This is a genomic window from Stenotrophomonas sp. MYb57 (genome assembly GCF_002966815.1).
GTDB lineage: Bacteria > Pseudomonadota > Gammaproteobacteria > Xanthomonadales > Xanthomonadaceae > Stenotrophomonas > Stenotrophomonas indicatrix.
In genome coordinates, this window is the sequence record NZ_CP023271.1 from 226,700 (window position 1) to 338,367 (window position 111,668).

The following is a 111,668-nucleotide window of genomic DNA, read 5'->3' on the forward strand; positions in this document are numbered from 1 at the left end:
CCGGCCCGGGCGTAAAACCTTCATAACGTCCGGCCGGAATGCACCCGGTGGCTGCCGACCGTTGATCGGCACGGGCATGGAGACCGGCATGATGCGCGGGAACCTCACGCCTGCCCTTGCGGTCTGACGCCCACCCACCACCCGGAGCCTGACATGGATGCTGTAGCCCGTCCGCCGTTCCCAGAGCGCGCGCTCACCTGGCTGAAGAAGGAGGCACTGCCGCTGCTGGTGATGCTGGGCCTGCTCGCTGCCGCCCGCGACACCCTCGCCAACCACTACGTCGTGCCCAGCGGTTCGATGCAGCCGACGCTGCAACCGGGTGACCGGGTGGTGGTGGACATGCGCGCCTACGGCCTGCGCCTGCCGTTCACCAGCCAGGAGCTGCTGGCTGCCGGCACGCCGCAGCGTGGTGAGGTGGCGGTGTTCGATTCGCCGGCCGATGGCACCCGCCTGATCAAGCGCGTCGCCGCCGTGGCCGGCGACCACGTGCAGCTGCGCGATGGCCACCTGAGCATCAACGGCCAGCCGCTGCAGATCGCCGACCTGGCCGACACTGAAGCTTTCGGAGAGCGCCGCGCCAGCCTCGATCTGGACAGCGGCGGTGGCCCGGACATCGCGGATCTGCAGGTGCCCGCCGGCAAGGTGCTGGTGCTGGGCGACCATCGTGGCAACAGCTTCGACGGTCGCTTCTTCGGCTTCGTCGATGCGGACAAGATCTATGGCCGCGCGGTGGCGGTGTACTACCGCCGTGGCGACGGCTTCGAGTGGCAGCGGCTGTAAGCTTATCGATATGCCAGAAGTATCAATCATGACCTATCAGGTTATGGATCGACTGGATGGACGGGCCTAGTCTGGGACCCGTCCCCTCCAATCCGGCCGCCCCCACGGCCCACCGCTCCCATGACTGGCGATACCCCGGCGGCCCTCGCCGACCGTCCCCGTACTGACCACGCTCCCGTCGACACCCGCATCCAGCAGGGAACGCCGGCCTTCCGCCGCACCGCGCTGGCGCTGTTCCTGGCTGGCTTTTCGACCTTTGGCCTGCTGTACACGGTGCAGCCACTGCTGCCCGAGTTCAGTCGCCACTTCGGTGTGTCTGCTGCCGGCAGCGCGATGTCGCTGTCGCTGACCACCGGCACCCTGGCCGTGGCCATGCTGATGGCGGGCCTGCTGTCCGATGCGGTCGGCCGGCGCCCGCTGATGATCGTTGCGTTGCTGGCCTCGGCCACGCTGTCGCTGTGCACCGCACTGGTCGACGACTGGGCCACCCTGCTGGTGCTGCGCACCTTGCTGGGGCTGGCGTTGAGCGGCGTGCCGGCGGTGGCGATGACCTACCTGGTGGAAGAGATGGACAGCCGCGCGCTGGGCCTGGCGATGGGCCTGTACATCGGCGGCAACGCCATCGGTGGCATGAGCGGGCGCCTGCTGGCCGGCATCATCGCCGACCACTGGGGCTGGCGCTGGGGCATCGGCGTGGTCTCGATCATCGCCATGGCCAGCACCGTGCTGCTGTGGCTGCAGCTGCCGCCGTCGCGTCACTTCCAGGCCAGTCGCAGTGGCCTGCGCCAGCTGCCCGCGCGCTGGCGCACGCTGTTCGCCGATCCCGGCCTGCCGTGGCTGTTCGCCACCTCGTTCGTGCTGATGGGTGTGTTCGTCACCCTCTACAACTACCTCGGTTACCACCTGTTGGCGCCGCCGTACCACCTCAGCCAGACCGTGGTCGGGTTGATCTTCAGCGTGTATCTGGTCGGCACCTTCAGTTCGGCGTGGATGGGCCAGCAGGCCACGCGCCATGGGCGCGGTCGCATCCTGGCGATCTCCTTCGGCCTGATCGCCGCCGGCATCGTGCTGCTGGCGATGCCGTGGCTGCCGGCGATGGCAGTGGGCATCGCGCTGGTGACCTTCGGTTTCTTCGGTGGCCATTCGGTGGCCAGCAGCTGGGTCGGCAGTCGTGCTGGTTCGATGCGTGCGGAAGCGTCGGCGCTGTACCTGTTTGCCTATTACCTGGGCTCGAGCGTGCTGGGCGGCGTGGGTGGTCTGGCCTATGCCGCGTGGGACTGGCTGGGCGTGTGCGCGTTCGCCGCGCTGCTGACCCTGATCGGCGGTGGCATCGTGTGGGCGCTGCAGCAGCGCGCGCCGCAGCCGGTGACCGCCTGATCCTGCCCTGGTAGATGCCGACCTTGGTCGGCGTTGTGGCCCTGGGCGAACCAAGGTTGGCCACTACCGGGCGCGATGCACCTCACGCTTCCGCAAACGCGTCGCGCAGCAGCCCGGCGAAATTGCGGATCAACGGCGTCACCCCCTCGCGGCGCCACGCCAACTGCACTTCCGAATGCGCGCCGGCATCGGCCAGCGGCACGAAGCGCGCACCTTCCACCCGGATGTGGTCGCACGACGAAGGCAGGATCGCGGCACCCAGTCCCGCAGCGGCCAGGCTGATCAGCGTTGAAGCCTCACCGGCTTCCTGCACGATGCGCGGGGTGAAACCCGCTGCCGCGCACAGCGCGATCATGTGGTCATGGATGCCCGCCCCGGCGCTGCGGCGGAATGCCACGAACGGTTCCTGCGCCAGATCACGCAACGCCAGCGTCCCGCCTTTCGACAGTCGACGCAGGGCAGGGTGGTCGGCATGCACGATCAACGCCAGCGGGTCGACGAACAGGCTGTGCGCCACCAGCTCGGCCGGCAGCGTGCGCTTGCGGATGATGCCCACATCCAGGCTGCCATCGAGCAGCGCATCGATCTGCTGCAGGGTGTTCATCTCGCTCAGCTGCAGCCGCACCTGCGGATACTGCTGGCGGTACTGCAGGATCGAACGCGGAATCTGCGGTGACAGCGGCGTGGCCCGGGTCAGGCCGATACGCAGCTCACCCTGCTCGCCACGCTGCGCGCGCTGCACTTCATCCACCGCCGATTCCACCTGCTGCACGATGCTGCGCGCACGTTCCTGCAGCAGTTCCCCTGCAGCGGTCAGCTGCACACGCCGATGGCTGCGCACGAACAGGCGCGCACCGATCAGTTCCTCCAGCTGCCGGATCTGCTGGCTGAGCGGCGGCTGCGACATCCCCAACCGCTCGGCCGCCTGGCCGAAGTGCAGGGTATCGGCAACGGCAAGGAAGTAGCGCAGGTGGCGAAGTTCGATGGACATGGATGCAGTCTATCCAGCCCGACGCCGGGAATCGTCATCCACGCATGGCGTGGACCAACCGTGTCGACCAAGGTCGACACCCACCAAGAGCAGGCCATGCCGTTCCGACAGATCGCGGAAATCTGTCAGAGGTGGGGCGGTGTGGGTGGGCAGGACCGTTGGCGCCATGGATGGCGCCATCGAGCCCCCAAGGACGGGTTTACGGCGTGTCCTGCCCACCCACACCGCCCCGCCATCCGACGGAATCCCGCTGTTGCCTTTGACGTTGCTGTTGCCTTTGACGTTGCCGTTGCCTCTGCCGTTGCCGTTGCTTCGGCAGGTGCAGGGCGCAGCCCTGCCGACAACCCCTCACCGCTCCGAATGCCCGCTCTGATCGTAATCGCGCGGGCTGAACAACTCTGGCTGGATCAGCTCGATGAACGCCCGCGCCTGCGCCGACAGCGCCTTGCCACGCCGCACGATCACCCCGTAACTGCGCTCCGGGAACCAGCGCTTCATCGACCGTGCGGCCAACCGTTCGCGGTCAGCATCGTTCAGGCACAGCGCCGGCACGATGGAAATACCCATGCCCATCGCCACGTACTGCTTGATCACCTCCCAGCCGCCCACTTCCAGCGCAACGGTGTAGGCGATGCGGTGACGCTGGAACACCTGGTCCACCAGCCGGTAGGTGATCTGCCGTTTCGGCGGCAGCACCAGCGGGTAACGGGCGATGTCGGCCAGTTCCAGCTCGCCACCGCTGGCCAGCGGATGGTCATGCGGGGCGATCAGCACCTGTTCGAAACGGTAGGCCGGCGCATAGCTGAGGTCAGCCGGTACATCGGTCATCGAGCCGATCGCCAGGTCGGCGGCATCCTCGCGCAGCAGGTCGGTGCCGTCGGCGCTGATGGCGTTGTGCAGGGTCAGGCGTACGTCGGGGTAATGCTGGCGGAAGCGTTCGACGATCTTCGGCAGCAGGTACAGGATGGTCGAGCTGTTGGCAGCGATGTTCAGTTCGCCCGCGTCCAGCCCGCGCACCTTGTCGCGGAAGCGCGCTTCCAGACCGTCCAGGCTCTCCACCAGCGGCTGCGCCATTTCATACAGCAGCTGGCCCTCGCGACTGGGCACCAAGCGCCGGCCGCTGCGCTCGAACAGAGGGACCCCCAGCTCACGCTCCAACGCCTGCAACTGCAGGCTGATGGCCGGTTGGCTGACGAAAAGTGCCTCAGCTGCCCGTGAGACTGAGCCCAGCCGCACCGTCTGGCAGAACGCGCGCAGCGGCTTCAGCCGATCGGATTTGTAGGAAAAACGAGGACTTGGCGGGCTACGTGTGGTCATGGCGTCACAAGTATTAGCACAAGTTATGTAAAGCATTGCAAAAACTGTTTTGCCAAATACAGGGCTGCGACCGCACGGTGGAGTCGTTCCCCCACGCTGGAGTTCTGCCATGTCCGCCGTCGCTTCCGCTGTTCCCTCCACCGCCGCCAAGGCCACGCCGGGCATCGCCCTGGCGACCCAGGTGGCGGGCCAGGCCACCGTGCTGCCGGCGCCGTTGCTGGCCCTGCTGGTGTCCCTGCACCGGGCAGTGGAACCCGGCCGGCAGGCGCGGCTGCAGGCCCGTCGCGAGCGCCAGGCGTTCTTCGATCAGGGCGGCCTGCCGGACTTCCGCCAGGACACCACCGCGATCCGCAGCGGTGACTGGACCGTGGCGCCGCTGCCGGCCGCGCTGCAGGACCGTCGCGTCGAGATCACCGGCCCGACCGACCCGAAGATGGTCATCAACGCGCTGAACTCCGGCGCCAAGGTGTTCATGGCCGACTTCGAGGATTCGACCTCGCCGACCTGGCGCAACCTGCTGGCCGGTCAGCAGTCGCTGGCCGCTGCGGTGCGCGGCGACCTGCAGTACACCGCACCCAATGGCAAGCATTACGCACTGCGCCCTTATGAGGAGCAGGCGGTGCTGATCGTGCGTCCGCGCGGCTGGCACCTGGACGAAAAGCATGTGCGCGTGGATGGCCAGTTCCTCGCCGGCGGCCTGTTCGATGCGGCGGTGTTTGCCTTCCACAATGCGCGCGCGCTGCAGTCCAGGGACCGTGGTCCGTACTTCTACCTGCCGAAGCTGCAGAGCATGGAAGAGGCGGCGCTTTGGGAGACCGCGCTGTCGCACATCGAAGGCATGCTCGGCCTGCCGCACGGGCAGATCAAGGTGACCGTGCTGATCGAAACGCTGCCGGCAGTGTTCGAGATGGATGAGATCCTGCACGCCCTGCGCGATCGCATCGTCGGCCTCAACTGCGGGCGCTGGGATTACATCTTCTCGTACCTGAAGACCTTCCGCCGCCACGCTGACCGCGTGCTGCCCGAGCGTGGCCAGGTGACGATGACCCAGCCGTTCCTGAAGGCGTATTCGGAACTGCTGATCCAGACCTGCCATCGCCGCGGCGCACATGCGATGGGCGGCATGGCCGCGCAGATTCCGATCAACAACGATGCCGCCGCCAACGAGCAGGCGATGGCGCGGGTGCGTGCCGACAAGCTGCGCGAAGTGAGCGCTGGCCACGATGGCACGTGGGTCGCCCATCCGGCGCTGATTCCGGTGGCGATGGCGATCTTCGACGAGCACATGCCCACGCCCAACCAGCACCACGTGCTGCGCCAGGATGTGCGCGTGGGTCGCGATGAACTGATCGCGCGGCCGCCGGGCACGATCACCCGCGCTGGCTTCGAAGGCAATGTCGAAGTCTGCGTGCGCTACCTGGCCGCATGGCTGGATGGCAACGGCTGCGTGCCGATCCACCACCTGATGGAGGACGCGGCCACTGCCGAGATCAGCCGCAGCCAGCTGTGGCAGTGGCTGCATACCCCGGGCCAGCAGCTGGACGACGGCACTGCCATCGATCTGGCGCTGCTCGATACCACCCTGGCGCAGCTGCCGGCGCGCCTCGGCGACACCTCGGCGCTGCCAGGCGGCGGCCGCATCGAAGAAGCCATCACCCTGCTGGCCGAGTTGAGCCGCAGCAACGAACTGACCGACTTCCTGACCCTGCCGGCGTACGCGCGCATCGACTGACCGCCGCATGCCGGTTTTCCCGCCGCTTCCTTCCCCGCTGCATCCGCACGAACCGAACTGGAGATAGACATGAGCACGCTGCCCACTGCCGAACAGATCCAGCACGACTGGGACACCAATCCGCGCTGGGAAGGCATCCAGCGCAACTACAGCGCCGCCGACGTGGTGCGCCTGCGTGGCACCGTCCATATCGAGCATTCGCTGGCCCGGCTGGGCGCGGAAAAGCTGTGGAAGTCACTGCATGAGCGCGACTTCGTCAACGCGCTCGGCGCGCTGACCGGCAACCAGGCCATGCAGCAGGTGAAGGCCGGGCTGAAGGCGATCTACCTGTCCGGCTGGCAGGTGGCGGCCGATGCCAACCTGGCCGGGCAGATGTACCCGGACCAGTCGTTGTACCCGGCCGATTCGGTGCCGGCGGTGGTCAAGCGCATCAACAACACGCTGCTGCGTGCTGACCAGCTGCACCATGCCGAAGGCAAGGATGACATCGACTTCCTGCAGCCGATCGTGGCCGACGCCGAAGCCGGTTTCGGCGGCGTGCTCAACGCCTTCGAGCTGATGAAGGCGATGATTGAAGCCGGTGCCGCCGGCGTGCACTTCGAAGACCAGCTGGCCTCGGTGAAGAAGTGCGGGCACATGGGTGGCAAGGTGCTGGTGCCGACCCGCGAGGCGATCGAGAAGCTCAACGCCGCGCGGCTGGCCGCCGACGTGCTGGGCGTGCCGACCCTGCTGGTGGCGCGTACCGACGCCGAGGCGGCTGATCTGCTGACCAGCGACATCGATGGCAACGACAAGCCGTTCGCCACCGGCGAGCGCACCGTGGAGGGCTTCTACAAGACCCGCAACGGCCTGGACCAGGCCATCAGCCGCGGCTTGGCCTACGCACCGTATGCCGACCTGGTGTGGTGCGAGACCGGCAAGCCGGACCTGGAATTCGCGCGGAAGTTCGCCGAGGCGATCCATGCGAAGTTCCCCGGCAAGCTGCTGGCCTACAACTGCTCGCCCAGCTTCAACTGGAAGAAGAACCTGGACGACGCCACCATTGCCAGGTTCCAGAAGGAGCTGGGCAGCTACGGCTACAAGTTCCAGTTCATCACCCTGGCCGGTTTCCATGCGCTGAACTACGGCATGTTCAATCTGGCGCACGGCTATGCGCGCCGGCAGATGAGCGCCTTCGTGGAGCTGCAGGAGGCCGAGTTCGAAGCGGCCGAGCGCGGCTTCACCGCGGTCAAGCACCAGCGCGAGGTCGGCACCGGCTACTTCGATGCGGTGACCCAGGCGATCCAGCAGGGGCAGTCCTCGACCACGGCGCTGACCGGTTCGACCGAGGAAGAGCAGTTCCATGGCGAGCGCAGCGAACGGGCTGCGTGATCCCGTCGTGCCGGCCGCTGTCCGGCAACCCTTTGTGTTACCGCAGTCCTTGATGCTGTCGGCCAGCGGTCAGCGGCCGGCGCGACCAGGGCTCGGACTGATCAGGGTGGCCAGGGAAGGGCCAGACGACGCCGGCAGATCGGGGGATCTGCCGGCGTTGTTGTATCTGCGGCTGCTGCGACAATCGGCGTCGCGGTCACCGCAAGCTATTGATATGGCTTTCTTTCTTCCTGCGCCCAACGCATGTGAATGGGCACGGTTGAGCCATGCAGGGCGGGGCACCGCGTCTTCACAAAAATGAGAAGCGGCGCACAGTTTGATTCACTGATATGCTCCGCGGCTCACCAGGGGACGCTGGCGGCGGGTGCAGGGAATGACCGGCAGGGGTGCGGCCGAGAACATCGACACGACAACCGGTATCGCCAAGGTGGCGATGGCCGAGATCGTGCATGCGCTGCTTTCCGACGAAGAGGTCGCCCTGTTTGCCCGGTTTGCCCAGCCCTGCCGGCTGCAGGCGGGCCAGTGGCTGTTCCACCGCGGCCATCGCGGCGAGTGCATGTACATCATCCTGGAAGGCCTGATCGAGCTGGATTTCGGCGAGGACCTGGTGCTCAAGACACTCGGCCGGCATGAGTTCTTCGGTGAGCTCGGCCTGTTGATGGGCGACCATCCGCGCAGCGCCAGCGCGCGGGTGATGGCCGACTGCCACGTGCTGGAGCTGGGACCGGCTGATTTCCATCGCCTGGTCGAGTCCGACCCGGGGCTGGTGGCCTACTTCCTGCGGCGCACGATCCTGCGTGTGCTGACCAACGAGCAGGCCCTGATCAGCCAACTGCGGCGGCGCAACCATGACCTGGAAGCCGCGCTGGACAACCTGTACATCACCACCCACCAGCTGACCCACACGCGTGAGCTGGTGCGCACCGACGAACTGACCGGCCTGCACAACCGCCGTGGCCTGGCCCTGTTCCTGCAGGAATGCCGCACGCAGGAAGAGGGGCCGCCGCAGGCGCTGCTGCTGATCGACTGTGACCGCTTCAAGCAGATCAACGACCGCCACGGCCACCAGGCCGGCGACCGGGTGCTGCAGAGCATGGGCAACATCCTGCGCTCGATGGCCGGCGAACATGACCTGGCCTGCCGCCTGGGCGGCGACGAGTTCTGCCTGATCCTGCGCCGGGCCAATGTCGAGATCGTGCAGCACGCGGCTGAATTCATCCTCAGCGCGGTGCACGGCCTGCTCGAGCGCAGCCATGGCACCCCGCACGTCAGCCTGGCCAGCATCGGTGCCAGCCTGCTGGCCCCTGACGCGGACTGGAGCGAGTGGTACGCTCGCGCCGATCGTGCGCTGTACCAAGCCAAGCGCGCAGGCGGCAACTGCCTGCGGTGGGCCAATGGCCCGGATGGACACTGAGCGGAGATCCTGGCGATGAATGGCGACAACGGAACGTCGGCCCCGCATAACGCCCAGCTGCGGGCGCTGCTGTTCACCGACCTGTGTGATTCGCTGCAACTGGTGGAGCGTATCGGCGATGTCGCCGCAGCCGAATTCTTCCAGCAGCATGACCGCCTGGTGCTGGGGCTGCAGCAGCACTGGAACGGCCAGCTGATCGACCGGTCCGATGGATTGTTCGTTCTTTTCGAGCGTCCCATCGATGGCATCGGTTTCGCCATTTCCTACCAGAACGCGGTCGACGCGATGGGCCACGAGCGTGGCATCGTGCTGCGTGCGCGCGCCGGCCTGCACGTGGGCGACGTGCTGTTGTGGGACAACAGTGCCGAGGCCGTTGCCCACGGCGCAAAGCCGGTGGAGGTCGAGGGTCTGGCCAAGCCGATGGCCGCGCGTTTGATGCAGCTGGCGTGGCCTGGGCAGGTGCTGCTGTCCTCAGCGGCCGAACAGATGGCGCGGCGGGCCGGCAGCGAGCTGCCCTGGACTGCGGACGAACTGCGTTGGAAGGACCATGGGCTCTGGCGGTTCAAGGGCATCGGCGAACGCCAGCAGGTGTTCGAAGTAGGCATCCGTGGCCGCGCGCCGCTGCGCCGACCGCGTTCGGGGGACAAGGCCTGGCGTGATCTGCCGCTGTGGCGTCGCCCCGCCGCGTTGTTCACCGAGGCGACACTGGCGGTGGTGCTGGCCGTGGTGATGTGGACGCTGCTGCGGCCGGCGCCGGCGATCGCGTTCGCCGAGCGCGACTGGGTGATCCTGGCGGCGGTCAGCAACAGCACGGCCTACCCGCAGCTGGATTCCAGCCTGGAACAGGCGCTCTACATCAGCCTGGGCCAGTCGCGCTTCGTCAACATCCTCAGTGAACTGAAGGTGCGTGACACCCTGCAGCTGATGCAGCGCCCGGCCAATGCACGGCTGGACCGCGCACTGGCGATCGAGGTTGCGCTGCGCGATGGCGCGCGTGCGGTGCTGATGCCCACCGTGCTTGAGCTCAACGGCAAGGTACGGGTGGGCGTGGAGGTCGTGGACCCACGCACTGGGCAGACGGTGTACACGCATTTCGCCGATGGCAATGGCCTGGATTCGATCCTGGCCTCCACCGACACCGTGGTGAAGGCGCTGCGCAGCGACCTGGGTGAGGCGCTGCACGATGTCAGCCGCGAGCAGAAACCCCTGCCCACGGTGGCTACCGCCAATCTCGATGCATTGCATGCCTACGCCAAAGGCAGCGATGCACTGGCGCAGGAGCGTTTCGATGAAGCGCTGCTGTTCTTCCAGCAGGCGACCCGCCTGGATCCCCAATTCACCTTTGCCTACATCGGGCAGATGCGGCTGCAGTACGCCATGGGCAACGTGTCGGCGGCCGGCGAACTGTACCGCCAGGCGGTGTCGGGGCGCACGCGGTTGAGTGCGCGCGACCAGCTGTATCTGGACGCCTGGGGGGCAGACTTCAGCGGCGCTCCCCCGCAGCGCAGTGCGGAAAAGTGGCGGATGCTGACCCAGCTGTATCCAGATGATCCGGCCGGCTGGATGAATCACGCCATGGCCCTGTTTGCCTATGGCGACTATGACGGCGCGCTTGCCGACATGATGCCGCTGCTGGAACGCCATCAGACACACCGTGCGCTGGTGCTGTCCTTTGTTGGCCGCACCCAGCTTGCTCGTGGCGAGGTCAAGGCCGCCGTCGCTGCGTTCAAGGAAGCAGGCGCGCTGCCGAACTGGCACGGCGACATGCTGGAGGCGGTCGCGCTGCTGCTGGATGGCGAGGCACAGAAGGCGCACGAGCGCAGTGAAGCCATCACCTCGCGCGGGCTCGGCGCGCGGATGGAGTACAGCGGCCTGCTCGCCCTGCAGGGTCGGGCCAATGATGCGGCCGCTGAGATGACCCAGGCCGTAGCGCAGTGTGGCGAAGTGCCGGAGCTGTGCGACATCCTGGCCCTGCAGTCGCTGGCGTGGACTGCACAGGCCGGCGGCAGCGGGTCCCGGCTGCAGTACGCACGGTTGCTGGACCGCACCCTGGCGGCGGTCGATGAGGGTGTCGGCGCTGCGCCGCGTCATCGCGCTTTCATTGCGCTGTCGGTGGCCTACCACCTGCAGCGCGCCGGGCTGGACGCCGAGCTGCGCTCGCGCCGACCGGCACTGCAGGCGTTGGTTGAACGCAGTACCGACCCGCGGCTGCAGGAACTGTGGTTGCTGCTTCGCGCGCGCGGCGAGCTGGATGCCGGGAATGCGGAGGCCGCTTCGGCACTGCTGAAGCCACTGGCCAACGGCACGCTGTACCAGTGGCATGTGCTGCAGCTGGATATCGATCGCGCCCTCGGCCGCGATCAGGCGGTGCAGCGCCGGGAACGCTGGTTGCGCCAGCGCACCGGCCTGGCCTTCGCCGAAGACGCCGGTGCTCTGGTCCTGCTGCCATTGAATGTGGCCGATGCGCGCCGGCTGGCCGATGCGGCCAGCGCGCAGCAGGCAGGAATACCCTGAGGGCGGATCAGTCCTGCAGCCCCTTCAGGCCGCTTTCGAACATGAAGGGCACCTTGAACGGTCCGGTCACGGCCAAGCGCTCGCTCAACAGCGTCGCCGCCCGGGCAAACTCTTCCTTGCCGCCCAGCGAGTCCAGCGGCGTGTTGCACGCACCCACGCTGTCAGCATCTGCGCCCAGCGCAATCAGTGCCTTGGCCGGGTCGGCAGCGAAGGCGCTGCGGAAGGCATCGTCGCTGGACAGCTGCTTGAGCAGGGTCTGGACCACTTCGGGGGAGAGAGGAGAACGGGACATGGTTCACTACCGGCAGGGAGGGGAAAAAAACAGTATCGGCTGCGCGCAGGGGGAATTGATGGTGAGTATCCGGCACCACGCTATGATCGCCGGCCTACCATGCTCCCGGATGCGCATCGAATGAACTTCCGTCGCTGCAGGACGATGATCGTCGAACCGCTGGAGCGGGCGCATTTCGACCTGGATGCGCTGCTTGCCGGCGGCAGTGGCGTGGGCTTCGAACGATCCCTGCAGGTGCGGGCAGCGCATCTGCCGACGCCGCGCACGGTTGATGCGGTCAGCTGCCTGTGGCTGCTCCAGTGCAGCGCGGAGCAGTGGCAGCCGCTACCGGCAGAGCCGAAGGCACGTCAACGCGTGCTGGCGCTGCTGGAGCAGGGGCTGCTGGTCAGCGACGATCCGGTGCATGCCGAGGCAGCAGCAGTCGAACAGCAGGTACGTGACAGCCAGTGGTGGCCGCTGTCGGCGTTGCACTACCAGCACTCGCGCTGGGACGGTGTGGACAGTGTCGGCGACATGGAACGCAGCCAGTTGATGACCGCGCAGGACCTGGTGCGCAGCTTCGGCCCGCCGCCCGCCGAAGCACCGGTCCGCCGGCCCGGCGCACGGTCCTTGCCACGCTGTGACGAGGACCCGATGCAGGCGCAGCTGCAGGCACGTGCAACTTGCCGCAACTTCGACGCTGCACGCGCCGTGCCGTTGCCGATGCTGGCCCGGCTGATGCAGCAGGTGCTGATGGCACAGGCGCAGGTGGAAACCGAACCCGGTGTGCGCTTCCTGAAGAAGAACATTCCGTCTGCCGGCAGTCTGCATCCAGTGGAAGCGTATGTGGTGGCGCGCAATGTGGAGGGATTGCCGTCGGGCCTCTACCACTACCATGCCACCGCACACGAACTGGGCCCCATGCCAGTGCAGCCCGGCGACCTGGACAGCTTCTGCCAGCGCCTGCTGGCCGGGCAGCATTGGTTCGCCAACGCACCGGTGCAGCTGATCCTGGCGTGCCGCTTCGAGCGCATGTTCTGGAAGTATCGCGGCCACGCCAAGGCCTACCGCGCGATCACCCTGGATGCCGGCCATGTATCGCAAGCGATCTACAGCGCGGCAACCGCGCAGGGGTTGGGCGCATTCGTCACCGCAGCGATCAACGAGGCCGAGGCCGAGCGGGCACTGGGCCTGCAGCCGATGGCCGAAGGCGTACTGGCGGTCTGTGGCTTTGGCTGGCGTGCAGCCGAGCGGGTGACGGCCGAACTTGATCCGCTTGGCCAGGTGTGGCCGGCCGCGCGTTGATCGACAACGCCCGGCCGACCCTCCATCACGCTGCTTCGAAATCCACCAGCACCGCGCCGTCGCCCACCTGGTCGCCGGCCTTGGCCCGATAGCCCTTCACCGTGCCATCGGCCGGTGCCTGCAGGGTGTGCTCCATCTTCATCGCTTCCAGCACCACCAGCGGCGTGCCGCGCTTGACCTGCGTGCCCGCCGCCACCAGCGTTGCGACGATCCTGCCGGGCATCGGTGCCAGCAGGCTGCCGGCATCGGCGTTGGCCTGCTCGGATTCGCCCACCGGGTCGTGCAGGGTGAAGCGGTGCTGGCCATCGCTGGCGAACAGGTACAGCTGATCGCCGTCGCGCTGCAGCTGCAGCCGCCAACGACGCTCGTCCATCTGCACCGACAGGGTCTGGCCATCGGCATGGCCGACCACCTGTTTCGGCGCTGCGTCACCGCACTGCACGCGCCAGCCATCGGCAGTGGTCCATACCTTCAGCGTGTGTGCCCGCTCTGCCTGCTGCAGCGGCACCAAGCGCGCGGCAGGCACGCCCAGCCGCCAGCCATCCTGTGCCTGCCACGGTGAATGCGGGTCGCGTGCATCGGCGGCAGCGGCAGGTGTGCTTGCCACCGCGGCGATCGCTGCCAGTTCCCACAGCGCCTGCTCACCGTCACCGGTGACCGCCAGTGCGGCCTGCTCGCGCTCGATCAGCGCGGTATCCAGCTTGGCGTTGGCGAACGAGTCGGTCTGCACCAGGCGCCGCAGGAAACCGGCATTGGTGGTCACGCCCACCACCTGGCAGTCGGCCAGGGCCTGGCTCATGCGCCGCAGCGCGGCGTCGCGGTCCACGTCCCAGACGATCAGCTTGGCGATCATCGGGTCGTAGTACGGGGTGATGCTGTCGCCTTCTTCCACACCAGTGTCCACCCGCACGTTGGCCGACGGGGTCGGCAGGCGCAGGCGGCGCAGGGTGCCGGTGGAGGGCAGGAAGCCGCGGTCGGCATCTTCGGCATACAGGCGTGCTTCGAGAGCGTGGCCGTGGATGGCCAGTTCGTCCTGGCGCTTGGGCAGCGGCTGGCCAGCGGCCACGCGCAGCTGCCACTCCACCAGGTCGGTGCCGGTGATGAACTCGGTGACCGGGTGTTCGACCTGCAGCCGGGTGTTCATTTCCATGAAGTAGAAATCGCCGTCCGGGCCGGCGATGAACTCCACCGTGCCGGCACCGACGTAGCCCACAGCGCGCGCGGCATCGACGGCGGCCTTGCCCATCGCGGCGCGGCGGTCGGCGCTCATGCCCGGGGCCGGCGCTTCTTCCAGCACCTTCTGGTGGCGTCGCTGCACCGAGCAGTCGCGCTCGAACAGATACACCGCCTCGCCCTGGCCACCGCCGAATACCTGGATTTCGATATGGCGCGGGCGCTCGACATACTTCTCGACCAGCACGTGGTCGTTGCCGAACGCCGAGGCCGCCTCGCGCTGGCAGCTGGCCAGCGCATCGACGAAGTCCTCGCTGCGCTCGACCTTGCGCATGCCTTTGCCGCCGCCGCCGGCGCTGGCCTTGATCAGCACCGGATAGCCGATGCCGTCGGCCTGGGCGCGCAGGAACTCCGGCGCCTGCTGGTCGCCGTGGTAGCCCGGCGTCAACGGCACGCCGGCCTTGGCCATCAGTGCCTTGGCTGCACTCTTGTCGCCCATCGCGCGGATCGCACTGGCCGGCGGACCGATGAAGGCGATGCCGGCCGCCACGCAGGCGTCGGCGAAGTCGGCGTTCTCGGACAGGAAGCCGTAGCCGGGATGGATGGCCTGCGCGCCGCTGCGGCGTGCGGCGTCGAGGATGGCATCGCTGCGCAGGTAGCTCTCGCGCGCGGCCGCCGGGCCGATGTGGATGGCTTCGTCGGCCAGCCGCACGTGGCGCGCATTGCGGTCGGCATCGGAATACACCGCCACGGTGGCGATGCCGAGGCGGCGGCAGGTGGCGATGACGCGGCAGGCGATCTCGCCGCGGTTGGCGATCAGGACTTTGCTGAACATGGCAACAGACTCGGTCATGGCACAGGTCACATGCGGAACACGCCGAAGCGCGTCTGCTGCGGGGGGGCGTTGAGGCTGGCCGACAGGGCCAAGGCCAGTACCCGGCGGGTATCGACCGGATCGATCACGCCGTCGTCCCACAGGCGCGCACTGGCGTAGTACGGGTGGCCCTGCTGCTCGAACTGGTCGCGGATCGGTGCCTTGAACGCATCCTCTTCCTCGCCCGGCCACTGCCCGCCCTTGGCTTCGATGCCATCACGCTTGACCGTGGCCAGCACGCTGGCGGCCTGTTCTCCGCCCATCACGCCGATGCGTGCGTTCGGCCACATCCACAGGAAATTGGGCGAGTACGCACGGCCGCACATGCCGTAGTTGCCGGCACCGAACGAACCACCGATCACCACGGTGAACTTGGGTACCTTGGCGCAGGCCACCGCCATCACCAGCTTGGCCCCGTCCTTGGCGATGCCACCCTGTTCGTATTTGCGGCCGACCATGAAGCCGGTGATGTTCTGCAGGAACACCAGCGGGATGTTGCGCTGGGTGCACAGCTCGATGAAGTGCGCGCCCTTCAGCGCGGACTCGGAGAACAGGATGCCGTTGTTGGCGATGATGCCGATCGGATAGCCGTGCAGATGGGCGAAGCCGGTGACCAGCGTTGCGCCATAGCGCGGCTTGAACTCGTCAAAGCGCGAGCCGTCGACCAGTCGCGCTATCACTTCGCGCACGTCGTAGGGCTTGCGCGTATCGGCCGGGATCACCCCGTACAGTTCGTGCGCCGGCAGCAGCGGTTCTTCCACCGGCTGCAGCGCCATCGCGGCTTCGGGCTTGCGCCAGTTGAGCTGGGCGATGATCGCGCGCACCCGTGCCAACGCCTGCAGGTCGTTGTCGGCCATGTGGTCGGCCACACCGGAAATGCGCGTGTGCACGTCGGCACCGCCCAGTTCTTCGGCCGTCACCACTTCACCGGTGGCCGCCTTCACCAGCGGCGGGCCGCCGAGGAAGATGGTGCCCTGCTCGCGCACGATCACCGTCTCGTCGCTCATCGCCGGCACGTAGGCACCACCGGCGGTGCAGCTGCCCATCACGCAGGCGATCTGCGGGATGCCCTGCGCGGAGAGATTGGCCTGGTTGTAGAAGATGCGGCCGAAATGGTCGCGGTCCGGGAACACCTCGTCCTGCAGCGGCAGGAAGGCGCCACCGGAATCGACCAGGTAGATGCACGGCAGGTGGTTCTGCTCGGCGATCTCCTGCGCGCGCAGGTGTTTCTTCACTGTCACCGGGTAATAGGTGCCGCCCTTGACCGTGGCATCGTTGGCCACGATCACGCACTCCACGCCGCTCACCCGGCCGATGCCTGCGACCACGCCGGCGGCGGGCACTGCATCGTCATACATGCCGTGCGCGGCCAGCGGTGCGATCTCCAGGAACGCGCTGCCCGGGTCGAGCAGCGCATCGATGCGGTCACGCACCAGCAGCTTGCCGCGTGCGGTGTGCTTGGCGCGCGCCGCCTCGCTTCCACCTAGGGCGGTGCGGGCGAGGGTGGCGTGCAGGTCGTCGACTACGGCCTGCATCGCCGCGCGGTTGCTTTCAAACGTTTCACTGCCCGGTTGCAGCTGGCTGCCTAGGATGCTCATGGGGTGCCTTACAGGGTGCGCTGGAACAGTTCGCGGCCGATCAGCATGCGGCGGATCTCCGAGGTGCCGGCGCCGATTTCATACAGCTTGGCGTCGCGCCACAAGCGGCCGGTCGGGTATTCATTGATGTAGCCGTTGCCGCCGAGGATCTGGATCGCCTGGCCGGTCAGCCACGTGGCCTTCTCGGCGGCGTACAGGATCGCGCCGGCCGCATCCTGGCGGGTGGTACGGCCCTGGTCGCAGGCGCGCGCCACGGCATACACATAGGCGCGGCAGGCTCCCAGGCCGACGTACATGTCGGCGATCTTGGCCTGGATCAGCTGGAAGCTGCCGATCGGCTCACCGAACTGGTGGCGTTCGTGCACGTACGGCATCACCACGTCCATGGCTGCAGCCATCAGGCCCAGCGGGCCGCCGGACAGCACCACGCGCTCGTAGTCCAGGCCGGACATCAGCACGCGCACGCCGCCGCCGACCGCGCCCAGCACGTTTTCTTCGGGGATCTCGCAGTCCTGGAACACCAGTTCGCAGGTGGGCGAGGAGCGCATGCCCAGCTTGTCCAGCTTCTGCGCGGTGGAGAAACCCTTCATGCCCTTCTCGACCAGGAACGCGGTGATGCCCTTGGCGCCGGCTTCGACATCGGTCTTGGCGTACACCACCAGCACGTCGGCGTCGGGGCCGTTGGTGATCCACATCTTGTTGCCGTTGAGCACGTAGCGGTCGCCGCGCTTGTCCGCGCGCAGCTTCATCGACACCACGTCCGAACCCGCACCCGGTTCGCTCATCGCCAGCGCGCCGACCTTGGCGCCGCTGCACAGGTCCGGCAGGAAGCGCTGCTTCTGCGCTTCGGTGCCGTTCTTGCGCAGCTGGTTCACGCACAGGTTCGAGTGCGCGCCGTAGGACAGGGCGATGCCGCCGGAGGCGCGGGAGATTTCTTCCATCGCCACCACGTGGGCCAGGTAGCCCATGCCGGTGCCGCCGTATTCTTCTTCCACGGTCAGGCCCAGCAGGCCCTGTTCGCCCAACTTGGGCCATAGTGCCAACGGGAACTGGTTGGTTGCATCGGCCTCGGCCGCGAGCGGCGCGATCTCGGCAGCGGCAAAATGGGCCACGCTCTGGCGCAGCAGGTCGATATCTTCGCCGAGGTCGAAGTTCAGGGATGGCACGTGCATTGCGATGGCTCCACGAGGGAAGGTGGGGAATGGACGCACCCGGAAGGGGAAGCGGGCGGCCGTTCACAGCAGCGGCCCGCGCGGGCGATTGGACCCCAGCGTAGCGGGGTTCGGGTAAGAAGTGAATACAAATTCAAAAATTGAAACCAGACTCAGAACATGGCCTACAAACGCTCAGCATTGATGGAAGAACGCCTGGCCGGGGCCCGTGAACGGATCCTGCTGGCCACCCGCGAACTGGTCGCCACCGGCGGCTGGCGCAACGCGCCGGTAACCGCCGTGGCCACCCAGGCCGGGGTCTCCACCGGCCTGATCTACCGCCACTTCCCGTCCAAGGCCGAGCTGTTCGTGGAAGTGCTCAACGCTGCCGTGGCCCATGAGGTGGCGATCATGGAGCGCATCGCCAGTGCGCCGCAGCCGGCCAGCGTGCGCCTGCGCCAGGCCATCACCGCCTTCGTGCGCCGTGCCCTGGCCGGCCCGGGCCTGGCCCATGCCTTCATCGTCGAACCGGTGGACCCGGACGTGGAAGCCGAGCGCATGCGCGGCCGCCGTGCCTTCGGTGACGTGTTCCTGCGCCTGGTGGAAGAGGGCGTGGCGGCCGGTGAACTGCCGGCACAGGACGCGCACGCTGCCGCCGCCTGCCTGGTGGGTGCCTTCACCGAAGCGATGGTGGGCCCGACCGCACCCAGCCGCGAAGCGCACCGCGACGAGGACGCACTGGTCGAGGCCATCTGCAGTTTCTGCCTGCGGGCTGTTGGCGCAGGGTGATGCCGCCGTTGCGCGTGCCGGGCGGCTTCTGCCGCGCTTCGCGATCGCCGGGCGCGGTCCGGCGCCACCCGCACGCGGCCACGGCCGCATGCTGCGCCGCACCAGCCGTGATGCCTGTTGTCGTGCGTGGCGTGCGTTCTATACTCGGCCCATCACGCAGTCGCTCAGCCGTGGTCCAACGACTATCAGCCAGGGGTAACGAAGAGTGCGGAATTACGATCTGGAGTTCCTGAAACGCTTCTCCATGGTGATCGCGCTGTTGATGGCCATCACCCTCGGTCTGATCCTGCTGGCCGCGTTCATCCACACCCGGATTCCGCCCGAGGTGTCGCCCACCGCCGCCAAACGCACTGAACAGCGCATCTCGCCCACTGGCGCGGTATACGCCGGCAGCACCGGCGCCGCCGCGCAGGCCGCGGCCAAGGCCGCAGCGTTGGCCAAGGCCGCTTCGCAGGTGGCTTACGGCGGTACCAAGGACGGCAAGGTGATCTTCGACAACCTGTGCACCGCCTGCCATACCACTGGCGTGGGCATGGCGCCGACGCTGGACCACTCGCACTGGGACAAGCGCCTGGCGCAGGGCAAGGACACCCTCTACAAGCACGCCATCGAGGGCTACACCGGCCCCGACGGCGGCATCATGCCGCCCAAGGGCGGCAACCCGGCGCTCACCGAGGAGCAGATCCACGCCACCGTGGACTGGATGCTGGGCAATCTGAAGTAGTGCCGGCCGCTGGCCGGCAGCCTCATGATCTTTGGTAGTGCCGGCCGCTGGCCGGCAGCCTCATGATCTTTGGTAGTGCCGGCCGCTGGCCGGCAGCCACGCATCGCATGAAGGTCATGAGGTTGCCGGCCAGCGGCCGGCACTACCCCAGCTTTGCCCACCAAGGCCGGAACCCCGCTGCGCAGGCGGGGTTTCGCATTTCGGGGTTAGTCTGTGCGCCTCTTCCGTGGAGTCGTCTGTCGATGCGTCGCCGTTCCCTCGCCCTTGCCCTGTCCCTGCTGATGCCGGCATCCGCTTTCGCCCAGGCCCAGCCACAGGTTGCGCCGACCTCGGCGCCTGCGCCACGCAGCCCAGCCACTGTCACCCTGGCCGCCGCGCCGGCCGACTGGCGTGCGCTGGATGGGCAGCACGTGCGCATCGCCGCGCCGCTCACCCTGGCCGGCACCGATGGCCTGGAACGCTTCGGCCAGCTCACCGTCGCCTTCGATGGCCGCCTGTGGCAGCCGACCGAAGTGGCCGCGCCCGGCAGTGCCGGGATCGAACAGGTGATGGCCGACAACCAGCGCCGCCGCCTGCTGCTGGACGATGGCAGCGATATGCGTGATCCGGCCAGCGTCGCCTACCTGCCGGGCAACCCGGTGCTGCGTACCGGCATGCAGCTGCGCAACGTGGAAGGCACCGTGCGCGTGGACGCGCAGGGCCGGCCCAGCCTGCAGGTGGACGGTGTACTGAAGCTGCCGGACCTGCAGCGCCCGGCCGTGCCGAGCGTACCCGGCCGCCTGCACATCGCTGCGTTCAACCTGGAGAATTTCTTCAATGGTGACGGCAAGGGCGGTGGGTTCCCGACCCTGCGCGGCGCGCGCACGCTGGACGAGCACAAGGCGCAGGTCGGCAAGCTGGTCGCCACCGTCAACGCGCTGGGCGCCGACATCGCCGCGCTGATGGAACTGGAGAACGACGGTTACGGCCCGCAGTCGGCCATCGCCGAACTGGTGGATGCGCTCAATGCCGGCCTCGCCGCAGACAAACAGTGGGCGTTCGTCGATGCCGGCCAAGGCCCCGGCAGCAATCCGATCCGCGTCGGCATCATCTACCGCAAGAGCGAATTCAAGCCGCTCGGCACGCCGCTGACCAAGCTCGACGGCCCCTTCGTCGAACACAGCCGTGCGCCGCTGGCACAGGCCTTCCAGGGCAAGGGCGGGCCGTTCATGGTGGTTGCCAACCACTTCAAGTCCAAGGGCTGCCGCGATGCCAGCGGCGCCGACGCCGACCGCAATGACGGGCAGGGCTGCTGGAACGCCACCCGCGTGGAATCGGCCAGGCAGCTCAACACCTGGGTGCAGGCCGAAGCCGCGCGCCTGAAGGTGAAGGACGTGGTGCTGATGGGCGATTTCAACGCCTACGCCATGGAAGATCCGATCCGCACCCTGCACGACCTCGGCTGGCAGGATGCCTTCAAGGTGGCCAAGGTCGAACAGCCCTACAGCTACGTCTACAACGGCTACACCGGCCGCCTCGATCATGCGCTGCTCAGCCCGACCATGGCCAAGCGCCTCGCCGGCGCCGCCGAGTGGCACAGCAACGCCGACGAGCAGGACGCCAGCGGCTACCAGGGCCGCAACGTGCAGGGCCCGTGGCGCAGCTCCGACCACGACCCGCTGCTGCTGGGCTTCGATCGCTGAGTGGGTGCCCGGCCGGCCCTGTGCGGACCGGCCGGCCGGCCTGCTGCTCATCGCCAGTAGTAGCGCTCGATGCGGAAGGTTGCACGGCAGCCGTTGTCGACCCAGATCGTGCCGCGGTCCACGCCCCAGTCGCGTCCCTGCAGGCAGGAGGCATGTGACTCGCGGTTGATCAGGTGCACGCTGTCCTTCTGTGAGACCTGTACATGGCAATGCGCGCGACGCTGGTCGCGGCTGCTGCAGCTCACCACTTCCGAGCTTGAATCGCCGCGATGGGTTTGTACGGGGGGCGGATAGGCGGGATAGCGCGGATAGGCCGGTTCATGTGATGGATAGCCGATCCCGCCGCTGAAATCGGGATAGCCTCCGATGCTGCTGCAACCGGTCAGGGTTGCGGCCAGCAGCATGAGAGCGCACACGTGTTTCATCACATTCTCTCCAGATGCAGGTCCGGTCGAGTCTAGGCAGCGGGATGCCCATCACGACGGAACTGCACTGTGAGCGGCGTCAACGTATCAATCGAAATGCGCAGCAGGATCGGAATCTTCTGCACCGGCTATCGGCAACGGCGCGAACTGTGCGCATCAACCCAGCGCGATCAGGGTGATCGCGACTACCGCCAGCGCCAGTCCGAGGCGGTTCCACCGGCTCATAGGCTCGCCGAAGGCGAATACGCCAACCAGCGCACCCAGCACCACCACGCCGATGTTCATGCCGGCGAACACGGTGGCCGGGCTGTCCGGCATCGACTGGTGCGCATGCACATAGAAAAGAATGTTGCCGCCGTTGAGCAGGCCCAGCAGTGCACCCGCACCCAGGTTGCGCCAGGCCAGGCGGCTGCGCCCACTGAAATGCCGCCACAACTGCAGCGCCAGCATCAGCACGAAGGCCACGCTGAAACTGGCCAGCACCGCCGCCATCGACGGTGTGCCCGACAGCGCCACCTGCTTGAGCAGCACGTCGACCACCGCGAACCCGGCCCACACACCCAGCAGCCAGCCCCAGCCGCCGGCGGAAGCGGCCACTGCAGGGCCGCGCGGACGCAGGCTGATGGCCACCATCGCCAGCAGGCCCAGGCCCAGCCCCACCAGCTTCCACGTACTGGCGCTCTGGCCAAAGAACAGGAACGCCGCCGCCAGCGACAGCAGCAGCGACAACCGCTGCGCCACATCACTGCGGACGATGCCGGCCACCGCCACCGCGCGGCCCAGCACCAGGAAGATCGAGGGCAGCACCACCGCCAGCGCCAGCAATGACAGCCACGGCGCATGCGGTCCGCGCAGTGCGTCCAGTGGCGGCTGCAGCACCACCGCCGTCATCGTCGCGGCCACCAGGTAGTTCCAGGTCACCATCTGCGCAACGTCCAGCTGGCGACGGCCAGCCAGCTTCAACAACACCGAAACCAGCACACTGCAGATCACGGCCAGGGACAGGTAGAGCATGGGGCGGGCACAGGGCAGCGGCGGGGGACGCTATCATGGTGCCATGCACACGCCCTCGTTCCCCGTCGCCCCCGGCGAAACCGCCTGCATTGCACTGGAGGGCCCGGTTGGCCCGCTGGAAGTGCTCGTCGACCTGCCCAAGGCCGATGTGCCGGTGCAGCCGATCGTGGCCATCATCTGCCATCCGCTGTCCACCGAAGGCGGCACCCTGCACAACAAGGTGGTCACCATGACCGCCACCACCCTGCGCGAGCTGGGCATTGCCACGGTGCGCTTCAACTTCCGCAGCGTCGGCGGCTCTGCCGGTGAATTCGACCATGGCGTGGGCGAGCAGGAGGACCTCAAGGCCGTCACCGCCTGGGTCCGCCAGCAGCGCCCGGACGACCGCCTGTGGCTGGCCGGTTTCAGCTTCGGCGCATTCGTTTCGCTGAAGGCTGCCGCCGAGCTGCAGCCCGAAGCGCTGATCTCGATCGCGCCGCCGGCGGGCCGTTGGGACTTCGATGGCATCGCGCCGCCGGCCCGCTGGCTGGTGATCCAGGGCGAGCAGGATGAAATCGTCGACCCGCAGGCCGTGTACCAGTGGCTGGACACCCTCGATGCCCCGCATGAACTGGTGCGCATGCCCGAAACCAGCCACTTCTTCCACCGCAAGCTGATCGACCTGCGCGGCGCGCTCACCCACGGCGTCAAGCATTGGCTGGGCACGGCGGCATGAGCGAGGCGGAACTGACCCCGACGCAGCGCTACGCGGCCGGGGTGGAACGCGGCGATTGGCAGAACGACCCGGCCCAGCATGCGGCCCTGGCCGAGCTGGACCGGATCCATCTGGCCCTGGTGGACAGCGCCGAGGACGGCTGGCTGGACCGCCTGTCCTCCTTCTGGAAGAAACCCGAGCCGGTCAAGGGCCTGTACTTCTGGGGCGGCGTCGGCCGCGGCAAGACCTTCCTGGTCGACCTGTTCTACGACGGCCTGCCGATCAAGCAGAAGTACCGCACCCACTTCCATCGGTTCATGCGCAGCGTGCATGAGCGCCTGCGCGAGCACCAGGGCCAGAGCGATCCGCTGGCGAAGATCGCCCAGGAATGGCGCAGCAACCTGCGCGTGCTGGTGCTGGACGAATTCTTCGTCACCGACATCGGCGATGCCATGCTGCTGGCGCGCCTGCTGGAGCGGATGTTCGCCGAGGGCGTGACCCTGGTCACCACCTCCAACACGGCGGTGGAAAACCTGTACCTCAACGGTCTGCAGCGCGAGAGCTTCATGCCGGCCATCGGCTTGCTGCAGCGCTACTGCGTGGAGCTGTACGCCGAAGGCACCGAGGACTACCGCATGCGCGCGCTGACCCGTTCGCCGGTGTACCGCGCGCCGCTGGCCGCCGACAGTGACACCTGGCTGGCCACGCGCTGGGGCGAGTTGAGCGGTGGCCAGCCGGCCAAGGCGGGCAACATCGAAATCGAGAGCCGCAAGATTCCGGTGCGCGCGCGCGGCAAGAGCATTGCCTGGTTCGACTTCGCCGCCCTGTGTGAAGGCCCGCGCGGGCCGTCGGACTACATCGAGATCGCGCACGAGTTCAACACCGTGCTGCTGGGGGGCATTCCGGCCTTCGATCGCCTGAACGAGGATGCCGCGCGCCGCTTCGTCAACCTGATCGACGAGCTGTACGACCGCCACGTCAACCTGGTCTGCACCGCCAGCACCTCGCCGGTCGAGCTGTACACCGGTACCCGGCTGCAGGGCGCGTTCGAGCGTACGGCCTCGCGCCTGATCGAAATGCAGAGCGCCGAGTACCTGGGTACCCCGCACCGGGCGTGACGCCTGGTGCTTCCGCAGGTCATGGGCTGCCGGCCAGCGGCCGGCACTACCTGATGCTGCCCCGTCCACCGGCTGCCCACTGTCTGCCCACCACCTATCCACAGACTTGTCCCTCGCCTGCGTGGTCCTGTCATGTGAAGCTGTCATCGTTCCGCTGGTGGGGCGCTGATTGCCACCGCGATGACGTGTTTCGGGCTTGACTGCGCAGCCCGTTCCAGCAGGTCCAAAGCGTCCAAACCGGGCGCCGATGGCACGATCCTTGCGGCGCAAGGGATTGCCGAATTTCACTACATTTGGCGTTGACGGACCCAACTACCCCCACTATCTTGTGGCTGTCGGTTGTGGGGACCCCAAGCCGCCGGGTCCATGGAATGGATCGCCGGACCCTCCGGTGATACGCCCTCCATGCCCGCAGCGGCACCGGTCAGCACTGCCAGCGGCAGCCACAGGCGCAGGGTCTCAATTCCTGCGACACCGGTCTGCCACCCTGGGCTGTCATGTCCCGGGCCGCGTCACCCGATGCTCCGAGCCACCATCCATCACGCCAAGAGGACACACGCCGTGACCACCGAGACCAGCGCCACCATCGAGAAGGAAAGCGAATTCCTGTTGACGTCGCCGCCGACGTCCAACGCGATGAGTGTGACCAAGCGCAATGGCACGACCGAGCTGGTGGATCTGAACAAGATCGTCCGCGCGGTGCAGCGTTCCTCCGAGGGCCTGCACGCCGTCGATCCGATGCGTGTGGCCACCCGCACCATTTCCGGCCTGTACAACGGCGCCACCACCCAGGAGCTGGACGAACTGTCCATCCGCACCGCGGCGCTGCTGATCGGCGAAGAACCCGAATACGGCCGCCTGGCCGCGCGCCTGCTGGCCAACTTCATCGCCAAGGAAGTGTCCAACCAGGAAATCCACGCGTTCTCGCAGTCGGTGGGTCGTGGCCACGAAGTGGGCCTGATCAACGACCGCCTGCTGAACTTCGTGCAGACCAACGCACGCAAGCTCAACGATGCCATCGACATCTCGCTGGACCTGAACTTCGATTACTTCGGCCTGCGTACCCTGTACGACCGCTACCTGCTGCGCCACCCGCACACCCGCAAGGTGATCGAGACCCCGCAGCAGTTCTTCCTGCGCATCGCCAGCGCGCTGAGCGAGGATGTGCCGGAAACCCTGGCGCTGTACAAGCGCATGGGCAACCTGGACTACCTGCCGTCCAGCCCGACCCTGTTCAACTCCGGCACCACCCACGAGCAGCTGTCCTCGTGCTTCCTGCTGGACTCGCCGCAGGATTCGCTGGAATCGATCTACTCCAAGTACGGCGACATCGCCCAGCTGTCGAAGTTCTCCGGCGGCATCGGCGTCAGCTACACCCGCGTGCGTTCGCGTGGCTCGCTCATCAAGTCGACCAACGGCCATTCCAATGGCATCGTGCCGTGGCTGAAGACCATGGATTCGTCGGTGGCAGCGGTGAACCAGGGTGGCAAGCGCAAGGGCGCGGCCTGTGTGTACCTGGAAACCTGGCACGCCGACATCGAAGACTTCCTCGAGCTGCGTGACAACACCGGCGACGAATCGCGTCGTGCGCACAACCTGAACCTGGCCAACTGGATCCCGGACCTGTTCATGAAGCGTGTCGAGTCGGACCAGGAATGGTCGCTGTTCGATCCGCGCGTGGTGCCCGAGTTCACCGACCTGTTCGGCGAAGCCTTCGAGGCCGCCTACCTGCAGGCCGAAGCGCAGGGCAAGGCCAACCGCACCATCTCCGCGCGCAAGCTGTACTCGCGGATGATGCGCACCCTGGCCGAGACCGGCAACGGCTGGATGACCTTCAAGGACAAGTGCAACCGCGCCAGCAACCAGACCCTGCGCGCCGGCAACGTGATCCACCTGTCCAACCTGTGCACCGAGATCCTGGAAGTCACCTCGGCTGAAGAAACCGCGGTGTGCAACCTGGGTTCGATCAACCTGGGCAACCACTTCGACGGCAACGGCGAGTTCGATTTCGACAAGCTGGCCGACACCGTGCGCCTGGCCGTGCGCCAGCTGGACCGCGTGATCGACCTGAACTTCTACCCGATCGAATCGGCGCGCCGCGGCAACCTGCGCTGGCGCCCGGTCGGCCTGGGCTGCATGGGCCTGCAGGACGTGTTCTTCCGCAAGCGCCTGCCGTTCGATGGCGCCGAAGCCCGCGCGCTGTCGAAGAAGATTGCCGAGACCATCTACTTCCACGCGCTGGAAACCTCGGTCGAACTGGCCCAGGAGCGCGGCAAGCACCCGTCCTTCGCCGACACCCGTGCGGCCAGCGGCGAGCTGCAGTTCGATGCCTGGAACGTGGTGCCGGACGATGCCGCGCGCTGGGATGCCCTGCGTGAACGCATCAAGGAACACGGCCTGCGCAACTCGCTGATGATCGCGATCGCCCCGACCGCCACCATCGCCTCCATCGCCGGCTGCTACGAGTGCGTGGAACCGCAGGTGTCCAATCTGTTCAAGCGCGAGACCCTGTCCGGTGATTTCCTGCAGGTGAACCGTTACCTGGTGAACGAGCTGAAGAAGCTGGGCCACTGGACCCCGGAAATGCGCGATGCAATCAAGCTGGCCGACGGTTCGATCCAGGCCATCACCCAGATTCCGGAAACGCTGCGCCACGTCTACCGCACCGCATGGGAACTGCCGATGCGTTCGCTGATCGACATGGCCGCCGACCGTGGTGCCTTCATCGACCAGTCCGCCTCGCTCAACCTGTTCATGGAAAGCCCGAGCATCGGCGCGATGTCCTCCATGTACATGTACGCCTGGAAGCAGGGCATCAAGACCACCTACTACCTGCGTTCGCGTCCGGCCACCAAGATCGCCAAGACCACTGTCAGCCACACGGCCAGCGTTGCGCCGGAAAAGGTGTTCAGCCCGGAGGAGGCCATCGCCTGCTCGCTGGAGAACCCGGAAGCCTGCGAAGCCTGCCAGTAACACCGCGCGGTGGATTAACGCGCGGTGGGTGCCGACCGTTGGTCGGCACTGCTGCCCGACTACGGAAATACCAAGGTAGCGCCGGGCCATGCCCGGCGTTTTGACCCGAGAAGACAAGGAAACACCCATGGCCGACAAGCCCAAGCAGATGCTGCTCGATCCCGGTTTTGAACTGACCCTGCGCCCGATGCGCTACCCGCAGTTCTATGACATGTACCGGAATGCGATCAAGAACACCTGGACGGTGGAAGAGATCAACTTCCAGATCGACATCAGCGACCTGCACAGCAAGATGTCGCCGGGCGAGCGCCACCTGATCCACCGCCTGGTCGCCTTCTTCGCCACCGGCGATTCGATCGTGTCCAACAATCTGGTGCTGAACCTGTACCAGCACTTGAACGCACCCGAAGCGCGCATGTACCTGTCGCGCCAGCTGTATGAAGAAGCGCTGCACGTGCAGTTCTACCTGACCCTGCTGGACAACTACCTGCCGGATCCGGACGAGCGCGTCAAAGCCTTCGCCGCGGTGGAGAACATCGACTCGATCAAGAAGAAGGCCGATTTCTGCTTCAAGTGGATCGATTCGATCCAGGACCTGAAGCGCATCGAGACCCGCGAAGAGCGTCGTCAGTTCCTGCTCAACCAGATCTGCTTCGCGGCGTGCATCGAAGGCCTGTTCTTCTTCGCCGCCTTCGCCTACGTGTACTACTTCCGTTCGCGCGGCCTGCTCAACGGCCTGGCTTCGGGCACCAACTGGGTGTTCCGCGACGAAAGCGCGCACATGGAGTTCGCCTTCGAGTGCGTGGACGTGATCCGCGAGGAAGAGCCGGACCTGTTCGACGACAAGATGAAGCAGGATGTCTATGACATGCTGGCCGAGGCCATCGAGTGCGAAGTGCAGTTCGCCGAGGACGTGCTGTCCGGTGGCGTGGCTGGCATTTCCACCCGTGATATGCGCCAGTACCTGCAGCACTGCGCCGACAACCATTTCCATCGCCTGGGCATGGAGCGCAAGTACAACGTGCGCAACCCGCTGAGCTTCATGGAACTGCAGGACGTGCAGGAACTGACCAACTTCTTCGAACGCCGCGCCTCGGCCTACCAGGTGGGCGTGAAGGGCGAAGTCGCCTTCGACATGAACTTCTGATCGATCCAATCAGGCCTGTCGCGAAAACCCCGGCCAACGCCGGGGTTTTTCGTTTTTACGGTAGCGCTGGGCCACGCCCGGCGAGCGCGCAGCGCGGAAGGTTATTCATGGTGCCGTGCGCATTCCGCCGGGCATGGCCTACCGCTACCGCCGCCCATCCACCGCCATGCGCACGGCCAGGCCGGCCAGCACCGTGCCCATGAACCACCGTTGCACCGCCTGCCAGGTGGGGCGCGCAGACAGGAAGCCGGCGATGCTTCCGGCCATTATCGCGATTACCGCGTTCACGCTCACGCTGACCAGCAGCTGGGTGGAGCCCAGCACCAGCGACTGCATCAGCACGCTGCCCTCGCTGTCCGGGTGCAGGAACTGCGGCAGCAGGGACAGGTACATCACCGCGACCTTGGGGTTCAGCACGTTGGTCAGGAAACCCATCGCGAACAGCTTGCGTGGGCCGTCCACCGGCAGGTCACGCACCGCAAACGGCGAGCGGCCGCCGGGCTTCAGCGCCTGCCACGCCAGGTACAGCAGGTACAGCGCGCCGCCGATGCGCAGCGCGTCGTAGGCGAACGGCACGGTCATCAGCAGCGCGGTGATGCCCAGCGCCGCGCACAGCATGTAGAACACGAAGCCCAGCGCCACCCCGCCCAGCGAGATCAGCCCGGCCATGCGGCCCTGGCAGATCGAGCGCGAGATCACGTAGATCATGTTCGGCCCGGGCGTCAGCACCATGGCCAGCGAGACAAGGGCGAAGGCCAGCAGGTCGGACGTGGCGGGCATGGTGGGTTCACGCAGTGGGGGGTGCCGAAGTGTAGCGCCGCCTGCACACCACCTGCCTTAAAATCCGTCTCACCCCACACCCGAACCGCCCCCATGACCCCCATCCCCGAGACCGTGCCGCCGACCGAAGTGCGCATGGCCGAAATCGTCTTTCCCAACCACACCAACCACATGGGCACCCTGTTCGGTGGCCAGGCCCTGGCATGGATGGACAAGGCCGCCTTCCTCGCCGCCGCCCGCTATTCGCGCCGCACCGTGGTGACCGCGCGCAGCGACCAGGTCGATTTCAAGCTGCCGATCCGCATCGGCCAGATGGTGGAAACGATCGGCCGCATCGTCGAGGTCGGCCGCAGCTCGATGAAGGTCGAGGTGGAGCTGATCGCCGAGGACCTGCACAGCGGCGAGCGCAAGCTGTGCACCCGTGGCCACTTCGTGATGATCGCCCTGGGCGACGATGGCCACCCGGTGACCGTGCCGCAGCTGCCCGGCGCGCCGGCGGCCTGAGCCGATGCTTGCGGGGGCGCCGGTGCGCCCCCATCTGGCTGCCATGACCCCGCCGCTCACCGACTTCATCGACCGCGCCCAGCGCTTGTTCGTGCTGACCGGCGCCGGCTGCAGCACCGCCTCGGGCATCCCCGATTACCGCGATGCCGATGGCCAGTGGAAGCGCACGCCGCCGGTGACCTACCAGGCCTTCATGGGCGAGGCCGCCACCCGCCAGCGCTACTGGGCGCGCAGCCTGCTGGGCTGGCCGCGCTTCGGCCAGGCCCGGCCCAATGGCACCCACCAGGCGCTGGCCGCACTGGAGGACAGCGGCAAGCTACAGGTGCTGCTGACCCAGAACGTGGATGGCCTGCACCAGCGCGCGGGCAGCCAGAACGTGATCGACCTGCATGGCCGCCTGGACCTGGTGCGCTGCATGGGCTGCGAACGCCGCAGCGAGCGTGAGGCGTTCCAGCAGCGGCTGCTGCAGGCCAATCCCGGCTGGGAATTGCTGCAGGCCGGTATCGCGCCGGACGGCGACGCCGATCTGGAAACCGACTTCTCCGCGTTTGCGGTGCCCGACTGCCCGCACTGCGGTGGCCTGCTGAAGCCGGACGTAGTGTTCTTCGGCGAAAACGTGCCGCGTGAACGCGTGGCTGCGGTGCATGAGCACCTGCAGCAGGCGGATGCAGTACTGGTGGTGGGTTCCTCGCTGATGGTCTATTCCGGCTTCCGCTTCGTGCAGGCCGCGGCCAAGGCGGGTCTGCCGGTGGCCGCGCTGAACCGTGGCCGCACCCGTGCCGACGACCTGCTGCAGTTCAAGGACGAGCGCGACTGCGCCGAGGCGCTGGCTGGGTTCGTCATCGGGTAGCGCCGGGCCATGCCCGGCGGAAACGGGCTGCCGCGCTGTGCGCTCGCCGGGCGTGGCCCGGCGCTACCCACAACGCGCCCCCACGAAACAGCGATCCACCCACACGGTTGATCTATCGGCCGCACAGCGGTGCAATACGCACCCCCTTTGGTACACCCCCCACTGCCGTGAGCCAGCTGTTTTCGCCGATCTCCTTCGGCCCCCTGACCCTGTCCAACCGCATCGTCGTCGCGCCGATGTGCCAGTACTCCGCCGAAGACGGCCGCGCCAGCGACTGGCATGCCATGCATCTGGGCAACCTGGCGCAGTCCGGCGCGGGCCTGCTGATCCTGGAGGCCACCGCGGTCGAAGCGCGCGGCCGCATCAGCTGGGCCGATCTGGGCCTGTGGGATGACGGCACCGAAGCGGCCCTGGCGCAGGTGCTGGCCAGCGTCCGCCGCTGGTCGCCGATGCCGCTGGGCGTGCAGCTGGGCCATGCGGGCCGCAAGGCGTCGGTGAATCGTCCCTGGGACGGCGGTGGCCAGCTGCCGGCCGATGATGCCCGGGGCTGGGCGACCGTGGCCCCCTCGCCGCTGCCGTTCCATGCCGCCGATCCGGCACCGCAGGAACTGGACGAGGCCGGTATCGCCGAAGTCGTTGCCGCTTTCGCCGCCAGTGCGGTGCGCGCCGAGCGCCTGGGCTTCGAGCTGATCGAGATCCACGCCGCGCACGGTTATCTGCTGCATCAGTTCCTGTCGCCGCTGAGCAACCGCCGCACCGATGGCTACGGCGGCTCGCTGCCGAACCGCCTGCGGATGCTGGTGGAAGTGTTCGACGCGGTGCGTGCCGCAGTGTCGGACAAGGTCGCCGTAGGCGTGCGCATCTCCGCCAGCGACTGGGTCGAGGGGGGGTGGGACATCGTGCAGAGCGAGGCGCTGGCACAGGTGCTGGACGCGCGCGGCTGCAATTTCCTGCATGTGTCCAGCGGCGGCCTGCACGAGCGCCAGAAGATCAGTGTTGGCCCGGGCTACCAGGTGCCGTTCGCGGCGGCGATCAAGGCCAAGAAGGTGCGCATGCCGGTGATCGCGGTGGGCATGATCACCGAGCCGGAGCAGGCCGAATCGATCCTGCGGCACAACCAGGCCGATGCCATCGCGCTGGCCCGCGGCATCCTGTACGACCCGCGCTGGCCGTGGCATGCCGCTGCTGCACTGGGCGACAGCGTGGTGCCGGCACCGCAGTACCTGCGCTGCGAACCGCGCGACGCACGCGGCGTGTTCAGCCCGCGCTGAGCACTACACCTGCCAGGCCGGCGGCAGGCCGGCCTGCAGGTGCTCGAACAGCGCGCGGATCTTGGCGGTGAAATCGCGGCGGTCGCTCACGCAGAAGTAGACGTCCATCGGTTCCGGCTGCCAGTCGGTGCCGCAACCGAACACGCATTGCAGGCGACCATCGCGCAGGTAGGGCTCGGCCACGAACGCCGCCAGCCGGGTGATGCCGGCACCGGCGGCGGCCAGCTCGGCCAGCGCGTCGATGTCATCGCAGACCATGCTCGGCGGCAGCGCGGCATCCACCCGCTCGCCGTCCTTCAGCAGGCCCCAGCGCAGTGGCCGGCCATCGGTGGGAAAGCGATGCAGCAGGCCGCGATGGGCGGCCAGCTGCGCCGGTTGCAGCGGCGTGCCGTGCGCCTGCAGGTACGCCGGCGAGGCGCAGAAAACGAACGGGATGCGCGCCAGTGGACGTGCCACCAGCCCGTCCTCCAGCTGCGCGCCGATGCGGATGCTGGCATCCACCGCCTCGGCACCGTGCTGCACGGCGCGATCGGTCAGGCGCAGCTCCAGCTGCAGCTGCGGGTACCGCTGCTGCAATGAGGGCAGCAGCGGTGCCAGCACGTGCCGGCCGAACGCGCTGCTGCTGGCGATGCGCAGGGGCCCGGCCGGCTCCACGTCGCCGGCGGTCACCATCGCCTGCGCGCGCGCCAGGTCGGCTTCGATATGCCGCACCTGCGCCAGGTACACCGTGCCGGCTTCGCTCAGCGCCAGCTGACGCGTGCTGCGGTTCAGCAGGCGGACGCCCAGGTGGGCTTCCAGCCGGTTGATGTTCTGGCCCACGGCGGTGGCGCTGATGCCAAGGGTGCGCGCCGCAGCGGCAATGCTGCCGGTCTCTGCGGTGCGGGTGAAGCTGCGGATGAGCTGCAACAGGTTCATGACCGACCAGCTTGCCATGCGGAAGGCCAAGTATCGCTTGGGTCTGTCCCAAGCGCCGCTTTGCCCGCGAACCCCGGCGGCCGGTGGCATAGGAATTGTTGCAATGCAGGCGTTGCGAGACCGGACGCACAATCCTGCCGCAACGCCCCGCACTACGCTGACCACGGCACGTTCGCCGCATACAGGAGTTCATCATGCAGAACTGCACGCGCGTCTCTTTGTTTGCACTGGTGCTTGCCTACTCCGCTGCCGCTGCCGCTGCCGCTGCCGCTTCCGCCCAGACGGGCGATGGTGTGCGGGAATCAGTACGTGAGCAGGTGCTCGTCGCGCAGAAGAACGCGCAGATATCCAGCGCAGCGCGCCTGGACAGCTACCTCGCCGTGATCCCCGTGGATTCGCCGCTGACGCTCCTGTCCGTGGACGGGCTGGAGCAGTTCCTGACCTCGCTGTCATTCAACGAGAACGGCCTGGTTGGCTACTCGACGGAAGCCATCGCCAACGAGCTGAGCTACAGTCAAGCCCACCGGCTGCTGTCGCTGTTCGGTGCCGAACGCACACTCCGGCTGATGCCAGGGTTGCGTGTCGAGAATGAGGTTGATCTCGATATCCACCGCTCGTATGTCCAATCCGGTGAGCTCGTGGAGGATCACATGGGATATCGATGTGTCGCCCGTGCCACGTGCAGAGAGTCCACAGAGTTCGTCTGCATGTCGGGTTGTTGAGCGCGCATGCTGCTCCTCGAATGGATGCTTGTTCTAGGAGCTGCGTCCAGTATCAGCCCTGTATCCATATGTAAGGCCGATACCTACACACAGCTGTTGAAGGCGGAGGCGACAACGCTGAATGCATCTGCACGTGACCGCATCGAGGCGCTGTCGCACATCTACGTTGCGGGTCGCAGGGCATCACGTGCGGTCGGCTGCAGAAACAAGGACCGCGTCATTGAGGACCAGTTCAAGGCTGCAGCGCTGTTCGCCAACTACGTACCGGATGCCGAACCGCTGCGCAATGCGTTGGCACAGTACGGCCTGTTGGTCGAGCGCGGCACCGCCGGCGCTGAGCATCATCGCAGGCTGATAGGACTACATGTGGCAAGGGGGGATTTTGCCCAAGCAGAACGGTTGCGTCGCCAGTGGCTCAGCAATGTCCCGGCGATTCCGCGGGTTTTTCCGGGCCGCTTCCCGCCCGGCCTGCCCGTGTACGCTGTCCAGGCTGACGGTTCCCTCGTTCGTGATTCGATACGGCTGAGCGGAGACCAGGTTGTTGCCATCGTTCATCCGCGTTGTGGCCACTCACGAAGAGCTCTGCAGAACATTGTCGCCCAACCTGCCTATCAGGGGCTCCGCGCTAAGCTGGTGTTGGTAGTGCCCAATGGCCCGCACTGGGCCGGCGATAGCATCGCCGAATGGAATGGACTTCATCCTGAGCTGCCGATGAGCGTGATGTACATGGACAAGAGGTGGGCGGCTTTTGACCGTCAGCAGACTCCGGTCTTTCACCTTGTTCGCGAGGGTCGGATCATTGAAACTGGAACCGGTTGGCGAGGTGCGGGGGAGGAAGTTTCTCCAATCATGCGCGCTCTGCGCCTTGCCTCTGACTGATGGTTGCATTTGACAGCATCGTGCACCACGGGAGTGGGCTGCCCTACACTCCGGCGATGCGCCCCGATTCCATCCTCACTCTCTCCTGTCCCGACCGTACCGGCATCGTCTACCGCGTGTCGGGCCTGTTGTTCGACCACGGCTGCAACATCCTCGACGCCCAGCAGTTCGGCGATGAGGAGAGCGGTCGCTTCTTCCTGCGCGTGCACTTCGACCGCGATGCGGGCCTGCCGCTGGACACCGTGCACGCGGCGATGGCCGCACTGGCCGCGGACTTCGGCATGGACTGGCAGCTGCATGATGGCCGCCGCCGGCCGCGCCTGCTGGTGCTCGTCAGCAAGCAGGGCCATTGCCTGAACGACCTGCTGTTCCGTGCCCACAGCGGCCAGTTGAAGGTGGACATCGCTGCGGTGGCCTCCAACCATGCCGACTTCGCAGCACTGGCAGCGTCCTACCAGGTGCCGTTCCACCACCTGCCGGTGAACGCCGACACGCGCGCGGCGCAGGAACAGCAGATCATCGATCTGGTCGAGCGCGAGCGCATCGACCTGGTGGTGCTGGCGCGCTACATGCAGATTCTCTCACCCACGCTGTGCCGTGCGCTGGCGGGCAGGGCGATCAACATCCATCACAGCTTCCTGCCCAGCTTCAAGGGCGCGCAGCCGTACCACCAGGCGCACGCGCGCGGGGTCAAGATCATCGGCGCCACCGCGCACTACGTCACCGAAGACCTGGACGAAGGCCCGATCATCGAACAGGACGTGGCCCGCGTGGACCACGCGATGACCCCGCGCGAACTGGTACGGCTGGGCAGCGATACCGAATCGCAGGTGCTGGCGCGGGCGGTACGCCGGCATGTGGAGCACCGCATCCTGCTCAACGGGCACCGCACGGTGGTGTTCAGGTAACGCGGGCAGTGCCCGGGATGGAGCCCGGCAACTGCCCACGATGCGCCCGCTGCTGCTGCTGGACTGGCCTGGGACAGGTGGAACGCACGCCATCGATATGTTCCATCAGCCCTTTGGGAATGGATGACCACATCGGATCCAATACAAAATCGACCCCTTCACGCCGGGCGAGCTTCGCGGCGGGCACGAAGTCGGCATCGCCGGCCATCAGGATGATCTGGCGGACCTGGCGCTTGAGGGCGAGTGAGGAAATGTCGATGCCGATGCGCATGTCCACGCCTTTCTGTCGCACATCCGGTTGCAGCTCATCGGCTTGAAGATCGCCGAAGGTCCGCTTGCCCTTGAGCAGGTCGTCGAAGGTTCGCGATCCGGTCGTCCACGAACTGAAGTCGGTGAGGTGGCCAAGACGCAGGGCGACCTTCCGCTTCTGCTTCAGCGCCTCGTGCAGGCTGGATCTGAACAGTGCTTCGTCGGATCGCGAGTAGTCGATGCACAGCCCCGAAATCGGGTTGTGCATCTTCTTGCGCAGCGGCGGGCAATCGTAGAAGAAGATGCGATAGAGATCGCGTTGCTCGCCACTTGCATGCTTCAGATGGGCGATGGCCCATCGGTGAGCGACCTCGGCGGCGCGTTGAGCGTTGTAGGCGTTGTGGGGCTCGATGCGGCGAAAGCGTTTGATGAAATAGCCGCCATCAATGAGAACTGCCGTCGGCATACCGTTGCCCTCCTGGCTTCGTCCAATGAAAAAGCCCTCGGTTCGGCCGTCCCGCGATCTGTTGGGGGGCGTACTTGGAGGGCTGGATGGGCTCGATTCTGCAGGGGGCGAATCAGGCGCACAAGCGGCAGAGGCGACACGCTGCCTACAGGATCGCGATCCTCGCCTTCGCCAGGGCTTCGCGCACCATGCCGTCATTGGCCTCGGTCACCGGCCGGGTCAGCTCCCACAGGAATTTCACCCGGAAACCCGACTTCACCGCGTCCTGCGCGCTCCACAGCACGCAGTAGTCGCGGGCCAGCCCGCACACGTGCACCTCGCGGATGCCGCGTTCGTGCAGCCAGCCGGCCAGCCCGGTGGCCGGGCGCGTGCCGTCCGGGCCGTGGTTCTCGCGGAAGGCACTGTAGGAATCCACCTGCTGGCGGCTGCCCTTGCGCAGGATCAGGTCGGCCACGGTCCAGTCCACGCCGGGGTGCAGGGCGGCGCCGGTGCTGCCCTGCACGCAGTGGTCCGGCCACAGGGTCTGCGGCTGTGCATGCAGCAGGATGGCTTCAAAAGGCAGATGGCCCGGGTGCTGGCTGGCGAACGAGGCATGGTTGGCCGGGTGCCAGTCCTGGGTGGCCACCACGGTGCGGTAGCGGCGCTCGGCCAGCAGCGCGTTGATCGGTGCCACCAGCGCATCGCCCTGTTCGCAGGCGAGGGCGCCACCGGGCATGAAGTCCGGCTGCAGGTCGATCACCAGCAGGGCGACATCAGCGGGCAGGGCGGTCATGGCAGGTCCAGCACAACGGAAGATGGGCGGCCAGCGTGGCCGCCCCTCGCGCGCACGTCAATCGCCGCTGGCGGTGTCGTTGTCCTGCCCGTAATACAGCAGGCCGATCCTGATGCGCTCGCGGCCGTTCTCGCGACGATGGCGGTTGGCATCGCGCAGCGAGTAGACGCAGCCACAGTACTCCTGCTGGTAGAACTGCTCGCGCTTGCTGATCTCGATCATGCGGCTGGCACCGCCGCCCTTGCGCCAGTTGTAGTCCCAGTACTGCAGGCCCTCGTAGCGCGAGGCGGCGCGCACACCACAGTCGTTGATCTGCGCCATGTTCTTCCAGCGCGAGATGCCCAGCGAGGAGCTGATGGTGTCGTAGCCGTGCTCGTGCGCGTACAGCGCGGTGCGCTCGAAGCGCATGTCGAAGCACATGGTGCAGCGGATGCCACGCTCGGGTTCGTTCTCCATGCCACGCGCACGGCTGAACCAGTTGTCGGTGTCGTAGTCGCAGTCGATGAAGGGGATGCCGTGCTGTTCGGCGAAGCGGATGTTCTCCTGCTTGCGCAGTTCGTATTCCTTCACCGGATGGATGTTGGGGTTGTAGAAGAAGATCGCGTAGTCGATCCCGGAGGCGGTGATCGCCTCCATCACTTCGCCCGAGCATGGCGCACAGCACGAGTGCAGCAACAGGCGCTGGCCGTTGTCGGGAAGGGTCAGGGTGGGGCGTTGGAGCTCGGTCATCGTCGGGTGCATCTGGGCGTGGGCAGCGGGTCTGGACGGAAACCGTGAACAGGACGCGCGCGGCCACATCGCCTGCACGCGCAGGACGACGACGGCCCCGGCAACCTCCCCGCGGAGATTCCAGGTCGAGTCAGGGGACGGTCGTGTCCCCCGGCCGGGGCCGGTATTCGGGCTGATGGACACGGGCCGGCTGGCCCACCTACTACCTGCCGCTTCCCAGGCGCGAGCCCAGTGCTGTTGGCAGGATTCGTTTCCATTCACCGCTGCGGGGCAGCTCCGGAATGGGCGCGCAAGGCGCCTTCACCGGATTCCCGTTTAAATCCCTGCCGCCATCGAAGCCACGGCAGGGATACCTTCGGCGTGCCCACGGTGGACGCGTTGGCGGCAATGGTCAAGGGCCGGTGAAAACGCAGGGCTGTGGCGCGTTTCTCAGGCTGTGAGAGTGCCTCTTGCCATACTGGGCACCGACAGACGGGAGGTGGCTCGTGGCGGCGAAGTACTGCGATCTGGTCATGAAAGGCGGCATCACCAGCGGCATCGTGTATCCCAACGCGGTGCTCGCACTGGCCCGCGAATACCGCTTCAAGAGCATCGGTGGCACCTCGGCCGGCGCGATCGCCGCTGCCGTGGCGGCCGCTGCGGCATATGGCGACCGGCGCCAGCAACGGGGCGAACAGCTGCCTGGCGACGCCGGCTATGGCGGCCTGTCGGCGGTGTCGGCGCAGCTGTCGCGGCGCGGATTCATCTACAGCCTGTTCCAGCCCGCCGCCGGCGCGCGCGCTGCGTATCGGTTGCTGGTGGTGCTGACCGGCAACGCCGGCTGGCCACGCAAGCTGCTGTGCCTGGCCATCGCGGTGTTCCAGATCGCGCCGCTGGAAGTGCTGGTGTCGTTGGCACTGCTGCTCGGCCTGGGCTGGTGGGGCGGTGGCTGGAGCGGCGTGGCGGCGACCCTGCTGCCGTCGCTGCTGTGTGCCTACGGCGCAGGCGTGGCCGCCGCTGCGCTGCGCGTGGCTCGGGTGGCGCGGCGCAACCTGCTGGGCCTGTGCAGCGGGCTTAGCCGGGATGCAGGCAAGCCGGCGCTGACCGAATGGCTGCATGAAAGCCTGCAGCAGCTGTCGGGCAAGCCGATGGATGCACCGCTGACCTTCGCCGATCTGCACGACGCGCCGCGCTATGCAGGCGAACCGGATAGCCCGCATGCGATCACCCTGCAGATGATCACCACCTGCGTATCGCACAACGAACCGCGCACGCTGCCGTTGGGCGGGGCGCAGTTCTGGTTCCTGCGCGAGGAGTTCGAGCAGCTGTTCCCGGCCAGTGTGGTGCAGTGGATGGTCGACCGCGCCGGTCCACCGCGCGAGGTTGAAGGCCGCAACTACTACCATCTGCCGCAGGGCGCGTCGCTGCCGGTACTGGTGGCCACGCGCATGAGCCTCAGCTTCCCGCTGCTGATCAGCGCGGTGCCGCTGCATGAGCCCTCGCGTCGCGAACGTCGCTGCGAGCCGACGTCGACGGCTGCAGGAGAGGCCGGACACAACGTGGCCGACAGCATGGAAGGGCTGACCAGCGCGGGCCAGGGCTGTGGTCCGGTGATCACCGCGTTCCGGGTGTGCTGGTTCTCCGACGGTGGCATCAGCAGCAACTTCCCGATCCACCTGTTCGATGCCGCACTGCCGCGCTGGCCGACCTTCGCCATCAACCTGGTCTATCCGCAACGCCCCGAGCCGGTGGTGCGCGAGAGCGACAACCGCCAGGCGCTGGAACGCGCGGTGTTCCTGCCCACCGAAAACCGGCATGGATGGCAGCGACATTACCAGTCCATCGCCACGCCGCTGGCGGCCGGTGAGCTGGGCCGCTTCCTGTTCGCGGTGGTGGCCACCATGCAGAACTGGCGCGACCTGCTGCAGGCGCGTGCGCCGGGGTATCGCGACCGCATCGTGCATGTGAGCCTGCAGGGCGACGAGGGTGGCATGAACCTGGACATGCCACAGGAGGTGCTGACCCGCATCGCCGACAAGGGCAGCCTCGCGGGTGCGCGCTTCTGTTCGTTCTCGTTCGAGAACCATTACTGGATTCGTTGGCGCAACCTGGCCTCGGCTTACCAGCGCTACACGCTGGAGATATCGCGCACCGATGATCCGGCGCAGCAGGTGCTGGCCTATCGCGCGGCCTATGCGATGGTGGCCACCGGCACGCCGCCACCGCCGTCGTACAAGCTGGGTTCGGAAGACAAGCGGCTGGCGTCGCAGCAGCTGTGGGGGCTGATGGTGGAACAGGGCCGCAGCTGGGATGACCTTGGCCCCGACCTCACCGACGGCTCGCCACGGCCGTTGCCACAGATGAAGGTGACGCCGATCTATTGATCGCGGTGCGCCGCTGCGTTCGCCGGGCATGGCCCGGCGCTACCGTTGGCTATCGCCACGCCTCGACCACTGCATCGCCGCGCAATGGCGCATACAACGGCAAGGCCAATTCCTGCTTCACCCATTCCGGGTTGAGCGCGCGCAATCCCGCCAGGTACTCGCGGGCCAATGCGGTTTCATCGTGCGATATCGCCAGCCGCGCCGCGCGTGCCCATGTCCGGTCCCAACCATGCGCCAGCGCCAGCGAGGTGGCCAGCGACGCATGTGCGCCGGCCACGTCGCCCTTTTCCCACTGCTGTTCGGCGCGGATGATCGCTTCATTCGAAAGCCGCATGTCGTACAGCTCGCGCAGGCGCGCCACGGCACGCGGGTCGGCATCCACGCGCAGGTCGGTGTCCTGCCAGTCGCCGCCAGGCGTGCGCACCAGCAATGCCGCCGACCATTGCCCGCTGCGTTGTCCACCCGCCGCTTGTCCCGCTTCCAGCGCTGCCAGCAGGCGCGCGGCAAGCGCACCGTGGGTGGTCGTAAACGCGCGTTGCATCGCCGCCAGCACGTCCGGCCCGGCCAGTCCGTTGCCTTGCACGCTTACCTTGCCCTCGCCAACGGCACCGGCCCAATCGGCCCGCTGCGCGGTCGCGCCGGTGTACTGCGCGTTGCCGCCTCGCGCACTGACCAGCCCGACCTGGCGCTCGGCGATGGTGGTGCCATCGAAGTCGCCATCCTCGTCCAGCAACTGCTTGAGCACCTGTGCCGGCGTGCGACCTTCGGCCAGCAGCGCCAGCCCCTTCGAGCCGTAGGTCGGGTTGGTTTCGAACTGGCTGGCGACCGCGCCGACCTTCGCCTGCGCCCACTGCACGCCGACACCGCCGACGGCGAGGTTGTGCGTGGCGACAGCCACCCCGCAGTCACCGGCTTCGTTGCAGGCGGCAATGGAAAAGGTCGCCCATGCCGGTGCAGCGACAGCAGCGAGCAGCAAGGCCAGGCAAGAACGCAACAGGCACATGGGGCATCTCCAGGGCAGGCAATGCAATGGGATGCAGCCTACGCGCGGAAGGTTTAGTAGATCCACGCCATGCGTGGATGAATCCCCATCGAAATCGAATATTTCGACAATTCGTCGAAGAGCATCCACGCATGGCGTGGATCTACCGTGTCGACCAAGGTCGACACCCACCAAAAGCAGGCCATGCCACCCCGCCATCCCACGGAATGCCCGCTGTTGCTTTTGCTGTTGCCTTGGATTGAAGCAGGTGCAGGGCGCAGCCCTGCCGGGCCGCCCCCTACCGCCCCGGCAACTGGGTAAACGCGCGCTGCATGCAGTCCTCGCGCGGGCACACCCGGCAGCCCGGCCCGATCGACACCGAATTGCCCGGGCTCTGCACGTCCAGCCCCAGCGAATACACCAGCCGATCGGCATGCTGCAGGTCACACCCCAGTGCCACCGCGAAGGTCTTGCGTGGCTGGCCGTGTCCCACCGGGCCGCTGCTGACCTGTCGCGCCAGCCAGAAGTGGCGCCGCCCATCGGGCATGCGCGCGGTCTGGGTGAGGATGCGTCCGGGCTGGTTGAAGGCCTCGTAGACGATCCACAACGGACACGAACCACCCACCTGCGAGAAGTGGAAATCGGTGGCCGAGTGGCGCTTGGACACATTGCCCGCGCGGTCCACGCGGATGAAGAAGAACGGCAGGCCGGGCGCACTGCGTCGCGCCAGCGTGCTCAACCGATGGCAGACCGCCTCGAATCCCACACCGAACTGATGCGCCAGCAGCTCGATGTCATAGCCGCTGGCCTCGGCCGCGCGCAGGAAGCGCATGTACGGCATCACCAGCGCACCGGCGAAATAGTTGGACAGGCCGATACGCGCCTGTGCGATGCGGGCCTCGTCGGTGAAGCCGGTGCGCGCGATCACCGCATCGATCTGCGGCAGGTAGCCGCGCAGCGCCAGCTCGACCGCCATCTGGAACGCCTGCTGGCCCGGCTCCAGATAGTCGGGCAGCCACAGCGTACGGCTGCCGGCATCGTACTGGCGCTTCTCGCGCCCGGCCTGCAGTGCAGCCACTTCCACCAGCACCCCGTGGCGGTCGGCCAGCAGCTGGCGCAGCCGTGGCGCCACGTGTCCTGGCGCCAGCCCCCATTCGGCGAACAACTGCTCGGCCAGTTCGTCCAGCTCGGGGATGTGGTTGTGCATGCGGTTGAAGAACTCGCGCACCTGGTCGCCGGCCGGCAACGTGCTGCCCGCGCCCGGCTCGCCCAACTGGAACTCCAGCGCGGCGGCATGCTCGCGCAGCGCCAGATGGCGGCGATGCAGGTCCAGCAGCGCGCGGCTGACCTGCGGCAGGTTGCCGGCCAGCGCGCGCAGTTCGGTGGCGCTGACGTCGGCCAGGCCCAGATCGCGCAGGGTCTCGCCCAGCGACTCCTGCAGCGCGGCGGGCTCATCGTCGTCGAACAGGGTGGAAACATCGCCCAACACCTCGCCCAGCTTCTTCTGCACCGCAGGCGTCAGCGGGCGCTTGTTGCGCTCGATCTGGTTCAGGTAGCTGGCCGACAGCCCCAGGGCGCGGGCAAGCTCGGCCTGGCTGTAGCCGCGCTGCTCGCGCAGGCGCAGCAGACGCAGGCCGAGCTGGCGCTGGGGGGCTGAATAATTCACAGAATTAACAGGAATCGTGGCGGGCATTGGCCAGATTAAGCGGATTCAGGCCGGAAATCGAGGCGTTGCCTGTGAATAATGCCAAGCATCTTTCGCACCCCGTGGATTGTCGTCATGACTGTTGCAGCGCCCCGTATCCGCATGCTGATCGATGGCCAGTTCGTTGAATCGGCCACCTCCCACTGGCAGGACGTGATCAACCCGGCCACCCAGGACGTGCTGGCCCAGGTGCCGTTCGCCACCACGGGTGAAGTCGATGCCGCCGTGGCTGCCGCCAAGGAAGCCTTCAAGACCTGGCGCAAGACCCCGATCGGTACCCGCGCGCGCATCTTCCTGAAGTACCAGCAGCTGATCCGCGAAAACATGAGCGAGCTGGCGCACATCCTCACCGCCGAACAGGGCAAGACCCTGCCGGATGCCGAAGGCGATGTGTTCCGCGGTCTGGAAGTGGTCGAGCACGCCGCCGCCATCGGCAACCTGCAGCTGGGCGAACTGGCCAACAACGTGGCCAACGGCGTGGACACCTACTCGATCATGCAGCCGCTGGGCGTGTGCGCAGGCATCACTCCGTTCAACTTCCCGGCGATGATTCCGCTGTGGATGTTCCCGATGGCCATTGCCACCGGCAACACCTTCATCCTCAAGCCGTCCGAGCAGGACCCGATGGTCACCATGCGCCTGGTCGAACTGGCGCTGGAAGCGGGCATTCCCAAGGGCGTGCTGAACGTGGTCCACGGTGGCGAGGAAGTGGTCAACGCCATCTGCGACCACCCGGACATCAAGGCGGTGTCGTTCGTCGGTTCCACCCGCGTCGGTACCCACGTGTACAACCGCGCATCGCTGGCCGGCAAGCGCGTGCAGTGCATGATGGGCGCCAAGAACCACGCCGTGGTGCTGCCGGACGCCAACAAGGAGCAGACCCTCAATGCGATGGTCGGCGCGGCCTTCGGTGCGGCGGGCCAGCGCTGCATGGCCGCCTCCACCCTGGTGCTGGTCGGTGAAGCGCGCGGTTGGGTGCAGGACCTGGTCGAAAAGGCCAAGACCCTGAAGGTCAGCGGTGGCACGGTCGCCGGCACCGACGTCGGCCCGGTCATTTCCTGCAGCGCCCGTGATCGCGTCGAAGGCCTGATCGCTTCGGGCGTGGAGCAGGGTGCCAAGCTGGTGCTGGATGGCCGCAAGCCGCAGGTCGATGGTTTCGAGAAGGGCAATTTCGTTGGCCCGACCATCTTTGCCGGTGTTACCACCGACATGCGCATCTACCAGGAAGAAATCTTCGGGCCGGTGCTGGTCATCCTCGAAGCGGAAACGCTGGATGAGGCCATCGCCATGGTCAACAGCAACCCGAACGGCAACGGCACCGCGCTGTTCACCCAGTCCGGCGCCGCAGCACGCCGGTTCCAGGAAGACATCGACGTCGGCCAGGTCGGCATCAACGTGCCGATCCCGGTGCCGGTACCGCTGTTCTCGTTCACCGGTTCGCGCGCCTCCAAGCTGGGCGACCTGGGTCCGTACGGCAAGCAGGTGGTGCTGTTCTACACGCAGACCAAGACCGTCACCGCGCGCTGGTTCGACGACGAGACGCTGAGCCATGGCGTCAACACCACGATCAGCCTGAAGTAACCGCAGGGAGCAGCCATGAGCCACTCGATGACGACGGAACAGGAAGAAGCGCAGCAGGCGTACCGCGAAGCGGCGCGTGACTTCGCACAGGCCGAACTGGCGCCGCACGCCGCGCGATGGGATGCGGAGGGCATCTTTCCGCGCGAGGCGATCGCCAAGGCCGGTGAACTGGGCTTCTGCGGTCTGTACATGGACCCGGAAGTGGGCGGCAGCGGCCTGAGCCGACTGGACGCCGCCGTCGTCATCGAGGAGCTCGCCAACGTCGACCCGTCGACCGCGGCCTATATCAGCATCCACAACATGGCCTCGTGGATGGTCTCCAAGTGGGGCCAGCCGGCGCTGCGCGATGCGTGGGGCAATGACCTGTCTTCTGGCAGCAAACTGGCCTCGTACTGCTTGACCGAGCCGGGCGCCGGTTCGGATGCAGCCTCGCTGAAGACCACCGCCGTGCGCGATGGCGACTTCTACGTGTTGAATGGCTCCAAGGCCTTCATTTCCGGCGCCGGTGCCACCGAGCTGCTGGTGGTGATGGCACGTACCGGCGGTGCCGGTGCAGGCGGGGTCAGCGCGATCGCGGTGCCGGCCGACCTGCCGGGCATCAGCTATGGCCGCAAGGAAGAGAAGATGGGCTGGAACAGCCAGCCCACCCGCGGCATCACCTTCGAAAACGTCCGCGTACCGGTCAGCCACCTTCTGGGAGAGGAAGGCGGCGGCTTCAAGCTGGCGATGAAGGGGCTCGATGGTGGCCGCATCAACATCGCCGCGTGCTCGCTGGGTGCTGCGCAGGGCGCGCTGGATGCCGCACGCCGCTACATGGGCGAGCGCCGCCAGTTCGGCAAGGCGTTGTCCGAATTCCAGGCGCTGCAGTTCAAGCTGGCCGACATGGCCATCGAGCTGGTTGCCGCGCGGCAGATGGTGCATACCGCTGCGCGCAAGCTCGATGCCGGTGCCAGCGATGCCAACGTGTGGTGCGCGATGGCCAAGCGTTTCGCCACCGATGCCGGCTTCACCATCTGCAACGAAGCCCTGCAGATCCACGGGGGCTACGGCTACATCCGTGAATATCCGATCGAACGCCTGCTGCGCGACAGCCGCGTGCACCAGATCCTGGAAGGCACCAACGAGATCATGCGGGTGATCGTTGCCCGTCACCTGCTAAATACCGAAGAGGAACTGCGATGAAGGATTGGCGTACCCAGGAGCACGTTGGCCTGAAGGTCGAGGCCGATGGCCACACCGCCGTGGTCACCCTGAACAACCCGCCGGCGCATACCTGGACCGTGCACAGCCTGTCGGCGCTGCGCGACCTGGTGGGCGCGCTCAATGCAGACCGCGACATCTACGCGCTGGTGATCACCGGTGATGGCGAGAAGTTCTTCTCCGCGGGGGCCGACCTCAACCAGTTCGCTTCCGGCGACAAGGCTGCCGCACGCGAAGCGGCACGCCGTTTCGGCGAAGCCTTCGAGGCGCTGTCCGCGTTCCGTGGGGTGTCGATCGCTGCGATCAACGGCTACGCCATGGGCGGCGGCCTGGAGTGCGCGCTGGCCTGCGACCTGCGCATCATCGAAGACCACGCCCAGGTTGCGCTGCCGGAGGCCACCGTCGGCCTGCTGCCGTGCGCCGGTGGCACCCAGAACCTGCCGCGCCTGGTCGGCGAGGGTTGGGCCAAGCGCATGATCCTGCTCGGCGAGCGCATCAACGCCGAAACCGCCGTGCGGATTGGTCTTGCCGAAGAAAAGGTCGGCAAGGGCGAAGCCAAGGCGCTGGCACTGGAATGGGCGAAGAAGGCCGGCAAGCAGAGCCCGACCAGCATTGCCGCCTGCAAGACGTTGGTGCAGTCCACGCGCACCGGCACCCATGCGTCGGCGCTGGTGGCCGAGCGCGAGGCCTTCGTCGATCTGTTCGACACCGCTGACCAGGTCGAGGGCGTGAGTGCCTTCCTTGAAAAGCGCGCCGCGCAGTGGAAGAACGCATGACCACCGACACCGTTGCCGAGCAAGCACCGGTGCTGTTCGAAGAGCGCGTGGCCGGCAACGGCACGCGCATCGGCATCGCCACGCTGAACGCACCGCGCACGCTCAATGGCTTCTCGCTGCCGATGGCGCACCTGCTGCTGAAGCAGTTGAATGCCTGGGCCGACGACGACGGCATCGCCATGGTGGTGCTGCAGGGCGCCGGTGAGAAGGCGTTCTGCGCCGGCGGTGACCTGCACAGCCTGTACCAGAGCATGCGTGCCTACCGCGACGCCGGCCAAAACGATATCCGCAGGAATGACTACGCCGCCGAGTTCTTCGACGTCGAGTACCGCGTCGACTACCTGATCCATACCTACGCCAAGCCGATCCTGTGCTGGGGCCACGGCATCGTGATGGGCGGCGGCATTGGCCTGATGTCCGGTGCCAGCCACCGCGTGGTCAGCGAACGCTCCAAGCTGGCCTTCCCGGAAATCACCGTGGGCCTGTTCCCTGACGTGGGTGGCAGCTGGCTGCTGCCGCGCGTGCCGGGCAACGGTGGCCTGTTCCTGGCCCTGACCGGTGCGCTGCTCAACCCGGGCGATGCGATCTATGCCGGCCTGGCCGACGTGCATGTGACCGAGGAACGCCGCAGTGCGGTGTTCGACGCGCTGCTGCAGGTCGCGTGGTCGACCGATGCCGCACGCAACCACGAGCGCCTGTCACAGCTGCTGCTGTCGTTTGCCAGCGATGCGGCTACCGGCCCGCTGCTGGCCAACGCTACGCAGGTCGATGCGCTGTGCGCAGGCGATGATCTGGCCGCCATCGTCGAACGCATCAGCACCTTGCAGACCGATGACGCGTGGCTGCAGGCCGCACAGAAGACCCTTGCCGCCGGTGCGCCGGGTTCGGCACGGTTGGCCTTCGAACTGCAGCGCCGCAGCGCCGGCCAGGATCTGGCCAGCGTGTACCGGCTGGAATACATCACCGCCCTGCATTGCGCCGCGCATGGTGATTTTGCTGAAGGCATCCGCGCGCTGCTGATCGACAAGGACCGCAATCCCTCGTGGAACCCGGCCACGCTGGCCGATGCCGACCGCGCATGGGCCGATACGTTCTTCGCTTCTCCCTGGGCCGATGCCGCGCATCCGCTGGCCGACCTGGGTACCCCTGTCGCTGAAAGGAGCCTTGCATGAGCCGCGTTGCATTCATTGGGTTGGGCAACATGGGTGGCCCGATGGCCGCCAATCTGGTCAAGAACGGCCACACCGTACGTGTGTTCGATCTGGTGCCTGCCGCGGTGCAGGCGGCGGTCGACGCGGGTGCCAGCGCAGCGGCATCGGCACGCGAGACCCTGGCCGATGCCGAGGTGGTGATCTCGATGCTGCCGGCCAGTCGCCATGTTGAAGGCGTGTACCTGGGTGATGACGGCATCCTTGCCGCGATTCCCGCCGGTGCGCTGGTCATCGACTGCAGCACGATTGCCCCGGCCAGCGCGCGCAAGGTATCCGAAGCGGCCGCCGCACGTGGCCTGCAGATGATCGACGCGCCGGTGTCCGGTGGCACTGCCGGCGCACAGGCCGGCACGCTGACCTTCATCGTCGGTGGCGAAGAGGACGCGCTTGAACGCGCCCGCCCGGTGCTGCAGGCGATGGGCAAGAACATCTTCCATGTGGGCGCCAGTGGCGCCGGCCAGGTCGCCAAGCTGTGCAACAACATGGCGCTGGGCGTGATCATGGCTGTCACCGGCGAAGCCATCGCCCTGGGCGTGGCGCACGGGCTGGACCCGAAGGTGCTGTCGCAGATGATGGCGGTCAGCACCGGCCGCAGCTGGGCCACCGAAGTGTGCAACCCGTGGCCGGGCGTGCTGGAAAACGCGCCGGCGTCGCGCGGTTACAGCGGCGGCTTCGGCAGCGATCTGATGCTGAAGGACATGGGCTTGGCGGTGGAGGCGGCGATGAGCGTCGGCGCCTCGATCCCGCTGGGCGAAGTGGCCCGCAACCTGTACTCGATGAACCACCAGGCCGGCCGCGGCAAGCTGGATTTCTCCAGCGTCGTGCAGCTCATCACGAGCGAAAAGTGACCTGGTAGTGCCGGCCGCTGGCCGGCAACCTCATGCCCCCTTGCGGGACAACGAAGGTGGGATGGGCGGATGCCCGGTTTCGACCGGCATCCGCCCATTTTTTTGCCCAGCCGCTTGGTAGTGCCGGCCGCTGGCCGGCATCACCGCATCAGGCAACGATCAGCGTCACGTCGATGTTGCCGCGGGTCGCGTTGGAGTACGGGCAGACGATGTGTGCCTTCTGCACCAGATCTTCCACCTGCTCGCGCGGCACGCCCGGCACGTTGATGGTCAGCTCGGCTTCGATGCCGAAACCGGTCGGGATCTGGCCGATGCCGACCTTGCCGGTCACGGTGGTGTCGGCCGGCAGCGCGACCTTGGCCTGGCCGGCGACGAACTTCAGTGCGCCCAGGAAGCAGGCCGAATAGCCGGCAGCAAACAGCTGTTCCGGGTTGGTGCCCGGGCCGCCAGCGCCGCCCAGCTCGCGCGGGGTCGACAGCTGGATGTCCAGCACGTTGTCGGACGAGACGGAACGGCCTTCACGGCCGCCGGTGGAGGTGGCCTGGGCGGTGTACAGAACCTTTTCGATGGACATCGGGATGCTCCTGATCAGTGGGTGGGTAGTGCGTTGGAGCTTACTTTGCCCGGATTCTGCACACCTTTGGTTGCAATAAATCCGAAAAATTTGATTGAACGTCCTGCCGGCCTAGATCGTCCATTCCCGGTCGGTGGTGAACATGATGGTCAGCCAGCGGTCCGGCGACGATTCGCCCAGCGCATCGCCGATCTCGTCACGCAGGTGATCCCACTCCAGCAGGGGCCGCGGCGGATCGTCCTCACGCACCACGAAGAACAGCTCGATCTGCTCGCCACGGCCCACCTGCGCCACGTAACTGCGGTGCTCGACGAAACCGTGCTTTGCAACAATCGCCCGCGCCACCGCATCCACATGCGCCTGCAGTTCCGGCGGCGTAACCAGCAGGATGCCGGCCAGCGCGCGCCGCACCGTGCCCAATGGCGCGATCATCACCAGCACGCAGACGAAGGCGAGGATGGCCGGATCGATGTACGGCCCGACCCACGCCAGCGAGGTGCCACGCACCAGCACGCCACCGAGGAAGGCCAGCAGATAGCAGGCCGACATGCTCGCGGCGATCACCCAGTTCTTCGCATCCAGTGCGATGAACTCCGAACCGATGCGCTGGTTCGCACGCAGCACGAACCAGGCCAGCGCGCTTTCAGCCACGATCGACAGTGCCGCGAAGATGATTGCGGGGCCAAGCGCGATCTGTCGCCCACCCGACATCAGCGCATCGACCGCATTGACCAGTGCGTACAACGCCGCACCGATCATCAGCGTGCCACTGACTCCCAGCACGATCGGTTCCAGATGCCAGAAGCCCATGGTGAAGCGCTGGTTCAAACGCGACTGCACTGCGTCGGTCTGGGTGGACAGCGCGATCAGCCGCGCGACCAGCAGCGACAGCCACGTCATCACCACGTCGATCAGGCCGTAGATGCCATCGAAGATGATCAGCGACGAATTGGCCAGCAGGCCGAATACCACTGCGGCGGCGGCCAGCAGCAGCGAGGCGGCGATGGACAGCCGCAGCACACCCTGCTCGGTTGCGGGGTCGAAGAAGTGCGGTCGGTCAGTGGTCATGCCTCGATTGTAGAGCGGAGCCATGCTCTGCTGCCTTCAGGGGGCGCCTTCGCTACCCCGGCGGCGGATGTTCCCGTAGACTGCGCCCCTTCCACGCTCCCCGACGACGCACTGCAGTGATCACGCCACCCTGAACCTTGCCGCCCCTCGGCAGCCGGCCCAACCGGCTCAGGAACCCGCGTCTTTCACTGCAGCGCCACGTGGCCCAGCCCGCGTGTGCGCGGAGTTTTCCCATGCAAACGTCTTATCCCCTGCGCCAGCAATGGCTCGGCAACCTCCGTGGTGATCTGCTGTCCGGCACCGTCGTCGCCCTGGCACTGATTCCCGAAGCCATCGCGTTCTCGTTGATCGCCGGCGTCGACCCCAAGGTCGGCCTGTATGCTGCTTTCTCCATTGCCGTCATCACCGCGATTGCAGGCGGCCGCCCCGGCATGATCTCTGCCGCCACCGGCGCGATGGCCCTGGTGATGGTCGACCTGGTCAAGGACCACGGCCTGCAGTACCTGTTTGCCGCCAGCATCCTGGCCGGCCTGCTGCAGGTGCTGGCCGGCGTGTTCAAGCTGGGCTCGCTGATGCGCTTCGTTTCGCGCTCGGTCATCACCGGCTTCGTCAACGCGTTGGCCATCCTGATCTTCCTGGCCCAGATGCCCGAGCTGATCGGCCGCGGCCCCACCGTGTATGTGCTGTGCGCCGCCGCGTTGGCGATCATCTACCTGCTGCCGCGCATCAACCGCGCAGTGCCTTCGCCGCTGGTGGCGATCGTCGTGCTCACCGCCGTGGTCATCGGCTTCGGCATCGATGTACGCAGCGTGGGCGACATGGGCCAGCTGCCCGACAGCCTGCCGTACTTCCTCATCCCCGATGTCCCCTTCACCTGGGAAACGCTTCGCATCCTGCTGCCGGTGTCAGCCACGCTGGCGGTGGTCGGCCTGCTCGAATCGATGATGACCCTGCAGATTGTCGAGGACATCACCGAGACGCCCAGTGAGCGCAACCGCGAGTGCGTCGGCCAAGGCCTGGCCAACACGGTCACCGGTTTCCTCGGTGGCATGGCCGGCTGCGCGATGATCGGCCAGTCGGTGATCAACGTGACCTCCGGTGGGCGAGGCCGCCTGTCCTGCCTGGTGGCCGGCGTGCTGCTGCTGGTGCTGGTGGTGTACGGCAGCGACCTGGTGCGGCAGATCCCGATGGCCGCACTGGTGGCGGTGATGATCATGGTCAGCATCGGCACCTTCAGCTGGCGCTCGCTGCGCGACCTGCGCACGCATCCGCGCAGCTCGTCGGCAGTGATGCTGCTGACCGTGGTGGTCACCGTGGTCACCCACGACCTGGCCAAGGGTGTACTCAGCGGCGTGCTGTTGTCTGCCCTGTTCTTCGCCCGCAAGGTGGGCCGCATGCTCGACGTGCAACGCGAAGACGTTGCGGACATGGACATGCAGGTCTACCGCGTGCGCGGCCAGGTATTCTTCGCCTGCGCCGGACAGCTGGGTGCGGCGTTCGACTACCAGCACGTGGCGCCGAAGGTACAGATCGACCTGCGGGAGGCCCACCTGTGGGACCTGACTGCCGTCGCCGCGCTGCAACGCGCGCAGGAAAAGCTGACCGCGCATGGCGCCGAAGTCAGTGTTGTCGGCCTCAACGCGGCCAGCCAGACGCTGATCGAACAGGTGGGGGGCAGGGGCAGCGCGCACTGATGGCCGCTTGCTGTTTTCGTCTGCAAGTTTTCTGATTGAGGCCTGCCTTCACCGGATGCACTGTGATTTCGTGCATTCGGCACAGATCGGAAAAAGACGAGAGATGAGCACAATACGTGTGTTTCCGGTACTTCTGTACTCCGCAGTGGGTCTTGGCTTGACGGCGCTATCGCCCAGTGCGGTTGCGACCTCGCCCCGCATCGTTATCGAACATGTTTCCCACCACCGCGCAGGAACCGCTGAGGCGGCGGCGATCGCACGGTGGCTGGACAGCATCCCGGATGCGGATCGGCGGACGATGGAGCTGGGCACGATTACGGTGCAGCAGCGCCGGCCCCCCTCCGATGCCTGGGCCTCTGCCGCAGTGGCCCCTCCCGTTCCGCTTCCGGCCTCGGGTGCTGCCGGTGAGAAGATCACCATCACCAATGAGCTTCCCGGTGGCTTCGTGGAAACCTGGACGTTCCAGTGGGTTGCGGGAGAGGGTGGGGGCGGTTGGAAGCAGACCGATTACGAAACGCACGCGCCGATCGTGCAGCCTGATCGGCCCAACGAGCTGTGACGGAGCGGTGGTGGCCGGTCGCAGCAGGCCACCACCGCTCCAAAGTTGGTCGCGTCAGGTTTCTGCGGTGCCGTCCGCGCAAGCTGAATTCAGTCAGCCATCTGAAACCGCCGCTGTCGTAGGATCTGCACCGTGATCGGGGCCGATGGACGGACCCTCCCGGCCGGCACCCGCTGGCCACAAGCAAGGGAGATGCAAGCAATGCAGGTAATGGATGCCCATGGGGGCAATGAACAGATCGCCTCCGGCCGTCGGTACTGGAAGGTGCTGGCCCTGTGCCTGGTGCTCACCGCGTGCCAGGCGCCTTCTACCCCGGCATCGGCCGAAGCGGCGGCCGCTCCGGTTCCGCTCGCCGCGGCAGCGCCGGCAGCGCCCCCCCATGCAGTGACCGGTGATTCCTCTCGGTACCCGGATGCGTCCTACACGGACGGTCGCCTGCGCCCGGCTTATGGCTGGTGCGTGGATGGCGTGGAGGATGCGGGCAAGCTGCAGGCCTGCGGCAAGGATGAACTGGCCTATCAGGAAGGGCGCCTGCAGGAGGGTGCCAGCAAGACTGTGACCGGGCTCGACGCTGCTGCGAAGCAGGCGTTCCTTGCCACCCAGGCGACCTGGCGCAGCGATACCGACCGTCATTGCTCCGCTCCGACCAATGCCGGTGTGGATGACCTGAAGGCACAGGAGTGCCGCCTGTTCCGCGTGGCCAACCGTGCCGACGCATTGATGGCGCAGAGCGGCCCGCCCGATACCTCCTACACCCAGGCAACGCTTCGCCCGGAATTCATCCGCTGTGTGCAGCAGGCCCGTGGCATGAACGACCATATCCAGGCCTGCGGCGATACCGAGCTGGCCTACCACCAGACGCAGCTGCAGGCCGAAGTGGCGCGCCTGATGAACGGCCCCGACAGTCCGGCCAAGGACCGCTGGATGGACGAACAGGCCACTTGGGCCGAGGACACCGACAAGCGCTGCAGCCCGGCTACAGAGAGCGTGGGCCAGGCGCTGGACGCGCAGTCGTGCCTCATCAACCGCTACGCCAACCGCGCGGTGGAACTGCAGGCGCGCGAGCGCCGTTGATGTCCGGCTGAAACCTGAATTCAGTCAGGCACCGGCATTCTGCGCTGGCGTAGCATCCTCACCGTGATGGGGCCGATGGACGGCTCCTCTTTGCCGACCCACCCGGCGACTCACCAGGGAGAAGCAAGCAATGCAAGCCTTGAGCGCGCCTGCGCGCATTGATCGATCCGCCTTTGAAATCCGACGCGGAATTGCGCTGGTGCTGTGCCTGTTGCTGGGCGCCTGCCAGGCCCCTTCGGCCGACAGCGCCACGGTTGCCGCTGCCGCCAGCGCAGATGAGCCCACACCGGCAGCCACATCGACACCGGCCAGCGCGACGCCTGCAACTACAGCCGCCGATGCCGACGCGGATGCCGATGACTTTCCCGCGCCGCTGCCCGATGCCTCCTACACCCAGGCCAACCTGCGTCCTGCGTACACCCGTTGCGTGGACGCCAGCGAAGCGGTGACAGCACGCCTGCAGGCATGTGGCGACGAGGAGTTGAGTTACCAGGAAAACCGCTTGGCCGAGATCGTCGCCGGTGTCGTGGCAAGTCCCGACAGCAAGGCCAAGGATGACTGGATGGATGCGCAGGCTGCCTGGTGGTCGGACACCAATCGCCATTGCCGCTGGGATCCCAAAACCGATGGCCAGGGCCAGAGGCTGGACGCGCAGTCGTGCCGCATCAACCGCGTGGCCAACCGCGTTGACCAGCTGCAGGCCGCTGCACGCAGCAAGTGACCTCAATCCACCGCATTGCCAACTGAGAGGAGTCCTTCGACATGGATGTAGTGACCGATGCAAGGAAGGCGATGGAACACTGGCATCGCGGCCAGACCTCCGCCCGTTTTGAAACCGACAACCGTGGTCCAGGCTGGATTTCCTCGGGCAAGGGTGACCATGGCGGCGTGTCCTATGGCAGCTACCAGTTCGCCAGCGCCGTTGGCGGGGTGGACGAGTACCTGAAGTCGTCCCGCTATGCGGACCAGTTCCACGGCCTGAAGCCTGCGACGGAAGCCTTCAGCGAGCGCTGGAAAGCGGTGGCCGCACGCGACGAAAAGGGCTTCGCCCAGGAACAGCACGATTTCATCCAGCACCAGTATTACGACGTGCAGATGGATCGCCTGAAGAAGGTCGGCGTGGACCTGCAAGGTCGCGGCCCTGCCGTGCAGGACGCGCTGTGGAGCACGTCGGTGCAGTATCGCAACATGACCCGTGGTGTATTCCAGAATGGCCTGAAACAAGCCTATGGTGATGATTACAAGCTGTCCGAGCTGAGTGACGAGCAGATTGTCAGGGCCGTGCAGGATTACAAGCACGCCAACGTCCAGCGCCATTTCGAGAGCTCGCCCAAGCAGTGGGATTCGCTGCGCGAGCGCACGCTCAATGAAAAGTCCGAGCTGGTTGCGCTGGCGCGCTACGACAGGATCAACCACGACCCGCAGCCGTACCAGGGCAAGACCTACGAACAGGCGTTCGGCGAGCCGGCGCATCGTCAGTCCGCCGCGCGCCCGGCGCGTGCGCCGATGGCCGACGGTGTGCTGGTGCAGGGCGAACGCGGCAATGAAGTGCTCGCGCTGCAGCAGAAGCTGGCGCAGGCCGGCTACACCGGTGTGGATGGCAAGGTGCTGAAGCCCGACGGCGATTTCGGCAGCGATACCTACCACGCGGTGCGTCAGTTCCAGAAGGCGCATGGGCTGGAAGAAGATGGCAAGGCGGGGCGTGACACGCTGTCTGCACTGAACGCCGGGGTTCGCCCACCCGCACAGACACCGGCACCGCCATCGGTATCCTCGCCAGAACGCCACGAGCCGAAGGCGCCCTCTACGGATGGTGCGCCGGTGGCGGCCGCCCCCGGTGGCGGCCGCATCACGGTGATCGAGCCCTACGGCAATGTCACCAGCAACCGCACGCTGGCCCACGGCATCAGTGGCGAAACGGCCTATCGCGAACTGAAGATCCATCATCCCAACACCAATGCCGAAGCCGTGCGCACCGGCGATGCCCGCAAGGCCGACCGCCAATCGGGCATGGTCGAAGGCGAGATGGAGAACATCCGCACACGTGAGGACAAGAATGACATTCCGCTGGTGCGCAAGGACCTGATCCTCACCGATCGCCTGGGCAGCCGCGATGTGATGATTCCGAACCCGGTGGCCGGCTACGCGCAGTTCAACAAGGACGCGACCAATTCGATCAGCCTCTACAGCCACCCGGCCGGCGATCCGCGCCGTGAGCTGGTAGGCCAGGTGCTGCACGGCGCCGCCGGCACGTCGCCCTACAAGAACGGTGACTTCGTCGAGTATGGCGCCCCGCTGATCCAGCAGTCGAACGCCGGCAGCAAACCGGTGCATGCGCATATCGAAGTGGAGCCGGCGCAGTTCCGCCGCTACCTCGGCGACATGCTCAACGACCGCATCACCCTCGGCGGCAAGGTACACGCGCAGGGGCCGGAAGCAGCGCAGGCCGCACGCGCCACGCAGCAGGCGCCGATGGCCGACGGCATGCTGGTGAAGGGCGAACGCGGCGATGAGGTCAAGGCGCTGCAGGGCAAGCTGGCCGCGTTGGGTTACACCGCCGCCGACGGCAAGGCGCTGGGCACCGATGGCATCTTCGGCAAGGACACGCTGGCAGCGGTCAAGCAGTTCCAGGCCAACAACGGCCTGGAGCAGGATGGCAAGGCCGGCCGCCAGACCCTGGCGCGCCTGGACGACCCGGCCGCAGTGAAGGCCGGCGCGCAGACCGCCGCCGCCCCGGCACGCGCCGAACCGGCAGCACCGGCAGCGCCCAGCATGCGCGATCCTTCGCATGCCGAGAATCCGCGCTTCAACCAGGCCCTGGAGAAACTACAGGAGCTGCAGCAGCAGCGCGTGCAGGCTGGCCTGTGCCCGCTGTTCGCCAATGCGCAGGAAACCGAACGCGCCGCCGGCCAGCTGGCCTACGAGAGCAAGGTCGCCGGCATGCGCCAGATCGACCATGTGGTCGCACGCCCGGATGGCAGCGGCTTGTTCGCCGTGCAGGGCAATGTCGGCGACCCGGCTGCGCAGCGCACCTTCGTCGACAGCCGACAGGCCGTGTCGCAGTCGGTCGAGGCCAGCACCCGCCAGACCGAGGAACTGGATGTCCAGTTCAACCAGCGCGTGCAGGAACAGCAGCAGGAGCAGGTGCGCAACCGCGGCCTGTAAGCCTGCTGCACTGTGGCCGAAGGCTCCGGGCCCAACGACCCGGGGCCTTCTGTCGATTCATTCTGCAGGGTCGACCCGCCGGTACACCCCGAACTGGGTCCTGCGCTGGCCCATCGGGATGATCAGGGCCAGCAGGACCGCGCCTCCGTCCACCTGCTTCACCACCAGATCGTTTTCCACCGTGCAGGACAGTTCCACGCGCGACCAGACGCAGCCGGCGCCGGCCTCGCCCGGTTTGCACGATGACCACCGGTTGATGACCAGCTGTTCTCCTTCGGCGCTGTAGCCCTTGCCGGAAGTGCTGCCTTCAGCCTCGATGCCGGTACCGTCGGCGGCATGGAAGCGGGCCACCAGCCGGCTCGCCTCCTGGCGGATCGTGACCTGGTGGATGTCCTTGTTGTAGACGCCAAAGAGCCTGGAAAGCGCGCCGATGGGCGCATTTTCCTGTCCGGCCGACAGGTAGGACGGCCGGTTGTCGAAGGTGGCGCCTTCGGTGAAGTCGCATCGTGGGCCGGGCTTGATCTCCGCGATGCGCGCGTCGCGGACGCTGCTGCAACCACTGCCCAAGGCCAGTCCCGCCAGCAGGGTGAGGCAGGCGAGGCCAGAGCCCGCCAGCGAGGATGCAGTCGGTTTCATTGTGGCTTCCCTTCCAACAGATGCGGTGCAACAGGAACTCGCGTACCGAGTATCCCCACGCAAGGGCGGCAGCGGCAACCCGGCCTGCATCCCCGGCTGCCCGCCGCCATTCATCCGCCCGGTGTAAACTATTGATCTCACTGGCAATGCCGGTCTCCACGATCAACCGCCCGATGACGTCCGCCACCGCCCGTTACGCTGATTCCCTGCGCCTGTCCGTCGCTCCCATGATGGACTGGACCGACCGCCATTGCCGGGTGTTCCACCGCCTGCTGGCGCCGGGTGCGCGGCTGTACACCGAAATGGTGCACGCCAATGCGGTCATCCATGGCGATCGCCAGCGCCTGCTCGGTTTCGATGCCAGCGAACAGCCGCTGGCACTGCAGCTCGGTGGCAGCGATCCGGCGCTGCTGGCGCAGGCCGCGCGCATCGCCGCCGACTGGGGCTACGACGAGGTCAACCTCAACTGCGGCTGCCCGTCCGACCGCGTGCAGGCCGGGCGCTTTGGTGCCTGCCTGATGCGCGAGCCGGTGCTGGTGGCCGAATGCGTGTCGGCCATGGTCGAGGCAGTGGACATCCCGGTGACGGTGAAATGCCGCTTGGGCGTGGACGAAGACGACAACTACGAGGTATTCGCCAGTTTCGTCGATCGCCAGGTCGAGGCCGGCGCCACGATGGTGGTGGTGCACGCCCGCAATGCCTGGCTGAAGGGCCTGTCGCCGAAGGAGAACCGGGAGGTTCCGCCGTTGAAGTACGACTGGGCCTACCGGCTGAAGCAGGAGCGCCCGGCACTGCCGGTGGTGCTCAACGGCGGCCTGGCCAGCATCGAGGCGGTGCAGGTGCAGGCCGCGCACGTCGATGGCGTGATGCTCGGTCGCGCGGCCTACCACGACCCCTACCTGCTGCATCAGCTGGAAGCGCTGCAGACCGGCGCGCCGCTGCGTCCGCGCGGTGAGCTGCTGCGCGCCCTGCGCCCGTACATCGACGCCCGCCTGGGCGAGGGCCTGGCCCTCAAGCACATCACCCGCCACATCCTCGGCCTGTTCCACGGCCAGCCCGGCGGCCGCGCATTCCGCCAGGTGCTGAGCGAGGGTGCCCATCGCCCCGGTGCCGACTGGGCGCTGGTCGAGCAGGCGCTGGCAGTCACCGAACGCGAAGCCGACCGCGAAGCCGACCGCGCCGCTGCGTGACGTCAGTCACATTCCTGACTTGACAAGGGCGGCCATTTCGTCCCGAATGTTCACTTAGCTGAACAACGGTCTGGAGCATCTGGAAAAGTTCAGACCGGATTCACTGCCCGAAACCAAGAATTTGCAAAAGATTTGTAAAACGCCGGGTTCCATTCCGGTGCCCGGATTTACGACTTTTGAACGAATCGCCGTGCTCGGCTAGGATCGCATCGATGTCTTCCGCTCCCTTCCACCGCTGTATTGCCCTGGCCACCTGCGTGGTCCTGGCGGCTGCCCCGCTGTCTTCGGCGCTGGCGCAGGACCCGCAGCGGGAACAGGGGCGCGCAGAAATGATGGAGCGTGGAGGCCGTGGCGCAGGCAACGAGCGCTCGCTGTCCGATGCCGTGCGCCGCGTGCAGCGCACCACCGGTGGCCACATCCTGGGCGCCGAGCGTGTGCCGTTCGATGGTCGTGACATCAACCGGGTCAAATACATGGACGACCGCGGTCGGGTCCGCTACATGGATGACCCCGCCCCGGCACGTTCACAGCCGCGCACGCCGCGGTCGGATATGTCATCACTACGCGGCGATAACCCCTGAACAGGGATAGTTGTCGCTATCAACCCGTACCCACAGGCCTCCGGGCCGCACCCAGCACACTAGGGAGAGTTCATGCGTATCCTTCTGGTCGAAGACGAAGCCCCGCTGCGTGAGACCCTGGCAGCCCGGCTCAAGCGCGAAGGTTTTGCCGTCGATGCAGCGCAGGACGGCGAAGAAGGCCTGTACATGGGCCGCGAAGTGCCGTTCGACGTCGGCATCATCGACCTTGGCCTGCCCAAGATGTCGGGCATGGAGCTGATCAAGGCCCTGCGCGACGAAGGCAAGAAGTTCCCGGTGCTGATCCTGACCGCGCGTTCGAGCTGGCAGGACAAGGTCGAGGGCCTGAAGCAGGGCGCCGACGATTACCTGGTCAAGCCGTTCCATGTGGAAGAGCTGCTGGCCCGCGTCAACGCGCTGCTGCGCCGCGCCGCCGGCTGGAGCAAGCCGACCCTGGAATGCGGTCCGGTTGCCTTGGATCTGGCAGCGCAGACCGTCAGCGTGGCCGGCAGCAATGTCGACCTCACCAGCTACGAGTACAAGGTGCTGGAGTACCTGATGATGCATGCCGGTGAACTGGTCTCCAAGGCCGACCTCACCGAGCACATCTACCAGCAGGACTTCGATCGTGACTCGAACGTGCTGGAAGTGTTCATCGGCCGCCTGCGCAAGAAGCTGGACCCGGATGGCGAACTGAAGCCGATCGAGACCGTACGCGGTCGTGGCTACCGCTTCGCGATTCCGCGTAACGAGGGCTGAGGCCTTCAACAGGCGATAAACGATGTCCGGCCGTCTGTGGTTCTTCCGACGCTGGCGGCCGCGCTCTCTGCAGGCGCGCCAGATGTTCGCCGCGTCCGTGGGTCTGGTCGCGTTCCTGGCCTTGGCCGGTTACGCGCTTGATGCCGCCTTCGCCGATACGGCGAAGGCAAACCTGCGCGAGCGCCTGAAGAACTATGCCACCGCCTATGCGGCCGGCATCGACTTCACCCGCGACCGCTCGCTGTACATCCGCGAGCAGCCGCCGGATCCGCGTTTCGACGTGCCCGGCAGCGGCCTGTACCTGCAGGTCGTCATGCCCGACGGCAAGGGCAATTCGATGTCCGCCGAAGGCCCGATGCTGCCCACCGTCGGCGGCGGCCTGCTGGCTCCGCGCCAGGAAGTGTTCGAAGGCCCGCTTCCGATGATCCAGATCGACGGCAGCCAAGGCTCGGTGTATCGCTATGGCCTGGGCCTGGTGTGGGATGCCGACGCCGACCCGGCCACCGAATTTCCGTACACCATCTACGTGATGGAAGACTCGCGCGCGCTGGGTGCGCAGCTGCGCGTGTTCCGCAGCCGGGTCTGGTTCTACCTGGGCGGCATCGGCCTGATCCTGCTGCTGCTGCAGACAGTCATCCTGCAGTGGAGCCTGCGCCCGTTGCGGCGGGTGATCACCGAACTGACCAAGGTCCAGCGCGGCGAGACCGAGCGCATGAGCGAACGCCACCCGCGCGAGCTGGAGCCGTTGACCGACAGCATCAATGCCTTCATCGAGGGCGAGCGTGAGAACCTGGAACGCCAGCGCAATACCCTGGCCGACCTGGCGCACAGCCTGAAGACGCCGATTGCGGTGCTGCGTACGCAAATGGACAGCGGCGCCGGCGATGGCGCCCTGCGCGAAGAGCTGGACGTGCAGCTGCAGCGCATGAACAACCTGGTGTCCTACCAGCTGGCACGCGCGGCCTCGTCGGGCCACAAGCTGTTCTCGGCACCGCTGCCGATCGAATCCAACGCCGAGGAAATCGTGCGCGGCCTGGAGAAGGTCTACGCGTCCAAGGGCGTGCTGTGCGAATTCGACATCGACCCGGCCGCGCGCTTCCACGGCGAACCGGGCGACCTGCAGGAGCTGCTGGGCAACCTGCTGGAGAACGCGTTCAAGTGGGCCAAGCGCCGCGTGCTGCTGACCGCGCAGCCGTTGCCGGCGCCGAATGCGCGTCGCGCCGGCCTGCTGCTGGCAGTGGATGACGATGGCCCGGGTATTGCTCCGGAGGACATCGGCAAGGTGCTGCAGCGTGGCGTGCGCGGCGATGAGCGCGTACAGGGCCACGGCATCGGCCTGTCGATCGTGCAGGACCTGATCAAGGACTACCGCGGCGAGCTGCAGGTGTCCCGTTCCAGCGAACTGGGCGGCGCCCGTTTCGAAGTGCGGCTGCCGCCGGGGCCGTAACGATCCGTTGCAACCCGATCCGCCGGGCACGGCCCGGCGCTACCGGTCTACGTACACCCTCGGGTAGCGCCGGGCCATGCCCGGCGGACGGATGAATCACCCGACCATTGCCGGCGGCTCACCATAGAACCGCCGCAGATGCGCAGCCACCTCCGGCAACGCTTCGGCCAGCAGGTCCGGCGCAGAGAAGTGGTACTCGCTGGCCACCGCGAAGAACTCTTCCGGCGCCTCGGCCGCATACGGATCGATCAGTGTTTCCACGCCGGCATCCACCTGCGCACAGAACGCGTCGTACGATTTCTGGAAGTCAGCAGCCCACTCGCGTTGCCACGCACGCGGTAACGGTGGCGTGCCGTCCATCGCACCGTCGAGCGCATCCAGCTTGTGCACCATCTCATGCACGGCCACGCAGTAACCCTCATGCGGTGCCGCCAGCTCGGCCTGCACATCGGCCCACGAAAGAATCAACGGACCGCTGTCCCACGACTCGCCGATCAGCTCGTCATCCCACTCGTGCAGTACGCCGGCGGCGTCCATATGGCTGCGATGCACGCGGAACGCATCGGGGTAGACGATCAGCTGCGACCAGCCTTCCAACCCCACCTCGCCGAACTCCAGCAGCGGCAGGCAGCACAGTGCAGCCAGCAGCACGCCATCGGCCGGCTGCAGCTGCAGGTCACCGATCGGGGAAATGGTCTTCTCATGCAGGAAGCGCGTGGTCAGCGCGCGCAGGCGTGCATGCCGTTCGTCGTCCAGGCCGCGCAACCACGCTGCGCGGTGGCAGGCATCGTTCCAGTGTGCGTCTTCGATCGGTCGCGGCGCGGGCCGCAGCCACTGCAGCAACGACTTGATCAGCGGAACATACCCGGCAGGTAGCTGTGCCACTTCGGCGCACGGATGCGCTGCAGTACATCGTCGTCACCGCCACCGCCGCTGCTGGTCGCGGCGGCCGGACGTACCGGTGCCGGCTTGGCGGCCGTCGCTGTCGGCGCGTTGGTCGGCGTGCGCTGCGAGGCTGCATCGCTGGCCGAGTAGACGCAGGCGCCACGGCTGTCATCAAGCGCTGCTGTGGCAGATGCCGCGAAGGGCATCGTCAGCAGGATCAGGCAATGGGCATAACGGCGCATTGACGACATCCACGTTAAGGGAAGGTGAGTTCCCGATTCTAGCCCGAACCCGGCGCCAGATTGGAAGCCCGCCGGAACCGGGGCCGGCGGGCGCCGCTGGCGGGTTTCCCGCATAATTCCGTCCTGACCTTGTGGAAGCTGCCGTGGACGATCGCCAATTGCTGGCCAAACTCGCTGCCGGTCGCCTGTCCGGCGACGCCCTGGCCCGTGAGCTGGGCCAGACCCGGGCCGCCATTTGGAAGCGAATTCAAGGGCTTAGGGCCGCTGGCGTCGAGGTTGAAGGGCGCGCAGGCGAGGGCTACGGGCTGACCCGGCCGGTCGACCTGCTGGACGCCGGGGCCATCCGCGCCGGCCTGCCCAAGGAGGCCGCAGCACTGCTGCACGACCTGCAGGTGGCCTGGACGGTGGACTCCACCAACGCCGAATTGCTGCGCTGCAGCGCGCCCCAGCGCGGTGTCAGCGTCCTGTTGGCCGAGCGCCAGACTGGCGGCCGTGGCCGTCGCGGGCGCACCTGGGCGTCGCCGCTGGCCGCGCATGTGTATCTGTCGGTGCTGCGCCTGTTCGAGGGTGGCCTCGGCCGCTTGGCCGGGTTGAGCCTGGTCGCCGGCGTCGCCGTGGCCGAAGCCCTGCACGACCTGGGCTACACGCAGGCGCAGCTGAAGTGGCCGAACGACGTGCTGGTCGATGGCCGCAAGCTGGTGGGCCTGCTGGCCGAGGGTGGTGGCGAATACGCCGGCCCGGCGCGTGCAGTGATCGGCATCGGCATCAACGTGCACATGCCGCCGGCCTTCGCCGAACAGATCACCCAGCCGTGGGTGGACCTGGACACACTGGCCGGCGCGTCGGTGGATCGCAACACGGTGGTGGCGGCGGTGCTGGCACGCCTGCTGCCGGCGCTGGAGGAATTCGACCGGGAAGGGCTGGCGCCGTTCCTGCCGCGTTACGCAGCGTTCGACATGCTGGCCGGGCGCGAAGTGCGCGTGCAGCTGGATGGCGAATGGCAGCACGGTACCGCGCTCGGCTTGGCTGACGATGGCGCGCTGCGCGTGCGCATCGATGGCCGCGAGCGCCTGCTGCATGCCGGCGAAGTCAGTGTGAGAAAAGCATGAGCGACTGGTTGTTCGATCTGGGCAATTCGCGCTTCAAGTTCGCGCCGTTGCAGGGTGATCGTGCCGGTGATGTGCAGGCCTGGGCGCATGGCGCCGAAGGCATGGCCGGGCAACCGCCGCACAGCCTGCCCAGTGGCGGCACCGCGTTTGTGGCCAGCGTCGCCGCGCCATCGCTGACCAGCGCGATGCTGGATCAGCTGCAGCGTCGCTTCGAGCACGTGCATGTAGTGCGCACCAGCGCCCAGTGTGCGGGTGTACGCATTGCCTACGCCAAGCCGGAAAAATTCGGTGTCGACCGCTTCCTGGCGCTGCTGGCTGCCGCCAAGGCACAGCGGCCGGTGCTGGTGGTCGGTGTCGGCACCGCGTTGACCATCGACCTGCTTGATGCCAACGGCCAGCATCACGGTGGACGCATTTCCGCCTCGCCGACCACCATGCGCGAGGCGCTGCACGCGCGCGCGGTGCAGCTGCCGGCCAGCGGCGGTGACTACAGCGAATTCGCCAACGACACCGCCGATGCGCTGGCCTCCGGCTGCGATGGTGCCGCCGTGGCGCTGGTTGAACGCAGCGCCCGCCAGGCACAGGCGCTGTTGGGCGTCATGCCGTCGCTGCTGGTGCATGGCGGTGGCGCACCCGCGCTGATGCCGCTGCTGGACGGCGCCGACTACCACCCCTCGCTGGTGCTGGATGGCCTCGCCCGCTGGGCGGTGCACCAGCCCGCAGGCTAGTATCGGCGCATGCTGACCCGTGCCCTGATCGTCGTGCTGGCGATCCTCAATCTTGGTGTTGCCACCTGGTGGCTGTTGCGCGATGAACCCGCGCGGGCGCCGTTGCCACCGCCCCCGACCGGCGTGGCCGAGCTGCGCTGGTTGCCCGGTGGCACCGATGCGGCCGTGGCCGCGCAGGCCTCGGCAGCGGCACCCACTGAAGCACTGGTGGAGCGTGAGGCGGCGCCGGCTACCGCAGTGGCCGCTGCACCCGCACCGGCAGCGGCGACACCTGCAGCACCCAGCAAGCCCGCCGAACCAGTGAAGGCGCCTGAGCCGGTGGCCGCCGTCGCCAAGCCAGCGCCGGAACCGGTGGCCGAGAAACCCGCAGGCCCTGCAGCACCGCCGCGCTGCCTGGCGCTGGGCCCGTTCGCCGACCGCGCCGCTGCCACCGCTGCGCAGAGCCGTGCGGGCAACCTGTTGAGCCAGGTGCGCCTGCGCGAGCAGCCCGCCGCCAGCGGCAGCGCCCGTTACCGCGTGCTGCTGCCCGCCGCCGCCAGCCGCGATGACGCGCAGGCCACGGTCAAGCGCATCGTCGCTGCCGGGCTGAGCGACTACTACATCATCAGCCAGGGCGACGAGACCAACGCCATTGCGCTGGGCCAGTACCGCAACCGCGAGGGCGCCGAACGGCGCATGGCCGCGGTGCAGGCCGCTGGCTTCCAGCCGCGCCTGGTGGCCAGCGGTGATGCCGGCCAATGGTGGCTGGAAGGGCAGCTGGCCACCGGCAGCGAACCGGCCCAGGCGCAGCAGCGCAGCGGTGCCGCACAGCAACGGTCGCTGGAATGCACGCGACTGCGCTAGAATTCCCAAACCACGGCGCTGCCGTCGGCGTTTCACCCCGTGCCGCTTTAGCTCAGTTGGTAGAGCAACTGTCTTGTAAACAGTAGGTCATCCGTTCGATTCGGATAAGCGGCACCATCCACTGTCTGCGATCAGTGCAAGCAATCCAGTGGCGTTCCCCACTTGATTTGCCATGGCCGCATGTGTCCATTATAGTGGACATGTGGCGAGAATTCAGACAACCACTGAGTTCAACAGTTGGCTCAACGGTCTGCGTGACAAGCAGGGCCGTCAGCGCATCGCTGTACGCATCACACGGCTGGCGCTGGGTAATCCCGGCAAGCACCGGGTGCTCGCCGGCGGTATCGCCGAACTGAAAATCGACTTCGGCCCGGGATACCGCATCTATTACACGCAGCGCGCGGGGATTACCTACATCCTGTTGTGCGGCGGCGACAAAGACAGCCAGTCACGCGACATCGAGCAGGCCCGCAAGCTCGCCAGTCTGCTTTGACCACGTGGCTGCAGCGTATACGCGACAGAAGATGAGGCAGACCGTCATGAACAACAAAGTACAGCTGCACGATTGGGACGCTGCTGAACACCTGCGCGATGAAGAAGACATCGCTTTTTTCATCGAAGCCGCGCTGGAAGAGGCTCCCGATGACTCGGCCTTCATCGCATCCGTACTGGGTATCGTGGCGAGAGCACGGAACATCTCAGATCTTGCACGCTCTACGGGAATCGCCCGCGAAACGCTCTACAAGATGCTGCGTGGAGAAGGAAACCCAACCATGGGCAACCTCAGCAAGCTGGCCAGATCGCTCGGGTTCCGTCTGAGCCTGGTACCGGTCGACAGCAACGGCAAGCCGATCAAGGCGAAGTCCAAAACCAAGCCAGGCAAGACCACTTCGAAGAAGGTGAAGAAGGTGGCGTGAGTTGGCAATGTTCGTGTGCGATCAACGCGTTCCCGGATCACCCGTCACCAGGTGTCGCCACGGAAACACATCCTTGGCGAAATGGCTGACATAGCCTCCCGTCGCGGCCTGGATGACCATGAACGACAACCGTGGGCGCATGGCCTGCAGCGTCTGCAGCTGCGCCACATCCAACGCGCTGTTGCGCAACCGGAAGGTATGCAGCGCATCGAAGGCATCGCTGGCGAACAAGCGCTCATAGGCCTCGAAAGGCGTGACCGCTTCAGCCACGCGCGCATCAGCCCAGACGAATTGCAGCTCCGTCGATTCGCAAAAATCCAGCAGGCCCAAGGCAGGCAGGTTGCGTGATCCGGCAAGGTTGTCGATGAAGCGCTGCGTATCTGAGCCACCGCCGATGCGCAGGCTGTGCAGGTGCGGCAGCGGCACCTCGAAGAACGCGGCGTCCGGTGCATTTGGCACCACCAGTTCGCTGAGGTACGGCGCCCTGGAAACGAAGCGGGCGATCTCGCCGTCTTCCTCCATGATGGTGCCCGCGCGCTGCACCTGCGACATGTTGTGGTCGGCCGGTTCTGTGGGGGAGATCGACAGCGAGCGCAGGCGTGGGAAACGCACATCGCTGTCCAGCAGCGCGGTGAACTCCCACTCGCGCGTGCCATTGGCCCCTTCGTCCGGGCCGGTGAACGACAGCGACATGATCGCATCGGCCACGCCTTGGTCGGACAGGCAGGCCAGCGTCCACGCGAATGGCTCTTCCCATGGGTTGCCGAAGAACTCCACGTGCAGGCCGCCGTACAACGGCGCCACGGTCACCCGTTCCTGTAGGGCTTCCCAGAGCGGGCTGGCTGGGTCCTCGATGTCCAGCTCATGCTCGGCGGCACTGTCCAGGGTGAAGGCATGGATGCGTTGCTGCAGCGCCAGCAGCTGCTGCTGTGCGTGGCCGAAGGGTGGAGCTGTCATGTGTGCATACCGGACGTCCGTGTGATGCGCCCGATGATAGCGCTGGCCTGATGGCGGTGGTCTGCAGCCCGTGATCGGTTGCTTGATGTTCCTCACGGTCGAGCAACTCCGGCAGCCCCCATACTGGCGCCCTCCGCTCACTCCTCACAAGGAAGCCGACCATGCGCCGCCACCGCTTGCCGTTGACCGTCGCGCTGCTCGCCAGCGCCTTCACAGCACCGGCGATGGCCGCCGTGCCGTTCTTCAATGCCAGCTGCCCCGGTGGGCTGGATGTCCATGCAGACGAGGGCGGGCCGGTCTACGTGCAGGGCCGCGAGACCACCCTCAAGCGCTTCAACGATCGCTATTTCGAAGCGCGCGATGCCAACAGCGGCACCACGCTTTCAATCAGCACCGGTGACGACGGTACGCCACAGGTCAGCTACACCGGGCGCGGCGGCGCCAACGGCATCTGCCAGGTCAGCAACAACGGCACGCCGGCGACTGCCGTGGAAGGGGGCAGGCACCACCGTGATCAGGATCGCGATGACGATGCAGCACTGCCACGCGAGGTGACCTGCGAATCCACCGACCAGCGCCAGGTGTCCTGTGACATGGACACGCGTGGCAACGTGGAGATCGTGCGCCAGCTCAGCCGTACCCGTTGCGAGCAGGGCAGCAACTGGGGCCTGTCGCGGCATTCGGTCTGGGTCAACGGTGGCTGCCGCGCGACGTTCCGCAACATGTCCAAGGCTGCAGCCAACGCGCCAGCGGGCGATACCGCGCTCGGTTCGTGCAATGCAAGCAAAGGCGCACAGGGCACGCTGGTGACCCAGGTGCCGGTTGGAACCGATTACCAGGAACTGATCATCGATTATCCCGAGGGCCGCTTCCTGTGCATGATGCGCAACGACGGCCGGGTGCAGAGCGTGACGCCGATTCGCCGCCGCGGGGGTTGAGCTCATCGTGCCTGCAGCCCTAAGGTGACCACCCTTACACCCGTCTGGCGGCACCACCATGTCCCATCTTCTGGCCAAGGCAGCCGAGAAACAGGATCTTGACCGAATCGACGCATTGCTGGATGCGGGTGCCGATATCGAGTGGCAGCACAAGGGCACCGGACGTACTCCGCTGCTTTCGGCTGTGATCGCCGGAAAGACTGACTCGGTGTTGCGGCTTTTGGACCGTGGCGCCAACATCCAGCACGCCTGCACGGCGGTGGGCTTTACCGCAATGGGATGGGCGGCCGAGCGCAACGACGCAGACATCGGACGCCTGCTGATCGCACGCGGCGCCTCGCTGGACGCGGCCTCCCCGGAACTGCATCGCACACCGCTGATGGTGGCGGCGCAGGGCGGTCATCTGCCGATGGTTGAGCTGCTGCTGGCTGGCGGTGCTGATGTCGCACGCGTGGATTTCGAAGGACATAATGCGCTGTCGCTGGCCGAAGCGCGCGGGCATGCGGCTGTGGTGCAGTGCCTGCAGGCAGCGGGCGCGCAGATGCCACCGATGTTGGAGGAGGCGCCGCCGCTTGCGTGGCCTGAACCGGCCGCAGAGGGGGAACCGGCATCAGTGGTGCGTGGCTATATGCTGGCCTGCAATGAGTGGGAAACGCGTGGTTACCGTGATGCCAAGGTCGGTGGAGTCCTGCTCGGTAGTGCAGCATTCCAACAGGAGCGCGCGGACATCCTCGCGGCCTGGTGTACCGACCGGAAGCGGGTGTATTCCACGGGCATGTCGGTGGGCAATCCGCCGGTGCACGTGCCGGAGGACCTGCTGGCCGCGGTCGGTCAGCCGACGGCCTCCAAGGCCGAAGTCCTGGTACGTGACCATGCACAGAAATCCCGCGCGCTGCGTTACGAGCGCCTGTTCGTGCTCAAGCGCGTGGCTGGGCAGTGGCGGATCGACATGCTGAAGAAGCGCCTGTTCCGCACCGAAGCGTGGTCGTCGGCGATTCTCTGAGCACGGCCCGAAGTGCCGTCAGCCGGCGGCGTTGTACAGCACTACCCACGCCAGCATCAGGGCGAACATGCCGGCGAACGTCAGGCCAAACCACAGCGCCGCCACCTTCACGTTGCCGATCAACGCTGCCAGCATCCGCTGCGGCTCGCTCTTCAGAATCGGATATTCGGCGTGTGCCTTGCGCAGACGCTGCCAACCCAACCCGAGGAATACCAGGGTCGAGAACGGCACCAGCAGGAGCGTCGCCTGCATCAGCCAGCCATTCGGCGACGCATCCATCGAGCTGCTCAACAGAATCGCAAAAGCGGCGATGGGCAGCGCCCCGATGAAAAAGCGCGGCCAAGCGGTGTTGATGAAGGGCGACATCGCAATCTTCCATGAAGGGCGGTCGGGTCCGCGCGGCATCATGCCATGCGATGGCCCTGCTGCACCGCCGCGAGTGGTGTCACATGCGTCTGGCTAGACTGTGCTTCTTTTTCGTTCGCAGGAGGCACCCATGGCCCATCATCCCGCCGTTACCCTGATCGGCGTCCCCACCGACATCGGGGCGGGCCATCGCGGCGCCCGGCTGGGGCCGGAAGCCCTGCGCGTGGCCGGCCTGCCTGAAGCACTGGAAGCGCGCGGCGTGGACGTGCGCGACCTTGGCAACCTGGACGGCCCGCGCAACCCGTGGACCGCGCCGGTGCAGGGCTATCGCCACCTGGACGAGGTGGTGGCGTGGAACCACGCGCTGATGGAAGCCAGCTACGCCGAACTGCAGGCCGGCCGCATGCCGATCATGCTGGGCGGCGACCACTGCCTGGGCATCGGTTCGATCACTGCCGTCGCGCGCTGGTGCCGCGAGCAGGGCAAGGACCTGCGCGTGCTGTGGCTGGATGCGCATTCGGATTTCAACACCAGTGAGGTGACCCCGTCGGGCAACATCCACGGCATGCCGGTGGCCTGCCTGTGCGGCCTCGGCCCGGATGCGCTGACCAGGCTGGGCGGCACTTCGCCGGCGATCCAGCCTTCACAGGTGCACCAGATCGGCATCCGTTCGGTGGACCCGGAAGAAAAGCGCCTGATCAAGACCCACAAGGTCGATGTCTACGACATGCGTTACATCGACGAGAACGGCATGAAGCGTACCGTGGAAGCGGCGCTGGCCGGCATCGACGAGAACACCCACCTGCACGTCAGCTTCGACGTCGATTTCCTCGACCCGAGTATTGCCCCGGGCGTGGGCACCACCGTCCCGGGCGGGGTGAACTACCGCGAAGCGCAGCTGGTGATGGAGATGATCGCCGACAGTGGCCGCATGGGCTCGCTGGATATCGTCGAACTCAATCCGCTGCTGGACAACCACAACAGCACCGCCGAACTGGCCGTGGACTTGGTCGAAAGCCTGTTCGGAAAATCGACCCTGATGCGCGACTGAGAGGATCCAGCCTGAACGGTTGGACGAACCGTTCACACGCGCTCCACGCCCCTGCCGCCAGATTGCACCTCACGCGGCAGTGTTGGCTTCGAGCCAGCCTGCCGCCCCGATCAATACAACCGAACCCCGTGATTGAGCGGTGTAGCGGCAAACCCAAGGAGAAGCCCATGAAGCGCGTAGTTGCCCTGATGCTGTTGTCGATGTTCTCGGTGGCCCTGCTGGCCGGTTGCAACACCGTTGCCGGTGCCGGCAAGGACGTGCAGAAGGCTGGTGAGAAGGTTGAGGATGCCGCCAAGGGCAACTGAGCCCGAGGTGGTGCGCACTACGGAAAAGGCCGGGATCTTCCCGGCCTTTTTCATGCGCGCCTGCTGCGTGTGGACGCCGCGTGTCGACAGGTAGTGAACCATTCAAGCAGGTGAGCAGCGCTTTCATGGCCGGTTGACCGTGCTTCAACGTGCACTGCGCGATGCTGCAGCCACGGTAACAACGCCGTTGCATTCCAAGGAAGCCTCAGCAATGAACAAAGACATCATTTCCGGCAAGTGGTCCCAGCTCAAGGGCAAGGCCCAGGCGAAGTGGGGCGATCTGACCAATGACGATTTCGATGTGGCCGAGGGCAATGCCGAATATCTGGCGGGCCGCCTGCAGGAGCGCTATGGCTGGGCCAAGGACCGCGCAGAAACCGAAGTGCGTGATTTCGAGAAAGCGATGCACAAGGATTACCCGGACTACAAGTAACCGGGCGTCGAACGCCCGCGTTATGCCCCCACCGACAACGCCCGCGCCGGAAGGTGCGGGCGTTGTGCTGTGTGCAGATCAACGCGCCGGCGGGTCGGGCACGTAGCGGTTGGGGAAGGCCTGGGGCTGGCGGTCCAGGCGCGAGGGCGAATCGAGCAGGATGCCGCGTGCACGCAGGTTGCGGGCGCTGTCGTAGCGCAGCTGCAGCACCTGTGCCGGGCTGCGGGTGGCGCGTTCGAAATCGGTATCGCGCACCGAAGAACTTTCGCGCGCACCATGCCCGGTGCCCAGCGCGGGTGCCTGCGACTTGGCCGAATAGCCTTCAATGCGGCTGGCGCTGGCGTCGGCCGCCGCCGAGGCTTCGGCCGACGCCGACGCCGACGCCGACGCCGACGCCGGTGCCGGCCCGGCGCGACCGCGCAGGATCGGCTGCGGACGCGGGTACCAGCGACGTGCTTCCTCGAACACCGCCACGCCGACCACGCCGACGTTGTCCGGGCGGCCGGTGCGGCTGGCATAGCTGCCGCTGGGGCTGCTGAAGACGAACTGGGCCACTTCGTCCTGGGTCTTGCGCCAACCGGTGATGTCGGCGCGCTGGCCAGGGTTGAGCACGTAACCGGTCTGCGAGGGATCGGCGTCTTCACCGGAGATGGCGTTGACTCCGTCCACCGACAGCACCACCAGCACCCGTCGCGGGCTGTCGTTGTACAGGCGCACGGCATAGCGGTGGCCGCGCTCACCGGCCACCCAGCGCTGGCCGTCGGCCGGGTAGCTGCGCAGCTCGGTACCGCGGTCGCGGTCGACCAGGGCCACGCGCACCGGGCCGTCCTGCGGCATCGGCGGGGGCAGCGGAGCCGGGCGGAAGCCGGCCAGGGGCAGGATCAGCAGCAGGGGCAGCAGGCGTTTCATCGGGCGTCTCCAGCGGGGTTGGGTGAATGAACGCGCCGGAGGCCCTGACGGGGTTGACCGTGTGCACGGTAAACTGGCCGCGTTCATAGAAGGTTTCCGCACGCAGTCATGACGACCCGAGTCCTTACCGGCATCACCCCCTCCGGCACGCCCCACCTGGGCAACTACGTTGGCGCCATCCGCCCGGCCATTGCGGCCAGCCGCGCGCCGGACATCGAGAGCTTCTTCTTCCTGGCCGATCTGCACAGCCTGATCAAGTCGCAGGACCCGCAGCGCACCCAGCGCGCGACCCTGGAGATCGCTGCCAGCTGGCTGGCCTGTGGCCTGGACCCGGAACACGTGTGGTTCTATCGCCAGAGTGACATCCGCGAGACCACCGAGCTGATGTGGTTCCTGACCGCCATCGCCAGCAAGGGCATCCTCAACCGCGCCCATGCCTACAAGGCGGCGGTGGACAAGAACCGGGAGGAAGGCCAGGACGAGGACGCAGGTGTCAGCGCCGGCCTGTTCATGTACCCGGTGCTGATGGCGGCCGACATCCTGATCTTCAAGGCCAACCAGGTACCGGTGGGCCGTGACCAGATCCAGCACATCGAGATGGCGCGCGACTTCGCCCAGCGCTTCAACCATGTGTACGGCAAGGAGTATTTCCCGCTGCCGGACGTGGTGATCGACGAGCAGGTGGCAACCCTGGCGGGCCTGGATGGCCGCAAGATGAGCAAGAGCTACCACAACACCATTCCGCTGTTCGTGCCGCGCGAGGAGCTGAAGAAGCTGGTGTTCTCGATCCTGACCGACTCGCGTGCCCCGGGCGAGCCGAAGGACACCGAAGGTTCGGCGCTGTTCCAGATGTACCAGGCGTTCGCCACCCCGGAGCAGACCGCTGCCTTCGCCAAGGCCTTCGCCGATGGCATCAGCTGGGGCGATGCCAAGCAGCAGCTGTTCGAGCGCATCGACAGCGAACTGTCGCCGCTGCGCGAGCGCTACAACGCGCTGATGGCCGAGCCGGAGAAGATCGAAGCACTGCTCAAGCGCCGTGGCCAGCAGTTGCGCGAGCAGCTGGCAGCACCGCTGCTGGAAGAACTGCGCCATGCGGTGGGCCTGCGTGATCTGTCCGATGCCGGCGACATCGCCAGTGAAGATGCCGGTGAAGCCCGCGCCGCTCCGCCGCTGTTCAAGCAGTACCGCGAGAAGGACGGCCGTTTCTACTTCAAGCTGACCGCCGGTGACGGCACGCTGCTGATCCAGAGCGAAGGCTTCGACTCGCCGCGCGATGCCGGCCAGCTGATCGCGGTGCTGAAGCAGGCCGAGCAGGGTGACCAGCTGCAGAGCGACCTGTTCAAGCTGGAAGCCGAGGTGGATGCGGTGCTGGCGGCGTTGGCCGTACTGCGCGAAGCGTAAGGGTAGTGCCGGCCGCTGGCCGGCAACTGCAATCACCCCGTACCCTGCGGAATGCCGGCCAGCGGCCGGCACTACCACGGCATTGCACCCATGGCATGATGTGCGCGCGCCTCAGGCGCGATGACATGGAGTCTGCAATGGCCTGGTTGTCGCTGCTGCTGTTCCTGCCCTGGTTCATTCTGCTGGGCAGCCTGTACTGGCTGTTTCCGCGCCAGCCGCGTACCGCGCGGCGACGCCTGTTCGATGGCACTACGCTGGCATTGGCGCTGGCCCTGAGCATCGTGGCGATGCTGTGGGGCCACCATATCGGTCTGGTACAGCCGGGCGCCGGGTCGATCTGGCCGCAGGTGCTGGCGGTGCTGTATGCCTATGGCGCGTTCCTGGCGGTGCTGGCACTGGCGCTGCTGCTGCGGCCGCGATTCGCTTTGCGCTGCAGCTGATCGATAGTGCCGGCCGCTGGCCGGCAACTGCATTCAACTGGCTAACCCGGGGTTGCCGGCCAGCGGCCGGCACCATCCGACCAAAGCCGCATCGATCACGCCATGCCGGCGCGCCTACCATGGGTGTCTGTTCCCGATCCTGCCAGGTGCGCGTCGATGACCGCCGATCCCAGCATCCACACCATCGATACCGGTTTCCAACGGCCTGACTTCGATGCCGCCTACCTGATCATCGAAAATGGTCGTGCTGCGTTCGTCGACTGCGGTACCGGCCTGTCGGTACCGGCGATGCTGCAGGCCCTGGCCGACAACGGGCTGGGCGTGGAGGCGGTGGACTGGCTGCTGCTGACCCACGTGCACCTGGATCATGCCGGTGGCGCTGGCCTGCTGATGCAGCAGTTGCCCAATGCGCGCGCGGTGCTGCACCCGCGCGGCGCGCCGCACATGATCGATCCGACCCGGTTGATCGCCGGTGCCACGGCCGTCTATGGCGCTGAGGAAATCGCCCGCAGCTATGGCCGCATCGAAGCGATTCCCGAGCAGCGCGTGGTGGTGGCTGACGACGGCCAGCGCATCGACCTGGCCGGCCGCGAGCTGGTGCTGCTGCATACCCCGGGCCACGCGCTGCACCACTACTGCGTGTGGGATGCGCGCAGCCGCAGCTGGTTCACCGGCGATACCTTCGGTATCTCCTACCGCGAGCTGGACAGCGCGCAGGGCGCTTTCATCTTCCCCACCTCATCGCCGGTGCAGTTCGATCCGGACGCGATGAAGGCGTCGATCCAGCGCATGCTCGGTTACGCACCGCAGGCGATGTACCTGACCCATTACGGTCGTGTCGAACAGGTCGAAAAGCTGGCCGAGGATCTGTTCGAACAGATTGATGCGATGGCGGCAATCGGCCGCCAGTGCGACGGTCGCCCCGATCGTCATCGCTGCCTGTTGGCCGCGTTGCAGGCGCTGTACCTGGAGCGTGCACAGCAGCATGGCTGCGCGCTGGACCAGGCTGCAGTGAGCGAAGTACTGGCGATGGATATCGAACTCAACGCGCAGGGCTTGGCCTGCTGGCTGGACCGTGTATCGCGCTGACCTGCGCACGCCCTGGCGGCGGAGATCCGCTGCGCCCCTGGTAGATCCACGCCATGCGTGGATGACACGGTCCCGGGCCGCGCCGCGATGTCACGACCACGTTACACTCTGGTGACTTTCAAGCTAGCCGTGGTGTTGCCGTGAACCCGATGCGCGTGTTGCTGCTGTCGTCCTGCCTGTTCGTCGGTGGCCTGGCCCATGCGGCCAATGACCTGCCCGGCGGCGGCATCGATCCGCAGGCGCTGTCGCGTCATGTGCGCGTGCTGGCATCGGACGAATTCGAAGGCCGTGCACCGGCCACCGAAGGCGAAGAACGCACAGTGCAGTACCTGATCGAGCAGTTCCGCAGCTACGGCCTGCAGCCGGGTGGCGTGGACGGCAGCTGGGTACAGCCGGTGCCGCTGGTGCGCGCGCAGCTGGACGGCCAGGCCAAGGCCAGTCTCGCCCTGAAGGGCGGCAAGCGCGCGCTGGCCAATGGCGTGGACGTGACCCTGCAGAGCCTGCAGCCGCGCAAGCGCGTGCAGATCAAGGAGGCGCCGTTGGTGTTCGTCGGCTACGGCATCGATGCGCCCGAGCGCCACTGGAACGACTACAAGGACGTGGACCTGCACGGCAAGATCGCCGTGATGTTGATCAACGACGCCGATTTTGAAGCCGATGCGCCGGGTGCGTTCGATGGCAAGGCGGTGACCTACTACGGCCGCTGGACCTACAAGTTCGAGGAAGCCGCGCGCCGGGGTGCCGAAGGCGTGCTGATCGTGCACGAGACCGCACCGGCCGCCTATGGCTGGGCCACGGTGAAGAGTTCGGGCACCTCGCCGCTGTTCGACATCGAGCGCGGCCAGGCCGAGGCGATGGCCCAGCACACGCCGCTGCGTGGCTGGATGCAGCGTGAGCTGGCCGAACAGATCTTTGCCGACGCCGGCCTGGATTTCGATGCAGAGAAGCGCAAGGCGATGAGTGCGGACTTCCGCCCGGTTGCGCTGGACAACGCGAAGCTGAGCGTCGATTTCGCGCTCAAGCGCGAGCAGGTGGTGACCCGCAACGTGGTGGCCAAGCTGCCCGGCGGCGAGCACGCCGATGAGGCGGTGATCTTCTCGGCGCACTGGGATGCCTTCGGCATCGGCCAGGCCGACGCCAAGGGTGATCGTATCCGCCGTGGTGCGATCGACAACGCCACCGGCGTGGCCACCGTGCTGGAACTGGGCCGGGTGTTCGCCGCCGGCCCGCAGCCGCAGCGCACCCTGTACTTCGTCGCCCTGACCGCCGAAGAGAAGGGCCTGCTGGGCGCCAGCTACTACGCCGCGCACCCGCTGGCGCCGCTGGACAAGACCGCTGCGGTGCTGAACATCGAGATGTTCAGCCCGGATGGTGCCACCCGTGACATCGCCTCGTGGGGCAAGGGCCGGGTGTCGCTGGAAGGCGACCTGGAACGCGTGGCCAAGGCCCGTGGCCGCAGCTACAGCCCGGATCCGAACCTGGAAGCCGGCTTCTTCTACCGTGCCGACCACTTCGCCTTCGCCCGCCTGGGCGTGCCAGCGATCACCATCGGCCCGGGCCTGGACAAGCTTGAGGGCGGCGTCGAGGCCGGTCGCGCGCTGCGCGAGAAGTACTTCGCCGACTGCTACCACCAGGCCTGCGATGCATGGACGCCGAGCTGGGATCCGGCGGGCCACGCGGCCGACACCCTGCTGGTCTACGACCTCGGCGCCGAACTGGCCAACAGCCGTCGCTGGCCGCAGTGGGAGAAGGAATCGGAATTCCACGGCGCCCGCGAGAAGAGCGAAGCCGCCCGCCGGTAAACGCACGGCAATGCCGGCCGCTGGCCGGCAACCTTCAAACGCACGGCAATGCCGGCCGCTTGCCGGCAACCTCCAAACGCACGGTAGTGCCGGCCGCTGGCCGGCAAGCTCATGAACCTTCCGAAAGGATGTGCAGTTGCCGGCCAGCGGCCGGCGCTACCGCATCTCCAGCCACGCGGCGGCCACCGGCATTGCACCGGTGGCCGCGATCACTACGGCGCGTTTACTTGCGCGTGCCGTCGAGCCAGTTGGGGCCCTTGTTGGTGAGGAAGAACACATAGACCACCAACGATACCGCGATCGTCGCGGTGACGTAGATGGCGAACCAGTCCACGTGGCCGGTCTTCAATGCGCCCTGGTACAGCAGCGGCGCGGTGCCGCCGAACAGCGAGTTGGCCAATGCATAGCCGAAGCCCACACCCAGTGCACGAATGTGGGTGGGGAACAGCTCTGCCTTCACCACGGCGTTGATGGAGGTGTAGCCGGTGAGGATGACAAAGCCCAGTGCCAGGGTGAGGAAGGCGAGGGTGGCATCGTGCTGGTGCGGCAGCTGGGTGATCAGGTACCAGCTGTACAGCACGCCGCCCACGCCGAAGAACACCAGCAGGCTCTTGCGGCCGATGATGTCCGACAGCCAGCCGCCGACCGGCTGCAACACCATCAGGAAGGCCAGCACACCCAGGTTGATCAGGGTGCCGGTCATCGGGTCGTTGCCGGCGAAGGCGCTCTGGATCATCTTCGGGCCGTTCACCGAGTAGGTGTAGAAGGCGATGGTGCCACCGGCGGTGATCAGGAAGCACAGCAGCAGCGGACGCCACTGGTGCACGAACAGTTCGTACATCGAGCCGGACTTCTTGTCCTTGCCCTCGCGCGCGGCTTCGATGGAGGATTCCGACAGCGACTCGTCCATGCCACGGCGCAGCCAGAACACGACCACGGCGGCGATGCCACCGATGCCGAAGGCGATGCGCCAGCCCCACTCGGAGATTTCCGGCTTGGCCCAGAACGTCAGCATCACGAACAGGGTCAGCTGGGCCAGCACATGGCCGCCCACCAGGGTGACGTAGTGGAACGAGGACAGGAAGCCGCGGCGGCCTGGAATGGCGGCCTCGGACATGTAGGTGGCGCTGGCACCGTACTCGCCACCGGTGGCGAAGCCCTGCAGCAGGCGCGCGAACAGCAGGATGATCGCCGCCCAGATGCCGATGCTGGCAGCGGTGGGGGTGATGGCGATGATGAACGAGCAGAAGGCCATCAGCGTGACCGACACGGTCAATGCAAGGCGACGGCCATGACGGTCGGCGAAGCGACCGAAGAACCATGCGCCGATCGGGCGCATCAGGAAGGTCGCGGCGAAGATCGCCCACACGTACATGGTGGAGTTCTTGTCTTCAGGCGAGAAGAACTGCGATTCGAAGTACACGGCGAACACCGAGTACACGTAGACGTCGTACCACTCCACCAGGTTGCCGGCGGAGCCCTTGAGGGTGTTGGAGATGGAACGCCGCAGGGCGGCGCCGTCGGTGCTGGGGACAGCGGATTGGGACGTAGTGCTCATCCGGGTGGGGATCCTCGATGCGGTGCGTCCATGCGGGAAATTGCGCTGCCAGGCGCGCGGTGCGCTGCCGGCCAGCCTCCTTGGTACTGCAACCCACGTCAACGCCGGGTGCCGGAAGGGGCGGGCGGGGCATGGATGGATGACAGCGTGCCACTACATGGGCTGCCGGACCATAACCAAAACGTCCTAAAATCCGTGTTCCCCCAGCTCCCTGGTGCGTCATGTCGGCTCCCCCCGTTCCGTCTGCGGCTGCCCCACGGGGCGGCCTTGTCGTGCTGGCACTGCTGCTGGTCTACGTGGTCTGGGGCTCGACCTACCTGGGCATCGCCAAGGCCCTGCATGGCGGCGCGCTGCCACTGACGATGGTCTCCGGCAGCCGGTTCATCATTGCCGGCGGCCTGATGTACCTGGCGCTGCGCCTGTTCTGGAAGATGCCCAGACCCACCCTGCGGCAGTGGCGCAACCTGGTCATCATGGGCGTGACCATGCTGGTGCTGGGCAACGGCATGGTGGTGCTGGCCGAACGCGAGGTGTCATCCGGCCTGGCCGCCACCGCGGTGGCCTCGGTGCCGTTGTGGATGGCGCTGTTCTCGGCCCTGCGCGGGCAGCATGCCAGCAAGGGCGAATGGCTGGGCATCGCCGTTGGCTTCGTCGGCGTGGTCTGGCTCAACGCCGGCAGCAGCCTGACCGCATCGCCCACCGGGCTGGTGCTGCTGCTGATCGCGCCGGTCGGCTGGGCGTTCGGCTCGGTGTGGGCACGCGGGCAGGACCTGCCGGGGCCGTTCATGACGGCGGCCGGGCAGATGATCTGCGGTGGCGTGCTGCTGGTGCTGATCGGCCTGGTCGTCGGCGAGCGCCCCACCACCCTGCCCGACAGCGGTGGCCTGCTGGCGATGGCCTACCTGTGCGTGTTCGGTTCGATCGTGGCGTTCACCGCTTACGTCTGGCTGCTGCAGAACGTGCGCCCGGCGCTGGCCGGCAGCTATGCCTACGTCAATCCGGTGATTGCTGTCCTGTTGGGGGCTGCATTGAATGGTGAACGCTTTGGATGGCGCGACTTCCTGGCCATGGCGGTGATACTTCTGGGTGTGGTGGTACTGACGATGGCAAGGACACGCAAGCGATGAGCATGGACGAGAAAGAACAGCGACGGGGCCTGTTGATCACTGCCTCCACCTTCGTGCTGTGGGGGTTGGTGCCGGTGTACTGGCATCTGCTGAACGAAGTGCCGTCGTTCCAGATCATCGCCCACCGCATCATCTGGAGCACCGTGCTGGTGGTGGCCTGGCTGCTGATCGCATCACGGCTGGGCTGGTGGAAGAAGATCGCCGCGCAACCGCGCGCGCTGCCGATCCTGGCGATATCGAGCCTGACCATCGCCTTCAACTGGGGCCTGTACATCTGGGCGATCAACGCAGGGCATGTGATCGAAACCAGCCTGGGCTACTTCATCAACCCGCTGGTGAACGTGCTGCTGGGCGTGCTGGTGCTGAAGGAGCGCCTGCGCCGCGTGCAGTGGCTGGCGGTAGCCATCGCAGCGGTGGGCGTGGCCTGGCTGACCATCGATGCGGGCACGCCGCCGTGGATCGCGCTGGGCCTGGCGTGCTCGTTCGGCCTGTACGGCCTGCTGCGCAAGCTGGTGTCGGTCGATCCGGTGGCCGGGCTGGGCGTGGAAAGCCTGTACCTGTTCCTGCCCGCGCTGGGCTTCGCGCTGTGGTCGGAAAACGGCCATGGAGGTGGCTTCTTCGGTGGCTGGGGCTGGGCCAACGACCTGATGCTGATCTTCGGCGGGGTGATCACGGCGGTGCCGCTGATCGGCTTCGCCTACGGGGTCAAGCGCATCCCGCTGTCGCTGGTCGGCATCCTGCAGTACATCGCGCCGAGCCTGCAGCTGCTGCTGGGCGTGTTCTTCTTCCACGAGGCCTTCGACACCGGCAAGGCGATTGGTTTTGCGGCGATCTGGGCCGGGTTGGTCCTGTACGTCGGTGACAACGTACGGGCGATGCGCGGCGCGAAACGATAGCGCCTCCGGGATCAGAGCCCTCCGCGATGCAAAGGGAACCGACGCCGCAAAAAAGAACGGCGCCCCGAGGGGCGCCGTTCTGCTTCCATCCACGGCCAGGAGAGAGTTGGCCGGGGCGGGAACGCGGTTGCAGGCTTAGAAGCGCTGCTGGTATTTCATGTACATGAAACGACCGATGTCGAAGCCACCGTAGTAGGTGAAGCTGCTGTTGGGCTGGCTGTACATGATCGGACCCTGGTGGTCGAACACGTTGTTCAGGCCCAACGACACGGTGCCATCCCACGGCAGGCTGTAACGCACCTGCAGGTCGTGGAAGGTGTTGGAACCCACCTTGCGGCTCGGCTGTGCATCGGTATACGGCGAAACAAAGTCGGCCATGTTGCAGTCCGGGCCACCGCCCAGGTCGTACGAGCAGGCTTCCTTCATGCCCGAGTAATAACGGGCGGTCCAGCCGATGCCGAGGTTGCCGTACTGCCAATCCAGGTTGAAGGTCGAACGTACGCGGAAGTCACCGGCCCAGCCCACGCGCTGCTCCACCGGGGTGGTGGCGGCGCTGTCGTTGCGCTGCTCCAGGTAGTCGGTGTAGGTGGTGTTCCAGTTGATGGCGAACTTGCCGTATGCGGTTTCCGGCAGGCGGTAACGCACACCGATGTCATAGCCGGCGGTTTCGCGGTAGCCGGCGTTGACCAGCGAACGATCCAGCGCCGAAACCTGGCCGCGGGTGGCCGCAGCGGTGGAACGGGTGAAGCGACCGCATGCCGAATCCACGCCCTGCACGTAGCACTGGTTGAGGATGTCGGTAGCCGACTCGCCCACGATGGCGTTGTCGATGCGGATCTTCCACCAGTCCAGGCTGACGTCCAGGCCCTGCACGAATTCCGGGCTGTAGACCAGGCCGACGGTCCAGGTCTTGGCGGTTTCCGGCTTCAGTTCCGGGTTGGAACCGGAGTTGAAATCGGAGGTGGCCTGCTGGCCCGGGCGGTTGGCAAAGTTGCCGTCCGAACCGGTCTGCTGACGGAAGTTGGCGGGCACGTTCAGCGCCTGGCAGCGTGCTGCCACGGTCGGGCTGCTGGCGGCGATGCCGAACTTCGTATCGCACGGATCGGTGAACGAATCGCGGCTGGAAACCGCGCCGCCGTAGAGATCGTCCACGGTCGGTGCACGGAAGCCGGTGCCGTAGGTGGCGCGTACCAGCAGGCTGTCGATCGGCTTCCACTTCAGGCCGAACTTGCTGTTGGTGGTCGAACCGAAGGTGTTGTAGTCGGTGTAGCGACCGGCCAGGTCCAGCGACAGCTCGCGGGCGAAGGCCATGTCGGCCAGCAGCGGCACCTGCATTTCCAGGTAGACCTCGTTGAGCGAGTAGTCGCCACGGGTCGGCTGGCCGGTGGTGCCGGCGATCTGGCCCTTCTGCACCATCAGGTCCGGGGTGTAGCTGGCTTCTTCGCTGCGGTGCTCAAAGCCCATCGCGCCCATGATGTCGCCGGCCGGCAGGGTGAACAGCGAGCCGGAGATGTTGGCGCTGGCGACCTTGGTGGTGCTGCGCATCTTGTCGACGAAGCGGGTGAACAGGTAGTCCTGCACGTCCTGGTTGCCCAGCGAGCCCGGGCCGGTGTAGCCCATCGGCGCAGCCGGATTCCACGGCACGCAGCCGGCGATCACCGCACCCGGTGTACCGCAGCGGGCCACGTCGCCGTCCATGAAGGACGGGCCGACGGCCAGGTTGACGTTCGGCTGGTACATGCTGCCGGTGCCAACGCGCTCGCCTTCATTGCGGTTGTACATGTAGCTGACGTTCCAGTCCCAGTAGCGCGAACCGGTTTCGAAACTGCCTTCCAGGCCGAGGCTGGCACGCTTGGTTTCCAGCGTGTTCTCGGTACCGCGCGGCAGCTCTTCGGTGCGGTGCGAGAACAGCACGTCCTGGCCCCACTTGTTGAAGGTGCTGTCCTTGGACAGCGCAGCGCGCGTGCCGTTGCGCGACTGCGCAGCCGAGACCGAGTACGGGTAGCCGGCCAGGTGCTTGGTCGACTCGCGCTTGCTGTACAGCGCATCGGCGACGATGCGCAGGTTGTCGGTGATCGAGAAGCCGCCGTTGGCGAACACCGAGGTGCGCTCCAGGCCGCTCAACAGGCTCATGTTGGTCTTGGCGTTGGCGCCGTCAGCCGGATCCGGCGTGTGGAAGTTGCCAGCGCTGCTCGGGTCGCCGCCCGGGCCCACGGTCAGCGGCTTGCCACCGACGGTGACCGTGCCCCACTGGGTGGTCGGGCTCAGCGCGTCGACGTCGTCGGCATGGCGCGGGCCACCCGGGTAGCGGCTGAACTCGCGCGCATCGCCGAGGATCTCGTCTTCCTTGGTGCGCTCGGCGCCGACGCTGAACCAGCCGCGGTCGAAGGTCTTGCCGAAGGTGGCGCTGTAGGAGCGCTTCTGGCCGTCGCCTTCACCGTACTGGCCGACATAGACGCTGGCTTCGCCACCGTCGAAGTTCTTGCGGGTGATGATGTTGACCACGCCGGCGATGGCGTCCGAGCCGTACAGCGCCGAGGCGCCATCGGTCAGCACTTCCACGCGTTCGACGATCGCCGACGGAATCGAGGCCAGGTCGGAGTAACCGCCGGCGCTGACGCCCATGCGGCGGCCGTCGATCAGCACCAGGCTGCGTTCCGGGCCGAGGTTGCGCAGGCTGACATACATGCCGCCGAAATCGCGCGAGGAGCTCAGCGAGGACGAACGGCTCAGGCTCGGTGCGCCGGCTGCAGTGACGTCCTGCAGGATGTCGGCGACGTTGACGTAGCCCTTCTTCTCGATGTCGGCGCGGTTGAGTGCCACCACCGGCTGCGCGGTCTCGACACTGGCCTGGCGGATGCGCGAGCCGGTGATCTCGATGCGGTCGAGGTTGGTGGGGGTATCGCCGGCTTCCTGTGCGAAAGCGGGCGTGGTGCAGCTGGCGGCCAGCGCGATGACGATCGCGTTGCGCAGCGGGGTGGTCTTCAGGGACATCCGTGAAATCTCGTGTTTCAGAAAAAACATGCGTCCGTTCTATGGACGCGTGGGGTGCTGCAAACCAACGTGGGGGCCGGATTCTAGAGTGTTTTCATTGGTAACTGTTTGTCCGCGTGCGCTGTAACGTCGCGAAAATGAATCGCAACCAACAATCCACAGGTGCACTGTGTGCAACGTCACGCGCGATGCGTTTGCGATGGGCAGAGGCACCGATAGCGGCGGTGTTTGCGCAATCTGTAATCGTTGTTGCGTGCGTACACGCATCCATCCACGCATGGCGTGGATCTACTGCAACAACGTCGGCGTCCACACCATGCGGATGGGCCAGTAGATCCACGCCATGCGTGGATGGGCCACCAGTAGATCCACGCCATGCGTGGATGACGTGCAAAGAAAAAGGGACGGAGCCTTCGCTCCGTCCCCTGCGCAACGTCCATTCAATCAATGCGTGATGCTCAGGTCTCGCGCAGCGCCGTGGTGATCGGCAGGCGTGCCGCGCGCAGTGCCGGGAACAACCCACCCACCAGGCCGATGCCCAGCGCCCACTTCAGCCCACTCCACAGCAGTTCCGGCGATACATGGAACTTGAACACCACCGCGCTGAAGTTGCTGCCGATGGTGGACACGCTGTAGCCGTTGAACAGCAGCCATGCCACCGCGCAACCAAGCAGTCCGCCGAGCAGGGCCAGCAGCATGGTTTCCAGCATCACCGCAGTCACCACCGGCAGGCCACGGAAGCCGATCGCACGCATGGTGGCGATCTCGCGTGCGCGCGTGGCCACGGCGGCATACATGGTGTTGAGCGCACCAAACACAGCGCCTACGGCCATGATGGTGCCGATCACCTTGCCGAGGATGTCGATCAGCTTGGTCAACCCACCACCCTGCTTGCTGTAGTAGACGCGGGTGGTTTCCACGTCCAGCTTCAGGCGCGGATCGGCGGCCACGGCGGCCTTGAACTGCTCGAAGCCGGCCTTGCCGTCGGTACGCACGCTGATCGACTGCCAGGCACTGCGCTGGTAGGTGGTGGCCAGCGTGTCGGCGTCGGTCCACAGTTCCGAGTCATGCGCATCGCCGGTAGCGAACACGCCCACGACCGTCCAGGTCTGGTTGCCCAGGGTGAGCGTTTTGCCAACATCCATGTCGCGGAACTGGCTCCTGGCGCCCTGGCCGACCACGATCTCGCGCAGGCCGGCGGCGAACCGGCGGCCTTCGACGATCTTGACCTTGTCATGCACGGCCCACGCCTGCGGGCCGACACCGCGGAACTGCGCATTGACGTCGGTGCCATCGGCCTTGGACACCAGGTTGACCACCTGCGAGAGTTCCGGCGACAGCAGCGGCCGCCCCTGCGCATCGCGGGTGATGCCGGGCAGGGTGGACAGCGTCGGGACCTGTTCGCGGGTGATGACCGAGTTGGTCTCGGCCTGCGAACCGCCGCGCAGCACGATCGCGGTGGTGTCATCGCCGGTGTTGTTGAGCGTGGCCTGGAAGCCTTCGCCCATCGCCAGCATCGCCACCAGCACGCCGACCACGCCGGCGATGCCGACCACGATCACCGAGGAGGCACCCCAGCGTTGCGGCAGGCTGGCGATGCCGATGCGGGTGGCGGCCAGGGCCAGCCGGCCACTGCGGGTGAGCGCCAGCCACAGCCCCAGCAGCACCGCGATGGCGGCGACGCCGATCCACGGCAGGCTGATCCATACCACCAGGCCAACGACCAGCAGCAGCACGGTCACCGCGTTCCCCAGCCACTTCTTGAGCTTGTTCATGTCGGTGTCCTCTTCAGCGGCCGGCGAGCGCGTCGACGATCTTCAGGCGCTTGGCGCGCAGTGCGGGCAGCAGCCCGACCACGATGCCGATCACCACGATCAGGACGATGCCCACCAGCCAGGTCGGCGTCGGTACGTGCGGCGGCAGCATGCCCATGCTCTTGGGGCTGATGGCCGGCAGGATCAGCGCCGCCAGGCCCATGCCGATCAGCCCACCAAGGCCGATCAGCAGCACCGATTCGACCATCACCAGGGTCAGCACCGTGCTGTCCTTGAAGCCCAGCGTCTTCAGCGTGGCCAGTTCCGGAACGCGCTCGCGCACCGCCTGGGCCATGGTGTTGCCGGTCAACAGCAGCAGGGTGAAGAACACCGCGCCCATGATCGAGGTGACGATCATGCCGATGTCGGCGAACTGTTTCACGAACGCCTGCTGGAACGCCGATTCGGTCTGGGTCTTGGTTTCGTGGTCGGAGTTGGCCGAGATCGCATCGATGGCCTGCGCCACCCTCGACGACTGCTCCGGGTTGTCCAGCGTCACCGTGTACCAGCTCACCTGGTTCTTGATGTAGTCGTTGGACTCATCGAAGTACTTCCAGTTCATCATCAACTGGCGTTCTTCATTGGCCGCCAGTGCGCGATCCTTCGAGCGGTAGATGCCCTTCAGTTCCAGCGGCCAGTCGTTGCTGCCGCCACGCGGGAAGATGGTGGCCTGCAGCGGGATGGTGTCGCCGATCTTCCAGCCGAACTGCTTGGCCAGCGTCTCGCCGACGATCGCGCCGGTACGGGTCTGCTGCCAGTCCTGCAGCTGCGCCGGGTCGATCTGCAGCTCGCGGTAGACATCGAAGTAGTTGGGCGCCACCGAGAAGTTGGGGAAGAAGTTCTTCGGGTCCTGGTAGATGCCGCCGAACCACATGCCGTAGGTGACATCGCGCACGCCGCTGACCTGGCGGATCTGCGTTTCCAGGCGGATCGGCAGCGACTGGGTGATCGACAGGCGCGAAGCCACCACCAACCGGTTGGCACCTTCCACGCTGCCACCGGACGAGAACGCCACGCGCACCGAGTCGAGCATGCCGAACAGCAGGAACGCGGCCACCACCGACAGCAGGGTCAACAGGGTGCGGGTGCGGCTGCGGAACAGCTGCGCCCAGACCAACGAGAAGTATTTCATCGCTGTGGCCTCCTTCAGTGGGCCAGCGGCGCGTCGGCCAGCTCGCCCTTGTCCAGGTGCACCGTGTGGGTGGCGTACTCGGCAGCCTTCGGGTCATGGGTGACCATGATGATGGTCTTGCCGTGTTCGCGGTTGAGCTGCTGCAGCAGGCCCAGGATCTCTTCGGCGGACTGGCGGTCAAGATCGCCGGTAGGTTCGTCGCAGATCAGGAAGGTCGGGTCGGAGACGATCGCGCGGGCGATCGCCACGCGCTGCTGCTGGCCGCCGGACAGTTCGTTGGGGCGATGGCTGCGGCGGTCGGCCAGGCCGACCAGGGTCAGCGCGATCTCGGCATTGCGCTTGCGCTGCGCCGCGCTGAGGTGGGTCAGCAGCAACGGCAGTTCCACGTTCTTCTGCGCGGTCAGCATCGGCATCAGGTTGTAGAACTGGAACACGAAGCCGACATGGTGGCTGCGCCACGTCGACAGCTGGCCGCCGCTCATCTGGTCGATGCGCTCGCCTTCGATGCTGATCTCGCCGCCGGTGGGGTTGTCCAGGCCGCCGATCAGGTTGAGCAGGGTGGTCTTGCCGGAACCGGACGGGCCCATCAGCGCGACGAAATCGCCGCTGGCGATATCCAGGTCGATGCCGTGCAGCACCTGCACCTTTTCGGGGCCACGCTGGTAGGTCTTGGTGATGTTGCGCAGTGAAACCAGGGTCGACATGGGTGGTTCTCCACGAAAGGCGGGAAACGGGGATGCGTCCCGGCCAACGGCCGGCACGCGTCGAACAGTGGTGCTTTCCAGCGGTACTGCCGGTGGCGCCATGCGGGCGCCGGGCCGTTACTGCGCTTGCTTCTGCTTGACCCTGGTGCCGTCGCGCAGGGTGTCCGGCGGGTTGACCACCACCGACTCCCCCGCGCTAACGCCCTTGAGGATCTGGCGGTCCTTGCCCATCGCCTGGCCCGCCTCGACCGTGCGTTGCTGCACACGGTTGTCATCGCCCAGTGCGAAGGCCACCGACGCGCCCTCACGCTCGACCACCGCAGTGGCCGGAACGCGCACGCCCTGTGGCTTGGCTTCGGTCTGCGGCTTGGCCTGTTCCAGGAAGCTGACCCGCACGCCCATCTCCGGCACGATGCGCGGGTCTTTCACCTTCAGTGCGACCCGTACCTTCACCGTGGCCTTGCCGCGGTCAGCGGTGGGGACGATGGCGATCACCTCGGCCGGGATCTTCCAGTCCGGGTAGGCGTTGAGCGTGGCTTCCACCGGCATCTTCGGCTGCACGCGGCCGATGAAGGCTTCGCCGACCTCGACTTCGATCTCCAGCGATTCCATGTCGACGATGGTGCCGATGCCGGTACGGGTGAAGCCACCACCGGCCGACAGCGGCGAGACGATTTCGCCGGGCTGCGCGGCCTTGGCGGTGACCACGCCGGAGAACGGCGCGCGCACGATGTTGTTGTCCACGCCAAGGTCGGCGATGGACAGCTGGTCGTTGGCAACCTTGACGTTGCGTCGTGCGGTTTCCAGCTGCGCATGCAGGCTGTCACGCTGGGCCACGGCCTGGTCGTACTGCGAACGCGAGACCAGCTGCTGGCCGACCAGCGCCTGCAGGCGGCTGGCTTCAGCGGCGGCCTGCTTCTGCTGGGCTTCCAGGCCGACCACCTGGCTGCGTGCGGCCTGCAGCTGCGAGGCGTACAGGTTGCGCTGCGCGTCGGCATCGATCGGGTCCAGGGTGGCCATGATCTGCCCCTGTTCCACCCGCATGCCTTCTTCGATCATCACCTCGCGCACCTTGCCGGTGATCTTGGCCGACACCGTGGCCATGCGCCGGGCGACCACGTAGCCGCTGGCGTCGAGCACCGAGCTGCTGGCGCTGCCCTGCTGGATGGCCACCGCCGGCGCGGTGTCCACTTCCACGGTGGGCGCGCGGCCGAACAGTGCGAATGCACCACCGGCCAGCAGCACGATGATCATGGCCACGGCGATCCACAGCCAGCGGCGGCCACCACTGCCGCCACTGGAGGCGGGCGGCGGCGACTTGCGGTCGATACGGAGTTCCTTCAACAGCTCGGCAGAAGCGTTCATTCGTTCCATCACAGGCGTTCGGGCGGGTGTGACCGGAAGGGCAGGCAGCGGCGGTTCCGGCGGTGGAGCGTGCGGCACAGCATGAAGGCAGGTGCATCGGCGATGGCAGTGACAGCTGTCATCCGATGTCATTGACGGCGGCAACTGCGAAATGTGACCACGGCGGCACAGGATGGCAACGTCCCCGCTACCGGTACCGCCCATGGATACGATCGCTCCGTCGCTGGCCCGCCTGCGGCAGGTGCAGGTGCGTTACCGCGACCATACCGCCCTGCACGGCATCGACCTGCAGGTGCGCGCTGGCCAGGTACTGGCCCTGCTGGGCCGCAACGGTGCCGGCAAGAGTACCGCGATCAGCGTGCTGTTGGGCCTGCGCCGTGCCGACGCCGGCCAGGTCGAGCTGCTGGGCGGTGATCCGCAGCAGCGCGATCAGCGGCTCGGCCTCGGCGTGATGCTGCAGAGCACCAGCCTGCCGCCGATGCTGCAGGTGGATGAACTGGTGGCGCAGGCGTGTCGGCGCCTGCGCCGGGTCGGCTGAACTGGCATGATCGGCAGCGATCGTCCCCGCCTGGAATCTTCCGTGCCACCGAGCTGGCTTGCGTCCCTGCTGCGCCCTGCCCCGGATTCGGCGGTGGCCGAACTGCTGCGGCGTGGCAAGTCGCCCTGGAGTGGTGCGATCCACCTGCTGTGGTCGGTCTGGATCTTCCTTACCCCGGTGCTCGGGAATGGCTTCACGCTGCGCTGGTTGTTGCTGACGCTGGCCAGCTATCCGTTGTTCCTGCTGTTCTATGCCAGGGTGATGCTGGCGCCACGGCACCACGCCTGGCGCTACGCGCTGGGCATGATTGCGATGGCCTTGGTGCTGCTGCCGTGGTATCCGTCGGGACTGAGCTACTTCGTGTTCGGCTGCGTGATGATCCGCATGAGCAGCCGCGGCGGCTGGTGGGTGTACCTGTTGCAGCTCACTGGCCTGAATCTCCTGTTCTGCAGCACCGCGCTCTACTTCGGTTATCCGTGGCAGGCCATGGTGTGGATGCCGGCGGTGTCGTTCATTGTCGGGCTGGTGGTCAACGTGGAGGCCTTGAGCCATCAGCGCGACGTTGCCCTGCAGCTGTCCCAGGACGAGGTGCGGCGCCTGGCGACCACCGCCGAGCGCGAGCGCATCGGCCGTGATCTGCATGACCTGCTGGGGCATACGCTGTCATTGATCACGCTGAAGCTGGAACTGGCGCGCAAGCTGTACGACCGCGATGACGCGCGTGCCCGGCAGGAAATCGGCGAGGCCGAGGACATTGCCCGCGAGGCGCTGGCGCAGGTACGCAGTGCGGTCACCGGCATCCGCGCCAGCGACCTGGCCGGCGAACTGGCCTCGGCACGCCTGCTGCTGGAATGCCAACAGGTACACCTGCAGTACATGCCGCCGCCACCGATGCCAGTGGAGGTAGAGCGTGGGCTGGCACTGGTGCTGCGCGAGGCGGCGACCAACATCGTGCGCCACGCGCAGGCGACCCGGGTGCAGGTGGATTTCATGCTTGAGGACCGACAGTTGGTGATGCAGATACGCGATGACGGCCGTGGTGGTGTGCAGGCCGAGGGCAACGGATTGTGTGGCATGCGTGAGCGCGCAGCGGCGCTGGGTGGCCAGTTGACGCTGCAGTCTCCGCGCGGGGAAGGCACGCTGCTGACCGTGCGCGTGCCCCTGGTGGCCGCGACTACGCCGCTGTCGCCGGCATCGCTGGCACAGGGAGGCGCGGCATGATCCGCATATTGCTGGCCGAGGATCAGGCGATGGTGCGTGGCGCATTGTCGGCGTTGCTGGGCCTGGAACCGGATATCGAGGTACTGGGCAGTGCTGCCGACGGCGAAGCCGCCTGGCGCATGCTGCAGCAGCTGCAGCCGGACATCCTGGTCACCGACATTGAGATGCCGGGGCTGAGCGGGCTGGAACTGGCCCAGCGCATCGCCCGCCATGAACTGCCGATCAAGGTGGTGATCGTGACCACCTTCGCCCGTGCCGGTTTCCTGCGTCGCGCATTGGAAGCGGGCGTACTGGGCTATCTGCTGAAAGATGCACCGGCCGAGAACCTGGCCGAGGCACTGCGCAAGGTGAAGCAGGGCATCCGTGCGATCGATCCGCAGCTGGCGCTGGATGCGTGGTCGCAGGCCGACCCGCTGACCGACCGCGAGCGCCGCGTACTGCGCTTGGCAGGCGAGGGCCGCACCGCCAGCGAGATCGCCGAGCAGCTGGGGCTGTCGCACGGCACGGTGCGCAATTACCTGTCCGAATGCATCGGCAAGCTGGGCGTGGCCAACCGGATCGAGGCGTACCGGCTGGCGCGGCAGAAGGGGTGGTTGTAGAGGGGGCGTCACTTTTCTTTTCGCGTGAAAAGAAAAGTAACCAAAAGAAACGCGCCGCCAGCCGCCGGCCGCGAGCCGGTGCTGTGCACCGGTGCCCTGTGCTCCTCGGTCCGTCGAGGGACGGCGCGGGAACTCGCTGCGCTCAGACACCCGCGCCTCTTCGCCCTCGCCGGACCTGTGGTGCTCGGCTCGCTCAAGGCGGAGTGGAAGGTCACGATCAACGGCAAAGGCATCCACGCATGGCGTGGATCTACTGGGTGCAGCTGCGGCTTTTGACGTTGGGTCCGCCTTGTAGCGAGCCGAGCATCGCAGGGGAATCAGGGGCGAAGAGGCGCCGATGTCTGAGCGCAGCGAGTTCGGCGCCGTCCCCTGATTCACCGAGAAGCGCAGGGTACCGGTGCGCAGCACCGGCTCGCGGCCGGCGGCGTGTTTCTTTGGTTACTTTCTTTGCACGAGCAAAGAAAGTGACACCCCTCCGCAGTCGCGAAAAAGGGCAGCCGGGAACCCCCGGCGAACCCATTCAATCCTTCCCGCGTGCCATCGCCTGGAACACGCCATCGCGGCGCACCCACAGGTGGAACAGCGCCGCACCCACGTGCATCAGCACCGTGGCGAACAACACGTAGGCCAGCAGGCTGTGCGCATTGCGCAGCGCGGCGTACAGCGCTGGCGTGTGCGGCACGATCGGCGGCAGGTGCAGGCCACCGCCCAGCACGATCGGGTAGCCGCCGGCCGACAGCATCGCCCAGCCGATCAGCGGCATCGCCAGCATCAACGCGTACAGCATCCAGTGCGAAGCCTTCGCCGCCAGCACCTGCCAGGCGGGAAGATCCGCTGGCAGCGGCGGTGGGCGGTGGCGCAGGCGGTTGTACAGGCGCAGCACCGCCAGCAGCAGGATGGCGATACCCAGCGGCCGGTGCAGGTCGATCAGCATGGGGCGCAGGTGCAGCGAGGCGACCATGGTCACGCCGATGAACAGCATGGCGATGATCATCAGCGCCATGGACCAGTGCAGCACCCGGGCGAGCAGGTTGAAGTGGCCGTTGCCGGTACTCATCGTGCTTCCCCCTTCGTTTGTGCCGCCGCACCGCTGGCGCGCTCGCGCTCGCGGCGGTTGAACGACTGCGAATACACCGCCGAGCGCGCAGCCAGGATCGGGTCGTCGCTGCCGCGCACGCCGCTGGGCACGATCAGCGGATCGAAGTTGAGCTGGCCGCAGGCGCCTTCTTCCTGCGACTGCATGCGGTCGAGGCTGAGCACGCCGGCCACCACCTGTTCGCGCGATTCAGGCCACGGCACCGAGGGATCATCGATGGCATCGCCCGGCGCGGCCAGGCTGACCACCAGGTTCCAGCGCACCGGGCCGGTGGCCAGGCGCTTCTGCAGTTCCTGGCTGAGGAAATCGACATTGGCCTGCTTGCGTGCCTCTGCATCCATCTCCACCAGCGGCGCCTGCGGTTGCCAGCGCCAGCGCACCGCGCGTTTCTGCCCCTGCGCGTTGGTGAACCAGAAACTGTTGACGCTGTTGAAGGTGGTGTTGGCCCAGCTGCTGGTCCACGGTGCGCTCTTGGCCCACTGCTGGAAGGCCTGTGCGCTGGGGTACCTGGCCAGCACGGCCGCCATCTTCTGCGGGTCGGGCTTGCCGGTGGCCGGATCCGGAATCTGCGCGCGGGTCTGCTCGTAGAACGCCTCGGCGGTGGGCACGGCGAAGAACGGGAAGCTGTTCATCGCCATCCGCCATTCCTGCCCGTCATCGCCCACCAGCTGTACGGCGATGCTGCGCACGCGCGCGCTGCCATCGGCGCCGTGCGGATCGCCGCCGCCGATCGACAGCCGGCCCAGCACCGGAACCTTCGCCTGCGAGAACACCCGTGCGCTGGACAGCGTGGGCGCCTGTGCGCTGGGTTCGAACCAGCCGCTCACGCACACCCCTTTGCTGTGCGCGCGGCGGAAGCCGGGATGTGCAGGGCCGGTGGCCTCGATGGTGTCGGTGAAGCGCTGTGCGGTCAGCCGGTCGCGGCCGATCCAACCGGCCAGCCAGGCGAAGGCGAGGGCAACGATGCCCAGGATCAGTGCGATCAGCGCGATCCAGGGCAAGGGCGAATACCGGCGCGGCGCGCCCGGCTCCTGGCCGGCGCGGGTATAGCGGAAGAGCGACATGGTCGGAGTCCTGCCTTCACGGATGTGTGGGTGGGCGACCACACCATCCTCGCAGAACCCGGCCGGGGCCGAAATTCAATTTTTCGTCAGATTTGCAGGGTGATGCAGTGCCGACCAAGGTCGGCACCCACCGGCATGGGCAGCGCCGGGCCATGCCCGGCGGCTCCATCAGCCGTAACGTGCCTTCAGCATCGTCCAGGCCGAACGCAGGGCCAGGGCTTCGCCACCGGCCGGGCGGCCCGGGCGCTCGCCATCGTTCCAGGCATACACGTCCAGATGTGCCCAGCGCTGTCCGTCTTCCAGGAAGCGTTCCAGGTACAGCGCGGCGGTGACCGAGCCGGCCATGCGCGAACCGGCGTTGGCCAGGTCGGCGATGCCGCTGCTCAGGTAACGCAGGTACGGGCGCCACAACGGCATGCGCCACACCGGGTCACGGGTGGCGTCGCCAGCCTGCAGCCACTGCTGGGCGAGCGTGTCATCGTTGCTGAACAGCGCCGGCAGGTCCGGGCCCAGCGCGATGCGTGCCGCGCCGGTCAGCGTGGCGAAGTCCAGCACCAGGTCCGGCTTCTGCTCACCGGCGAACGTCAGCGCGTCGCACAGGATCACCCGGCCTTCGGCATCGGTGTTGTCGATCTCCACGCTCAGGCCCTTGCGGGTGGCGATCACTTCGCCCGGACGGAAGGCATCCGGGCCGATCGCATTTTCCACCGCCGGTACCAGCAGGGTCAGGCGCACCGGCAGCTGCTGGGCCATCACCAGCCCGGCCAGGGCCAGCGCGTGTGCGGCGCCGCCCATGTCCTTCTTCATGTTGCGCATGCCATCGGCCGGCTTGATGTCCAGGCCGCCGGTATCGAAGCACACGCCCTTGCCGACCAGCGCCAGCGCCGGGTCGGTCTCCTTGCCCCAGCGCAGCACGATCAGCCGCGGCGCACGGTGCGAGGCACGGCCCACCGCATGGATGGCCGGGAAGTTCTGCGCCAGCAGTTCGTCGCCGGTGATGGCTTCCACCTGCGCGCCATGCGCTTCAGCCAGGGCACGCGCGGCGTCTTCCAGCTGCTGCGGGCCCATGTCTTCGGTCGGCGTGTTGACCCAGTCACGCACGCGCAGGCTGGCGGCGATCAGGTCGGCCACTTCGCCGGTCGGTGCAGCCACCAGCTGGGCCGGCGCGCGGTTGCGCTTGCGGTAGCGGTCGAAGCGGTAGCTGCCCAGGCCCCAGCCCAGCTGCAGCAGCGCCTGCTCGGCGGCCGGCAGTTCGCTGGCCAGCTGCCACACGCTGCCTTCCGGCAGGGCATGCGGTGCATGGGCGTAGCTGTAGGCGTCGGCACGATCACCGACGCCGATCACCGCGCCAGCCAGGCCATCGGCGCCGGGCAGCAGCGCAACCGAATGCGCGCCCGCAGTGAAGCCCTGCGACTTCAACCACGCCTGGGTGGCAGCAGATTGGCTGTTCTTCCACGCCTCGAACTGGCTGCGGTCCAGCACGTGCAGCGGCAGTGCGGCGGTGGTGTCGGCGGTGAAACCAGTGATCTCGCTCATGCGTCAGGTACTCCGGGATGCGTCAGCGTCGGCGGCGTCGAGGTTGGCATCGAGCCAATCGGCCAGGCCGGTGAGGGTGTCGAACTGCAGGTCAGGCTGCAGCTGCGGATGGTTCCAGGTGGCCGCTTCGCGGTTGATCCAGCAGCCGCGCAGGCCGGCAGCCATCGCGCCGGCCACGTCCATCTCGACGTGGTCGCCCACGTGCAGCACCTGCGCCGGGGCGACGCCCAGGCGGTCGCAGGCAGCGTGGAAAATGCTCGCTTCCGGCTTGGCCGCGCCATGCTCGCGGGCGCCCAGCTGGAAGCTGAAGTGATGGGCCAGGCCGATCCGTTCCAGATCGGCGTTGCCGTTGCTCAACGCGGCCACCGGCACCCGCGCGGCGATACGCGCCAGTGCGTCGAGTGCATCGGGGTAGCACTCCACCTGGTTGCGCGCGGCGTAGAACACTTCATACGCCGGCTCCAGAAGATCCAGGCTGGCGCCACTGTTTTCCAGCGCCTCCTGGATCGTCAGCCGGCGCAGCGCGCTCAGGTCGAAATGCAGGTGTGGGTTGTCGCGGAACGAGCGCTCGCGCAGTTCGCGCATGGCCGCCACCGGATACATCGCGGCGGTGGCGGGGCTGTGTTCGCGCATCCAGTCGAACAGGACCTGGTCGATGCGGGCGCCGATCGGAGCGAACGGCCACAGCGTATCGTCGAGGTCGAGGGTGATGGCAAGGACAGGGAATTTCACCCCGCCATTCTACGCCTGCCCGCGCGGGCTTTCATGCGCGCGGCGGGCAGGCGCTGCCGCCGTCAGTGGCTGCGCAGGTCGTAGGAGCAGTACAGGACGGTCTGGCCATCGACGCGATCCACGCTCAGGTCATGCCTGCCCACTTCGCGCCGGTAGCCACCGGCCACCGGCGGCGGCATCTTCGCCAAGGCGGCGACCTTGCTGATTTCCGCGCTGCCGAAGTACGCCGTGTAACTGTCCACGCCATCCTCGCCGCTGGAGCCGTCGTAGGAGGTCACATGGGTCACCGGCAGGCCAAGCACCATCAGCGGCGAGGCCAGTGTGTAGCCGTCGTCGTACTCGTCCCTGGTCTTGGCCCCGGCGGGCATCAGCACCTTGGCCATGGCATCGAACTGTTCGGGCGTGAGATGGCGCTGGCAGGTGATGGCCTCCACCAGCTGGGTGCCGGCCACTTCCGCACTGGGTGGGGCCGCGGCGAAGGCGGGGGCGGCCAGGCAGGTCAGGGCGAGGCATCGACGCGCGAAAGAGAACATGGGGAGGGTTCCATCCTGGGAAAAAGCGGGCGCATATTCTGCCAGCCTTCGCCGTCCCACCGTTCCTCTCCCCGCACGCCCGTCGATGGAGCGCGCCTCACTCCAGCAGCCGCGCCCAGCCGTGCATGCCGTCCAGCCGCGCCAGCACCAGCTTGATGCAGACCAGCAGCGGCACCGCCAGCAGCAGGCCGATCATGCCCCAGGCCCAGCCGAACACCATCAGCGCCAGGATCAGCACCAGCGGTGACAGTTTCATCTGCCGGCCAAGCACGATCGGCGTCACCAGCTGCCCTTCCAGGGTATGCAGGGCCAGGTAGGCGGCCGCAGGCAGCAGTGCCTGAAGCGGGTCGCGGAACTCCACAAAGCCCATCAGCAGCATCAACGCGACGCCGAGCAGCGGGCCGATATAGGGCGCGAAATTCAGCAGCGCCGCCACGGTTCCCCACAGCAGCGCCTCCTGCAGGCCGATGCCCAGCAGCATCAGCACCCCGGCCAACAGCAGGCCGACCACCGTGTTGATCACGCTGATGGTCAATACGTAGCGCGACACCTCATGCTCGATCGAGCGCAGGATGTCACTGGTGAAACGCTGCTGCTGCCGGTTCGGGAACAGGGCGATCGCTGCACGCTGCAGGCTCTGGCCGTAGATCATGAAGAACAGCGTCAGCAGCACGACGGCCAGCACCGAGGCGGCCAGCCGCGGCGCACGGGTGAGCATCCGGTAGGGGTCGTCCAGCTGGGTGCGGATCACCTGCACCTTGCGGTTGCCGTCGCCGCCGGCCACGCGCGCGAAATTCTCTGCGGCCTGGTTGGCCTGCTGCACCGGCTTGGTCAGGTCCTGCACCTGGCGCGCAACCTTGCGCAGCTGCTGCGGTGCTTCCTGTGCCCAGTCCATCGCCGGGCCGATCAGCTGCACAGCCAACGCACCGGTCACGCCCAAGCCGGCGCCCAGCACCAGCAGGGCGCCGAGCGCGCGCGGAATCCATAGCTTCTGCAGCAGGCGCAGGATGGGGTTGCCGACCAGAGCGAAGAACATCGCCAGCAGGACCGGCAGGATGATGTCCTGCGCCGCCCACAGGGTGAACGCCACGGCCAGGGTCGCCAGGATCACCAGCGACATCGGGCCACGTGGGCGCGAGGGCGGCGGCAGGGGTGCGGACTCGTCCGGCGCAGGCGACGACGGGGACAACAGGGACTCGCTCATCGACGCACCGACCAGAAAGAGAAGCCCATTATCGGCCCGCCGCGATCAACGCGGCGGGTAAGGTTCGTCAACGTTCGGACATCTCGGTCGCCGCTTCGGCCGGACGGGGCTCACGCAGCTCGGGCTCGGCCACCGGGCGTGCTGCCGGTCGTGCTGCGGCGGCGGGGGGCGGCCCGGCCGCTTCATCCACCTGGTCGGCGGCATCGTCTGCGGTTTCCGCCGCCTGCGCCGCCACCACCGAAGCAAACGCGGCCTGGGCGCTGGCGAACAGGCTGGACACCGAACCGACCATCTGCAGCCAACGCGCTCCGTTGACCTTGCCCGGAACCTCCAGCTTGCCGGCGATGAACCCGCCGGCCAGACCCACCACCACGATGCGCAGTGGCGACCAGCCCTGTCGCCAGACCTGGCTGAGCACGTTCCAGTGGTCCTGGGTCTCGCCGAGGCGCACGGCCATCACCTGTTCGCAACGTTTCACACGCCGCTGCAGTGCACCGAACTTCATGGCTTGCCCTCCGGGATCTGCACGCCGGCATCGGGATCATCATCGGTGGGCTCATCGAACAGGCCCAACCGGGACAACTGACGCCGGGTGGCATGCATGCCGGTGTGGTGGAAGAAGTAGGAAACGCGCCAGATCGCATAGCCGGTGACGGCCAGGCTCAGCAGCGAGGTGATCAGCAGGGCCTGCAGCCAGCTCAGGCCGAAGCTCTGCAGGAGGGCGATGAGGGTGGCGGCCAGCAACAGCCAGGCCGACGCACCGAACACGATGGCGACGCCGGCCCAGGCCAATGCGCGGCCGAACGCGCTGCGCGCCAGCGCGAAGTCCGCCGACGCCAACCGGCGCAGCGAACGCAGTGAGTGCTTGGCCGAATCGGCAGTCGCCCGGCCGGCTGCGCCGACCTGGCGGATGCTTTCGTCCAACGGCGGCGTGGCCGCCGGATCAGGACGTTGCGTGGTGTCTTCGCTCACGCCGCAGCTTACTTGTCGCTGCCGCGGGCCAGCTTGGCGATGATCCAGCCGGTAGCGAAGGCCACGCCGAACGAGGCCAGCGGACGTTCGCGGATCAGCTCAGCAGCGCTGTCGATCAGGTCCTTGCCCTTGTCCATCAGCGCGTCGACCTGTTCCTTGGCGGCGGCACCACCGAACTCGGCAGCAGCCAGGCCCGACAGCGCGCTGTCGGAAAGTTCAGCCTTGACGTTGGCCTTGCCGATGCGCAGTTCATCGGTCGCGGCGCCGGTAGCGCCCTTGATCGCACCGCCGGCAGCGCTGGCGGCCTGCTTCAGGTGGGAACCGGCTTCACCCAGGTGGTCCTTCAGGTTCTCGGTATTGGTGGGGCTCATCGAATCACTCCTGTTGCGATGGGGGAACGGGCGATCGGCGCTTGGCCGACCTGGACGTACAGCAATAGCATCACGTGGGTATAGGGGGCGTTACGACCAGGCGATCAGCGCATCACCAACTGGCCCTGCTGCTGGCCATTGTTGCGCAACACGCGCAGCACCAGGGTGGGCGGGCGCTGCTGGAAATTGGCGCGCCAGCTGGCCAGGTCGGCGAACTCGCCCACCGTGGCGTCGGTGATGATGTCGCCCTGCTGCAGGCCATTGGTCGCGGCGCGGCTGCCGCGCTTGACCTCGCTGACCAGCACGCCGCCCACGCCAGACTGACGCAGCGACTCGGGCAGGTCGACGAAGCTGGCGCCGGTCAGGCGCGGGTCCAGGCTCTCGCCGCTGACCACGCGCGCCTGTTCCTTCAGCGTTGCCTTGATCTGCAGCGGCTTGCCTTCGCGGCGAACGTCCAGGGTCAGCACGCTGCCCACCGCCGCCAGGCCTTCCACGTTGTGCAGTGCTTCGGCACTGTCCACGCGCTGGCCGTTGGCCGATACCACCACGTCGCCCGGCTTCAGTCCTGCGGCGGCACCGGCCGAACCGGCCAGCACGCGGGTCACCAGGGCGCCGCGGGTTTCGCCCAGGCCCAGGCCCTGCGCGATCTGCGCGCTCAGGTTCTGGCTTTCGATGCCCAGCGTGCCGCGCACCACCACGCCATGCTTGACCAGCTGGTCGACCACGCTGCGGGCCAGGTTCGACGGAATCGCCAGGCCCAGGCCGATGTTGCCGGCCATGCTGCCCTGCGGGTTGAAGCTGGCGGTGTTGATGCCCACCAGCTGGCCCTGCAGGTTGACCAGTGCGCCACCGGAATTGCCGGGGTTGATCGATGCATCGGTCTGGATGAAGTTCTGGTAGCCCAGCCCGCGGATGCCACTGCGGCCCACCGCCGAGACGATGCCCGAGGTGACCGTCTGGCTGAAACCGAACGGATTGCCGATCGCGACCACGAAGTCGCCCACCCGCAACTGGTCGCTGTTGCCCAGCTTGATGTCGGTCAGGTTCTGCGCCGGAATGCGGATCAGCGCGATGTCGGTGTCGCGGTCCGAGCCGAGGAACTCGGCCTTCACCGTGCGCCCATCGGCCAGTGTCACCTGCACGTCATCAGCGTTGTCGATGACGTGGTGGTTGGTCAGCACCAGGCCTTCGGTGGCATCGATGATGACGCCCGAACCGAGTGACTCGTTGATCCGCTCCTGCGGGATGTCCGGGAACAGGCGGCGGAAGAACGGGTCGTTGAAGAACGGGTTGCGTACCCGCACCACCTGCTTGGTGTTGACGCTGACCACCGCCGGCATCGCCTTTTCCAGCATCGGTGCAAGCGAAGGCACCGCCTGCCCGGCGACCGCGGCCGGCAGCGCTGCGGAGGTGGGCAGTACCGCCGGCAGCGGAGCGGCATCGGCACGGTTGTCCAGGTGCGCATTGAGGCCGGTGGCAACGAAGCCGCCGAAGGCAGCGGCGATTGCGAGCGTAAGCAGGGTGGGAAGCGGTCGCATGGGAGTCGGTTCGCAGGCTGAGGTTGGGGCCGTTGACGCATACGGTAGAACAAGCTGAATGAGTGTGTCGCGATCTGGATAAATGCCCCATGAAAATCCGACCCTCGCCGCAGGCGCCGGAAAGCTGACGCGCGCACCACAACGCTGTTCGCGACAGCCGCGAGCGAGTGCCGCAAGGCACGCCGGCAGCGCCCTGATACACCGCGACACTTGCGCAGTTCCGCGCATCCCGACCTTGCGATGACGCTCAGTGCTGCGCGGATGTGTGGCTGCTGCCAGTGCCTGCATCGGCACGCCAGCAGCAGGCAGGCTGCGCAGCACACTGCTTAAAAAAAGGGATTTCCTGACTGCGGGGCACGTCCGCCGCCGTTATCGCTTACTCCAGTTGCGTCGCACCGGATGCGATTGGCCGGCCGTGCCCGTTCCACGATAGCCATTGTCGGTATAGCATCGCCCCGTTTTGACAATCCAGGCCCCTAGGAGGGCAACATGAGCAACGGTAATGGTGTGTCGGTCGTGACCGACGCCGTCGAGAACGTGAAAGAAACCGCCACCAACGTCGGCGAGACCATCGCCCACGCCGCCGAAGACGCAGTGAAGTCGGTCAAGAAGACCGTCAAGCGCGCCCGCAAGGCTGCCACCACCCGCGTCGCCAAGGCCAAGAAGGTCGTGGCCAAGGTCGAGAAGACCGTTGCCAAGAAGGCCGAGAAGGCTGCCAAGTCGGTCGGCAAGACCGTTGCCAACGCCAAGAAGAAGCTGGAAGCGGCCAAGAAGAACGCCAAGGCCGAAGCGGCTGCCCTGAAGAAGGAAGTGGCCAAGAAGAAGGCGGCTGCCGGCAAGACCGTGACCAAGAAGGCTGCTGCTGCCAAGAAGACCACCAAGGCTGCCGGCAAGAAGGTCGCTACCGTGAAGAAGGCCGCCACCAAGAAGGTTGCGACCGCCAAGAAGGCTGTGGCCAAGAAGACCGCTGCTGCCAAGAAGGTTGTCGGCAAGAAGGTCGCTACCGCCAAGAAGGCTGTGGCCAAGAAGACCGTGGCCGCCAAGAAGGTCGTCGGCAAGAAGGTCGCTACCGCCAAGAAGGCTGCGGCCAAGAAGACCGTCGCTGCCAAGAAGGTCGTCGGCAAGAAGACTGTCGCTGCCAAGAAGGTCGTCGGCAAGAAGACCGTCGCTGCCAAGAAGGTCGTCGGCAAGAAGACCGTCGCTGCCAAGAAGGTCGTCGGCAAGAAGACCGCCACTGCCAAGAAGGTTGTCGGCAAGAAGACCGCTGCTGCCAAGAAGGTTGTCGGCAAGAAGGTCGCTGCTACCCGCAAGACGGTCGCCAAGAAGGCTGCACCGCTGAAGAAGGCCGTGGCCAAGAAGGCTCCGGCCAAGAAGGCCGTGCGCAAGGCTGCCAAGCGCAAGTAATCGCGCGTGGTTCGAAGGCCCTTCCGCTCATCGGGCGGGAGGGCCTTCTGCGTTTTCGGGGGGGCTGATCGTTGCCTGACGTGGATCTGCGGCAGCAGCCTGGGGCAAGATGAAGGTCTTCCGCAGGAGCCCTGACCATGCGCGGCATCGATTTCAGTTCCTGGCAGGGCGTGCTGTCCACCCTGGCGGGGTTGGTCCTGATCACCCTGCTCGGCGTGGGCATCCGCCTGCTGGTGATGCAGACCCTGCAGCAGCGCCGCGAACGAGAGAACCGGCAGATCAATGAGCGGCTGCGTACCTTGATGGCGGCCTACAAGACGCTGGGCGGCTCCTTCACCGGTGAGCTGGGGGTCGATCCAACCCACCTGCGCGACCTGCGCCAGCGGGCCCACGAAGAAGGCATCGCCGAGCCGGGCTCGGATCGGGCCCGGCGCATCCGCGATGCGGTCGAAGCGGCCTTGTCGGACATCCTGCTGCTGGGCACCGACGAGCAGGTACGGCTGGCCGCGCGCGCTGCCAGTGAACTGGCACAGGGGCGTGCGGTGCACACACACGAACTGGTGATCTCGCTGCGCGACTTCGTCCGCGAGGCGCTGGACCTTGCGCCGGTACCGGCCGACCTGGAGATCCCGCGCCAGAGGCCTACCCGCCCTGCGGGCAGCGCTGGCGGAAGTGGCAAGGGCCGCAACGAGGGCGAAGCCAAGGGCGGTCGCACCGGTGGAGGTGGCGGCGGTGGCGGCGGCATGGGTGCCGGAATGGGCGGGCTGGGTGTGGGTGCCGGTGCTGCGCTGGGTGCCGGCCACGCGGCGGGTGAGGATGAAGCGGGCGCCCGCTGAGGACGCCCGCCCGGGTCAGCGCTTGAGTTCGAAGATCGGCTCGAATCCGCCGTAGATCATCCGTGCACCGTCGAACGGCATGGGATTCTTCGACGGGTCCAACCGCGGGTCTTCCATCATTTTCTGCATGCCTGCATCGCGGGTGGCCTTGTCCGGCCACTCGATCCAGGAAAACACCACGGTCTCCTCCGCCGTGGCTTTCACCGCGCCGAAGAAGTCGGTGGTCTTGCCGTGCGGCACGTCATCGCCCCAGCACTCGACCACGCGCAGCGCGCCGTGTTCGAGGAACACCACGTCGCCGCTGCGCGCGTGGGCGAGGAACTTCTCCTTGTTGGCGGTCGGCACCGCCAGGACGAAACCATCGATGTAGCTCATCGCTTGCCTCCGGAATGGACCGTGCCAGGTGCACGGCCTTCATTGAGTCGACGCTTCAGGGCGCGGCAAATCGACATCGATTGCCGCGCCATTGAATCGAAGCGCGTGCGCGTACCGCGCGCGTATGCCTGAGCCTTGCTGAATCAATGCAAAAAATTCAGCAATGCGAAGACCGCTGTTTTCAGGGAGCGTTGTGGCGAATAACGGAGAATTTACATTCCCGATGCGATGGCGCCCTGGCGCTGCTGCACACCATAAGAAAGTAAAGGTGTACCCCCATGAAGAATTCGCTGATTGCTCTGGCTCTGGCCGCTGCCCTGCCGTTCACCGCTTCGGCCGCCGAGAACCTGTCCTACAACTACGCCGAGGCTGACTACGCCAAGACCGACGTTGACGGCATCAAGGCTGATGGCTGGGGCGTGAAGGGTTCCTACGGCTTCCTGCCGAACTTCCACGCTTTCGGCGAGTACAGCCGTCAGGAAGTCGACCACACCAACATCAAGGTTGACCAGTGGAAGGTCGGTGCCGGCTACAACGTCGAAATCGCTCCGTCGACCGACTTCGTTGCCCGCGTCGCCTACCAGAAGTTCGACCAGAAGCACGGCCTGGATTTCAACGGCTACAGCGCTGAAGCCGGTATCCGTACCGCGTTCGGTGCCCACGCTGAGGTCTACGGCCTGGTCGGTTACGAAGACTATTCGAAGAAGCACGGCGTCGACATCGACAGCCAGTGGTACGGCCGTCTGGGTGGTCAGGTCAAGCTGAACCAGAACTGGGGCCTGAACGGCGAGCTGAAGATGAACCGCCACGGCGACAAGGAATACACCGTCGGCCCGCGCTTCAGCTGGTAATTGCATCTACGACGCGCCCGCGCGCTGTTCGTGCTGAAACAGGCCCGGCATTGCCGGGCCTGTTGCGTTGTGGGGAATCAGAACAGAGTCTGACTGCGATGCGCGGCGTCATGTTGCATTGCAATGAATTGGATTCCGCCACCGCCAGTGGCGCCCTACGGTGGATATCCCGTGCTGCCGGATACACCGCGATGCCGCCCGTACTCCCACCGCTGCTCCCCGACCGGCCGCGCCGTCTGGCGCTGCTGGATCCGCATCCGGTGCTGCGGCTGGGGGTGGAAGTGCTGCTGCACCAGCACAGCGGCGTGCACGTGCGCGGCAGCTACGCCAACGAAGATGACCTGATGGAACTGCTGCAACGCGAACCCGGCTGCGTTGACCTGCTGGTGATCGATGCGCTGCCGCTGGGGGATCTTGGCGACGGGTTGCAGCTGCTGCGCGGATTGTCCCGGCGCTGGCCCAGCCTGCCGATACTGGTGCTGTCGGCGCACTGCAATGCCAGCACCGTGGCCACGACGATGCAGGCCGGCGCACGCGGCTTCCTGTCCAAGGCGACCACGCCGGAAATGCTGCTGCGCGCGGTGGACGTGGTGGCCCGCGGTGGGCGGTTCGTGCCCCCGGAGCTGCGCACGCAGCTGAATCGATCGCGCGCGCGGCGCATGTCGGCGCCCAGCCTGACGCCACTGAGCCGGCGTGAACGCGAAGTGCTGCGGCTGGTGCTGCAGGGGTGCAGCACCGGCGAAGTGGCCCGGCGCTTCCAGCGCTCGGCCAGCACGATCAGCACGCAGAAGAAAGCGGCCTACCAGAAGCTCGGCATCCGCAGCGATGTCGAACTGTTCCGCATCCGCCACCTGCTGGAGTGTGGCTGACGGGCGCGCTTACTCGCCCTGGTACTGCTTTTCCTCGACCAGCGCCGAACCGGCAACACGGTTGATCTCGTTCTTCACCTGCACGCGTTCGCCGTTGGTGCCGTACACGCCGCGCGCCAGCTGGATGAACGCCTCGTCGAATACCTGCGCCGCTTCCTTGTCGCGCAGCTGGTCCTGGATCTCCCACATGCGCTCGTTGATGGCCTTCAACTGCGTCTTCAGCGCGGCCAGTGCCGGCTGCGCGTCAAGCTGCTGCTGCAGCAGCGGCAGCAGGCCGTCAAGCTCGGTGCGCACGTTGGCCAGCTTGGTCGCATCGTCGATGCGCTCGGCCTTGATCTCGAGAATGGTGATCTTGTCGATCAGCTCGCCGATCGATACCGGGGTCAGGATGGCGTCCACGTGGTTGGTTCCTGGAAATAGGCCCGCATGATACCGCGCCCACCGCAGCGCGGATTTACGCTGAATTTGCGCTGGCACGGCAGCATCGCCATCGAACCGTTACGGCCCTGCCATCGACACTGCCGTCCCGGCGGACAGACCGCCTTCGACGAGGAAGTGAGTGCAGTGAAGAGCAAGGGGATGATCGTGGCCAGCGCGGCCGCACTGGCGGGGCTGCTGTGCGCCGGCAGCGTGCAGGCGCAGGTGCAGGTGCAGGTGAGTGGCACGGCGGCATTGACCAGCGACTATGTCTGGCGCGGCAGTTCACAGAGCGAGGGCGATCCGGCCGCGCAGGTGGGGGCAAAGGTGACGGCGGGTTCGGGCTGGTATGCCAGCGCATGGGGCTCGAATGTCTCGTTCACGCCGGACAGCGGGGCACGCAGCGAGTTCGATCTCGTCGCCGGCTGGTCCGGCGCGCTGTCGCCGGACTGGAGCCTGGATGCGAACCTCACCCGGTATGTCTATCCGGGCACTGGCCGCGCACTGGACTGGACCGAACTCAATGTCACCACCACCTGGAAGCAACGCGCCTGGCTGCAGGTTGCCCACTCCAACGATGCCCTGGCCGGCGGCCATCGCGGCACCTACGCACAGCTGGGCGTGCGGGTGCCGTTGAACGAGCGCGTGCGGTTGGAAGCGGCGGTGGGGCAGTACTGGCTGGCCACCGCGCAGGGGCCGGACTACCTGCATGGCCAGCTCAGTGCCATTGCCACGTTGACGCCGGCCTGGGAACTGCGCGCCACCGTGCATGACACCGACAGCGCCGCCAAGCGTCTGTTCCCGGGCAATGCCGGTGGACGCTGGGAACTGGCGCTGCAGGGCAGCTTCTAGTCGGCCGACGCGGCCTGGCGTGCGCGCCAGGCACTGGGCAGCCACACCAGCAGGGCCAGTACCGCCACCGCGGTACCGGCCACGCATACGCCGGTCCAGCCGAAACGCTGGTAGACCTGTGCCGACAGCAGCGAGCCCAGCGAACCCCCGATGAAATAGCCGGTCATGTAACCGGCATTGAGGCGGTTGCGTGCCTCCGGCTGCAGTGCGTAGATCAGGTTCTGGTTGCTGACATGCAGCAGCTGCGCGGCCAGGTCCAGCACCACCACGCCGACCAGCAGCGCCAGCAGCGAATGCGCCGACAGCCCCAGAGGCAGCCAGGACAGCAGCAACAGCACCAGCGCAATGGCCGTGGCCCGGCCGGTCTGGCCACGATCCGACATGCGCCCGGCAAGGCCGGCAGCCAGCGTACCGGCGGCACCGACCAGCCCGAACAGGCCGATGGTGGCGTCGCTGTAGGCATACGGCGGCTGCGCCAGCAGGAAGGCCAGTGGCGTCCAGAAGATCGCGAACATCGCAAAGCTGCACGCGCCGAGCAGCGTGCGCTGGCGCAGCACCGGCTCCTGCACGAACAGCGTGCCGATCGAGCGCAGCAGCGCGAAGTAGCTCAGCCCGGCGCTGTGGTGGAAACGCGGCAGGCCGCGCTGCAGGGCCAGCGCGGTCAGCACCAGCGTACCTGCAGCGATCGCATAGACCAGGCGCCAGTCGCCCAGGCTCGACAGCAGCCCGGCCACGGTGCGTGCCAGCAGGATGCCCAGCAGCAGCCCGCTCATCAGCGTGCCGACCACGCGGCCGCGATGCTCCGGTGCGGCCAGGGTGGCGGCGAACGGCACCAGCACCTGCGCCACCACCGAGAACAACCCGGTGATCGCGGTACCGGCCAGCAGCCATGGCAACGACGGCGCGCACGCGCTGATCACCAGCCCGCTGGCCGACAGCAACGTCATCACCACGATCAGCCGGCGGCGCTCGAACAGATCACCCAACGGCACCAGCAGGATCAGGCCAGCGGCGTAGCTCAACTGCGCAGCGGTCACCACCATGCCGACCTGGCCGAAAGGCACGCCGAAGGCATCGGCGATGGTATGCAGCAATGGCTGCGCGTAGTAATTGCTGGCCACCGCGACGCCGGTGGCGACCGACATCAACAGGATCTGCCAGCGCTGCAGGGGAGGAAGGGAAGGAGACACGCGATGTTCCGTGAAGCAGGGCAGCACAGTGTCTGCCTGCTGCGATCATGATGGAAATGAATCATCATCATCGCCGTCATCTGGAATTGAGATACGGGTGTGAACCTGAAGCAGCTCGAGTTCGCCGTGGCCCTGGCTGAAGAGGGCAACTTCACCCGTGCGGCCGCGCGCTGCCACGTCGTGCAGTCGGCCCTGAGCCATCAGATTGCCCATCTGGAGCAGGAGCTGGGCACGATGTTGTTCGAGCGGCTGCCGCGCCAGGTGCGCGCCACCGCGGCGGGGGAGGCGTTGCTGGTGCACGCCCGGCAGGTGCTGGCCAGCCTGCGCCGCCTGCGTGCCGACGTCGCTGCCGTCAGTGGTGACGTGCGCGGGCTGCTGGCGATCGGGCAGATCTCGTCGCTGACCGGCGTCGACGTGGTGGCCATGCTGGCTGCCTTCCAGCAGCAGCACCCGCAGGTGGAGTTCCAGTTGCGGGTGGACAAGAGCGAGACCCTGCTGCAGCAGGTGCAGTCGCGCGCACTGGACGTGGCGCTGGTGGGGCTGGCGCCGTCGGCCCATCTCGAGGGCGTCTGCCACCAGATGCTGCAGGAAGAGGCTCTGGTGGCCGTGCTGGCGCCGCAGCATCGGCTGGCCACGCGCCAGCGGTTGCCGTTGGCGGCGCTGCAGGATGAGGCCCTGGTCGATTTCCCGCGGGGGACCGGCGCGCGCCGGCAGACCGATGATGCGTTCGCCGCAGCGGGCCTGCCGCATCAGGTGCGTTTCGAGGTCAACCTGATGGAACTGGTCGAGCGCTTCGTCCGCCACGGCCTGGCGGTGGGCATCGTGCCGGTGCGGATCGCCGACGGTTTCGAAGGGGTGGTGCAGGTGCCGCTGCAACCGACCCCGACCCGGCGCGTACATCTGGTCTGGCAGCGCCTGCCAACGCCGGCCGCACGCGCCTTCGTCGACGCCGTGCTCAGCTGCGCAGGCGCAGGCTCAGGCCCTTGAGGAAGTTGCGCAGCATCTGGTCCAGGCAGCGCCGGTAGTTCTTGTGGCCGGGCTGGCGGAACAGCGCGCCGAGTTCGGATTTGGAGACGTTGAAGCCGATGCTGGTGAAGATCTCCATCATGTCGACATCGCGCAGCTGGAAGGCCACGCGCAGCTTCTTCAACACCAGGTTGTTGTCGATGCGGGTTTCCACCGCGCGCGGCGCCTGGCCCTCATCGTGACCGCGCAGGTGCAGGATCAGGCCATCGAGGAAGTGCGCCAGCGCACTGTCGCTCATCGGCTGGAAACCCGGCTCGTCTTCACGCAGCAGCCAGGCCTTGGCCTGGTCGACATCCACTTCGAACGCCGGATCGGCCATCTGGCACAGGGTCACCACGTGGTGGTCGCCGAGGTCCAGGGAATAGCGCACGCTGCGCAGTACATCATTATTGATCATGGCCCATTGTACCGGCCCTGCGGCTGTAACCGGACTGTCACCGGATTGCAGCATCGTGAGCGCTGTTCTGCAGAGACCCTCTCCAATGCGCCGGTACCTCCTTTCCGTTCTGCTGGCCGCCAGCAGCTTCGCCGCCACCGCCCAGGACCGTTTCGTGCCCGTGGAGCAGCGTCTCAGCGCGGCCCAGCTGGCCGAAGTGGGCCTGGACGCGACCCAGCTGCAGACCCTGAACCGCGTGCTGCGCGAGGCCGAGGCATCTACGCCCGTACCCGCGCGGGCGGCGGTTGCGGCCAACACCGGCGCGCCGGTGCCGGCCAACGTTCCCGCCCCGGCGGCGATGCACCTGGGCCTGGAAGAGGGGCCAGTCAGCGCCCGCGTGGTCGGCGACGTCGCGGGTTGGCAGCCGGGCTCGGTGTTCACCCTCGACAACGGTCAGCAGTGGCAGGTGATGAAGGGCCAGATGAAGCTGCGCAAGACCCTGCAGGCACCGCAGATCGAGGTGATTCCGGGCATTGCCGGGCGCTGGTTCCTGCAGGTCGACGAAGATCTGCCGAAGGCACGCGTGTTCCGCCTGCGCTGACCGCGCGCACCGCAGCGGGCCGATCAGGCAACGCAGCCGTGGGCCGACGGTGCCAGAATGGCGGTCTGGTTTCCCACGGAGTTGTCTGATGACCCGAACCGTCCTGATTACCGGCGCCACGTCCGGCTTCGGCGCCGCTGCCGTACACCGCTTCGCCCAGGCGGGCTGGAAAGTGATCGCCACCGGCCGTCGCAGCGAACGCCTGCAGCCGCTGGTCGAGCGCTACGGTAAGGAGGTGGTGCACGCGGCCGTGTTCGACGTGCGTGATCCGGTCGCGATGGAAGCGGCACTGCTGGCGCTGCCGCCGGCCTTCGGTGACATCGATCTGCTGGTCAACAATGCCGGTCTGGCCCAGGGCACCGCGCCGGCGCAGAGCGCCAGCCTGAAGGACTGGACGACGATGATCGACACCAACATCACCGCGCTGGTCACCCTGACCCATCGCCTGTTGCCGCAGCTGGTGGAGCGCAAGGGCGCCATCATCAACATTTCGTCGGTGGCCGGTGTCTATCCGTATCCGGGCGGCAACGCCTATGGCGGCACCAAGGCGTTCGTCAGCCAGTTCTCGCTGGGCCTGCGTTCGGACCTGCACGGTACCGGTGTACGCGTGACCACCATCGAACCGGGCATGGCCGAAACCGAGTTCACCGTGGTCCGCACCCATGGCGACCAGGTTGCGTCGGACAAGCTGTACACCGGCGCCAACCCGATGACCGCCGAAGACATCGCCGAGCAGATCTTCTGGGTGGCGAGCCTGCCCCCGCACCTGAACATCAATCGCCTGGAACTGATGCCGGTCAGCCAGTCGTTCGCCGGTTTCCAGGTTGCCCGCGAGAGCTGATCCGCTGTCTGCAGCGTCGAGCCCGGCGCTGCACGGGCAAAAAAAAGCCGGGCAATGCCCGGCTTTTTTCATTATGCCCGCACGCTTACTGCGCCTTGATCGCCATCGCCTGCAGGCCGGTGCCATCCAGCTTCTGCTTGGCTTCGGAAAGCTCACCGGCGGTGCCATAGGGCCCCATGCGTACGCGGTACACGGTCTTGCCGTTGATCTGCGCCGACTCCACGCGTGCGGCCAGGCCCATCATCGCCAGCTTGGCCTTGGTCGCTTCGGCATCGCCGGACGCGCCGAACGCACCGGCCTGCAGGATGTAGCGGGCGTTGTCGGCCGGTGCCGGGGCTGCTGCAGTGCTGGCGGCGGCCGGCGCGGTTTCGCTGCGTACCGCAGGAGCGGCGGCAACGGTGCTGGTGCTGGCCGGCGCGGTGGTGGCCGCTGGCGCGGCGGTCGTCGGGCGTTCACTCACCGGCGTCGGCAGCGGACGGCTGGTGGCGGTCACCGGCGCGGTGCTGGCAACGCTCGCCGTCGCCGCAGGGGCTGCGGCCGCAACCGCCGCCGGCACGGGCTTGCCTTCCAGTGCGGCCTGCGCGCGCTGCGCTTCGGCCTTGCTCCGGCGCTGTTCCTCGGCGCGCGCGCTGGCGGCCAGTTCGGCGTCGGACATCTCCACTTCCTTGCCAGGCAGCAGGGTGTAGAAGTCGTACTGGGTGGCGGCCGGCTTTTCCGGCTCAGCGGGTTTCGGCGTGGCCGGCTGTGCGGCCGGCTGGGTGCCGACATCGCCTTCGCCATCGGCCACCGGCGCCGGCTGCGCGTTCGGGTTCGGCTGCGGACCGGCGCGCAGGAAGCCATCGCCCTCGCCCTTGAACAGGTTCGGCGCCGCCAGGAACACCACGGCGGCGATCGCCACGCCGGCAACCAGCCACACCCATCCGGGCGTGCCTTGGCTGCTGTTGCGCCGAGCCTGTGTCTTGCCGCGTCGTGCTGCCATGTCTACTGCGTCTCCTGAGGCTTACATTTTTTCCGGGGCGGAAACGCCCAGGAGGTCGAGGCCGTTGGCCAGTACCTGGCGCGCCGCGCAGGCCAGGGTCAACTTGGCATTGCGATCGGTCGCGTCGTCCACCAGCACCGGCGTCCCGTGATACCACGTGTGGAAGGCGTGCGCCAATTCGCGCAGGTACTGCGCGACCAGATGCGGTTCCAGCGCCACGCCAGCCGCTTCCACCACTTCCGGATAACGCGAGATCTCGTTCATCAGGGCCAGCGATGCGTCATCGGCCAGGCGGCCGAGATTGGACAGGCCGGTGCCCTGTTCGTAGACCAGACCCTTCTCCTGCGCCTGGCGCAGCAGGCTGCAGACACGGGCATGTGCGTACTGCACGTAGAACACCGGGTTGTCGTTGCTCTGCTGACGGGCCAGGTCGATGTCGAAGGTCAGCTGTGAATCGGGCTTGCGTGCGATCAGGAACCAGCGGGTCGCGTCGCGGCCGGCTTCTTCGATGAGGTCGCGCAGGGTGAAGTAGCTGCCGGCACGCTTGGACAGCTTCACTTCCTCGCCGCCGCGCATGACGGTGACCATCTGGTGCAGCACGTATTCCGGCCAGCCCTGCGGGATGCCCACTTCCATGGCCTGCAGGCCGGCACGCACGCGCGCCAGTGAACCGTGGTGGTCCGCGCCCAGTTCGGTGATCGCGCGCTCGTAGCCGCGCTGCCACTTCGACAGGTGGTAGGCCACGTCCGGCACGAAGTAGGTGAAGGTGCCGTCGGACTTGCGCATCACGCGGTCCTTGTCGTCACCGAAGTCGGTGCTGCGCAGCCACAGCGCGCCGCCTTCCTCATAGGTATGGCCCGACGCCTGCAGCTTGGCCACTGCCTCGGCGACCTTGCCATCGGCGTACAGCGAGCTTTCCAGGAAGTAGATGTCGAAATCCACGCCGAACGCGGCCAGGTCCAGGTTCTGCTCGTTACGCAGGTAGGCCACGGCGAAGCGGCGGATCGCCTGCAGGTCGTCCGGGTCCTTGGCGCCGACCACCAGGGTGCCTTCCAGGTCGACGCTGGCGCCGGACATGTAGGCACGTGCCACGTCGGCGATGTAGTCGCCGCGGTAGCCGCCTTCCGGCCAGCCTTCCTGGTCCGGGGCAATGCCCTTCACCCGGGCCTGGGTCGACAGCGCCAGGTTCTCGATCTGCACGCCGGCATCGTTGTAGTAGAACTCGCGCTTGGCATTCCAGCCGTTGGCATCGAGCACGCGTGCCACGCAGTCGCCGATGGCCGCGGCGCGGCCGTGGCCGACATGCAGCGGACCGGTCGGGTTGGCCGACACGTACTCCACGCCTACCGTGCGGCCATTGCCGGACAGGTTGCGGCCGTAATCGGCGCCTTCCTTGATGACGGTGACGGCTTCACGCTGGTACGCGGCCGGCGCCAGGTGGAAATTGATGAAGCCGGGGCCGGCGATCTCGACCTTGCTGACGTCTTCGCTGCGCGGCAGTGCCTCGACCAGCGCCTGTGCCAGTGCGCGCGGATTGCTGCGCGCGGCCTTGGCCAGCAGCATCGCGGCGTTGGTGGCGAAGTCGCCATGGTCGCGGGTCTTCGGGCGCTCGACCACGAAGTCCGGCGGCAGGGAGTCGACGGGCAGGGTGCCATTGGCGCGCAAGGCTTCGATGCCTTGGCTGATCAGGGCGCGGAGGAGATTTTTCACGAGGCCTGCTGTGAGAATGAGCGGCGGAATCGCCCATTTT

The 111,668-nt window shown here is 66.8% G+C and carries 106 protein-coding genes, 1 tRNA gene, 1 pseudogene and 1 riboswitch; of the genes and pseudogenes, 63 read left to right on the forward strand and 45 right to left on the reverse strand.

Annotation, left to right across the window (positions count from 1 at the left end; translation table 11 throughout):
• The first annotated feature begins 153 nt into the window (after window positions 1–153).
• Complete coding sequence (gene lepB / locus CLM74_RS01000; RefSeq protein ID WP_099786261.1) at window positions 154–780, forward strand: signal peptidase I; 627 nt, start codon at window positions 154–156, stop codon at window positions 778–780.
• A 120-nt stretch (window positions 781–900) separates the two neighbouring features.
• The gene (locus CLM74_RS01005; RefSeq protein WP_105163256.1) at window positions 901–2,157 is read left to right on the forward strand and encodes an MFS transporter; all 1,257 of its coding nucleotides are present in this window, start codon (window positions 901–903) and stop codon (window positions 2,155–2,157) included.
• Window positions 2,158–2,239: 82 nt separating this feature from the next.
• On the opposite strand, the gene CLM74_RS01010 is transcribed toward CLM74_RS01005, so the two are convergent.
• Window positions 2,240–3,148 carry a LysR family transcriptional regulator gene (locus tag CLM74_RS01010; protein WP_105163257.1) on the reverse strand — a complete coding sequence of 303 codons (909 nt, stop codon included), beginning with the start codon at window positions 3,146–3,148 and terminating at the stop codon, window positions 2,240–2,242.
• A 348-nt stretch (window positions 3,149–3,496) separates the two neighbouring features.
• Window positions 3,497–4,465 (reverse strand): LysR substrate-binding domain-containing protein, encoded by a 969-nt coding sequence (locus tag CLM74_RS01015; protein WP_025875812.1) that lies wholly within the window; start codon window positions 4,463–4,465, stop codon window positions 3,497–3,499.
• Window positions 4,466–4,574: 109 nt separating this feature from the next.
• On the opposite strand from CLM74_RS01015, the gene aceB reads away from it, so the two are divergent.
• The 4 genes from aceB (at window position 4,575) to CLM74_RS01035 (ending at window position 11,496) form a co-directional block, all read left to right on the forward strand.
• Complete coding sequence (gene aceB, locus CLM74_RS01020; protein WP_032978130.1) at window positions 4,575–6,197, forward strand: malate synthase A; 1,623 nt, start codon at window positions 4,575–4,577, stop codon at window positions 6,195–6,197.
• A gap of 69 nt (window positions 6,198–6,266) precedes the next feature.
• Window positions 6,267–7,568: an isocitrate lyase gene (gene aceA / locus CLM74_RS01025; protein ID WP_025875808.1), complete on the forward strand. Its 1,302-nt coding sequence runs from the start codon at window positions 6,267–6,269 to the stop codon at window positions 7,566–7,568.
• Between the two features lie 373 nt (window positions 7,569–7,941).
• Window positions 7,942–8,982 (forward strand): GGDEF domain-containing protein, encoded by a 1,041-nt coding sequence (locus CLM74_RS01030; protein WP_025875806.1) that lies wholly within the window; start codon window positions 7,942–7,944, stop codon window positions 8,980–8,982.
• 15 nt (window positions 8,983–8,997) lie between these two features.
• Window positions 8,998–11,496 (forward strand): putative peptide modification system cyclase, encoded by a 2,499-nt coding sequence (locus tag CLM74_RS01035; protein ID WP_105163258.1) that lies wholly within the window; start codon window positions 8,998–9,000, stop codon window positions 11,494–11,496.
• A 7-nt stretch (window positions 11,497–11,503) separates the two neighbouring features.
• On the opposite strand, the gene CLM74_RS01040 is transcribed toward CLM74_RS01035, so the two are convergent.
• A complete protein-coding gene (locus CLM74_RS01040) occupies window positions 11,504–11,788 on the reverse strand; it encodes an NHLP-related RiPP peptide (RefSeq protein ID WP_080150340.1) in 285 nt (94 codons plus the stop codon).
• 120 nt (window positions 11,789–11,908) lie between these two features.
• Here CLM74_RS01040 and CLM74_RS01045 point away from each other — a divergent pair, with 120 nt between their 5' ends.
• A complete protein-coding gene (locus CLM74_RS01045; protein WP_158684089.1) occupies window positions 11,909–13,072 on the forward strand; it encodes a putative peptide maturation dehydrogenase in 1,164 nt (387 codons plus the stop codon).
• A 25-nt stretch (window positions 13,073–13,097) separates the two neighbouring features.
• On the opposite strand, the gene CLM74_RS01050 is transcribed toward CLM74_RS01045, so the two are convergent.
• Genes CLM74_RS01050 through CLM74_RS01060 form a run of 3 tightly spaced genes read right to left on the reverse strand, consistent with a single transcriptional unit; the run spans window position 13,098 to window position 17,889 of the window.
• Window positions 13,098–15,080 (reverse strand): acetyl/propionyl/methylcrotonyl-CoA carboxylase subunit alpha, encoded by a 1,983-nt coding sequence (locus tag CLM74_RS01050; RefSeq protein ID WP_105163259.1) that lies wholly within the window; start codon window positions 15,078–15,080, stop codon window positions 13,098–13,100.
• Window positions 15,081–15,106: 26 nt separating this feature from the next.
• The gene (locus CLM74_RS01055; protein WP_032978141.1) at window positions 15,107–16,717 is read right to left on the reverse strand and encodes a carboxyl transferase domain-containing protein; all 1,611 of its coding nucleotides are present in this window, start codon (window positions 16,715–16,717) and stop codon (window positions 15,107–15,109) included.
• An 8-nt stretch (window positions 16,718–16,725) separates the two neighbouring features.
• Window positions 16,726–17,889: an isovaleryl-CoA dehydrogenase gene (locus CLM74_RS01060; protein ID WP_025875795.1), complete on the reverse strand. Its 1,164-nt coding sequence runs from the start codon at window positions 17,887–17,889 to the stop codon at window positions 16,726–16,728.
• Between the two features lie 159 nt (window positions 17,890–18,048).
• On the opposite strand from CLM74_RS01060, the gene CLM74_RS01065 reads away from it, so the two are divergent.
• The 3 genes from CLM74_RS01065 (at window position 18,049) to CLM74_RS01075 (ending at window position 21,063) form a co-directional block, all read left to right on the forward strand.
• A complete protein-coding gene (locus CLM74_RS01065) occupies window positions 18,049–18,657 on the forward strand; it encodes a TetR/AcrR family transcriptional regulator (RefSeq protein ID WP_025875794.1) in 609 nt (202 codons plus the stop codon).
• A 205-nt stretch (window positions 18,658–18,862) separates the two neighbouring features.
• Entirely contained in the window at window positions 18,863–19,381 is a 519-nt protein-coding gene (locus tag CLM74_RS01070; protein ID WP_025875793.1) for a c-type cytochrome, read from the forward strand.
• Window positions 19,382–19,623: 242 nt separating this feature from the next.
• Entirely contained in the window at window positions 19,624–21,063 is a 1,440-nt protein-coding gene (locus CLM74_RS01075; protein WP_105163260.1) for an ExeM/NucH family extracellular endonuclease, read from the forward strand.
• A gap of 47 nt (window positions 21,064–21,110) precedes the next feature.
• Here CLM74_RS01075 and CLM74_RS01080 read toward each other — a convergent pair whose 3' ends face one another.
• The gene (locus CLM74_RS01080; protein ID WP_051501705.1) at window positions 21,111–21,467 is read right to left on the reverse strand and encodes a DUF3011 domain-containing protein; all 357 of its coding nucleotides are present in this window, start codon (window positions 21,465–21,467) and stop codon (window positions 21,111–21,113) included.
• 177 nt (window positions 21,468–21,644) lie between these two features.
• Window positions 21,645–22,502 (reverse strand): membrane protein, encoded by an 858-nt coding sequence (locus CLM74_RS01085; protein ID WP_032978146.1) that lies wholly within the window; start codon window positions 22,500–22,502, stop codon window positions 21,645–21,647.
• Between the two features lie 43 nt (window positions 22,503–22,545).
• Between CLM74_RS01085 and CLM74_RS01090 the strand changes: the two genes are divergently transcribed.
• The 4 genes from CLM74_RS01090 (at window position 22,546) to CLM74_RS01105 (ending at window position 28,434) form a co-directional block, all read left to right on the forward strand.
• Window positions 22,546–23,217: an alpha/beta fold hydrolase gene (locus CLM74_RS01090; RefSeq protein ID WP_025875785.1), complete on the forward strand. Its 672-nt coding sequence runs from the start codon at window positions 22,546–22,548 to the stop codon at window positions 23,215–23,217.
• A complete protein-coding gene (gene zapE, locus CLM74_RS01095) occupies window positions 23,214–24,314 on the forward strand; it encodes a cell division protein ZapE (RefSeq protein ID WP_032978151.1) in 1,101 nt (366 codons plus the stop codon). Before CLM74_RS01090 ends, zapE begins: the two co-directional genes overlap by 4 nt.
• A 561-nt stretch (window positions 24,315–24,875) precedes the next feature.
• Window positions 24,876–27,287 carry a ribonucleoside-diphosphate reductase subunit alpha gene (locus tag CLM74_RS01100; protein WP_105163261.1) on the forward strand — a complete coding sequence of 804 codons (2,412 nt, stop codon included), beginning with the start codon at window positions 24,876–24,878 and terminating at the stop codon, window positions 27,285–27,287.
• A gap of 127 nt (window positions 27,288–27,414) precedes the next feature.
• Window positions 27,415–28,434 (forward strand): ribonucleotide-diphosphate reductase subunit beta, encoded by a 1,020-nt coding sequence (locus tag CLM74_RS01105; protein ID WP_025875781.1) that lies wholly within the window; start codon window positions 27,415–27,417, stop codon window positions 28,432–28,434.
• Window positions 28,435–28,578: 144 nt separating this feature from the next.
• Here the strand turns inward: CLM74_RS01105 and CLM74_RS01110 are convergent, their stop codons facing one another.
• Entirely contained in the window at window positions 28,579–29,214 is a 636-nt protein-coding gene (locus CLM74_RS01110; RefSeq protein ID WP_032978156.1) for a LysE family translocator, read from the reverse strand.
• Window positions 29,215–29,307: 93 nt separating this feature from the next.
• Here CLM74_RS01110 and CLM74_RS01115 point away from each other — a divergent pair, with 93 nt between their 5' ends.
• The 3 genes from CLM74_RS01115 to CLM74_RS01125 all read left to right on the forward strand — a co-directional run bounded on the left by CLM74_RS01115 (window position 29,308) and on the right by CLM74_RS01125 (window position 31,839).
• Window positions 29,308–29,718: an acyl-CoA thioesterase gene (locus CLM74_RS01115; RefSeq protein WP_025875773.1), complete on the forward strand. Its 411-nt coding sequence runs from the start codon at window positions 29,308–29,310 to the stop codon at window positions 29,716–29,718.
• 43 nt (window positions 29,719–29,761) lie between these two features.
• Entirely contained in the window at window positions 29,762–30,568 is an 807-nt protein-coding gene (locus CLM74_RS01120) for an NAD-dependent protein deacetylase (RefSeq protein WP_025875771.1), read from the forward strand.
• 167 nt (window positions 30,569–30,735) lie between these two features.
• Window positions 30,736–31,839 carry an NADH:flavin oxidoreductase/NADH oxidase gene (locus CLM74_RS01125; RefSeq protein WP_105163262.1) on the forward strand — a complete coding sequence of 368 codons (1,104 nt, stop codon included), beginning with the start codon at window positions 30,736–30,738 and terminating at the stop codon, window positions 31,837–31,839.
• Window positions 31,840–31,842: 3 nt separating this feature from the next.
• Here CLM74_RS01125 and CLM74_RS01130 read toward each other — a convergent pair whose 3' ends face one another.
• Window positions 31,843–32,754: a LysR family transcriptional regulator gene (locus CLM74_RS01130; protein ID WP_025875767.1), complete on the reverse strand. Its 912-nt coding sequence runs from the start codon at window positions 32,752–32,754 to the stop codon at window positions 31,843–31,845.
• A 194-nt stretch (window positions 32,755–32,948) separates the two neighbouring features.
• Here CLM74_RS01130 and CLM74_RS01135 point away from each other — a divergent pair, with 194 nt between their 5' ends.
• Genes CLM74_RS01135 through purU form a run of 3 tightly spaced genes read left to right on the forward strand, consistent with a single transcriptional unit; the run spans window position 32,949 to window position 35,263 of the window.
• Window positions 32,949–33,476 (forward strand): hypothetical protein, encoded by a 528-nt coding sequence (locus CLM74_RS01135; protein WP_099786249.1) that lies wholly within the window; start codon window positions 32,949–32,951, stop codon window positions 33,474–33,476.
• Between the two features lie 6 nt (window positions 33,477–33,482).
• The gene (locus CLM74_RS01140) at window positions 33,483–34,355 is read left to right on the forward strand and encodes a hypothetical protein (protein WP_105163263.1); all 873 of its coding nucleotides are present in this window, start codon (window positions 33,483–33,485) and stop codon (window positions 34,353–34,355) included.
• A 56-nt stretch (window positions 34,356–34,411) separates the two neighbouring features.
• Window positions 34,412–35,263, forward strand: a complete 852-nt coding sequence (purU, locus tag CLM74_RS01145; RefSeq protein ID WP_093820901.1) for a formyltetrahydrofolate deformylase — start codon at window positions 34,412–34,414, stop codon at window positions 35,261–35,263.
• On the opposite strand, the gene CLM74_RS01150 is transcribed toward purU, so the two are convergent.
• The 3 genes from CLM74_RS01150 to CLM74_RS01160 form a co-directional block, all read right to left on the reverse strand.
• Window positions 35,256–35,978, reverse strand: coding sequence for an NYN domain-containing protein (locus CLM74_RS01150; protein ID WP_033832766.1), 723 nt, complete (start codon window positions 35,976–35,978; stop codon window positions 35,256–35,258). The genes purU and CLM74_RS01150 overlap by 8 nt on opposite strands.
• A gap of 145 nt (window positions 35,979–36,123) precedes the next feature.
• Window positions 36,124–36,750: a bifunctional nicotinamidase/pyrazinamidase gene (gene pncA / locus CLM74_RS01155; RefSeq protein WP_032978166.1), complete on the reverse strand. Its 627-nt coding sequence runs from the start codon at window positions 36,748–36,750 to the stop codon at window positions 36,124–36,126.
• Between the two features lie 57 nt (window positions 36,751–36,807).
• Window positions 36,808–37,479, reverse strand: coding sequence for an epoxyqueuosine reductase QueH (locus CLM74_RS01160; protein ID WP_025875757.1), 672 nt, complete (start codon window positions 37,477–37,479; stop codon window positions 36,808–36,810).
• A 140-nt stretch (window positions 37,480–37,619) separates the two neighbouring features.
• Window positions 37,620–37,837: riboswitch (cobalamin riboswitch) on the reverse strand.
• A gap of 154 nt (window positions 37,838–37,991) precedes the next feature.
• Here CLM74_RS01160 and CLM74_RS01165 point away from each other — a divergent pair.
• A complete protein-coding gene (locus CLM74_RS01165; protein ID WP_199776066.1) occupies window positions 37,992–39,842 on the forward strand; it encodes a patatin-like phospholipase family protein in 1,851 nt (616 codons plus the stop codon).
• A 49-nt stretch (window positions 39,843–39,891) separates the two neighbouring features.
• Here the strand turns inward: CLM74_RS01165 and CLM74_RS01170 are convergent, their stop codons facing one another.
• Both CLM74_RS01170 and CLM74_RS01175 read right to left on the reverse strand, forming a co-directional pair.
• The gene (locus CLM74_RS01170; RefSeq protein ID WP_105163265.1) at window positions 39,892–40,845 is read right to left on the reverse strand and encodes a DUF1028 domain-containing protein; all 954 of its coding nucleotides are present in this window, start codon (window positions 40,843–40,845) and stop codon (window positions 39,892–39,894) included.
• Between the two features lie 277 nt (window positions 40,846–41,122).
• Entirely contained in the window at window positions 41,123–42,490 is a 1,368-nt protein-coding gene (locus tag CLM74_RS01175) for a short-chain fatty acyl-CoA regulator family protein (protein WP_025875750.1), read from the reverse strand.
• A 114-nt stretch (window positions 42,491–42,604) separates the two neighbouring features.
• Here CLM74_RS01175 and CLM74_RS01180 point away from each other — a divergent pair, with 114 nt between their 5' ends.
• Genes CLM74_RS01180 through mmsB form a run of 5 tightly spaced genes read left to right on the forward strand, consistent with a single transcriptional unit; the run spans window position 42,605 to window position 48,145 of the window.
• Complete coding sequence (locus CLM74_RS01180; RefSeq protein WP_025875748.1) at window positions 42,605–44,110, forward strand: CoA-acylating methylmalonate-semialdehyde dehydrogenase; 1,506 nt, start codon at window positions 42,605–42,607, stop codon at window positions 44,108–44,110.
• A gap of 15 nt (window positions 44,111–44,125) precedes the next feature.
• On the forward strand, window positions 44,126–45,292 hold the full coding sequence (locus CLM74_RS01185; protein WP_025875746.1) for an acyl-CoA dehydrogenase family protein: 1,167 nt from the start codon (window positions 44,126–44,128) through the stop codon (window positions 45,290–45,292).
• Window positions 45,289–46,086, forward strand: coding sequence for an enoyl-CoA hydratase (locus tag CLM74_RS01190; protein ID WP_059064019.1), 798 nt, complete (start codon window positions 45,289–45,291; stop codon window positions 46,084–46,086). Before CLM74_RS01185 ends, CLM74_RS01190 begins: the two co-directional genes overlap by 4 nt.
• A complete protein-coding gene (locus CLM74_RS01195; protein ID WP_059064020.1) occupies window positions 46,083–47,258 on the forward strand; it encodes an enoyl-CoA hydratase/isomerase family protein in 1,176 nt (391 codons plus the stop codon). Before CLM74_RS01190 ends, CLM74_RS01195 begins: the two co-directional genes overlap by 4 nt.
• Window positions 47,255–48,145, forward strand: coding sequence for a 3-hydroxyisobutyrate dehydrogenase (mmsB, locus tag CLM74_RS01200; protein ID WP_025875740.1), 891 nt, complete (start codon window positions 47,255–47,257; stop codon window positions 48,143–48,145). The genes CLM74_RS01195 and mmsB overlap by 4 nt, the downstream gene beginning before the upstream one ends.
• A 148-nt stretch (window positions 48,146–48,293) precedes the next feature.
• Here the strand turns inward: mmsB and CLM74_RS01205 are convergent, their stop codons facing one another.
• A complete protein-coding gene (locus tag CLM74_RS01205) occupies window positions 48,294–48,719 on the reverse strand; it encodes an organic hydroperoxide resistance protein (RefSeq protein ID WP_065724136.1) in 426 nt (141 codons plus the stop codon).
• Between the two features lie 111 nt (window positions 48,720–48,830).
• Window positions 48,831–49,811, reverse strand: coding sequence for a cation transporter (locus tag CLM74_RS01210; RefSeq protein WP_105163266.1), 981 nt, complete (start codon window positions 49,809–49,811; stop codon window positions 48,831–48,833).
• 209 nt (window positions 49,812–50,020) lie between these two features.
• Here CLM74_RS01210 and CLM74_RS01215 point away from each other — a divergent pair, with 209 nt between their 5' ends.
• The 5 genes from CLM74_RS01215 (at window position 50,021) to CLM74_RS01235 (ending at window position 56,279) form a co-directional block, all read left to right on the forward strand.
• Window positions 50,021–51,481 (forward strand): SulP family inorganic anion transporter, encoded by a 1,461-nt coding sequence (locus CLM74_RS01215; RefSeq protein WP_105163267.1) that lies wholly within the window; start codon window positions 50,021–50,023, stop codon window positions 51,479–51,481.
• A gap of 7 nt (window positions 51,482–51,488) precedes the next feature.
• Window positions 51,489–52,040 carry a hypothetical protein gene (locus CLM74_RS01220; RefSeq protein WP_234003408.1) on the forward strand — a complete coding sequence of 184 codons (552 nt, stop codon included), beginning with the start codon at window positions 51,489–51,491 and terminating at the stop codon, window positions 52,038–52,040.
• 210 nt (window positions 52,041–52,250) lie between these two features.
• The gene (locus CLM74_RS01225) at window positions 52,251–53,114 is read left to right on the forward strand and encodes a lysozyme inhibitor LprI family protein (protein ID WP_105163268.1); all 864 of its coding nucleotides are present in this window, start codon (window positions 52,251–52,253) and stop codon (window positions 53,112–53,114) included.
• 130 nt (window positions 53,115–53,244) lie between these two features.
• A complete protein-coding gene (locus tag CLM74_RS01230) occupies window positions 53,245–53,835 on the forward strand; it encodes a lysozyme inhibitor LprI family protein (RefSeq protein ID WP_105163269.1) in 591 nt (196 codons plus the stop codon).
• Window positions 53,836–53,876: 41 nt separating this feature from the next.
• Window positions 53,877–56,279, forward strand: coding sequence for a peptidoglycan-binding protein (locus CLM74_RS01235; protein ID WP_105163270.1), 2,403 nt, complete (start codon window positions 53,877–53,879; stop codon window positions 56,277–56,279).
• 57 nt (window positions 56,280–56,336) lie between these two features.
• On the opposite strand, the gene CLM74_RS01240 is transcribed toward CLM74_RS01235, so the two are convergent.
• A complete protein-coding gene (locus CLM74_RS01240) occupies window positions 56,337–56,915 on the reverse strand; it encodes a hypothetical protein (protein ID WP_105163271.1) in 579 nt (192 codons plus the stop codon).
• 146 nt (window positions 56,916–57,061) lie between these two features.
• Here CLM74_RS01240 and dusA point away from each other — a divergent pair, with 146 nt between their 5' ends.
• From dusA to CLM74_RS01260, 4 genes are all read left to right on the forward strand, one after another.
• On the forward strand, window positions 57,062–58,105 hold the full coding sequence (gene dusA, locus CLM74_RS01245) for a tRNA dihydrouridine(20/20a) synthase DusA (RefSeq protein ID WP_105163272.1): 1,044 nt from the start codon (window positions 57,062–57,064) through the stop codon (window positions 58,103–58,105).
• Window positions 58,106–58,317: 212 nt separating this feature from the next.
• Complete coding sequence (locus CLM74_RS01250) at window positions 58,318–58,686, forward strand: hypothetical protein (RefSeq protein ID WP_033832803.1); 369 nt, start codon at window positions 58,318–58,320, stop codon at window positions 58,684–58,686.
• Between the two features lie 72 nt (window positions 58,687–58,758).
• The gene (locus CLM74_RS01255; RefSeq protein WP_004136763.1) at window positions 58,759–59,442 is read left to right on the forward strand and encodes a response regulator transcription factor; all 684 of its coding nucleotides are present in this window, start codon (window positions 58,759–58,761) and stop codon (window positions 59,440–59,442) included.
• Between the two features lie 22 nt (window positions 59,443–59,464).
• Window positions 59,465–60,889, forward strand: a complete 1,425-nt coding sequence (locus tag CLM74_RS01260) for a sensor histidine kinase (RefSeq protein ID WP_032978238.1) — start codon at window positions 59,465–59,467, stop codon at window positions 60,887–60,889.
• A gap of 96 nt (window positions 60,890–60,985) precedes the next feature.
• On the opposite strand, the gene CLM74_RS01265 is transcribed toward CLM74_RS01260, so the two are convergent.
• A complete protein-coding gene (locus tag CLM74_RS01265; protein WP_199776067.1) occupies window positions 60,986–61,774 on the reverse strand; it encodes a M90 family metallopeptidase in 789 nt (262 codons plus the stop codon).
• The gene (locus tag CLM74_RS01270; RefSeq protein ID WP_025878320.1) at window positions 61,741–62,016 is read right to left on the reverse strand and encodes a hypothetical protein; all 276 of its coding nucleotides are present in this window, start codon (window positions 62,014–62,016) and stop codon (window positions 61,741–61,743) included. The genes CLM74_RS01265 and CLM74_RS01270 overlap by 34 nt, the downstream gene beginning before the upstream one ends.
• 143 nt (window positions 62,017–62,159) lie before the next feature.
• Between CLM74_RS01270 and birA the strand changes: the two genes are divergently transcribed.
• The 6 genes from birA to CLM74_RS01300 all read left to right on the forward strand — a co-directional run bounded on the left by birA (window position 62,160) and on the right by CLM74_RS01300 (window position 65,613).
• Window positions 62,160–63,125 carry a bifunctional biotin--[acetyl-CoA-carboxylase] ligase/biotin operon repressor BirA gene (birA, locus tag CLM74_RS01275; protein WP_093820899.1) on the forward strand — a complete coding sequence of 322 codons (966 nt, stop codon included), beginning with the start codon at window positions 62,160–62,162 and terminating at the stop codon, window positions 63,123–63,125.
• Complete coding sequence (locus tag CLM74_RS01280; RefSeq protein ID WP_025878323.1) at window positions 63,122–63,853, forward strand: type III pantothenate kinase; 732 nt, start codon at window positions 63,122–63,124, stop codon at window positions 63,851–63,853. The genes birA and CLM74_RS01280 overlap by 4 nt, the downstream gene beginning before the upstream one ends.
• A gap of 9 nt (window positions 63,854–63,862) precedes the next feature.
• On the forward strand, window positions 63,863–64,696 hold the full coding sequence (locus CLM74_RS01285; protein WP_105163274.1) for an SPOR domain-containing protein: 834 nt from the start codon (window positions 63,863–63,865) through the stop codon (window positions 64,694–64,696).
• 41 nt (window positions 64,697–64,737) lie between these two features.
• A tRNA-Thr gene (locus tag CLM74_RS01290) sits at window positions 64,738–64,813 on the forward strand.
• A gap of 55 nt (window positions 64,814–64,868) precedes the next feature.
• On the forward strand, window positions 64,869–65,189 hold the full coding sequence (locus CLM74_RS01295; protein WP_059064042.1) for a type II toxin-antitoxin system RelE/ParE family toxin: 321 nt from the start codon (window positions 64,869–64,871) through the stop codon (window positions 65,187–65,189).
• A 46-nt stretch (window positions 65,190–65,235) separates the two neighbouring features.
• Window positions 65,236–65,613 carry an addiction module antidote protein gene (locus tag CLM74_RS01300; protein WP_025878326.1) on the forward strand — a complete coding sequence of 126 codons (378 nt, stop codon included), beginning with the start codon at window positions 65,236–65,238 and terminating at the stop codon, window positions 65,611–65,613.
• A 21-nt stretch (window positions 65,614–65,634) separates the two neighbouring features.
• Here CLM74_RS01300 and CLM74_RS01305 read toward each other — a convergent pair whose 3' ends face one another.
• Window positions 65,635–66,570, reverse strand: coding sequence for a hypothetical protein (locus CLM74_RS01305; RefSeq protein WP_105163275.1), 936 nt, complete (start codon window positions 66,568–66,570; stop codon window positions 65,635–65,637).
• 161 nt (window positions 66,571–66,731) lie between these two features.
• Between CLM74_RS01305 and CLM74_RS01310 the strand changes: the two genes are divergently transcribed.
• The gene (locus CLM74_RS01310) at window positions 66,732–67,508 is read left to right on the forward strand and encodes a DUF3011 domain-containing protein (protein WP_105163276.1); all 777 of its coding nucleotides are present in this window, start codon (window positions 66,732–66,734) and stop codon (window positions 67,506–67,508) included.
• A gap of 58 nt (window positions 67,509–67,566) precedes the next feature.
• Entirely contained in the window at window positions 67,567–68,511 is a 945-nt protein-coding gene (locus CLM74_RS01315) for an ankyrin repeat domain-containing protein (RefSeq protein WP_088100735.1), read from the forward strand.
• Between the two features lie 18 nt (window positions 68,512–68,529).
• Here CLM74_RS01315 and CLM74_RS01320 read toward each other — a convergent pair whose 3' ends face one another.
• Window positions 68,530–68,877, reverse strand: coding sequence for a hypothetical protein (locus tag CLM74_RS01320; RefSeq protein ID WP_088100734.1), 348 nt, complete (start codon window positions 68,875–68,877; stop codon window positions 68,530–68,532).
• Between the two features lie 130 nt (window positions 68,878–69,007).
• Here CLM74_RS01320 and rocF point away from each other — a divergent pair, with 130 nt between their 5' ends.
• The 3 genes from rocF (at window position 69,008) to CLM74_RS01335 (ending at window position 70,666) form a co-directional block, all read left to right on the forward strand.
• Window positions 69,008–69,928: an arginase gene (gene rocF / locus CLM74_RS01325; RefSeq protein ID WP_032978254.1), complete on the forward strand. Its 921-nt coding sequence runs from the start codon at window positions 69,008–69,010 to the stop codon at window positions 69,926–69,928.
• A 167-nt stretch (window positions 69,929–70,095) separates the two neighbouring features.
• The gene (locus tag CLM74_RS01330; RefSeq protein WP_019661832.1) at window positions 70,096–70,233 is read left to right on the forward strand and encodes an entericidin A/B family lipoprotein; all 138 of its coding nucleotides are present in this window, start codon (window positions 70,096–70,098) and stop codon (window positions 70,231–70,233) included.
• Window positions 70,234–70,444: 211 nt separating this feature from the next.
• Window positions 70,445–70,666, forward strand: a complete 222-nt coding sequence (locus CLM74_RS01335; RefSeq protein WP_025878332.1) for a CsbD family protein — start codon at window positions 70,445–70,447, stop codon at window positions 70,664–70,666.
• Window positions 70,667–70,744: 78 nt separating this feature from the next.
• On the opposite strand, the gene CLM74_RS01340 is transcribed toward CLM74_RS01335, so the two are convergent.
• Window positions 70,745–71,575, reverse strand: a complete 831-nt coding sequence (locus CLM74_RS01340; RefSeq protein WP_105163277.1) for a hypothetical protein — start codon at window positions 71,573–71,575, stop codon at window positions 70,745–70,747.
• Window positions 71,576–71,683: 108 nt separating this feature from the next.
• On the opposite strand from CLM74_RS01340, the gene CLM74_RS01345 reads away from it, so the two are divergent.
• The 4 genes from CLM74_RS01345 to CLM74_RS01360 all read left to right on the forward strand — a co-directional run bounded on the left by CLM74_RS01345 (window position 71,684) and on the right by CLM74_RS01360 (window position 76,307).
• On the forward strand, window positions 71,684–72,976 hold the full coding sequence (locus tag CLM74_RS01345; protein WP_105163278.1) for a tryptophan--tRNA ligase: 1,293 nt from the start codon (window positions 71,684–71,686) through the stop codon (window positions 72,974–72,976).
• Window positions 72,977–73,113: 137 nt separating this feature from the next.
• Window positions 73,114–73,416 (forward strand): hypothetical protein, encoded by a 303-nt coding sequence (locus CLM74_RS01350; RefSeq protein WP_105163279.1) that lies wholly within the window; start codon window positions 73,114–73,116, stop codon window positions 73,414–73,416.
• 156 nt (window positions 73,417–73,572) lie between these two features.
• Window positions 73,573–74,505 (forward strand): MBL fold metallo-hydrolase, encoded by a 933-nt coding sequence (locus CLM74_RS01355; RefSeq protein WP_105163280.1) that lies wholly within the window; start codon window positions 73,573–73,575, stop codon window positions 74,503–74,505.
• Window positions 74,506–74,654: 149 nt separating this feature from the next.
• Window positions 74,655–76,307: a M28 family metallopeptidase gene (locus CLM74_RS01360; RefSeq protein ID WP_099786215.1), complete on the forward strand. Its 1,653-nt coding sequence runs from the start codon at window positions 74,655–74,657 to the stop codon at window positions 76,305–76,307.
• A gap of 223 nt (window positions 76,308–76,530) precedes the next feature.
• Here the strand turns inward: CLM74_RS01360 and CLM74_RS01365 are convergent, their stop codons facing one another.
• The gene (locus CLM74_RS01365; RefSeq protein WP_025878340.1) at window positions 76,531–77,865 is read right to left on the reverse strand and encodes an MFS transporter; all 1,335 of its coding nucleotides are present in this window, start codon (window positions 77,863–77,865) and stop codon (window positions 76,531–76,533) included.
• A gap of 221 nt (window positions 77,866–78,086) precedes the next feature.
• Here CLM74_RS01365 and yedA point away from each other — a divergent pair, with 221 nt between their 5' ends.
• Window positions 78,087–78,992 (forward strand): drug/metabolite exporter YedA, encoded by a 906-nt coding sequence (gene yedA, locus CLM74_RS01370; protein WP_025878341.1) that lies wholly within the window; start codon window positions 78,087–78,089, stop codon window positions 78,990–78,992.
• Window positions 78,989–79,888 (forward strand): EamA family transporter RarD, encoded by a 900-nt coding sequence (gene rarD, locus CLM74_RS01375; RefSeq protein WP_105163281.1) that lies wholly within the window; start codon window positions 78,989–78,991, stop codon window positions 79,886–79,888. Before yedA ends, rarD begins: the two co-directional genes overlap by 4 nt.
• A 135-nt stretch (window positions 79,889–80,023) precedes the next feature.
• Here rarD and CLM74_RS01380 read toward each other — a convergent pair whose 3' ends face one another.
• The 5 genes from CLM74_RS01380 to CLM74_RS01400 form a co-directional block, all read right to left on the reverse strand.
• Window positions 80,024–82,882, reverse strand: a complete 2,859-nt coding sequence (locus tag CLM74_RS01380) for a TonB-dependent receptor (RefSeq protein WP_033832814.1) — start codon at window positions 82,880–82,882, stop codon at window positions 80,024–80,026.
• Between the two features lie 458 nt (window positions 82,883–83,340).
• Window positions 83,341–84,657 (reverse strand): ABC transporter permease, encoded by a 1,317-nt coding sequence (locus tag CLM74_RS01385; protein ID WP_025878344.1) that lies wholly within the window; start codon window positions 84,655–84,657, stop codon window positions 83,341–83,343.
• A gap of 13 nt (window positions 84,658–84,670) precedes the next feature.
• Window positions 84,671–85,828, reverse strand: coding sequence for an FtsX-like permease family protein (locus tag CLM74_RS01390; RefSeq protein ID WP_032978283.1), 1,158 nt, complete (start codon window positions 85,826–85,828; stop codon window positions 84,671–84,673).
• Window positions 85,829–85,842: 14 nt separating this feature from the next.
• On the reverse strand, window positions 85,843–86,532 hold the full coding sequence (locus tag CLM74_RS01395; RefSeq protein ID WP_025878346.1) for an ABC transporter ATP-binding protein: 690 nt from the start codon (window positions 86,530–86,532) through the stop codon (window positions 85,843–85,845).
• Window positions 86,533–86,649: 117 nt separating this feature from the next.
• Window positions 86,650–87,897, reverse strand: coding sequence for an efflux RND transporter periplasmic adaptor subunit (locus CLM74_RS01400; protein WP_105163282.1), 1,248 nt, complete (start codon window positions 87,895–87,897; stop codon window positions 86,650–86,652).
• Between the two features lie 202 nt (window positions 87,898–88,099).
• Between CLM74_RS01400 and CLM74_RS01405 the strand changes: the two are divergent.
• From CLM74_RS01405 to CLM74_RS01415, 3 genes and pseudogenes are all read left to right on the forward strand, one after another.
• A pseudogene (locus CLM74_RS01405) lies at window positions 88,100–88,411 on the forward strand (ATP-binding cassette domain-containing protein); the annotation flags it as partial.
• A 30-nt stretch (window positions 88,412–88,441) separates the two neighbouring features.
• Window positions 88,442–89,656 carry a sensor histidine kinase gene (locus CLM74_RS01410; RefSeq protein ID WP_025878349.1) on the forward strand — a complete coding sequence of 405 codons (1,215 nt, stop codon included), beginning with the start codon at window positions 88,442–88,444 and terminating at the stop codon, window positions 89,654–89,656.
• Window positions 89,653–90,255, forward strand: a complete 603-nt coding sequence (locus CLM74_RS01415) for a response regulator transcription factor (RefSeq protein ID WP_025878350.1) — start codon at window positions 89,653–89,655, stop codon at window positions 90,253–90,255. The genes CLM74_RS01410 and CLM74_RS01415 overlap by 4 nt, the downstream gene beginning before the upstream one ends.
• A gap of 520 nt (window positions 90,256–90,775) precedes the next feature.
• On the opposite strand, the gene CLM74_RS01420 is transcribed toward CLM74_RS01415, so the two are convergent.
• The 10 genes from CLM74_RS01420 to CLM74_RS01465 form a co-directional block, all read right to left on the reverse strand.
• Entirely contained in the window at window positions 90,776–91,312 is a 537-nt protein-coding gene (locus CLM74_RS01420; protein ID WP_025878352.1) for a cytochrome b, read from the reverse strand.
• Window positions 91,309–92,415 (reverse strand): catalase family peroxidase, encoded by a 1,107-nt coding sequence (locus tag CLM74_RS01425; RefSeq protein WP_105163283.1) that lies wholly within the window; start codon window positions 92,413–92,415, stop codon window positions 91,309–91,311. The genes CLM74_RS01420 and CLM74_RS01425 overlap by 4 nt, the downstream gene beginning before the upstream one ends.
• A 168-nt stretch (window positions 92,416–92,583) precedes the next feature.
• Window positions 92,584–93,951 (reverse strand): M17 family metallopeptidase, encoded by a 1,368-nt coding sequence (locus CLM74_RS01430; RefSeq protein WP_032978292.1) that lies wholly within the window; start codon window positions 93,949–93,951, stop codon window positions 92,584–92,586.
• Window positions 93,952–93,954: 3 nt separating this feature from the next.
• Complete coding sequence (locus CLM74_RS01435; RefSeq protein ID WP_025878355.1) at window positions 93,955–94,683, reverse strand: HAD-IA family hydrolase; 729 nt, start codon at window positions 94,681–94,683, stop codon at window positions 93,955–93,957.
• 62 nt (window positions 94,684–94,745) lie between these two features.
• Window positions 94,746–95,216 carry a hypothetical protein gene (locus CLM74_RS01440; protein ID WP_105163284.1) on the reverse strand — a complete coding sequence of 157 codons (471 nt, stop codon included), beginning with the start codon at window positions 95,214–95,216 and terminating at the stop codon, window positions 94,746–94,748.
• Window positions 95,217–95,313: 97 nt separating this feature from the next.
• Window positions 95,314–96,420 carry an AI-2E family transporter gene (locus CLM74_RS01445; RefSeq protein ID WP_105163285.1) on the reverse strand — a complete coding sequence of 369 codons (1,107 nt, stop codon included), beginning with the start codon at window positions 96,418–96,420 and terminating at the stop codon, window positions 95,314–95,316.
• Window positions 96,421–96,487: 67 nt separating this feature from the next.
• Entirely contained in the window at window positions 96,488–96,925 is a 438-nt protein-coding gene (locus CLM74_RS01450; protein ID WP_025878357.1) for a hypothetical protein, read from the reverse strand.
• Complete coding sequence (locus CLM74_RS01455; protein WP_025878358.1) at window positions 96,922–97,392, reverse strand: phage holin family protein; 471 nt, start codon at window positions 97,390–97,392, stop codon at window positions 96,922–96,924. The genes CLM74_RS01450 and CLM74_RS01455 overlap by 4 nt, the downstream gene beginning before the upstream one ends.
• 8 nt (window positions 97,393–97,400) lie before the next feature.
• Window positions 97,401–97,763 carry a hypothetical protein gene (locus tag CLM74_RS01460; RefSeq protein WP_025878359.1) on the reverse strand — a complete coding sequence of 121 codons (363 nt, stop codon included), beginning with the start codon at window positions 97,761–97,763 and terminating at the stop codon, window positions 97,401–97,403.
• A 104-nt stretch (window positions 97,764–97,867) separates the two neighbouring features.
• Complete coding sequence (locus tag CLM74_RS01465) at window positions 97,868–99,301, reverse strand: Do family serine endopeptidase (protein WP_025878360.1); 1,434 nt, start codon at window positions 99,299–99,301, stop codon at window positions 97,868–97,870.
• 489 nt (window positions 99,302–99,790) lie between these two features.
• Between CLM74_RS01465 and CLM74_RS01470 the strand changes: the two genes are divergently transcribed.
• Entirely contained in the window at window positions 99,791–100,705 is a 915-nt protein-coding gene (locus CLM74_RS01470; protein ID WP_105163286.1) for a histone, read from the forward strand.
• Between the two features lie 137 nt (window positions 100,706–100,842).
• Window positions 100,843–101,541 (forward strand): hypothetical protein, encoded by a 699-nt coding sequence (locus CLM74_RS01475; RefSeq protein ID WP_105163287.1) that lies wholly within the window; start codon window positions 100,843–100,845, stop codon window positions 101,539–101,541.
• A gap of 15 nt (window positions 101,542–101,556) precedes the next feature.
• On the opposite strand, the gene CLM74_RS01480 is transcribed toward CLM74_RS01475, so the two are convergent.
• Window positions 101,557–101,916, reverse strand: coding sequence for a DUF1428 domain-containing protein (locus CLM74_RS01480; RefSeq protein ID WP_025878363.1), 360 nt, complete (start codon window positions 101,914–101,916; stop codon window positions 101,557–101,559).
• Window positions 101,917–102,194: 278 nt separating this feature from the next.
• Between CLM74_RS01480 and CLM74_RS01485 the strand changes: the two genes are divergently transcribed.
• On the forward strand, window positions 102,195–102,767 hold the full coding sequence (locus tag CLM74_RS01485; protein ID WP_025878364.1) for an Ax21 family protein: 573 nt from the start codon (window positions 102,195–102,197) through the stop codon (window positions 102,765–102,767).
• Window positions 102,768–102,958: 191 nt separating this feature from the next.
• Window positions 102,959–103,636 (forward strand): response regulator transcription factor, encoded by a 678-nt coding sequence (locus CLM74_RS01490; RefSeq protein WP_105163288.1) that lies wholly within the window; start codon window positions 102,959–102,961, stop codon window positions 103,634–103,636.
• Between the two features lie 9 nt (window positions 103,637–103,645).
• Here the strand turns inward: CLM74_RS01490 and CLM74_RS01495 are convergent, their stop codons facing one another.
• Window positions 103,646–104,035, reverse strand: a complete 390-nt coding sequence (locus tag CLM74_RS01495) for a DUF6165 family protein (RefSeq protein WP_025878366.1) — start codon at window positions 104,033–104,035, stop codon at window positions 103,646–103,648.
• Between the two features lie 165 nt (window positions 104,036–104,200).
• Between CLM74_RS01495 and CLM74_RS01500 the strand changes: the two genes are divergently transcribed.
• A complete protein-coding gene (locus tag CLM74_RS01500) occupies window positions 104,201–104,905 on the forward strand; it encodes a TorF family putative porin (RefSeq protein ID WP_105164916.1) in 705 nt (234 codons plus the stop codon).
• Here CLM74_RS01500 and CLM74_RS01505 read toward each other — a convergent pair.
• A complete protein-coding gene (locus CLM74_RS01505) occupies window positions 104,902–106,095 on the reverse strand; it encodes an MFS transporter (RefSeq protein WP_025878368.1) in 1,194 nt (397 codons plus the stop codon). The two genes, CLM74_RS01500 and CLM74_RS01505, sit on opposite strands and share 4 nt — an antisense overlap.
• 99 nt (window positions 106,096–106,194) lie before the next feature.
• Between CLM74_RS01505 and CLM74_RS01510 the strand changes: the two genes are divergently transcribed.
• Window positions 106,195–107,082 (forward strand): LysR family transcriptional regulator, encoded by an 888-nt coding sequence (locus CLM74_RS01510; protein ID WP_105163289.1) that lies wholly within the window; start codon window positions 106,195–106,197, stop codon window positions 107,080–107,082.
• On the opposite strand, the gene CLM74_RS01515 is transcribed toward CLM74_RS01510, so the two are convergent.
• Complete coding sequence (locus tag CLM74_RS01515) at window positions 107,051–107,518, reverse strand: DUF1456 family protein (protein WP_025878370.1); 468 nt, start codon at window positions 107,516–107,518, stop codon at window positions 107,051–107,053. The genes CLM74_RS01510 and CLM74_RS01515 overlap by 32 nt on opposite strands.
• Before the next feature lie 85 nt (window positions 107,519–107,603).
• On the opposite strand from CLM74_RS01515, the gene CLM74_RS01520 reads away from it, so the two are divergent.
• A complete protein-coding gene (locus CLM74_RS01520; RefSeq protein WP_105163290.1) occupies window positions 107,604–108,098 on the forward strand; it encodes a hypothetical protein in 495 nt (164 codons plus the stop codon).
• 88 nt (window positions 108,099–108,186) lie between these two features.
• Window positions 108,187–108,939 carry an SDR family NAD(P)-dependent oxidoreductase gene (locus CLM74_RS01525; RefSeq protein WP_025878372.1) on the forward strand — a complete coding sequence of 251 codons (753 nt, stop codon included), beginning with the start codon at window positions 108,187–108,189 and terminating at the stop codon, window positions 108,937–108,939.
• Between the two features lie 85 nt (window positions 108,940–109,024).
• Here CLM74_RS01525 and CLM74_RS01530 read toward each other — a convergent pair whose 3' ends face one another.
• Together CLM74_RS01530 and argS are read right to left on the reverse strand one after the other, a co-directional pair.
• Window positions 109,025–109,918 carry an SPOR domain-containing protein gene (locus CLM74_RS01530; protein ID WP_105163291.1) on the reverse strand — a complete coding sequence of 298 codons (894 nt, stop codon included), beginning with the start codon at window positions 109,916–109,918 and terminating at the stop codon, window positions 109,025–109,027.
• A 21-nt stretch (window positions 109,919–109,939) separates the two neighbouring features.
• On the reverse strand, window positions 109,940–111,628 hold the full coding sequence (gene argS, locus CLM74_RS01535) for an arginine--tRNA ligase (RefSeq protein ID WP_025878374.1): 1,689 nt from the start codon (window positions 111,626–111,628) through the stop codon (window positions 109,940–109,942).
• Window positions 111,629–111,668 lie beyond the last annotated feature (40 nt).

Excerpts from the sequence above, each read along its gene's own strand:
- CLM74_RS01310 (WP_105163276.1), top strand. The coding sequence starts at position 66,732 with ATGCGCCGCCACCGCTTGCCGTTGACCGTCGCGCTGCTCGCCAGCGCC.
- CLM74_RS01390 (WP_032978283.1), bottom strand. The coding sequence starts at position 85,828 with ATGAAATACTTCTCGTTGGTCTGGGCGCAGCTGTTCCGCAGCCGCACC.
- CLM74_RS01340 (WP_105163277.1), bottom strand. The coding sequence starts at position 71,575 with ATGAAACGCCTGCTGCCCCTGCTGCTGATCCTGCCCCTGGCCGGCTTC.
- CLM74_RS01060 (WP_025875795.1), bottom strand. The coding sequence starts at position 17,889 with ATGCACGTGCCATCCCTGAACTTCGACCTCGGCGAAGATATCGACCTG.
- zapE (WP_032978151.1), top strand. The coding sequence starts at position 23,214 with ATGAGCGAGGCGGAACTGACCCCGACGCAGCGCTACGCGGCCGGGGTG.
- CLM74_RS01185 (WP_025875746.1), top strand. The coding sequence starts at position 44,126 with ATGAGCCACTCGATGACGACGGAACAGGAAGAAGCGCAGCAGGCGTAC.
- CLM74_RS01115 (WP_025875773.1), top strand. The coding sequence starts at position 29,308 with ATGACCCCCATCCCCGAGACCGTGCCGCCGACCGAAGTGCGCATGGCC.
- purU (WP_093820901.1), top strand. The coding sequence starts at position 34,412 with ATGCGCCCCGATTCCATCCTCACTCTCTCCTGTCCCGACCGTACCGGC.
- yedA (WP_025878341.1), top strand. The coding sequence starts at position 78,087 with ATGTCGGCTCCCCCCGTTCCGTCTGCGGCTGCCCCACGGGGCGGCCTT.
- CLM74_RS01330 (WP_019661832.1), top strand. The coding sequence starts at position 70,096 with ATGAAGCGCGTAGTTGCCCTGATGCTGTTGTCGATGTTCTCGGTGGCC.
- CLM74_RS01430 (WP_032978292.1), bottom strand. The coding sequence starts at position 93,951 with ATGAGCGAGATCACTGGTTTCACCGCCGACACCACCGCCGCACTGCCG.
- dusA (WP_105163272.1), top strand. The coding sequence starts at position 57,062 with ATGCCGGTCTCCACGATCAACCGCCCGATGACGTCCGCCACCGCCCGT.
- pncA (WP_032978166.1), bottom strand. The coding sequence starts at position 36,750 with ATGACCGCCCTGCCCGCTGATGTCGCCCTGCTGGTGATCGACCTGCAG.
- CLM74_RS01180 (WP_025875748.1), top strand. The coding sequence starts at position 42,605 with ATGACTGTTGCAGCGCCCCGTATCCGCATGCTGATCGATGGCCAGTTC.
- CLM74_RS01090 (WP_025875785.1), top strand. The coding sequence starts at position 22,546 with ATGCACACGCCCTCGTTCCCCGTCGCCCCCGGCGAAACCGCCTGCATT.
- CLM74_RS01170 (WP_105163265.1), bottom strand. The coding sequence starts at position 40,845 with ATGTGCCTGTTGCGTTCTTGCCTGGCCTTGCTGCTCGCTGCTGTCGCT.
- rarD (WP_105163281.1), top strand. The coding sequence starts at position 78,989 with ATGAGCATGGACGAGAAAGAACAGCGACGGGGCCTGTTGATCACTGCC.
- CLM74_RS01035 (WP_105163258.1), top strand. The coding sequence starts at position 8,998 with ATGAATGGCGACAACGGAACGTCGGCCCCGCATAACGCCCAGCTGCGG.
- CLM74_RS01350 (WP_105163279.1), top strand. The coding sequence starts at position 73,114 with ATGGCCTGGTTGTCGCTGCTGCTGTTCCTGCCCTGGTTCATTCTGCTG.
- CLM74_RS01225 (WP_105163268.1), top strand. The coding sequence starts at position 52,251 with ATGGATGCCCATGGGGGCAATGAACAGATCGCCTCCGGCCGTCGGTAC.
- CLM74_RS01460 (WP_025878359.1), bottom strand. The coding sequence starts at position 97,763 with ATGAGCCCCACCAATACCGAGAACCTGAAGGACCACCTGGGTGAAGCC.
- CLM74_RS01235 (WP_105163270.1), top strand. The coding sequence starts at position 53,877 with ATGGATGTAGTGACCGATGCAAGGAAGGCGATGGAACACTGGCATCGC.
- CLM74_RS01215 (WP_105163267.1), top strand. The coding sequence starts at position 50,021 with ATGCAAACGTCTTATCCCCTGCGCCAGCAATGGCTCGGCAACCTCCGT.
- mmsB (WP_025875740.1), top strand. The coding sequence starts at position 47,255 with ATGAGCCGCGTTGCATTCATTGGGTTGGGCAACATGGGTGGCCCGATG.
- CLM74_RS01140 (WP_105163263.1), top strand. The coding sequence starts at position 33,483 with ATGCTGCTCCTCGAATGGATGCTTGTTCTAGGAGCTGCGTCCAGTATC.
- CLM74_RS01080 (WP_051501705.1), bottom strand. The coding sequence starts at position 21,467 with ATGCTGCTGGCCGCAACCCTGACCGGTTGCAGCAGCATCGGAGGCTAT.
- CLM74_RS01410 (WP_025878349.1), top strand. The coding sequence starts at position 88,442 with ATGATCGGCAGCGATCGTCCCCGCCTGGAATCTTCCGTGCCACCGAGC.
- CLM74_RS01285 (WP_105163274.1), top strand. The coding sequence starts at position 63,863 with ATGCTGACCCGTGCCCTGATCGTCGTGCTGGCGATCCTCAATCTTGGT.
- CLM74_RS01015 (WP_025875812.1), bottom strand. The coding sequence starts at position 4,465 with ATGACCACACGTAGCCCGCCAAGTCCTCGTTTTTCCTACAAATCCGAT.
- aceA (WP_025875808.1), top strand. The coding sequence starts at position 6,267 with ATGAGCACGCTGCCCACTGCCGAACAGATCCAGCACGACTGGGACACC.
- CLM74_RS01045 (WP_158684089.1), top strand. The coding sequence starts at position 11,909 with ATGAACTTCCGTCGCTGCAGGACGATGATCGTCGAACCGCTGGAGCGG.
- CLM74_RS01085 (WP_032978146.1), bottom strand. The coding sequence starts at position 22,502 with ATGCTCTACCTGTCCCTGGCCGTGATCTGCAGTGTGCTGGTTTCGGTG.
- CLM74_RS01315 (WP_088100735.1), top strand. The coding sequence starts at position 67,567 with ATGTCCCATCTTCTGGCCAAGGCAGCCGAGAAACAGGATCTTGACCGA.
- CLM74_RS01270 (WP_025878320.1), bottom strand. The coding sequence starts at position 62,016 with ATGCGCCGTTATGCCCATTGCCTGATCCTGCTGACGATGCCCTTCGCG.
- CLM74_RS01335 (WP_025878332.1), top strand. The coding sequence starts at position 70,445 with ATGAACAAAGACATCATTTCCGGCAAGTGGTCCCAGCTCAAGGGCAAG.
- CLM74_RS01280 (WP_025878323.1), top strand. The coding sequence starts at position 63,122 with ATGAGCGACTGGTTGTTCGATCTGGGCAATTCGCGCTTCAAGTTCGCG.
- CLM74_RS01515 (WP_025878370.1), bottom strand. The coding sequence starts at position 107,518 with ATGATCAATAATGATGTACTGCGCAGCGTGCGCTATTCCCTGGACCTC.
- CLM74_RS01075 (WP_105163260.1), top strand. The coding sequence starts at position 19,624 with ATGCGTCGCCGTTCCCTCGCCCTTGCCCTGTCCCTGCTGATGCCGGCA.
- CLM74_RS01490 (WP_105163288.1), top strand. The coding sequence starts at position 102,959 with ATGCCGCCCGTACTCCCACCGCTGCTCCCCGACCGGCCGCGCCGTCTG.
- CLM74_RS01130 (WP_025875767.1), bottom strand. The coding sequence starts at position 32,754 with ATGAACCTGTTGCAGCTCATCCGCAGCTTCACCCGCACCGCAGAGACC.
- CLM74_RS01520 (WP_105163290.1), top strand. The coding sequence starts at position 107,604 with ATGCGCCGGTACCTCCTTTCCGTTCTGCTGGCCGCCAGCAGCTTCGCC.
- CLM74_RS01470 (WP_105163286.1), top strand. The coding sequence starts at position 99,791 with ATGAGCAACGGTAATGGTGTGTCGGTCGTGACCGACGCCGTCGAGAAC.
- CLM74_RS01230 (WP_105163269.1), top strand. The coding sequence starts at position 53,245 with ATGCAAGCCTTGAGCGCGCCTGCGCGCATTGATCGATCCGCCTTTGAA.
- CLM74_RS01525 (WP_025878372.1), top strand. The coding sequence starts at position 108,187 with ATGACCCGAACCGTCCTGATTACCGGCGCCACGTCCGGCTTCGGCGCC.
- CLM74_RS01065 (WP_025875794.1), top strand. The coding sequence starts at position 18,049 with ATGGCCTACAAACGCTCAGCATTGATGGAAGAACGCCTGGCCGGGGCC.
- CLM74_RS01480 (WP_025878363.1), bottom strand. The coding sequence starts at position 101,916 with ATGAGCTACATCGATGGTTTCGTCCTGGCGGTGCCGACCGCCAACAAG.
- CLM74_RS01205 (WP_065724136.1), bottom strand. The coding sequence starts at position 48,719 with ATGTCCATCGAAAAGGTTCTGTACACCGCCCAGGCCACCTCCACCGGC.
- CLM74_RS01360 (WP_099786215.1), top strand. The coding sequence starts at position 74,655 with ATGCGCGTGTTGCTGCTGTCGTCCTGCCTGTTCGTCGGTGGCCTGGCC.
- CLM74_RS01295 (WP_059064042.1), top strand. The coding sequence starts at position 64,869 with ATGGCCGCATGTGTCCATTATAGTGGACATGTGGCGAGAATTCAGACA.
- CLM74_RS01530 (WP_105163291.1), bottom strand. The coding sequence starts at position 109,918 with ATGGCAGCACGACGCGGCAAGACACAGGCTCGGCGCAACAGCAGCCAA.
- CLM74_RS01190 (WP_059064019.1), top strand. The coding sequence starts at position 45,289 with ATGAAGGATTGGCGTACCCAGGAGCACGTTGGCCTGAAGGTCGAGGCC.
- CLM74_RS01400 (WP_105163282.1), bottom strand. The coding sequence starts at position 87,897 with ATGAACGCTTCTGCCGAGCTGTTGAAGGAACTCCGTATCGACCGCAAG.
- CLM74_RS01395 (WP_025878346.1), bottom strand. The coding sequence starts at position 86,532 with ATGTCGACCCTGGTTTCACTGCGCAACATCACCAAGACCTACCAGCGT.
- CLM74_RS01385 (WP_025878344.1), bottom strand. The coding sequence starts at position 84,657 with ATGAACAAGCTCAAGAAGTGGCTGGGGAACGCGGTGACCGTGCTGCTG.
- CLM74_RS01260 (WP_032978238.1), top strand. The coding sequence starts at position 59,465 with ATGTCCGGCCGTCTGTGGTTCTTCCGACGCTGGCGGCCGCGCTCTCTG.
- CLM74_RS01415 (WP_025878350.1), top strand. The coding sequence starts at position 89,653 with ATGATCCGCATATTGCTGGCCGAGGATCAGGCGATGGTGCGTGGCGCA.
- CLM74_RS01425 (WP_105163283.1), bottom strand. The coding sequence starts at position 92,415 with ATGTCGCTCTTCCGCTATACCCGCGCCGGCCAGGAGCCGGGCGCGCCG.
- CLM74_RS01195 (WP_059064020.1), top strand. The coding sequence starts at position 46,083 with ATGACCACCGACACCGTTGCCGAGCAAGCACCGGTGCTGTTCGAAGAG.
- CLM74_RS01475 (WP_105163287.1), top strand. The coding sequence starts at position 100,843 with ATGCGCGGCATCGATTTCAGTTCCTGGCAGGGCGTGCTGTCCACCCTG.
- CLM74_RS01380 (WP_033832814.1), bottom strand. The coding sequence starts at position 82,882 with ATGTCCCTGAAGACCACCCCGCTGCGCAACGCGATCGTCATCGCGCTG.
- CLM74_RS01305 (WP_105163275.1), bottom strand. The coding sequence starts at position 66,570 with ATGACAGCTCCACCCTTCGGCCACGCACAGCAGCAGCTGCTGGCGCTG.
- CLM74_RS01120 (WP_025875771.1), top strand. The coding sequence starts at position 29,762 with ATGACCCCGCCGCTCACCGACTTCATCGACCGCGCCCAGCGCTTGTTC.
- CLM74_RS01135 (WP_099786249.1), top strand. The coding sequence starts at position 32,949 with ATGCAGAACTGCACGCGCGTCTCTTTGTTTGCACTGGTGCTTGCCTAC.
- CLM74_RS01420 (WP_025878352.1), bottom strand. The coding sequence starts at position 91,312 with ATGAGTACCGGCAACGGCCACTTCAACCTGCTCGCCCGGGTGCTGCAC.
- CLM74_RS01320 (WP_088100734.1), bottom strand. The coding sequence starts at position 68,877 with ATGTCGCCCTTCATCAACACCGCTTGGCCGCGCTTTTTCATCGGGGCG.
- CLM74_RS01345 (WP_105163278.1), top strand. The coding sequence starts at position 71,684 with ATGACGACCCGAGTCCTTACCGGCATCACCCCCTCCGGCACGCCCCAC.
- rocF (WP_032978254.1), top strand. The coding sequence starts at position 69,008 with ATGGCCCATCATCCCGCCGTTACCCTGATCGGCGTCCCCACCGACATC.
- aceB (WP_032978130.1), top strand. The coding sequence starts at position 4,575 with ATGTCCGCCGTCGCTTCCGCTGTTCCCTCCACCGCCGCCAAGGCCACG.
- CLM74_RS01165 (WP_199776066.1), top strand. The coding sequence starts at position 37,992 with ATGAAAGGCGGCATCACCAGCGGCATCGTGTATCCCAACGCGGTGCTC.
- CLM74_RS01485 (WP_025878364.1), top strand. The coding sequence starts at position 102,195 with ATGAAGAATTCGCTGATTGCTCTGGCTCTGGCCGCTGCCCTGCCGTTC.
- CLM74_RS01300 (WP_025878326.1), top strand. The coding sequence starts at position 65,236 with ATGAACAACAAAGTACAGCTGCACGATTGGGACGCTGCTGAACACCTG.
- CLM74_RS01055 (WP_032978141.1), bottom strand. The coding sequence starts at position 16,717 with ATGAGCATCCTAGGCAGCCAGCTGCAACCGGGCAGTGAAACGTTTGAA.
- CLM74_RS01355 (WP_105163280.1), top strand. The coding sequence starts at position 73,573 with ATGACCGCCGATCCCAGCATCCACACCATCGATACCGGTTTCCAACGG.
- CLM74_RS01255 (WP_004136763.1), top strand. The coding sequence starts at position 58,759 with ATGCGTATCCTTCTGGTCGAAGACGAAGCCCCGCTGCGTGAGACCCTG.
- CLM74_RS01050 (WP_105163259.1), bottom strand. The coding sequence starts at position 15,080 with ATGTTCAGCAAAGTCCTGATCGCCAACCGCGGCGAGATCGCCTGCCGC.
- CLM74_RS01010 (WP_105163257.1), bottom strand. The coding sequence starts at position 3,148 with ATGTCCATCGAACTTCGCCACCTGCGCTACTTCCTTGCCGTTGCCGAT.
- CLM74_RS01105 (WP_025875781.1), top strand. The coding sequence starts at position 27,415 with ATGGCCGACAAGCCCAAGCAGATGCTGCTCGATCCCGGTTTTGAACTG.
- CLM74_RS01040 (WP_080150340.1), bottom strand. The coding sequence starts at position 11,788 with ATGTCCCGTTCTCCTCTCTCCCCCGAAGTGGTCCAGACCCTGCTCAAG.
- CLM74_RS01240 (WP_105163271.1), bottom strand. The coding sequence starts at position 56,915 with ATGAAACCGACTGCATCCTCGCTGGCGGGCTCTGGCCTCGCCTGCCTC.
- CLM74_RS01450 (WP_025878357.1), bottom strand. The coding sequence starts at position 96,925 with ATGAAGTTCGGTGCACTGCAGCGGCGTGTGAAACGTTGCGAACAGGTG.
- CLM74_RS01005 (WP_105163256.1), top strand. The coding sequence starts at position 901 with ATGACTGGCGATACCCCGGCGGCCCTCGCCGACCGTCCCCGTACTGAC.
- CLM74_RS01110 (WP_032978156.1), bottom strand. The coding sequence starts at position 29,214 with ATGCCCGCCACGTCCGACCTGCTGGCCTTCGCCCTTGTCTCGCTGGCC.
- CLM74_RS01365 (WP_025878340.1), bottom strand. The coding sequence starts at position 77,865 with ATGAGCACTACGTCCCAATCCGCTGTCCCCAGCACCGACGGCGCCGCC.
- CLM74_RS01030 (WP_025875806.1), top strand. The coding sequence starts at position 7,942 with ATGACCGGCAGGGGTGCGGCCGAGAACATCGACACGACAACCGGTATC.
- CLM74_RS01250 (WP_033832803.1), top strand. The coding sequence starts at position 58,318 with ATGTCTTCCGCTCCCTTCCACCGCTGTATTGCCCTGGCCACCTGCGTG.
- CLM74_RS01440 (WP_105163284.1), bottom strand. The coding sequence starts at position 95,216 with ATGTTCTCTTTCGCGCGTCGATGCCTCGCCCTGACCTGCCTGGCCGCC.
- CLM74_RS01445 (WP_105163285.1), bottom strand. The coding sequence starts at position 96,420 with ATGAGCGAGTCCCTGTTGTCCCCGTCGTCGCCTGCGCCGGACGAGTCC.
- CLM74_RS01160 (WP_025875757.1), bottom strand. The coding sequence starts at position 37,479 with ATGACCGAGCTCCAACGCCCCACCCTGACCCTTCCCGACAACGGCCAG.
- lepB (WP_099786261.1), top strand. The coding sequence starts at position 154 with ATGGATGCTGTAGCCCGTCCGCCGTTCCCAGAGCGCGCGCTCACCTGG.
- CLM74_RS01150 (WP_033832766.1), bottom strand. The coding sequence starts at position 35,978 with ATGCCGACGGCAGTTCTCATTGATGGCGGCTATTTCATCAAACGCTTT.
- CLM74_RS01465 (WP_025878360.1), bottom strand. The coding sequence starts at position 99,301 with ATGCGACCGCTTCCCACCCTGCTTACGCTCGCAATCGCCGCTGCCTTC.
- CLM74_RS01210 (WP_105163266.1), bottom strand. The coding sequence starts at position 49,811 with ATGGCTCCGCTCTACAATCGAGGCATGACCACTGACCGACCGCACTTC.